The organism is Streptomyces sp. NPDC004542, assembly GCF_040610035.1.
Lineage (GTDB): Bacteria > Actinomycetota > Actinomycetes > Streptomycetales > Streptomycetaceae > Streptomyces.
This window is the reverse complement of record NZ_JBEXLP010000018.1, coordinates 1-109,350: the sequence shown is the minus strand read 5'-3', so window position 1 is coordinate 109,350 and position 109,350 is coordinate 1. Positions and strand designations below refer to the sequence as shown.

Here is a 109,350-nt window from a genome sequence, read left to right as displayed (position 1 = left end):
CACCCCGACAGGGTGACCGTCCCGCGCCGCCCGGCCCAGCACCGGTACGGCGCGTCACATCACAAGAGGGCAAACATTGCCTGATGCGGCACTAGAACCGCCTCTCGCACCAACCGGTAGGCCCGGGTCACCCGACCCGGGCCTACCGCCTTTCGAGCTCCGCTGCCTGTTGCCAGTAGTCCGTGAAATCCGGTAGGGGTGTTTCAAGAGTCCCGTCGTCTGCCCGGACACCTACCAGCGGCACTGCCGCCAGGGCCCGGGGAAGACATCGCTCCGGGGCCCTGTGTCCGAGCCCGAGTCAGCGGACTGCGACGACCAGCCCGAGGGCCTCGGAGTCGGTCAGGCTCAGCACCTGCGTCTGCTGGGCGGTGTCGCCCTGCTGTACAACGTGGACGCGGCCTCGGTGCAGGCGCCCGTGGTTCTTTGGGGCGAGCTTGCGCCAGGTGCCGGTGGGGACCTGCCCCAACTGCTCGCGGCCTTCCGGTCCCAGGACGCTGAGGGCGGGGCCATCGACATACCCAGTGGGGTCAACCACGACCGCGCGGAGTGAGGCCAGGCGGGAGCAGCGGGCTGTTGGGGGCCTCGGGAGTGTCGGCGCGGTCTGGGTAAGCCGCTCGTACTCGGCTCCGGTCAGAGGCATGACCGCATTGTCTCAAGTGTCAACCGCCTGTAGCTGGGGATTCTCCCGACATTGCGAGACTCGGACGCGAAGACGAGGCGCGCAATGCTCGCCGCCGACAAGCTCCAGGCGCTGGCCGACCTCGGGTTGGAGTGAGCGGCGCAGCCCGAACAAGAGCTTCTCGAAGCGACTCAGGGCCGTCTCGGAGAGTACGAGGGCGGTCGTCGATGGCCGCCCGCCACTTTGGTCACCGGGGCCAGAGGTGCCGTGAAAGCTCTTCCTTGAGTCGGTTGGTGAGCTGCTCGCCTTGCTGCAGGTCCTCCACGGGCAGGCGGACGACCTGGATCCCGCAGCGCTGCCACTGAAGGTCTCGGTTTCTGTCATCGGCGTACCGGCGGCGGTCTCGGTGGTGAGGTCCGTCCACTTCGAAGACGACTGCCCGCCCGTTCCCAAGCACGATGATGTCCGGTGTCCAGGTGTGGCCGGCCTGCAGCCGTACCCCAGGGAGGGGCGCTATGGCGATGGTGCGATCGGGCGGAGTCGTGGCCTGGATCTGCTTGAGCGCGAGATACACCTCGTGCTCTTGCCGGCTGCCGAGCGCGAGACCATCTACTACCGGGTGGTTGGGAGCCAGCCGCTCTCTACGGGCCTGATTGGTGGGCCGCTCTTGAGCGCGCTCCTTGAGGTCGCTGCGCCAGCCTTTGCTGACGGGCGGTAGGACCTGCTTGATGTGCATACGGTCGGTTGCCGTGTACCCATTGCGCAGGGCGACGTCGATCAGCACGGGTGCGATGCGCTCCCGAACCTCGCTGGTGAACGCGGACACCAGGTGATCATCCACGTACAGCACGGCAGCCATGGCGTAGACGTGGGCGCCGCTGGAGGTGCGGTAGGAGTCATCCGTGTTCTCGAAGTCGAGGTTCGTGGCGTCCGCGAGCAGTTGTGCGGCTTCGCGGTCTCCCTGACGATCCAGCAGGATGGCTGTCTGGGCCAGTACCAGATTGGCCTCTTCGTCGGCATCCATGACCATCTTCGTAGTCTGTCAGCCAGATCAGACGGCTGCAGCAGGGTTGATCGAATCGGCTCAGTGCCTCACGCAGGCATGGCAGTTGCCCTCTGTGCGGAAGGACACACCAGGGCCATCATGATGCGATGTCGTCTACGCCTGCGGTCACTCCAGCCGCTCTTCGTGAGGCCATAGCCGGTGCGCTGCATGTGGTGAAGGCTTACGACCTCGCGGCCGCATGCGAGTACCTGGGACTGGAACCGCAGAAGCCCGGTGAGGATCCGTTCAGCAGCAAGCGGATCTACGTCCGCTCACGGTTGCAGAAAAAGACCTTGTCCGAGCTTGTGGACATCGCGCGGCGCGTGATCAGCGAGTACGGCGACGACGACCTGCAGGCCCTGGTCAGCGCACTAGGCGCTCGCGGTGTCGACGGGGAAATGAAGAACCTCATCTTCGCTGCCGATGGCCCCAAGCCTCAGGTCGTGCTGCCGGACTCCATCAGCAACACCATCCGCATCGTGAAGAACGAGCAGTACTGCTTGGTGTACGACCAGCCGCTGGAAGACCGCGGGTTGAGCTGGTCAGACCTGGTGGCATGGTGGGTTCGTCAGCGCCCTGAGCTTGCGGAAGATGCAACGCGCGCGCGTGTCTCCATGCGGGAGCGGCTGCGTCGCTCGCTGGGCAACAACGGTGCCGAGCTCCTGGTGTTCGATACCTACACCAAGCTCGGCTTCGACCTCCCGGCGCTCATCCCTCAGGTCTACCTCCACTACGACCCGTACAGCCTGGCCGATCTGAACGGTGTGAGCCGCCTTACCCGTCAGCGGATGGACTTCCTGCTGCTGATGAATCAGCGCGCACGGGCGGTCATCGAGGTCGACGGTGTCCAGCACTACGCTCGGCAGGACGACACGTTGGCGATGCAGCGATCTGGCACCGTCTGGCTGGCTGATCCTGCGCGCTACGCCCCGATGGTGGCGGAGGACCGTCAGCTCACCCTGCAGGGCTACGAGGTCTACCGCATCGGCGGCCACGAGCTACGCGACCACGCAGCCGGGGAAGCGATGCTCACCGAATTCTTCCAGCGCCTCCTGAGCCGCCACGGCCACCTCCAGCCGCAATAGAGAAGGAGGCCGCCCGTCATGTGCGTCGACCGCGTCTGTGGCCAGTCCCCTGCTCGGGCCGGGGGCTGTCAGTCGAGGTCAGTGGCGCCGGAGGCAGCGCGAGGACGGTTGCGTGCCCAGCGCTTGAGGTCGCCGACGCGGTAAAGGAGTTCGGCGCCGCGCTTGTCGACCGAGCCGGGGAAGTCTGGGTCATTGGCGCGGGCGTAGCGCAGCGCTGCGAGGGTGTAGGGCAGGTGATGTTCGGCGGCCTGCCGCAGCCCCACCGCCTGGTCGGCGACGTCCCCGGCCGGGGTCGCCGGCGATGTCGCCGGGATGGTGCCGGGCGGGTTGGCAGCGTCGTCCTGGTGAGCGGCAAGAGCGGCCTGTGCAGGCATCTCCGGCCCCTTGGGCAGGGTGATTATCTGGTCGTCCGGGCCAGTGGTCTGCGGGCCGTCAGCGGCCTTCTGGAACTCTACCGGTGCGGCCGGGGTAGGCGGCTTCTGCAGCGCCAGGCCAGTCCTGGCGTTCGAGTGAGCGCCGGACATCGCCCACTCGCGGGCTTCCGCGTTCGACAGGTTCAGCACCTGCGTCTCATGGGCGCGGCCGCCGGTGACGACTTGGGCCCGGCCAGGGTGCTCGGTCGGCATCGGGATGGGGCTGACCTGGGGTACGAGCATGCGCCAGGCATTGAGGGTGTAGCGGACCAGGATGCGGGTGGAGAAGTTCTCGCGCATCTCCGGGCCGCCGATGGCGCGAGCGGTGGCGGACTGTGCGACCAGGAGCACGTGGAGGCGGACCTGGCGGCCCATGAAGAGGATCTCGGCCAGCGCGTCGACGGCCGGGGACGTCTTGGGATCGCCGCTCTCGCGGATCTTCGCCCAGTACCGCTTGAGCTGCGCCATGGTGGCGTTGACCTCTTCGAGGAGGATCACCAGCCTCGGTCCGACGCGCCAGGGCTCACGATCGAGGACGTCGTCGTCCAGTTCCTCCGCGAGGGCGAGTCGGCGCCGGCCTTCCTGGGCGAGGTAGACCAGGGCGTCGTGGATCTCAGAGATGTCCCGGCAGTAGGTGACGCCGGGTACGCCGCGCGCCCAGGTGTGGGAGATCCGCTTGAAGTCCAGGACGTAGGCGAGGGCGCCGTTGTGTATGAACTGGCAGGTGATGCAGCGCAGGATGGTCGACTTGCCCCCGCCGGTGCCTGCGGAGATCAGGACGTGCGGGGAGTCGTGGTCCAGGTCAACGGAGACCTTCTTCTTGCCCGCTCCGAGCCCGATGAGCGGTGCGGACTCGGGCATCTTCGCCAGGATCTCGCGCACGCCGGGGTCGGACAGACGCAGCACCTTGGGCGGGGCCAGCCGCTTCTTGACGATGACGTGCGTGTCGTTGCCCGCGCGGCGCCAGGTGAAGGAGACGTTCTCCAAGGCGAGTTTCTTGACGATGAGGTCGGCGACCAGGTCCTCGTTGAACCGCATGTGGGTGGGCACGTCAATGCGTATCTGTGCGTCGTCGTCGGAGAAGTTGCGCGGGATGTGGAGGTAGCGGCGCGGGTCGGTCAGCTCCGAGATGCCCAGCGGCACGGCGATCGCCTCGTGCAGGGGCGTCACCCACTCGCGCATGAACTCCCGCCGCTTGCGGGTCAGCAGCCCGTACGCGAGTCCGCCGGCGGCCGCGGCGGAGGCCGCGCCGATCCCGCCCGTCTGCAGCGTGTGAAGGGTGGCGTCCCGGTGCTCCCACCAGGACCGGGCCGTCTCCCGGTTCTCCCAGCCCCACCAGCCGCCCGAGCCGGCTGCGCTGAGGAATGTCATCCGGAAGGTGAGGCGCTGCCACCCGGCCCAGTACGACGAACGCGAGACCCGGCCCTCCACCTTCGGCAGGACGCGGGTGGCGGGCTGCCAGAACGTGGCGTCGGTCCGCTTGATCCCGTCCATGTCCCGGCCGCCCAGGAACCGGCCGATGCCGAACATCACGGCTTCGGCGGTCTCCTCAACCTGCCGGTCGAACTTCGTCTGCGCCATCGTCGTCCAACGCCCTTCGTACACGGGTGTGCTGGGGCGCGACGGTGCCGCCGGAAGCGGACCCCACGCCGGACGACGAAGCTAGAACGGTTCCCCTGTGGACAGAGTTCGACGATGAGGCCCCGAAGTTCCATTCGAAACTTTAGTTGTCACACATGAGTCACGTTGCGTATGGTTGTCTCATGGTTGATATGTGGGAGCTCGACAGCGAGGTCATCGAGGAGCGGGCCGCCTTCAAGGCGCAGGTGCGTGAGCTGGTGTGGCGCGAGACGAAGAGGCGTTTGGGCTTCGCCCAGCAGGAGGGCCCCGCGACCCCGAACGCGCTCGCCCCCACCTCGGCAGCGGCCAAGGCGGTGCACCTGATGTATCTGGAGGTCGCCACGGAAGTCGGTGACGCCGCACGGCAGCTGGCCACCGACGCCGCCGCCCGCGCCGGCCGGGCTGGAGCCAGCTATGCGGACCTGGGGGAGGTCTCGGGGATCTCCCGGCAGGCTGCACGCAAGCGGTGGCCCAACGCCGTCGGCACCCAGTGGACCCTCTACACCCTCACAGGCAAGAACCACCCGCGCGGCATGACCACCCAGGTGTTCCGCAGCAGCGACAAGGCGATCGAAACCGGGCGCACCGCCGTGGACGAAGGCGCGCTCACCGACGACGGGGCCGTAGGCGCCACCGTCATCAATTCCGCCCGCGAGGCCGTATGGGCCTGCTACTTCAACGACGGCACCTGGGCCCCTGAAGAATTCACTCTGCCCGAGGACCTGCAGACCGCGCCCGCCCCCGGCAGCCCCGAGCACACAGAATGGCTGCACCGGTGGGGGCACCACATCAGCAAGCAGCTCTGAACGCAGTCGAACGCCACCTCCGCTGAGAAGCCAGCCGCCAGGCCCGACCGAGATGTGGGTGGGGATGGCGTCCGAGTCGGTCAACGGCCGGAGGCGGCCGTCTCCTGGCGCAGGAGGTCAGGGCAAGCGTCCGAGAGGCCGAAGGCCCGTCCGAGGCCTTCCACTGTTGGCTTTCACTGTGTGTCCTCCGTAGTCCTCGCCTTGGTGGCCGTGAACGACTTCTCTGGCTCCAGCGCGGCAGACGCGGCCTCCGCTTCACGCGCCTCCTGGGGCTGGTCGCCGTAGGTACGGGCCTGGGTGCGCCACATGGCCGCGTACTCGCCGTCCTGCTGGAGCAGGGACTCGTGTGTCCCCTCCTCCAGGAGGTGGCCGCCGTCGAGGACGATGATCCGGTCTGCGGCGCGGGTGGAGCCGAGCCGGTGGGTGATCAGGACGACCGTGCGGCCCGCGCTCAGGGCCCGGATGCGGTCGTAGACAGCTTCCTCCGTGCGCGGATCGAGCGCGGAGGTCGGTTCGTCGCAGATCAGCAGCGGGGCGTGGTCGCGGTAGAAGGCCCGCGCGCCGGCCAGGCGTTGCCACTGTCCGCCGGACAGGTCACGGCCGCCCCAGTGGGAGGGGGCGAGGTTGGTGTCGAGGCCGTCGGGCATGCGGGCGATGACGTCGTCGGCGCCGGATGCCTTCGCGGCGGCGTGGACGGCCTGGTCGTCGCCGGTGCCCTGGCCGAGGGTGATGTTCTCGCGGGCGGTGACCTGCCAGCGGGCGATGTCCTGGGGCAGCATCGCAAGGCGTGACCAGATCTGCTCGGGGTCGGCGGTGGCCAGGTCCACCTCATCCCAGGTCACCGCGCCGGACGTCGGGGTGTACAGCCCTGCGAGGAGTTTGGCGAGGGTCGACTTGCCCGAGCCGTTCGCGCCGACGATCGCCAGGACCTCGCCGCGACGGATGGTGACGCTCACGTTCTCAAGCGCCGGGAGTTCGCTGCCCGGGTAGCGGAAGGTGACGTCTGTCGCGCGGATGACGGACGGGTCGGCGGGGACCGGCACGGGCTCGGCCGGGAGCCGCGTGCGCTTTTCGGCGTCGGTGAGGAAGGTCGCCCAGTCGCCGAGGTAGAGGCCGGTCTTGTAGGTGGTGTTGATGCCGGTGACCAGTCCGTTCAGCAGGAGCCGGCTGGTCTGGACGGCGATGACGGCGGTCCCGGCCGCCGCGAGCGGGATACGCCCGGTGCTTACGAGCCACAGCAGGGCGCCGTAGACGAGGAGGGTGGCGCCTCCGGCGAGAGCGTCGCCGAGCAGCTGGTAGCGGGCGGTGGTGCGGCCGACCCGGGCGGCGTGGTCCTCCAGCCGCCTGGTGACGGCCGTGAACTGGGCCAGCAGCCATGGGCGCATGGTGTTCGCCCGGACATCGAGGGCGGTGGGGCGGCCGGAGGTGTTGTAGATCAGGGTGTGCCGCAGGCGGCGGTCGGCGAGGGTGTGCCGCTCGGCGAGATGGGCGGCGCGGGCGGCCCGGACGGCGGCGGCGCCGCGCGGGAGAACGGCGAGCAGCAGCAGGGGCAGCAGCAGCGGATCGAGGCCGGCGAGGATGCCCGCGGAGGCGAGGATGCCCAGCAGGGCGGCGGCGACCGCAGTGAGGGCGTCGATCATCAGGTGGGCGTCCTTGGAGGCCCGGTTGGCGGCCTCGCTGTGATCGCACCAGGCCGGGTCGTCGTACGCGGCGAGCGGCACGCGGGTGGCGGCACCAAGGAACCTGAGTTCGGCGATGGAGTCGATGCGCGGGCCGACCCGCGCCGTGGTGGCCACGGTGGCCGCGCTGATCAGGGAGCGGGCCATCGCGGCGCCGGTGATCACGGCCAGGGACGGCCATGCCTGCTGGAGCCGGCCCATCGCGGCACCCGGTGCGAACAGCGGGGTCAACACGCCGCGTGTGGCGTACAGGCCCACGGCTGTCAGCGCGCCGGCGGCGACCTGGAGGACGGCGAGTCGGCAGAGGGCGGTGCGGTCGGCCGTCCAGGCAAGGCGGAGCGCGGTGGCGGCGAGGGCGGGCAGGCGGCGGGCGATGGTGAGGAAGTCGTCGGCCACCGCGTCGTCGTGGCGTTCGGCGCTGACGCTGTACTGCGGGATCACCTCACCGCCATCGCGCGGGTGGCGGCGCCAGGAGGGGCGCAGCCGCCGGGCGGCGGGCTGTGCGGGGCTGGTACGGGTGTCGCTGCGGGGCTGTGTGTTGGTCACATCCGGGGCAACGCTTCACCCGTTCGGGTGGATGCGGTGGCGAGGGGTGGCGAATTTCAGTGCGAACGTTCCACCTTCAGAGCGGGCCTGTAGGGCCATACCCGGTCGGTTTCCTCCTGCCCGATGACATGGCCTTCGGTCTCGATCCAGGCGTGCGCGCCGTGCGGGGTGAACCGGGCGCCGATCACCCACGTGACGCGGTGGCCGGTGAGCGCGGCCGTGAAGTGGGCGGCCAGCGATTCCTCCAGGCAGGCCGCGCGACCCGGCCACCACCGGGCAGCCCGGTGTACGGCGGCGCATACGACCTCGGCGTCCTCAAGGCCGGCGGTGCGGCCCGGCAGGCGGGTGGCGGCCCTCGCGGCGGTGAGGGCGAACCGTACGGGCAGGCACCGCAGCAGGACCAGCGCGCCGAACAGCCCGGCATGCCCGGCCAGCCGCTTGAGGACACCGGCCGGGGCCGCAGCGGCGAACCGTACGCCGGGCTGTTCGGCGCGCTGGTCGGGCCGGTGGGCGGGCAGCAGGAGGCCGGCCGTGTCCAGGTCGGCGGCGAGCGCGGTGAGGTCGGTACGGACCTGTCCGGCGTCGGCGCCCTTGGCCTCCCAGCGGGCGGTGAGCGTGTCGACGGCGTCATCGGGTGTGCTGCCCCGCGAGATCTCCAGCCAGAGCTGGGCGCCGACCGGGTCGAGAAACCGCCAACGGCACCGGCCGTGTCGGGTGTCCAGCAGGGCGACTCCCTGCGGCGCAAGGGCGGCGTACAGGCCGGTGCGGGTCATCGCGCGGTCTCCTTCGCAGCCGCGGTCTCCCACCACGTCTCGCGTGCCAGGGGCAGGGTGGCGAGCCACAGTTCGCTGACGATCAGTGCGTGCAGGCCCGCCAGCGGCGCGGGCTCGCCCCGTACGGCACCGTCCAGGGCCGCCCGCGTCTTCCCGGCGTCGAGGAGTCCGGCCTGGGCGAGGACCGAACCGGCCAGCAGGCGGCGCAGAGCGGGGGCGTTGGCCCGCAAGCCCGCGTAGACGCTGCCGGTGAACGCGGTCTTCGTCTGCCGGTTCAGCAGGAAGGCGGGGACGGTGCCGGTGAACGCGGCGCGGGCCAGGGGCTTGAAGTCGCCCGCCGCATCCGCTGCCAGCCGGGGATCGCGTGGCAGGCGTCGACGACGGCCGTGTCCAGGAACGGGGCATGGACGGGAAGGCCCCACAGGCGGCGGGCGATGGCGTCGTAGGTGGCGTGCCCGTCGCCCATCAGCTCCAGGGCGAGACGCTCGTGCACCTGCCCGGGGCCGGCGTGCGGGTCGGCCCCCTCGGCACGGGCCCCCACCAGTTCGGCAACGGCCGCACGCCCGGCGCGGGTCAGCCACGGCGCGGACGCGGTCGTGCCGCACCAGGCCAGGCGCCGACTGAGGCGGCCACGCCGACGGTGCGGCCGTCCTCGAGGACGACGGGGGTGTGCAGCATCCGGACCGGCTGCGCGAGGCGCTGCTCCAGGCACGCGGCGGGCGCCTGGGCGACGACGGCGGCGAACTCATCGCCTCCGAGGCGGTGGTCCTGGTCGACCATGACCACGGCCACGTCGTCGCGGCGGGCCAGCAGCCGGCGGGTGCGGGCGGTGTGGGAGTCGCGGCGCAGCAGGCCGGTCAACAGCACGGCGGCGGTCGTCAGTTTGAGGATGCGCTGGCCGAACCGGCCCTGAAGGTGCGTGAGGGACGACATACTTGGGTTCTCCGTCTCGTCTCGTACGGGATGGATGGGCCCGGGGCAGCCGACGAAGCCGCCAAGCAGAGCGGCTGTCCCGGGGCGGAGCTACAGCGCGAAGCCGCTGCTGGTGCTGACGGGGTCGTTCCAGAGACCGGCCCGCGCGGCGGGCCACTCCATCTGCCAGCCGGGCCGAAGCCCGGCCGCTCCCCACTGGTCCGGCTGTTTGCCGGGGATCTCGCGTCCGGCCGTGTGCGCGGCGAGCGCGGCGTCGTACACCTCGTGCGCGCGGCGCAGGGCCGCGGCGGGGGAGTCGGCGACGCCGGTGAAGACGTGCACGCCTCGCCGGGCCGGGTCGGTGGTGTCGTGTATCGGGACGTCGACCTCGTAGATCCGCAGGCGCATGACGTCCAGCTCCTCTCTGTGCTCGGTGGTGAGGGACCACCGCGACCGACCCGGCCTCCGTCGTGCTGGAGGCCGGGTCGGCACGGAGCGCCCGTCACGCCGGGCCGGTTTCCCAGACTTGGGAAACCGGCCGCCGGTCAGAGGTCCAGGTGGATCGTGATGGGCCGCCGGGGATCACCGGCGGCGGTATGGACGGTGCGGCGGTGCGCGGCGAGGCCGGCGGCCCCGCCCTGGATCGGCAGGTGGCAGTCGCGGCAGCCGTTCCACCACTCATCCCCGGCCGGGAGGTCGGCCGGGGTGAGCGGGTGCGGGTGCGGTCCGTCGTTGGCGCGGCTCACGCGCGTACCGCGTCCGCGTACTGCGCTTCCAGGTCGGCGCGGCCCTCGGGGTCGTCGTCCTGGAGGTCGTGGTCGTCGGCCTCCTGGTCGACGTCGTCGGGGCCGCCGTGGACGGTGCAGGCGATCTCCGGGTCGCTGTCCATGGCGCCGGTCAGCGCCTTGTGCAGGTCGGTGACCGAGTAGGCCGGCGCCCACGCCTGCCCGGCGCACTCCGGGTCGAAGGGGCAGGGCACCATGACGTCGAAGCCGAAGTCGCCCTCGCCGTCGACGTCCTCGCGCAGCGCCAGGGTGAGGGACTGCTGACCGAGGCGGATCTCCGCGACGCGGTCCCGGCCGGTCACCAGGTCCGAGCCCGGCCGCCACTGCCACAACGGCAGGATCTCCGGGCCGAAGAAGCGGCGGGCCAGCCACAGGTCGCCCAGGCCGTCGCTGCCGTCGCGCCCGAGGTCGGCCTCCCTCGCCTGCGAGAGCCGCTTGAGGAACGGCTCCAGGCGGTAGAGGGCGTCGGCGAAGACGATGGTGTTGAAGCCTTCGGCGGCGAGGCTCTGGTGGGCGTGGACCCTGGCCTGGTGCTGGGTGCGGACGGTGTCCTCGGGCACGCGCCGGTTGTCCGGCCGCGGTTCCTGCCGCTCCAGGCAGACGTCCAGCGGTGTGGTGACGACGACCGCGACGGTCGGCATGCCGTGCCGCTTGGCGGCCATCACCAGCTCCACCCGCACGGACTGCTCGCAATTGGTCGCGTCGATCACCGTGTTGAGCTTGCGGGCCATCCGGCGCTCCAGGATCAGCGCGAGGACGTCGGCGGCATCAGCCGTGGCGTCCTGCGGACCGGGGTCATCACTGACCACGCCCCGCAGGCCATCGAGGGAGAGGACCTGGGAGGCCGGCCAGGTGCGGGACAGGGTCGTCTTGCCCGCGCCGGAGGCGCCGATCAGCACGATCAGCCCGTTCTCCGGCAGGTCCGGGTACAGCACCGAGGTAATTCGGGGTCTCCTTGCGGGTCGAGGGAGCGGGCAGCCCAGTTCAGGCGGGGCCCGGCGTTGTCGGTGAGCAGCGCGGCGGCCTCGTGCAGGGGGCAGGAGGCGTCGCCGTCGCGGTCGGGCTCGATCTGCTCCGCCCGCCGCGCGGCGGCGGTGACCAGCTGCGCGAGGGCGGGGAAGAGGCCGCCGGGGCGGCCCTGGAGTCCGGCCGCACCTCCTGGGTCGCTCTCCTGGACGCGGTCCGCCTGGGCCCGGCCGACGACGCGACGACCGTCACTGCCGACCAACTCCACGATGTCGTCGAGCGGTTGACGAGTGCAGGCCACTGAAGACCCGGCGATCCGGACATCCTGATCGTGATGGACTCCGGCTACGACGTCGCCTACCTGACCCACGCTCTCGCCAACCTGCCCGTCGTACTGGTCGGGCGCCTGCGCTCGGATCGGGTCATGCTCCGCGACCCCGGCCCCGCCCGGTCGGGTCCCCGGGGCGGGCGCCCCCGCCGGCATGGCGGCGTCCTCACGTTCAAGAAGCCCGACAGCTGGCACGAGCCCGACGTCACGACCGCCACGGACACCACCCGCTACGGCACGGCCACCGCTACGGCCTGGGACCGGATGCACCCCCGGCTCACTCACCGCGGCCCCTGGCTGAACCACGCCAAGGAAGAACTCCCCATCCTGCACGGCACGTTGATCCGCCTGAAGGTCGAGCACCTGCCCGGTGACCGTGACCCGAAACCGGTCTGGCTGTGGTGCTCGGCCACCGCCGCCGCACCGGCGGACGTGGACCGCTGGTGGCAGTCCTTCCTCCGTCGCTTCGACCTGGAGCACACCTTCCGGCTGATGAAACAGACCCTGGGCTGGACCGCCCCGAAGGTCAGGAACCCCGACACGGCCGACCTGTGGACCTGGCTGATCATCGCCGCCCACACCCAGCTCCGCCTCGCCCGGCCCCTCGCCGACCTCCGTCATCCCTGGGAACGGCCCGCAGAACCCCGCCGCCTCACCCCCGCCCGGATCCGTCGGGGGTTTCGCAACGTCCGCGCGACAGCAGCCCGCCCGGCAAGCGCACCGAAACCGTCCCAACCAGGCCCCGGACGGCCTCCCGGCTCGAAAAACAAACAACGGGCCAGGCGCCACGACGTCGGCAAGACCGTCAAGCGCGCCGAATCGATCAAGAAACACCAAGCCCAGCGAGGTTAAACGCCAAGCTTAAAACAGCGGCATTGCGTCTAGACCGTCTGACCCGCGGTGACCGCGGGGCGCCCGCCGGACCCGACGCCCTCACGGGCGAGGCGTACGCGTGGGCGGCCCCGGCCCGTCTACAGGTTGCCGTCGTCCTCCAGCGGTTCGGGTGCGTCGACGTCGTCCAGCAGCGCGTCGAGCCCCGCGGCCAGGCCGCTGCCGGACCGCCGCGGCTCCATTGGGATCTGCGGTACGCCGGAGGGCGGATCCTCGATGATCGGTACGCCGGGATCGTCGTCCGAGTCGGGGGTGAACGGCTCGTCGGGATCGTCGTCCGGCGTGGTGCCGTCAGGCGGGGTGCCCTGCGACTGGTCGTTCTGCGAGCTGTCCGACCCGTAAGCGAACTGGGACTGGTCGTCGCCGAAGTCGTCGCTGAACGAGAACGAGCCTTCCTTGGTGGAGTAGGTCCCGCTCTTGTAGACGGCTTTCCGGCCGACGCTGTCGCCCGGCCCCGCCGTTGCGCCGGACAGGGCGGTGATGTACTGGACCAGGCCGGGATCCTCGTCCGTGCCGGTCGCCCTGGCGATGCTGCGGAGCTGCTTGGACAGGGCGCCCCCGGTGATCCCCAGCTGCTTGGCCACGAGATGCAGGCCGGCCTGGGTGGTGGTCGTCCACAGCCCGCCCGGATGGCCGTTGAAGTAGACATCGTACCCGTTGGCGCGCGCCAGGCACAGCGTCAGCCAGCACATGGTGCACGGACGCTTGCCGCCCGCGACGGCGATCGGGTTCAGCCGGATTCCGGCGACGACCGCGGCGTGCACGAGGTTCTGCTCGGCGTGGGAGTCGCCGCGCCTCGCCGGGATGGCGATGACCCGCCCGGCGTACTTCTCGCTCCTGACCAGGTCCTCGAAGTCCTTCGGGTTCTTGGACACGACCATGGTCTGCGCGTCCTGCACCGTCATCACCTGGAAGAGGGTGTTCAGGATCGCCTTGACGGACTGTTCCTGGCCGGACTCCATCAGGCAGTCGGTGCCTAGCTGGACCAGGCGCCGCGCGCCCGCCTGGACACGCTCGCTGACGGGACCGGGAGCGTCGGGACCCGACGCCAACGCCTGGGCCACCTCGGAGAGTTTGCGTGCCTTGACCTTCATGGGATCGCCGTCACCCTGGTAGCCGCCGGCGTTCGTGAGCACGGTGGCGAGGTTCAGCCGGGTCAGCGCGTTGACCACCTCCGGTTCGTTGGCACTGACGAGGATCCGGCCGTTGATGGCCATCGCCTCGATCTCCGTCGTCTTCACATTCTGTTCCCGCAGGTGGTTGATGAGCATCTGCGACAGCTGGCTGAGCAGTTGCAGATCCCGGCGGGTGATCTTCGGCGCGCCGCCGGAGACCGTCACCGTCGGAAGCCAGCTGCCCTTGCTCGTGAAGGCGCCTTTGAAACCGAGATCCGCCGTGAACTCGTCGATGACCGCGTTCGTGAAGTCCTGTGTGAGGGCCGACGGACCGCTGCGCCGGCCGCGGCGCAGCAGGCGTTCGTCCCTCGGGAACGCCTCGTACGCGCTGCGCCGCTTCCTGACCGCGTCGCTTTCGTCGGGCCGCCCCTCTTCCAGCAGGTCCACGAGAACCCTGACCTGCCGGGACACGAACTCCTGCAATTCCTGCGACGCCTCACGCGGCAGGAAGAGCACCTCACGCGGCACGATCTTCTCGGGTGAGACGACCTCGTCGTCCAGGCCTCGCGAGGAGACGTCCTCCGCGGTCCCCGTGGACGGCACCCGCCGCGCGGCCTCCGAAGGAGAGTCGTCCTTCTTGGTCTTGAGAACCTTCGCGGGCCGTTCCCCGGGAGCGGGATCCTCCGCCTTCGTCTTTTTCTCCAACGGCTGTGACGGTTTCGGTGGCGTCGACATATTCCCCCCAGGTAGCGACCGGAACGCCCCCGGCGCCCCCGGTCGAATGCCATGACAGCATGTCACCGGCGGTGCCGCCGCGCAGGCGTTTCAGGACACAACGTGCAAGCTCTACCCAGAACACGCCACGTCCGCCCCGCACGCGCGGGGCACCCCTCACCCCCCGTCCACCCGCTCCGCGTCCGCCGCGCGCAGCGTCGGCTTGAGGACTTTGCCGCCGGCGTTGCGGGGGAGGGCGGGGATGTCAATCCCCTGGCTTCGTAGAGACCTCTCCTATGCGGCCTGGCACCTCTGGTCGCTCTTCTTGCGTGCTTCGGTGATGGTCCGTTCGAACTCCTCCGGCGGCAGGCCACCGGCCGCGCTGTGCCTGCGTCGCGGGTTGTAGAACCCGGTGATCCAGGTGGCGATCTTCAGGCGGGCCTCGGTGCGGGTGGCGAACTGGCGCCGGTGGATGTACTCGACCTTGAGCAGCGAGTTGAACGACTCCGCGGCGGCGTTGTCCAGCGCCGACCCCACCCGTCCCATGGACTGCACCACGCCCAGGCGGTCACACAGGGTCTTGTACGCCTCTGACGTGTACTCACTTCCCCTGTCGCTGTGGAAGATCGTCCCGTCCCTCCGGCCGCCACGCGTCGCGGTGGCCATCTTCAACGACGCCCCGACCAGGGCCGCGTCATGGTGCTCGCCCATGGCGTAGCCGAGGCAACGGCGCGAGAACGCATCGATGACCGTGGCCAGATAGATCTTGCCCTCGCCGGTCTCGATCTCCGTCATATCGCCCTACCAGAGCACGTCCGGGGCCACCGCGTCGAAACGGCGATGCACCAGGTCAGGAGCGGCCTTCCGCTTGCCTTGCCGGGTCAGCGACCGCCGCCTGGGCGGCTTGCGGTCCTGCAAACCGAGCTCGGCCATGATCTCCGCGACCGTGTTCACCGACACCTGCCAGCCCTCCGCCCACAGGTCCAAAGTGATCCTCGGCGAGCCGTAAGTGCCGCCGGACGCGGTGAAGAACTGGATGATCCGCTCCTCCAGCCTCGCCCTCCTGGCCTCGCGTTGCGTCGGCTCGTCGGGGCGCCGGCGCCATTTGTAGAACCACGCCTCGCTCACCCCGAACACCCGGCAGGACACCCGGTGCGGGACGCCATGCTCGACCCTCTGGTTACCGATGAAGGCGACCACCGCCTCCGGAGCGTTCTCGGTCACTTCACCCAGAGGGCCATGCACCGCTTGAAGACATCACGCTCCATCTCCAGCTCCCGGATCCGCTTGTTCTTCTCCCCGATCTCTTGGCGCAGCCGCTCCAGCTCGGCCCGCTCAGCCTCCCGCACCCGACCGCCACCCCCACCCCCACCGGCACTGGCGGCTGTCGGTTGTACGGGCCGGTCCGAGGACGTCGTCCCGTTGCGCCGACACCGCGACACCCAGCTGTGCAGCGTGCCCGGGTTGATGCCGAGCTCCTCGGCGACCTCGCCGGCCGACCTCCCGGTCTCGACCACGATGCGCACCGCGCCCTCACAGAACTCGGCGTCGTACGGCGGCTTCTTCTTGGACCCCATGAATCCCAACTTCCCCTGCAATCACGGGCTCCACGCTACGAGGGGATGGTCACGATGGGCATCCCCGCGGACGCGATCGCCCGCGCGGTGACCTTCGCCGTCGAGCAGCCCGGCGACGTCGAGATCGGCGAGATCAACGTCCGCCCCACCGTCCAGGGATGACACCGCCGCCGGCCGGCCGAGACGGCCGCCGGCCGCGGTGGCGTCCCGCCGGGTGGTGTCGCCGACCAGGGCGCCGGAATCCGCGGGACGGGACCCCTGCCGCTTCCTCCACCAGGACACGCCGACCACACGTCGCACGTGTCCCGACCGCCCGGGTCCGCCCGGGACGGACGGGAAACCGCCCGGGGCTGACGGGAACCACCCGGGACCGCTCGGGACTGAACGGGACTGAACGGGACTGAAGCGTTTTTCAGTCGCTGTAGTGGAAGCGGACCCGGCTGCCCAGCCAGACCGTGCGGGTCGTCTCCAGCAGCCGGTCGTCGGCGAGGCGGGACACCGACCAGATGACGAACAGGGGCGCTTCCACCGGTGCGTTGAGCAGTCGCGCCTCGGCCGCGTCCGCCGCGCCGACCTCCAGGTAGTGGTTGGTGTCCGCGGGGGCGAGGCCGTAGTGCTCCTGGAGGGTGCGTGAGAGGGAGCCGCTCACCAGCTCCAGGTCGCCGAGACCCGGGGCGAGGCGCTCCGGGAGCCAGGAGTCGGTGAGCCCGATCGCCCGTTCGTTGACCACGTGCAGCCGCTTGAGATGCAGCCGGGCAAGGGCCGCCTCTTCCGCGCCGAGGAGCCTGGCCAGCTCGTAGGGCTCGGGCTGTGCCGGCTCGTCCCGCAGGTGGACCGACCTGGCGGAGAGTCCGGCGGCATGGAAGCGGTCGCGCCACGGCACGGTGAGGTTGAGGTCGTGCTGCACCGGCTCGGGCCGTTCCGCGACGAAGGTGCCCGAGCCCTGGCGTCGTTCGATGTACCCGTCCGAGACCAGGGCCCCCAGGGCCTGCCGGACGGTGATGCGGCTGACGCCGTACAGCTCGGCCAGTTCACGCTCGGTGGGCAGTCGGAAGGACGCCGGGAGTTCCTGGTCGATCTGCCGGCGCAGGTCCCGCTGGACCTGCGCCCATGCGGGCATGGGCGATGTGCGGTCTACCGGACGTGCGGACCTGAGAACTCGGTCCTTCGTCCCCCCGCTGACGGCGGACACAGGCATGACCCTTTCGGACCGTGGGCTTCATCGCCCACACCGGAGAATTGGTCTCAACTTTATCACCTATTCGGCCTGCCCGTCGGGCGTTCCACTCCGTCCGCCCACTTCGCCGGACGGGCGGAACCGTCAGGCGTCGAGCTTGATGTGCGAGGCGTCCATGTTCACGGCACCGCCGCGGAAGGGCGGGCGCCCCCAGCGCTGTGCCGCCCCGTGGGCGAACCAGGTGCCGGCGACGGCGACGGCCAGGTCGAGGACGAGCGGGTGGTGCGCGCCGGGCAGGTCCGAGGCGTCGATCTGCCGGATGATCTGACCGGTACCGCGCAGCGCCTCGGCGAGCCGCTCGAACCGGCCCCGGCCGTGCCGGCCGATCAGCTGGAGTGTGAGGTGGGGCTCGGGACCGATGAAGTAGTCGACGTGGCCGCTCTCTTCCAGCGGCACGGTGCGGACGGCCAGCCCGCACGCTTCGATGATCTTGAGGGACCAGAAGTCCGCGCCGGAACGCAGCTCCGGCAGGGAGAGCACGGACACCGCGCCGGGCGGGTTCTCCGGCAGGCTCTCCACCTCCTCGTCGACGAGCGCGCCGATCCGGTCCAGGGCGGCGGCGAGCGCGCTGTTGACGGAGGCCGTGTCCGTGCCGCACACCGAGGCCACGCCCTGGGCGAGCATCAGGTGGCCGGCGCAGGGCACCGTCTCCTCCACCTCCAGTGAGGGCACCGACTGCACGCTGTCCGCGCAGTCGGCGAGCGGGGAGTCCGGCCGCGAGGTGACGGCCACCGTCCTGAGTCCCGCCTCCCGGGCGATGCGCAGCGCACGCACGGTGGCGCCGGAGGTTCCGGAGTGGGAGATGCCGACCAGTGTGTCGCAGCCGGCGGGGACCGTGCCGCTCCACGTGACGTCGCCGGCCGACAGGGCGCGGTGGCCGAACGCGGTGGCGACGAGACCGGAGGCGAGGGAGTCGCCGGAACCGACGAAGACGGCGCGCCCCGGGTCCGGGACGGCGCCGGCGGTGACGGCGGGCGCCGTCAGCAGGGCGGCGCGCAGGGCGTGGCGCTCGGCTGCGGTGTTCATGGGTCAGTTCTCCTTGAGTGTGGTGATGCCGGCGTGGGGGCGGGAGAGGGCGGCTGCATCGAGGAGGGCGCCGGGCCCCCAGTCGGCGAGAGCGGTACGGGCGACGGAGACCCCGAACGCCGCGGCCTCCACGAGGCCGGCGCCGCCGGCCAGCGCGGCCACGACGGCACCGGCGGAGGCGTCGCCGGCGCCGGTGGTCTCCACGACCGTCACCCGGCTGTCGCGCACCGACCAGGTGTCGTCCCCGGTGACCACGTACGCCCCCTCCCTGTCGAGCCGGGCGATGACCGGCACCCGCAGAGCGGCGGCCAGGTCCCGGGCGGCACGGCGTGGATCACGGTCCACCAGCGTCAGTTGCACGCGGCTCGGGAGCAGCACGGTCTCGGCGGTGGTGACCGCGCGCAGATGGCCGGTTCCGTGGCGGGCGACCAGCGTCTGGTGCGGATCGAGGCCGACGAGTGTGCCGGGCGCCGCGGCGGGCCGCCGTGCGGGAGAGGAGGCGACCAGCCCGTCCAGCCCCTCGAAGAACGCGGTGGGCGGCTCGGGCGAGGTCTCCTCCTCCTCGTTCTTCTCTTCCCGGGGGCCTTCGAGTTCGGTTCCGGCCTGCGGGTGCTGACTCACGATGCGCCTGCCGTGTGCCGAGTTGAGGATCCACACCGCCGGCACCGCCGGCACCGCGGCGCAGTGGCCGAGGTCCCAGCCGAAGCGGTCGAAGAGCGCCGCGAAGCGCGGATCGTCACCGGGCAGCGGACAACTCACCCTGACGTCCGTTCCCGCCACGAGCCGGGCGCCGAGTGCCGCGTAGAGGCCGGGGCCGCCGAGGCAGGAGAAGCGCGCTCCGCGGGGTTCGTGCACCAGGTGGTCGACCGACAGGCCGGCGTGGACGCCGACCAGGGTCACTGGCCGAACCGCGAGAAGGCGTACTGCACGGTGCGATCGCGGGGCCCGTCCAGCTCCAGCAGGTACACGCCCTGGCTGTGGCCGATGCCGAGTTCACCGCCCATGACCGGCAGCGTCAGGGACTGGGTGCCGAAGACGCAGCGGACGTGTGCGGCGGCGTCCTGGGGTCCGTCGTGCAGGTGCACGAAGGGCCGGTCCACGGGGATCTGGCCCTCGATGAAGAGCCTGATGTCGTGCAGGGTCGTGCCGTCCACACCGGAGTTGAGGATCAGGGTGCAGGTGGTGTGCGGGAGGTAGACGGTGAGGGTTCCGTCGCCCATCCCGGCCGGAACCGCTTCGCGAAGTCGCGGAGTCAGATCGGTGTATCCGACCGGAGCGGCGAAGCCTTCGGCGGGCTTGGTGTCGACGGTGAGCTTCTGCCAGCCGCCGATCGCGGAGGTGGTCATGTCTGGGACGCCTTTCGGTCCGGGGGTGTGCAGGGTCCCGCGCTCAGCGCGCGGAAGTCTGGGTGATCAGGGCGCCGTCGGCCTGGAAGGCGCCGCGTTCGACGAGGAATCCGGCGCCTCCGCCGAGGTCGTCGCCGTTGGCGGTCAGCCTGGGGGTTTTGTCGACGACCAGGGTCAGTTCGGTTCCCCGACAGCGCAGTTCGACTTCGTAGGGGTGGTCGAGCCGGTAGGGGAAGGCGGTCTCGGCGAGCACGGTGCGTACGCCGTCGTGCTGGCGGAGCAGCTGCAGTCGGTCGCCGCCGGTGAGGACGCCGGCCTGGAAGCGGCGGTGTCCCCGGCTGCGTACCACCAGTCCGGCGGTCTCGTGCAGGGAGAGGACGAGTCTGCTGGCGATGGCGTAGTCGGTCCAGTCACGGGTGCCGGTGGTGACGAGGCCCAGGGAACCGGGGTGGGACACGGAGTAGGTGGCGGCGAAGTCGGCCTCGAAGTTCTTGGCCGAGCTGACCCAGGGGGCCAGGGCCGCCGGGGTGGTGTCCCAGATCGAGGTGAGCAGCAGGCCGCTCTGCTCGAAACGCACGGGGGCGCCGTGCCAGTCGAGTTCGTGGAGCCGGACCTCGACCGTACGTTCGTCGGCGTGCGGGTCCGGGGCGGCCAGGGCGAAGCCGATCCGGAAGGGTACGTGGTTGCCCACGGCGGGCACCCGCCAGTTCAGGACCCGGGGCTCGCCGGCCAGAGCGGTCGGTGCGCCGTACCGGGTGGCGACCGGGTCGCCGTCGCCGGTGGCGTAGAGCGCGTAGGGACGCACCCGGACGCCCTGGTGGGCGCTGGAGAGCCGGGCGGTGACGGTCTGTCCGGGATACAGGGCGGGACTCGCGACGGTGGAGAAGTGTCCGCTGGTCTCGGCGGGGTCGAGGAAGCAGGGGGTGGACACGTGAGCGGCGCCGGGGCGGCCGCCCGTGAAGCGGATGAGCAGACCGCCACCGGCGGCGCCGGGTCCCCCCAGGACCGCGGGTACGTCGGTGTCCGGGTGGTGGGGGCAGGGGGTGAAGCCCTGGACCGACCCCGGGTAGCGGAAGGTGTAGCGGGGGCGCCGGGGCGGCGGGGCGCCGCCCGCGAGAAGCACGGCCGAGGAGATGATCCGGTCGGCTTCCCGGGTGGCGTCGGTGACACAGTCGCCGCCGTCGGCGGTGACCACGAGCATCCGGTCCGCGACCCGGGTACGCAGGTCGGGGACGGCGTCCGAGGTGCCCTCACCGGGCCCGCCGAGCGCGTCGAGCCCGAGGCGTACGCCGTTCAGGCAGCCCACCGTCCCCGCGTTGCTGTCGGTGTCGAAGCCCACCGAGGAGGCGATCGTCACCGCGCGTTGAAAGCTGTCTCCGCCGCCGATGAGGGCGCCGAGGGACATGGCGAGGTTGGACAGTGCGTGGCAGGGGCCGGGGTAACGGGCGTAGCCGTGGTGTTCGTCGACCCAGGCGCGGATGTCGCGCCAGTCCTGGTCGGCCGAGCAGTGCGCGCGGACCTGGTCCAGCAGTGCGCGTACGGTGCCGGACCCCACCAACGGGGCCGCGGTGTCCAGCAGGACGTCGAGACGGGCCTCGTCGAAGGCGAGCGCCCGCAGAGCGGCCAGCAGCCCCGCCGACTCCAGGGCGTCGCCGTCGTGGCTGACGGAGGCGGCGGCCCGGGTGAGGGCGATGGCCCGCTCGGGGTCACCGGGGCACATCAGGCCGAAGGCGTCGCTGAAGATCTGTGCGCCGATCTGCTCGGACAGGGTCCGGCCGTTGCGCGCGGCGCTGCCGCTGTCCGGAGCGGGGATGCCGCGCAGCAGGTTGAGGAAGGCGGTGTGCTCGGTGGAGCGGCCCATACCGCCCCACCAGAGGATGGTGCGGTCCTCGACGATGTAGTTGAGCCAGGTGTCGCCGAAGTCCGCCGGGCCCGGGACGCGCCCGGGGTTGTCGAGAACGGCGCGGGCGAACGCGAAGGTGCCGGAGATGTCGTCGTCGGCGACGATCAGCGGAACCCCGAGCTCCCTGTCAACGTAGGTGGACACCTCGCCGAACCGTTCGGTGATGTCGCGGTACGGCCAGCCCTCGACGGGACGGCCGAGGTACACGCCGATGATCTTGCCGAGGACTCCGGAGTACACCTTCTCGGCGTAGCGCTGCGAGGTCGTGTCAGAGGTCTTCATGTCAGCGGTCTTCATGTCAGCCCTTCACCGCGCCGCCGGCCATACCGTCCACGACGTACCGCTGGAGCGCGATGAAGATGCCGAGCACCGGCAGGATCAGCATGAGGGCACCGGCCATCATGGCGCCCAGCTGGGTGGAGAAGGTGCCGTTCATCGACAGGAATCCGAGGGTGACGGTCTGGTCGGCGGGATCGTGCAGGAAGGTCGAGGAGATCAGGAAGTCGTTCCAGGCGTTCAGGCCGACGATGACGCCCACGGTGATCAGTCCGGGACGGACGACGGGCAGCAGGACGCGCCGGATCATCTGGAAGAGGCCGGCGCCGTCGACCAGGGCGGCCTCCTCCAGTTCCTTGGGGACCTGGAGGAAGAAGGTGCGCATCAGGAACGTCGCGAAGGGCATGTTGATCGCGGCGAGGATCACCCCGACGACGAAGACGTTGTCGAGGAGGTCGAGGGCCGCGGCGCCGGCGTAGAGCGGGAAGATGAACAGCTGGATCGGGACGGTCATGGCCATGGTCAGGTAGACCATGACGGCGGGCCAGATCCGGATCTTCTGCCCGGCGAGGACGTAACCCGCCATCGAGGAGCAGAACAGCACCACCACCACCGTCGTACCGGTGAGCAGCACACTGTTGAGGAAGCCGCTGCCGAAGGCGCCGTACTCCCAGGCGGTGCGGAAGTTGGCCAGGCTCAGGGAGTGGGGGAGGGCGAACGGGTTGCCGGTGAGGGCCGAGTCCGACTTGAAGCTGTTGAGGAGGACCAGCAGGAGGGGGAAGAGGGCGGTGGCGGCGAACACCAGGAGCACGATGTGCGCCACGAGGTTCTTGGAATGCTTCTTCATCAGGTCAGCTGCCTCCGGCTCATCCAGGTGTAGACGCACGAGGCGATCAGTCCGAAGAAGCTCATGATCACTCCGACGGCGGACGCCTTGCCGAACTCGAACGCGGAGAAGGCGAAGGCGTAGGCGTAGGTGCCCATGACCTCGCTGGAGTGGGCCGGGCCGCCCTGGGTGAGCAGATAGACGTAGTCGAAGGCGAGGAAGGAGAAGATGACGGTCATCACTCCCATGAGGAGCAGCGTGGGACGGATGCTCGGCAGGTAGACGTGACGGAACACCTGCCAGGCGTTCGCTCCGTCGACGATGGCCGCCTCGACCTGTTCCACCGGGGTCTGCCGGAGTGCGCCGAGGTAGACGACGGTGAGGAAGCCCCAGTAGTGCCACATATCCACGGCGGCCGCCGCGTAGAGCGAGCCGTGGAGACTCGATAGGGGTGAGGTGACGTGCAGCCCGGCTCCGTTGAGGGCGGCGACCACCCCGCCCTCCGGGCTGTAGATGATGCTGAGCCAGACCAGCGCGTTGACGACCGGCGCCAGCACGTAGGGCATCAGGTAGACGACCTGGTACAGGGTGCGGGTCCGCCGGCGGCGCAGCAGGAGCCAGGCGGTCAGCAGACCGACGATCGCGGGCAGGGTGAGGAACAGCACCACCCATATGACGTTGTTGCGCAGGGCGGTGGCGAAGACGGGATCGTCCAGGATCGCCGTGAAGTTGCGCAGGCCCACGAAGGAGGCCTGGAATCCGGTGCCGTTCCAGTCGGTGAAGGAAGCCAGAGCGGTGAGGACCCCGGGGACGACCACGACCAGCGCGGACAGCAGAAGTGCCGGGACGACCAGAAGGTGGTTGGCGAGGGAACGCCGCCGCCGGTAGCCGCCGGTGCGGGGAGCGGAGGCGGGTGGCTGGCGCCTGGTCCGGGGCCTGGGGGCCACCGAAGTACTCATGCGGATACACCTCCGGTCGCCGGGCGTGGGGTCACTGTGGTGATCGCGCACCCGGCGGCACTGGGTCGACGGTGCGGACAGGTCACGAGGCGGGCTCGGGGACCGGCGGGACGAGCCCCTTGGCCTTCTCGGCGGCGAAGGTGGTCTGGATCTTCGCCAGGAAGTCCTCGGCGCTCTCGGTGCCCAGCCAGACGCCGTCCACGTCGGTGAAGGCGGTGGCGGTGGCCGGCGGGAAGAAGGTGCCCGCGAAGAAGCCGTAGTCGCCCTGGTTCACGCTCTGGATCGTGTCCTTGGCGGAGCGGACGAAGGCCTTGGACAATCCGGTGTAGGAGTCGGGGTCGAGGTCGAACTTCTTGAGCGGAACACCCCAGTAGCCCGGCCAGGTCCTGTTCATCTCCCGGGCGAACTTCTCACTCATCATGTAGTCGATGACCTCGGCCGCCCCGTCCTTGTCGGCGGAGTGGGCGTTGATGGACAGCGACGCGGTGGTGCCGAGGGTGCTGCTCGGAGAGGGCAGCCCGGCACTGATGTTGGGGAACGCGGTGAAGCCGAGGTCGGAGGTGTTGCCGGCCTTGTCGTTGAAGTAGGAGTCGGCGAACTGGAAGGCCAGGGTCGGGCCGAAGAAGAACGGCGACCTGCCCTGGGCCAGGAGCTGCATCGACTCCTGGAAGTTGAGGTTGGAGTAGTCCTTGCCTCCGAGGTAGCCCTTCTTGTAGAAGGCGGCGGACCGCTCGACGGCCTTGAGGATCTTCGGGTCGGTCCATTTCGTGTCGCCCTGCAGGGCGTCGTACACGGTCTTGCCGCCGGCCACATGGGTCAGGAACATCGAGATGTAGTTCTGGTTGACCGGCTTCCAGCCCTTGTTGCCGGTGACCGAGGGGTAGAGGCCGGCCGCCTTGGCCTTGTCCATGACGCCGGTGAGCTGCGCGTAGGTGGTGGGCACGCCCGCCCCGAGCTTGTCGAGGACCTTCTTGTTGTAGAAGATGCCGATGTTCTCGAGGGAGTTCGGCAGCGAGTAGAGCTTGCCCCGCATCGTTCCCGACTCGTACATCGGGGCCAGGATGCGGTCCTTCCAGCCGTACTTCTCGGCGTACGGGGTCATGTCCGCCAACTTGCCCTGGACCGCGTAGGCGGCGGCGAACGCGGGGCCGGAGCCGTAGACGACGTCGGGGCCCTTGTTGGCCGAGAGGGCGACCTGGACGTTCTTGTCCACGGCGTTGTTGAAGGTGACCTGGAGCCTGTACTTGTTCTGGGACGCTTCGAAGCCCTTGACGAGCACGTCCCGCATGGTCTTCTGCTGCTGGGGCGAGGCACCCCAGAACCACATCTGGAGGGTCTTGCGTCCGCCGCTCTGCGTCGAGCCGCCTCCCCCGCATGCGGAGAGCACCAGGCCCGCCGCGACCACTCCCGCTCCGACGACTCTGAAGCGCAGTCTTCTCACGTGCAGCTCCTTCGTTACAGCGCCTTCGCCCTTGCGGGCGAGCAGTTGGGGAACCGCCAACCTCTTTGTTATTGGTACGGTTTCTATGACCATAGGACCAACGTTGTTTGGGTGTCAACGATTTCCGGCCAGCCCCCTGTTACATCTCCGGTCCCTCTGTTACGTCTGTGGAAACGGGCCCCGGGAGCCAGGAGGCCCGGCCGTCGGACGCCGCTCGCGCCGCGTCCAGCCGGGCCAGCCACGCCACCCCCCGCAGGGCCACCTCGATGGCCGCCGTGTGCCCTGCTCCCGCGGTGAAGGGCCGGCCGGCGAGGACGTTGTCGGCGACCGAGCAGACCGAACCGCCCCGCTTGCCGAACAGTGCCGCCAGGGTGACCACGGCGGCCGACTCGCGGTCGCCGTTGAGGATCCCGGCGCGCGCCCAGGTCTCCAGGATGTCCTGGTGCCATGGCTGGAAATATGCGCCCACCCCCGGGCGGCCCACCCCGACGAAGTCGGAGTCACTGGAGCGAGTGACCCCCTGGTGGTACGCGCACCCCAGCTCCTCGGCGGCCAGGGACATCGCGAGGACGACGTCGTGGTGGACCACGGCCGGATAGGAGGCGGGAACGTACGCCCGGGTCATGCCCTCGTCGCGGACCACGCCCGTGCTCACCACGATGTCTCCGGGCGCCGCCTTGGGGTGGATGCCTCCCGAGCCGCCGACCCGGACGAAGGTGTCGGCCGCGGTGAACTCCAGGAGTTCGTGCATGATCAGCTCGGCCTCGGGTGAGCCGCTGCCACCGGAGACCACCGTGACGGGGACACCCTGGTGAGAGCCGGTGCAGGTGGTGAACATCCCTGAACGGCCGATCCGTTCGGGGCGGTCGAGGTGCCCGGCTATCTGTTCCGCGGGGTCGTCCTCATAGCCGCACAGCGGGTCGCGCACGGTGATCAGCACATAGCGTGCCACCCGCTCGGGATCCACGCCCGAGAGTGCGGGCCGGCCCCCGATCAGCAGTCCGCGCCGGGGCAGGCTGTCGGCGAACCGGTACTCGTCGTAGGGCCGGGCGGGGTTCCAGTCGTGGTCGGCCATGGATGCCTCCGTCAGGGGATCGGGGAAACGGTGACGTGGTCCGCGGCGCGCCGTACGGCGGACCGGGCCACGGGGTCGGCGGCGGGAGTGCCGTACCGGGCGATGGTGTGGGCGGCGGCGGACGCCGCCGCCCGGCCGGCCGCGGCGGCGTCACCGGTCCTGGCCCAGGCGGCCAGAAAGGCGCCGGAATACGCGTTGCCGCCTCCGGTCGGATCCGTGACCGGCCCGGGGGCCACGCCCACCCGCCAGCGCCGGCCGGCCTCCTGGACGACGGAGCCCGCCGCCCCGCAGCGCAGCACGGTCACCCCGGCCGCGTGGTGCAGCCGGCCGAGGGCGGCCAGCGGGTCGGCGAGGCCGGTGAGCGCGGTCGCCTCGGCCGCGTTGAGGGACAGGACGTCCACCCCTGCGGCCAGTTCGAGAACGCTCGAGCGCAGCTCCGGCCGGCAGGCGTTGGCCGCGATCTCCCACAGCACCGGCCCCCGCAGGCGGGGGCGGGCCTCGGCCAGCTCGGTCCAGAACCGCTCCTCGGTGTCGTGGAAGAGGTAGGCGCAGGCGATCCGGTCGTCCGGGAGCGGGAAGCAGCTCGGGTACGGGGTGTGCGCGGCGAAGTGCTCGTCGCCGTACACGGAGGTCTCGGAGCGCTCTCCGTCGGGCCGGTACCTGACCTGGGTGACCGGACTGTGTTCGCCGACCTCGAACAGGCCGGAGGGGTCGACCCCGTGGTCGCGGCACCACCCGGTGAGGCGGGGAAGGTCGGCCCTGCCCGCCCCCGACACGAGGACCGCGTGCCCGGGTCCGGTCACCAGGCTCGCCCCCACGGCCGCGTAGGCCCCGGCCCCACCGACCGCACGGGCCCGGAACCGGCCGTCGGGGTCGTAGACCTCGTCGGTCACGACGTGTGAGAACACCGCCAGGAGACTGCGTGTCACTTCGACCCCTCCGCTCCACACCGCCATTGAAACTTCTTGTTGTTATATCTACCATACCTTTCACTCCGCAGTTCCGCCGGAACGACGGACACCCACCGCAGGAGAGGCGCGGATGAAGAACCTTCTGATCGACACGGATCCCGGCATTGACGACGCCCTCGCGATCGTGCTCGCCCTCAAGTCCAAGGGCCTGCGCACCCGCGCGGTCACGGCCGTCACCGGCAACCTGCCGTCCGACCGGACGGCCGCGAACGCACTGCGCGTCCTGGACCTGCTCGGCAGGGACGACATCCCGGTCGGGCAGGGCCCCCTGCTGCCCCTGGACGGCGACTATCCGGTGGACCCCTTCTCCCACGGCAGCGACGGCCTGGCGGAGTCCCACTTCCCGCCGTCCCGCCGCGCCGTCGACCCCCGTCCGGCCGCCGAGCTGATCGTGGACACCGTCAACGCCCACGCCGGCGACATCTCCATCGCCGGGCTGGGACCCCTGACGAACATCGCCCTCGCGCTGGAGATCGACCCGTCGCTGCCCGAGAAGGTCGGCGAACTGGTCATCATCGGAGGCTCCTTCGGGCTGACCCCCTACGCCTGGTCCCAGGCCACCGGGGACAACCCGGTCAGCGAGTGGAACATCTTCGTCGACCCCGAGGCAGCCCACCGGGTCTTCCGGGCGGGATTCGACCTGGTGGCCGTCGGACTCGACATCGCCACCCACCCGCGCATCAACTTCCGGCCCGCGGACCTGGACCGGCTGCGCGGGTCCGACACCCCCGAAGCCGCTCTCGCCGCACGCGTCGTGGACTTCGTCAACGGCCGCGGATACCAGTCGTACTGTTCCCTGATCGACAGCGTGGCCATCGCCGCCATCGCCGATCCCAGCCTCGTCGAGTCCGTGGAGGTCCGCTGCGACGTCGAACGGCGGGGCGAGCTGACCCGAGGCATGACCGTCGTGGAACGCCGCGCCCACCACGGCAGGGAGGACATCCCCACCATCAGAGCCGTCTCCAGCCTGGACTTCGACCGCTTCCTCGACCTGGTGACGGGGGTACTCAGTGAGCCCCGTCCCTGACCCCCGCGCGGACCGTCTGCCCCGGCCGCTCAGGCGACGGGGGTGGCCCGGACGCCGTCCGCGTCGTACCGTTCGGTCGACTCGCGCAGGACGGCCCCGCGAGAGCTTCCCGAGTGGGCGTTGTCCTGCGTCGCCCCAACCCAGCAGCTGCCCAACTTCGACGACGGGATCATCTCGGCCGACGAGCTCGACGAGGAGCTCGCCGACTGGTCAGAGGGGATCTTCCGACTGCGGGGCCAGCAGTTCAACCTCGCCTGGCTTGGCGAAGAAGAAGCCGACGCCGCCCACCAGGAGCACGGCTGGACGATCGACTGATCATCCCTGCCTCACCGCGACGGAACTGGGGACGTTCATCCGTACGCAGCTGGGGAGGAAAGTCCGTACGCCGACACCCGGCGAGCGGCACCCGTGACAGGAGCGCCGCCAGCTCGGTGGGAGTGGGCAGTTCGGCCCAGTCCGGGGTCGCTCTGGTCGTGGAACGGAAGCGGATGGCAACTGGCGGTCGGATACCTGGTGGTGGGACTCGGCTCCGGCACATGACCCAGCCGCCATTGAGTGTGGCGATTCGCCAACGGGAGCGACAGGCCCGAACGGCCGCGCCCATCGGCGCCGGCCGACGGGCGCGGTGCGAGATCGGTACCGCCGCGACGTAGCGCTACCGGCGCAGAGCACTTTTTTCAGCTGCTGCATGCCTGGGCGAGAAGGTTCGTCGGTCCCTTCTGCGTGGCCCTGAGTTGCGGGAATGCGCTGGTCGGAACCGGGTCGGTGCGGGATGCTGCACGCGTGATCGAGCGAGAAGCCGCCGTTCGGGCTGTCGAAGAGCAGTTGGAGCGCGACTATCAGCAGTGGCGGGCTGTGAGCGCCGACGCGGTGAGAATGGTGGTGGTCCGTGTCGAGGAGCACGAGCTGGTGTGGATCATCTCCTGGCAGTCCGAGCAGTTCGCACGCACTGGGAACGCGAAGCACATGCTGGTCGGCAATGGGCCGTACCTCGTCGACCGCGTCGACGGGGGACTCCACCAGATCGGCGTCGTCTCCGCGGTGACCGGGGAGTGGGAGGCCGACTACCGGGCTCGGATACGTGGGTTGCCGGTGCGCACTGCAGTGGACGATCTACACGATGCGCTCCGCGGAGTCGCCGCTACCCGCGGACGGATGCATGCGGTGCGGACACTGCGCCAGAGGCTGCCCATGCTCTCGCCCGCGCAAGCCCTCGAGTACGTGAGCGCGTTGCTGGAGGGTGATGCACCCGCCCGCCTCGTGGCCGTCGCCACCGAGGAACTCGTGGAGCTTGTCAACCCGGTACTTGCGGTGAAGACCGTTCTGAGCGGGGCGGCAATCCGAGCCGGCCAGAGATCCGAAGGGTGACGGGAACGCCAGTCGGCGTGCCGATCGCGCATCCGGTCCCGTCCTTGGGCAGCGCTTACACAGAGGCAAGGAAGTCCCGGACCGCGTCCGCGAAGCCGACCGGGTCGTTGGCATACAAAAAGTGGTCCGTTTCCAGTTCGACGAGACGGGTGCCGGGCCGCCGGGCCGCCATCTGCTCTGCCTGCCTCGCCGACAGCACACCTCCCCGGGCACCGCGCACCAACAGCGCCGGGCAGGCGGAGCCGGTCCAGTCGCTCCAGTGGTCGCCGTGCACCTGTTCTTCGGACACGTAGATGTCCCTGGGGTGGAAGTGCAGGCTCCAAGTACCGTCCGGCCGCTCGCGAACAGCGGATCCGAGGAAGGCGGCGAACGGGCCCAGCCGGGCCACGAACGCCTCCCGGGTGGGGCACGTGCCCTGCGGAAGGTCCAGCACGAACGCCAACGGGTTCCTGCCGTCCAGGCCGAGCTCGGCACAGCCCTCGCCGTTGACCAGCGCGGTCACGCGCTCGGGATGGCGAGCGGCGAACTGGTAGGCGTTGATCGCGCCGAGGGAGTGGCCGAGAAGAGCCGCGCGGTCCAGTTCCAGGTGGTCCATGAGGGCCTCCAGGTCGGCGAGGTACCCCTCCCTGCTGTAGGCGGCGGCCCGGCCGGAGTCGCCGTGGCCACGCTGGTCGGGCGCGATGACCCGCCAGTCGGGAGCCAGACGGGCGGCGAGACCTGCGTACGACATGCCCTCGGACATGTGTCCGTGCAGAGCGAGCAGCGGGCGGCCCGGCCCGCCGAAGTCCACGTAGGACAGGGTACGGCCGTCGATGGTGAACGCGGAGCGCCTGCCGGTGTCGGTGTCGGTCTTCATGGGTCCACCGTAGACCACTTCTATACGGATGTACAAGACGAACGTACAAGACAGATGTGTAATACGTTTGTATGAATACTGAAGGCCGAATTCGGCACCGTCCTGGTGATCGTGGACCGGCCCGCCGGGCCGTGTGCCTGGCCTACTCGCGCTTCGCCGTCGGACACCCTGCCCTCTACCAGGCGATGTTCGTGCTGCCCACAACTGAAGTTCGCTCGGCGATCCTTCGGAGCAGTGCCTTGTCCGAGAGGGCGGCCGGGTTGAGGGCCACCGCGACCGCGGGGGTGAGGGGGTGTCCGGCGAGCACGTGGCGGATGGCGTCAAGCGGGACGGGACGTTCGTAGTAATCCTCGAACCATGACCGGACGGCTTCGGGCGAGCGGTCCGTGAGGAGGTGGAAGAGGAAGCCGGAGCCGTCTGGGTCTTCGCTGCCCGCGGGAAAGGCGAGGGTCGAGCCGGTGCGCCAGACGGGGTCGCCGGTCGCCTGCCACAGGCAGGCGGTGACCCGAGGAGCGTCGATGCCCTCGTCATGGAAGGCCGGCTCGTCCAGAAGCGGGCGCAACGCCGCAGGCACCTCGTCGATGACACCGGGCCAGACCTGCTCGTCGTCCGTGCCGTACGGACTCATCTCCGACTCGTGGTCGAAGCCGCGTATGAGCACGCCGGCCGGAGTGAAAAGGACGGCGAAGTCGTCTCCAGAGCCGTTGTCCATCAGGGCCGCCTCCACACCGGGGCCCCAAGCGGCGTCGAAGGTGTACCGGCACAACCGCGGATCGTCACCGATCGCCATGTCCAAGGCGGCCAGTGCGCGCAAGTGGGAACGAAGTCGGGCGGGGTCGGGCAGGAGGGCGGCGGTCTCGCGCACAGTGCTCATAGCGCCAGGTAAGCAGCCGCCACTGACAATCCGGGACGGCCGCCGGACAGGGGCAGGGACACCGAGAAGTGACGCCGGCACCATCCCTCTACCAACGGTAGAGGAACGGTGGTGGAGTCGGGGGCCGGCAGCAGATGAGACGAGCATCAAAGCAAGCGTGGCAGCGCGGGACCGGCGCGCCCCCGCTCGCGGCCGAGCACGGCACCACCGTCCGGGCCCTCGTCGAGGACCTCGCGCAGGGCACCCGGACCCGAGTCGAGTACGTCGAGTACGTCGAGTACGTCGAGCGCGCCGCGCCGGCCCGCGCCGAGCTCGCCTCCGCGCTGGGCGCCGAGCGGCCCGGGCTGCTCAGCCACATCAAGGGCTGCGCTTAGGCACACGGCCGCGCCGGCACCGCCGGTACCGGATCCGGACCAGCGCGTGCGGTGCCGGTCGTGGCGAAGGATTCGGTGCCGCCGTGGAGGAGGTGGTCGGGCGTGGGCGGTGGTGTGCCGCCCACGGTGGCTTTCTGGTGGTCAGCCGCGGCGCAGGAGGGTGATCTTCTGCCGGGCGGTGGAGATGGCCTGTGCGAGGTCGGCGCGGGCGGCTTCCTGCTTCATGGCCTGGACGAGCTGGGCCTGGTGGTCCTGGAAGGACACCTTGAAGGCAGGGGTGGGTGCGGCCAGGGCTGTGTCGAGGTAGTCGTCGACGCGCTCGACGACCTTGGCCAGTTCGGGGCGGATGGCCTCGATGTGGTCGGCGATGCCCCGGATCATGTCGCCGGTCTGGGAGATGTCCTCCATGTCCTCGGCCCGGCTGGGCTTCTTCACCCTGCGGCACTGTGCCTTGTAGAGGTCGGCGAGCCACTGGTCGGGCTCGTCGTAGGCGGTGTTCTCCGCGTCGGCGGTGCGGATCTGCCGCATCCAGGCGAAGACCTCCCGGTGGTGCAGGAGCCCGTACAGGGCGAGGGCTCCCATGACGAAGGAGGAGACGATCCCCGCGGCGAGGGAGCCGGCGCTGGTGCCGATCGCCAGGGTGGTGCTGTGCATGGTCATGGTGATCCGTTCACGGGCGCGCCGCCCCGACGGTCGGGGGTGTGCGGCGCGGAAAGAGGATGGTGGGTCCGTGCGAGGGACGCCGGGGGTGGTGTCAGACCCCGGCGAAGCGGCTGAGGCCGTCGACGTCGTGGACGACGAACTGGCGGTAGCGGGCCTCGATGACACCGTGGTAGCGCAGCGTGCGCAGCGCGTTCTCCGTGGTGGAGACGGCGAGTTGGAGGGCTGCCGCGACGTCCTTCTGGCCGGGGCCGGTGATGACGGTGTGCCGGGAGACGCGCGGGTCGGGGACGCCGGCGGTCCTGGCGAGGTGCGCAAGCAGTCGGCTGACCCGTTCCAGGGGCGGGCGGATGGCCATCCCGTAGACGAGTTCGTCGGTGCGGTTGCGGTCTTCGAGGCTGTGCAGGAGGGCCAGGCGCGCCTCGTACAGGCGGCGCTCGGTGAGGGCGTTGAAGTAGCGGGCGGCGCAGGGGATGACGACGGTGGTGGTCAGGCAGCGGGTGTCGACGCGGGAGGTGGGGTCGATGAGCGCGGCCTCGCCGACCAGTTCGCCGGCGGTCCGGAACCGGGTGACCGAGGGGATGCCCGTGCCGGTGCCCAGCGGGTAGCGGTCCTGGCGTACGACGCCTTCGAGGATGATGTAGACGAACGGGTTGTCCGCGCCCATGGGCAGCAGTTCGTCGCGGGTGAAGGTGCGGCTGCGCAGGCCGGATTGCAGCAGCGCGTGCCAGGTCTCGGCCTGCAGGCGATGCAGGAAGCTTCCCTCAGGCTTGCCTTCGTGGGCGTGCAGCAGGTGGGTGGGCCGGGAGACATCGAGGGCGGGAGGCATGGTCACACTCCCCTCGCGACCGGGCGGGCGGGACGCGTCGTCGCGTACGCCCCGTCGAAGGCGCGGCGGTGACGGCGCCTCAGCCACGGCGTACCGGGGCACTCGGGAGGGTACGGCGGCACGGCGCCGTGAGAGCTGGCGATGCTCATCGTGTTCGTCCTTATGGGGTTGATCGGCCTGGGACCCCGCTGTGTCAGCGGGGTCCCAGGTGGTGGGTCCTTCGCCTCTCCGGGAGGTGGTGCGTGCCCGGTGGTGTGGGCCGGGCGGGTGGAGATGACGTTGGAGCGGGATAACGCTACCCCTCGCCACAAGGCCAGAGCTAGTCGCGTTTCCGAAGGCGGCGCGCAGTTGATTCACGCAGCGTCGATCCCCTACCCGTGGGGGATCGGCAGGCCTCAGCCGGAAGTGGAATCCGTAAACCCACTCAATCGATTCCCAGGAATCCCCGTATTCGACATTCAGATATTCATACGAAGACCTCAGAGTTACCCCCGAGTGAGGCCCGATGAGCCTGCGGGTAAACCCGTGTCAAAAACGGGAGGCCCTGGGGCACCACCCCCAGGACCTCCCGGAAAGGGTCCGGACCCACCAGGATCAGACCGGTGCCCAGTAAACACCACGGACCGCGTAAAGGTCACTCCCGATCCGGCGCCATGTCATCTCTACCGCTCCAACTGGCACCGCAAACCCCCCAGCCGAGGGGTTTTGACATGGACAGGACCATATCGGGGCTCGTCAAGGCGGCGCTCCGCAGCCCGGACGTTTCGCCCCTTTTGCGCACCCGGGAGCGCGACGCATCCGCCTCCTGGAGATCCTGAGAGCGCTATCAAATGATAATCAACGTTCAATAGTCAACAAATCTGGTCACCGGGCGCCCGGAGCGGTACCGCCCGGTCGGGCGTAAGTGCGATCATCGCGAGGATTCCCTGGTCTGCCATAATTGATTTCTCAACATTCCACTGGTGGGCTTCAGCGGAAATGCAGGACGCGCAGAAAATACATCCCCCTCTTGTTCGGGACGGGATATCGAACGTCAATCGGCGGCCCAAGCGGTCACACTTCCGAATGTCGACTGATCCACATTGCCGCCCGCCTCCTCCCATGCGCCGGCATCCATGCCGGGCCAGGCCGCTGCACCCGCGGACGGAGCCAAGCCTTTACGACGTCAGTTTCGTTACCCAGGCGCCAAGTTCACGTCGGAAGTAGCGCGGGCATGGACGGTCGAGCGCAAAGATGATCAAATGAGCGCATCGGGTAACGTGCGTCACACTGTGCGCCATCTGGCCGCCAGCGTGTGCTCGCGTACATCCGAAGCACCCCCTCCCCCACCCCGTGCGCGGCACCCTGCGACACGCTCCGTCATACGCCGCCCCGCACCCGGCGCCCTGAAACCGCCACCACCAGGCACCCGGCCCGTCAGAGGTCCCGGACACGGGCGCCACCGCCGGATGACCAGCCCCGGACGTCGCCGCGGCCCTGGGCGAAGCGGCGGGCCTCCCCCGCCGAAAGTCGAGGTCGATGCAAGGGGTCGCCGTCCCGCCCAAGCGGCAACACGGCAGCCGGGTGCCGCATGGTGGTGATCGGAACCGCGCGTGGGTTCGGTGCTGGGACCGGCGAAGGCGCACTGTTCAGTCGGGCCGGCAGGCGCCACCGCCCGAGCCTCACGTGCCCACGCGCTCGGCACGTTCCGGGGCGAGGGCCAGGGCGACGGACTGAGGGCGCGGCCAGAAAGGCAGGTCGCGGTCGACGAGTTACGGACCCTCCGTGAACGCGATGGCGTGGTCGACGGCCCACTGGCGGAACGTGCGCGGCGCCGCCCCGAGGACGTCGGCCACCGCAGTGGTGATGTACGCGGGCTGTCCGACCGCCGCACTCCACGCGGCGAGCAGCATGTCGACGGCCGCGCTGGGCACCGTGCCCTCCCACAGACTTCGGAACTCGTCCGGCGTTATTTCCTCGAATGCGATCCGGCGCCCCAGGGCGTCACCGATGGCGTGCACCTGCGCGGCTTGGGTCAGCGATTCGGGGCCCGTGAGGACGTAGTCGCCTCCGACGTATCGGCCCTGACAGAGCGTCCGCGCCGCGACGGCTGCGATGTCGCGGTCGTCGACCGGTGCCGACTCGGCGGCGCCGTGAGGCCACCGGACGACTTCGCCGGCCCGGATCGCGGGCGCCCACCAGGCCAGCGAGTTCGACGCGAACATCCCCGGCCGGATGATCGTCGACTCGAGTCCGGCGGCCGCGACGAGCCGCTCGATACCGGCGTGCAGCACCGCCATGGGATTGGGCTGCTGGAAGAGGGGGTGCGGCGTCCGGTGCGGGGAGGAGAGGAAGACGACCCGCCGCACGTGGGCTGCCAGCCGCTCGACGACCGCCTCCGCGGTCTGATGCGGGGCGGTCCAGACGAGGAAGACCGCACCGGCGCCGTTCAACGCCGGGTCGAGCGACTCGGGCACGGTGAGGTCGCCGGTGAACACCTCGACCTTCGCCGGCAGCGTCGCCGCCGCATCAGAGCGACGGGTGAGAGCACGGACCGGCACCCCCGCGTCGAGGAGCTGGTCGATGACGAAGCGGCCGACCCGGCCCGTCGCCCCGGTCACGAGCACGGGAGGAATGTCCATCTGATTCATGCCGCCCATGAAAACGTTACTCGGTTAAAAAAGCAACCCGGTCATGAATGTTACGGTGTTCAGATGAGCGAGCCGACGGGACTGCGGGCCCGCAAAAAGAAGCGGACGCGCGACGCCATCGGAGACGCGGCCGTCTCGCTGTTCCTGGAGCGCGGCTTCGACCGCGTCTCGGTCAACCACATCGCCGCGGCGGTCGAGATCTCCAAGCCGACCCTCTTCCGGTACTTCCCCACCAAGGAAGACCTGGTGCTGTACCGGTTTGCGGACCATCAGGGCGAGGCGGCACGTGTCGTACGTGACCGTGAGCCCGGCAGCAAGCCGGTGACGGCGCTGCACCGGCACTTCCGGGCCGGCCTCGACCGGTACGACCCCGTCACCGGCCTCAGCGATCATCCCGAGGTGGTGGCGTTCCATCGGCTGGTGTTCACCACACCGAGCCTGGCGGGACGGCTCACGCGGTACCAGCTCGAGGACGAGGAGGCACTGGCGGACGCCCTCGGCGAAGGCATCACGGCACGCCTGCTGGCCGCTCAGGTACTCGCGGTCCAACGGGTGCTCGCCCGGGCCAACTGGCAGAAGATCGCCGACGGTCGCACCGCCCACGACGTCCACCCCGAAGCCGTAGCCGATGCCGACCAGGCATTCAGCCAACTGCCCTGACAGGCGACGCTCCGGGCCGGAGAAGGCTCCGCGGCTTGGTGCAGGCGCGGCCGGATGGCTCCCTGTGGCCGCCGTCGGATACCGGCCGCACACAGCCCGGTAAGTGCGACAGGGCGACATCGCCCACCGGTCCGCCGAGCGGCTGGCCCGCTCCCCCGTCGCGGTGAGTGTTCGACCGGGAGAGGAAGCCGAACGGCGATGCCGGACATCGCGGAAGAAGGCGTACGGCCCGTCAGCCTCCTGAGGCGACTGTCGGCTTGGCGAGGGCGCTCGACCCCTGCGGCGTGCATCTCGCGGTCCTGTCCGTCAGCGTGGCACAGGCCCGGGCGCCGGAGGGGTCCGCGACCGGGGCCGTCGGGCTGAAGGCATCGACCCCGATGTGCACCCGAGGCCGTCGCGCAGCAGGTGGCGGGCCACCTCGGTGCGGGCCGCGGCGAGTTCGGTGGCGATCCGGTCGGTCCGGCGGGCCTGCGGTACCACCGCCGCCGCCATGGGCTCCCCGACGAGCAGGCAGGCACGCCGCAGGTGGGCCGGCGGGTGGGTGGCGTCGACCTGGAGCGCGCGCCGGGCGCCGGCGCGCCGCTGCCGTTCGTACTCGTGCTTCCGGGGCGGACGCCGCGTACGCGGTGAGCCGGCAACTGAGCCCTCTCGAGCCGCCCCTGCCCCGTCCGGGTCCTCTCGTTCGCCTGGTGCCGGGCTCGCGGGATGTGGCACCGCACGCTGATCCGGCGAGGAGCACCAGGCGGTACGCCCCGGCGGTGGCCCTGAGGCGGCGGGGCTGGTACACCGGACCGCGTTCCTCTACCGGCAGTAGAGGAACGCGGTAGAATCGGGACATGGCAGCAGACGAGACGAGCATCAAGGTGAGCGCGGCCGCGCGGGACCGACTGGCCCAGCTGGCGGCCGAGCATGGGACGACCATCCGCGGCCTGGTCGAGGAGCTGGCACAGAGCACGCCGACGCAGGCCGAATACGCCGAGCGTGCCGAGCTCGCCCGTGCCGAGCTCGCCTCCGCCCTCGGCAGTGCGCCGAGTCCGGAGGCGGAGGCGAAGGCCCGGGCTCTGCTGGAGCGGCTGGGCGCCGCCTCGCTCGGTCCGCGGGCGGCCGCGTAGTGGCGGCGATCGCGGTTGTCCTCGATCACACCACCGCCGTCGCGCTTCACGACCCGAAGGATCCGTTCAACGAGGCGGTCGCCGCGTTCTACGTCCAGGCATCCGGCGGGCTCGGTGATCTGTATGCGCCGGTGCTGTCGCTGACGGCCGGCGACACCGAGCGACCCGGGCTGCTCAGCTACATCAAGGGGCTGCGGTTCATCCGGATCGAGGCGTTCGACACCGACGCCGCGGTCACCGCCACCGAACTGCTGCGCTTCGGGCACTCCTGGGCCGCCGTCCACGCCATCCACGCCGCCCGGCCGTCCGCCGCCCACCCCAGCGGCCGGTTCCTGCTCACTCTGACCCCGAAGGCGTACGCGGGCACCGGCGTCCAGGCCGTCCACCCCGGCCAGTAGCCGCCGACGTCCCAAAGCTGCGTCAGGCCCGCCCGCGCCGGCCCGCCCGGGCGCGGGCCTGGGCAGGAGTACCGGTGGTCAGTTTGACCAGGTCCCTGCCCGCCAGGTCGGTGCCGGCCAGCACCTCGTCGGCCGAGGTGTCGTCCAGCAGGCATACGACGATCAAGGTGTTCGCCGCGACCGCCTCAGCGGCGCTGTCCGCGACCCGTGCACCCTCGGCGGCGAGCGCCGCGGCGCGGGCGGGGGTGCGGTTCCAGACAGTGAGCGGGTGCCCGGCGGCGAGCCAGGTGCGGGCCAGCGCGGTGCCCATCGCGCCGAGGCCCAGCAGCGTGACGGGAGTCTTCTCAACGGTGTTCCGTGGCATGCCGATTAGGCTGGGCGTAGGGCCGGGGGGGGGTGATCAAGTACGCACTTGGTGGTGGGTGGTTACCCCGGGGTGAGCGAGCACGTCAGGAGGGTGGGGCATGACGACGCTGAACCGGCCGGGCAGACCGGCCTCAAGGGGGAGGGATCATGCACAGCAGAACGGTCAGAGCGGCGTGGGCTGTGACGGGCGGGGCCGCGGCTCTGACTCTGCTCATGGCAACCGGGGCCCACGCGGAGGGGAGGGGTGACATCCGGGTCACCGCTGCCGTCGTCAACGGCGGGAAGAATGTCATCATCGGCACGTCCCAGCGCGTCACCTACCCGATCGCCATCACCATCAAGGACAACTCAGGTGTGAAGGGTCTGTCCCACGTCAGCGTCTTCAACAAGAGCAACGGCTGGGAATTCAGCGACTGGACCGACACCACGTGCGTGAAGAAGAGCTCCACCACATCGGTGTGCACGGCCACGATGACCATCGCCCCGCAGTGGCTTCCGGACAGCCTGCCCGAGGACGTCAACCACACGGCGGGCCTCTGGCAGGTCAACGCCACTGTCAAAGCGAACGACGGTGACTACTGGATCGCCGACGACATCGCCGAGTTCAAGATGAAGCGCGCCTCCAGACTCACCACGGACGCCTCACCCGAGCCCGTCGCCAAGGGTGCCAAGCTGACCGTCTCCGGCAAGCTGACCCGGGCGAACTGGGAGGACCTGAAGTACCACGGTTTCACCGCACAGGATGTGAAGCTCCAGTTCAAAGCCGCCGGAGCCGGCCACTACCGCACGCTGAAGACGGTGCGGACGGGCGACGCCGGGAAGCTCAGCACCAAGGTCACCGCCAACTCCGCCGGAAGCTGGCGCTGGTACTTCCCCGGCACGACCACGACCGCGCGCGTCGTGTCGGCCGGTGACGCGGTGAACCTGAAGTAGCGGTGGACACAAGCCCTCGCTCGCAACTCCTAACGGAAAGCCACCGTGCCGCCTGTGGTCTCCTGGTGCCTCGGTCCGGCCGCACAGGCCAGCGGAGGTGCGATCGCCTGGACGTCCGCTCCCTCGCCCACCCATAGCGCGATGAACAGCGCGGCCGTCGCTTCCAGGAGCCCCGCCCGTCCGAGACCGCCGCCGGCCACCGGTTCACAGCCCACGTCCCGCACCAACGCGCGTACACGCGCGACGGCCGTCTCGTCGTCCCCGCAGACCGGCACTGCCAGCGGCCGCCCGTCGAAGACGGGCGGCCGCATGCGCCACACGTCCTCGTGACAGAGGTTGAAAGCCTTGACCACGTGGGCTCCCGGCGCCGCCGCGGCCAGTTGCTGCGCGGCTGAGGGGCCTCCTTCCGTCAGCAGCCGGAATCCCGGGCCGACCGGGTTGGAGCAATCGAGCAGCACCCTGCCCTCCAGGGCCGCGCGCAGTTCCCGTGCCACGTCCGCTCCCGCGCCGAAGGGCAGCGCGGCCAGCACCACGTCCTGGCCGAACTCGGCCGCCGCGCGCAGACCGGCAGCCTTCGCGCTGCCTCCGATGCGCATCGCGAGCCGCTCCGCCTTGTGTGCGTCCCGTCCCCCGATGGTCACCTGGTGCCCGGCCCGCACCCAGTGGGTGGCGAGCGCGTCGGCCATGTTGCCCGTTCCCAGTACGCCGATTCTCATCACACGTTCCCTCTCCGTGTCTGCTTCGCCGTTCCCACCGACGCTAGACTGCGGTTCGGGCACCATGTGGTACGTGACGACCGACGCCTTCCTCGCCGACTGCCGCGCCCGCCTCGCCTTCGACCTGCTCTCCCACACCTGGAACGCCGTGGTGCTCTGGGCCCTGCGCGACGGCCCCAGACGCCCGGTCGAACTACGGGAGCGGATCGGGGGCATCAGCTCCAAGGTCCTCACCGAGACGCTGCGACGGCTGCAGTACAACGGCCTGGTCGACCGGCAGGCACACGCCGGCGCACCGTCACGGGTCGAGTACCGACTCACCGCTCTGGGGCGGACCTTTCTCGTGCCCATCGACACCGTCGGCGCATGGGCCTTCGAGTACGGCGATGAGGTCATGGCAGCCCAGGAAGCAGCATGCGCTCCCGCCCCGCAGCCCCCTCCGCGCAACCGCTAGACCGGTCGACAGCGTGAGCGCGGGCGTCGCCGGCAGACGAGTGCCCAGCCGAAGGTGACGAAGGCTTCGTGGGTGTCGTCGTCCTCGTCGTCCCGGGCCCGGGGGTACGGGTCGGCGGGCTCGTCGGTGGCTCGGGGCGTGGCCGTCCTACGATTCGCCGGCCTGCGTGGTGACGGGTTGCGTGGGACGGTCGGGGAACGGGAGAGGACGTATGCGGAAGCGTTTGCGCCACGGAGCCGGCGCCTGGGGCATGGGCTGGTCAAGACCGGTCTTTCGGAACGGTTTTGACCAGCAGCAGCACCCACCCGGCCCGGTGCCCTCGTCGCCGTCGCCGGGTGGAACCCGTGGCCTACAGCGGCCATCCGGTGTACGCCTCGGCGAGGAGAGTGCGGCCGGCCCGCGACTCGACGACCGAGCGCAGTTCGCCGATCTGGCGCAGGCGGTCGAAATCGCTCGCACCGGGCTCGAGGTGGAGCATGCTCGTCATCCACCAGGAGAAGTGCTGCGCCTTCCAGATGCGGTGCAGCGCGGTCTCGGCGAAGGCGTCCAGCAGGGTCTCGTCGTGGTCGAGGAGCAACGCGCGCAGCGCCTCGGTGAGCACGGCGACGTCGGCGACGGCGAGGTTCATGCCCTTGGCCCCGGTGGGCGGCACGGTGTGCGCGGCGTCACCGACGAGCACGACACGGCCGCGGCGCATCTCGTGCGCGACGAAGCTGCGGAAGCGCAGCACGTCCCGCTGGAAGATGCGGCCCTCCTTGAGAGCGGTGCCGGGGACCCGCGACTGGAGGATCTCCCACAGCTGGTCCTCCGCGTACGCCTCGGTGTCGGTGTCCGGGTCGCACTGGAAGTACATGCGCTGCACCTTCGGGCTGCGCCGGCTGATGAGGGCGAAACCGTTGGGCGAGTTGCTGTAGATGAGCTCCTCGGCGCTCGGCGGTGCCTCGCAGAGGATGCCGAACCAGGCGAACGGGTACTCCCGGAAATAGCCGCCGTACGAACCGGTGACGGCCGCGCGGGCGACGCTGCGCGAGCCGTCCGCGCCGACCACGACATCGGCCTCGATCTCGACCGTGCGGCCCTCCGCGTCCTGGGCGACGACGCGCGGACGGCTCGTGGTGGCGTCCTCGACGCGTACGGCGGTCGTGGCGAAGCGGAGGTACTGGCCGGCGGCGAGACGGGCGGCGATGAGGTCCTTGAGCACCTCGTGCTGGGGGTACAGCCATACGGCCCGGCCGACGGTGTCGGCGAAGTCGATGCGGTGGCCTTCGCCGGCGAAGCGCAGCTGTATGCCCTCGTGTCGCTGCCCGACCGTGCGGACACGGTCCGACGCCCCGGTCTCGGCGAGGATCTCCACGGTGCCCTGTTCGAGGATGCCGGCCCGGATGGTGCTCTCGATCTGCTCACGGGTACGGGAGTCGATGACGACCGATTCGACGCCGCAGCGGTCCAGCAGATGGGACAGCAGCAGGCCGGCAGGGCCCGCGCCGATGATGGCGACGCGCGTACGTACGGGCATGTCCACTCCTTCGTTCGCGGTCTCGAGGGCGACACAAGTGCGCCGCGACAGAGGGAGTTTGGCTCCGGAAAGGACCGCTGACGAGGCTGGTTGCCATTGAACGGGAAGTCGGCTTTCACCGGTGAGCTAGGGCCGCTGCGTCGCGAACGCGGCCGAGATGCCCGACGCCGCGGCGCGGAGCTCCTCGACGGCGGGACGGGTCGGCGCGTGACGGGGCAGCACGACCGACAGCGCGGCGATCACACCCTCGCGCGCCTCTCGTACCGGCACGGCGACACCCGTCGACACGGCCTCGACCGACCCCGGGGCCACGACGACGCCGTCGCGGCGGATGCCGGCCAGCACCCGGCGCAGCCGCGCGGGGTCGGTGACGGTCTCCGGCGACACCGCTTCGAGTGGCCCGGCGAGCACGCGTTCGCGCAGTTCCTCGGGGCCGTACGCCAGCAGGACGAGTCCCGACGACGAGGCGTGCAGCGGCAGTCGGCCGGCGATCCGGGTGATGTTCGCGCCTGCCTTCGGGTGCGAGAGACGCTCGAGGAAGAGCGTCTCACCGTTCTCCAGCACCGCGAGCTGGGTGTGCTCGCGGACGCGGGCCTGGACCCGTTCCATGAAGGGCAGGGCCGCCTGCCGCAGGCGCAGCGCGCGTGAGCCCCGCAGGGCCAGCTCCCACAGCCGCATGCCCAGGCGGACACGCTGGTCCTCGTCCCGTTCCAGCAGCCCGCACTCCACCAGGTCGGCCACCATGCGGTGCGCGGTGGAGGACGGCAGATCCGCACGCCGCCCGATCTCCGTCGCCGTCTGGACCGTGCGGTCGGTGTCGAACGTTTCGAGGATGCGCACGAGCCGCTCGGTGACCGTTTCGCCGGACGGTGAGTTCGCCATGGCCGCCTCCGCTCCGCACCGCAGTGCACGGCATGATACGAGGGTGCGTCGGCGCGGAAAGGACTGCTGGCGCATTTCACCGAGCCCCTGAAATGCCTTCTTCCGATCACCTCGGTGCGCCGACGGGCCGCAGATCGCAGAAGGAAGCCCACTCTCCCGGCGGTAGGCTCGGCGCATGGCCGCATCCGACGCTCCTCCGCCTCCGGTGTCCCGCCGGGTCCGCAGGCGGCGTACGCGCCGCCAGGCGTTCGGCACGTGACGGCGGTCGGCGACGCCCTCGCGCCGCGGGTCCGGCACCGGTACGGCCGACAGAGTGTGATTACTTGCACACGCCGGTAGGCGGCGGGAATAGGAAGCCCGCGCACGCGATTGTTCCCCGCGTACGGTTTCGGGTCCGTCTTCGGGGGCTGCGTTATGCTCCCGTCGGGCCGGTCGACTGCCAAGGAGTCCGTGTGACGTCGCTCTTCACGCCCTATGCGATCAGGTCGCTGACCATTCCCAACCGCATCTGGATGGCCGCGATGTGCCAGTACAGTGCCGAACCCGAAGGCGAGGCGGCCGGTGCCCCCACGGACTGGCACTTCGCGCACCTGGCGGCACGCGCGACCGGCGGGGCGGGGCTGATCATCACCGAGGCCACGGCCGTCAGCCCGGAGGGCCGGATCAGCCCCTACGACCTCGGCATCTGGAACGACACCCAGGTCGCCGCGTTTCGGCGCATCACCGCCTTCCTGAAGTCGCAGGGAGTCGTCCCCGGCATCCAGCTGGCCCACGCCGGCCGCAAGGCGTCGGCCGAACGGACCTGGGTCGACCGCGGCCGGCAGATCCGCCCGGACGAGCCCCACGGCTGGCAGCCGGTCGCCCCCAGCGCCGTGCCCTTCGACGGCTCGGCCACCACCCCGGCCGAGCTGTCCGCGGAGCAGATCCGGCACCTCGTCCGGCAGTTCGCCCAGGCAGCCGAACGCGCGCTGGCCGCCGGCTTCGAGGTCGCCGAGATCCACGGAGCCCACGGCTACCTGATCCACCAGTTCCTCTCCCCGTACAGCAACCACCGCACCGACGAGTACGGGGGCTCCTTCGAGAACCGGATCCGCTTCGCCCTGGAGGTCGTCGAAGCCGTGCGCGCGGTGTGGCCCGAGGAGCTGCCCGTGTTCTTCCGCACCTCCGCCACCGACTGGCTGAGCGAGAATCCCGAGGACGACCGTGAGGGCTGGACCGGCGACGACACCGTCCGCCTCGCCAAGGAGCTCCAGGCCCGCGGTGTGGATCTGATGGACGTCTCCACCGGCGGCATCGCCCCCGACGCCCGGATCACGACCGGTCCGGGCTACCAGGTGCCCTTCGCCGAACAGGTGCGCGACGAGACCGGCCTGCCGGTCGCGGCGGTGGGAATGATCACCGAGCCGGCCCAGGCCCAGGAGATCCTTGCCTCCGGCCGCGCCGACGCCGTCCTCCTGGGCCGTGAGCTGCTCCGCGACCCCTACTGGCCGCGGCACGCCGCCGCCGCGCTCGGCGGCGAGGTCCCCACACCCGTGCAGTACCACCGGGCGTGATCGGGCGGTGAGCGCTGCCGGGCCCCGGTCGGTGTCCTTCTGACCCAGGACGGCCGAGGGGAGATCCATGGCCGCGACGGTGGACCCGGATCCGGCGACGCCCGGGCCGGGTCTCCTCGCCGCATCCCGCCGTAGGGCAGGGCGGGACGCCGCCCTGCCCGCCTCGGCCGGGGCCGGGCGGGTCACCACCCGGCCCCACTCCCGCTGAGCCGGCGGGGCGCGCCGCATCTCGAACACCTGCGCGGACACGGCGGGGAACCTTCTCCGTCGACGGGCGCGAGCAGCACGGTGCCACGGCACCGGGAGCCTCTCGGCGACGGTGCGGGCCGCCCGGGGCAGGGTGGCGCTCGTCACTCGCCGGGACCGGGAATGCGGGGCCGGTGGATGCCGTTGTAGCCCATGTCTGACATGCTCGAGTCAAGCGACTCGGGTGCACGTGAAAGGGGCACCTCATGGCACGCAGCACCACGCGGCCCGTCGTCAAGCTGAGGTCGACAGCCGGTACCGGCGTCACCTACGTGACCCGCAAGAACCGCCTGAACGACCCCGACCGGCTGGTCCTGCGCAAGTACGACCCGAAGGCCGGCGCACACGTCCTCTTCCGCGAAGAACGCTGATCTTTGCCCCTGCCGCCAGGCGGCGGGGGCCCTCAGGAAGGACACCGTCATGAGGCATGGCATCCACCCCGTCTCCCGCCCCGTCCTCTTCCGCGACCGCGCGGCGGGCTTCGAACTCCTCGTCCCCTCCACCGCCCCCGCGCAGCACACGGTCCAGTGGACGGACGGTCACACGTATCCGGTCGTCGACGTCGAGGTCTCGTCGGCGAGCCACCCGTTCTACACCGGCACCTCCCGCGTCGTCGACACCGCGGGACGGGTCCAGCGGTTCGAAAGGCGCTACGGAAGCGCTCCCCAGGCCCGCCGTTGACGGCGGCCCCAGTTCGAACCCGCGGAAGGAGAAAGCGATGAAGGTACGCAAGTCGTTGCGCTCGCTCAAGAACAAGCCCGGCGCCCAGGTGGTCCGCCGGCGCGGCGTGACCTTCGTGATCAACAAGAAGGACCCGCGCTTCAAGGCCCGCCAGGGCTGACAACCGGCACCGCGCACACCAGCGGCCCGACACCGGCGACACGGTGCCGGGCCGCTCCGCGTCCCGCACGGGCACGCCGCCGGCCGGCGCCCGGCGGCAACGGCTGCCCCGCGCCGCGCCGGCGGACGGACGGACAGCGTGAGGGGGTCTTTCGCCGGCTGCGCCGTACTCCGCGCCGGTCGAGCGCGGAACCAAGGACCGCGGAGAGCCCACGTGCAGGTGTCGGTGACCGGTCTGGACGACTGACCTGGGACGAGCACCCGGCCGACGGATGTGTGAGCGAGGCGCTGGTCGAGGAACACACCAGCGCGTGCGAAGGAGCTCACGCTCTCCGGTCCGGCCGACGACCCCTTGCTCTTCCCGGCGCAACTGCGCGCGGCGTCGGGTGAGTTGCTAGGCCGGGATTCCGTAGCCGGGCGTCAACCCGATCCGGCGGGTGTCGTGTAACCTCACCCCACCCGCAAGCCGCCGGACGGACCCGCCAGGGCGTCCGGTTCACGGCTTCCGATGCGGTCGCGAGGCGGACGGCGTGGTCCACCCGCGCACTCGATCACCCCCGGCCACAAGGCACCTGTCGCTCCGTCAGGGGCATTACGGCCGGGACGGCAGCTACGGCAACGCGTGCGGACCATCAGGTGCCCGGCTCCGGGCACCTCCCGCACCGCCCGTCATCCGAAGGAGTCCCCGTGCCCCTGCGTCCTCTCGCCATGGCGGCGTCCGCCCTGCTGGCGGCCTCGCCCCTCGCCCTCACCACCCCCGCCACCGCCACCACCCCCGCCCCCGCCACCGCCACCGCCGCAAGCGCGCCGGCGGGCGGCCGGGCATGCTCCCGCTGGACGGACATCGACGGCTTCTCCGACGCACTGGACAAGACGACGTTCGCGGGCGCGCAGGTAGGCGAGTTGTCCGGCCTGACGCCGGACTCCGGCGGACACCTGCTCGCCGTAGCCGACGAGTCCTCCCTCTACACCCTGGACGCCCGCACCAGGCAGCCGTTGTCCGTCCAGTCCCTCACCGACGGCGCCGGACAGCCCTTGGACTCCGAGGCCGTGGCCGTGGACCGCGACGGCACCCGGCTGATCGCCTCCGAGACCGAGCCCTCCGTCGTGCGCTTCAGCCGCTCCGGCGCCTACCTCGGCCGCCTGGACGCCCCCACCGCCCTCCACGTCGCCCCGGCCGGACGGGCGACCCGCAACCAGACCTTCGAGGGCCTGACCCTGCTGCCCGGCGACCACACGCTGGTCGCCTCCATGGAGGGCGCCCTGAGCGGCGACGACAGCGACGTGCGCCGTCTGCAGACCTGGCGGCGCGCAGGCGCGGCGCACGACTTCCACCTGGCGGCGCAGTACGCCGTACGCGTCGACGCCGGACTGAACATCTCCGACATCGCCGCCACGGGTGACGGCAGGCTGCTGATCCTGGAGCGCGGTTTCACCGCCGGCGTGGGCAACACCGTCCGCCTGTACCTGGCGGACCCGACGCACGCCTCCGACGTGAGCGGGACGGACACGGCCGGCGCCGCGTCGGACGTCAGGACCGTCCGCACCACCCTGCTCGCCGACATCGCCTCCTGTCCCTCGCTCGGCGCCACCGCGAAGCAGCCCCAGCCGAACCCGCTGCTGGACAACATCGAGGGCGTCACCGTCACGGGCCGCACCCACGACGGACGGCTGCGCCTGCTGATGGTCAGCGACGACAACGGCAATGCCACGCAGACCACGCGGCTTTACTCGCTCACGACCCGGCTGCCCCGGAGGTAGGAATCGAGCGCGGCCTCACCGCGGGTCCGGGGCAGGCGGGTGGCCGAGGCGGCCGGAGCCGGGGTGGCCCCGCCCCGGCTCCGGCGTACGCGTTCACCCGGGCGGCCGCGCGGCGGGGCCCCTCGTCCGCGCCGCGGCCGGTTCACCGGCGCCGGCCCGCTTCGAACAAAGCGGCGCGCACGTTGCCCCGGCGGAACCGTCTGCGGTACGAAGGGAGCCGTAGGCAACCGTCCTTTCCCGCGCAGCGCACCGAACGGCCACTCACCATGCTCAGCTTGGACCTGCATCCCATCTTCCGGAACAACCGGGACATCGAACTCGCCCTGCGTCAGTTCATCTTCACGGCGCACCGGTCGGGCGAGCCGGTCGCCGAGATCATTCCCGGCAAGGGCACCGGCCAACTGCGGGAGCGCGTCCTGGCGTTCCTGGGGCAGAGACACATCAGGCGGCTGTACGACCGGGTAGAGGTCAGCAGCGGCAACACCGGAAAGGTGCTGGTGCACTTCGCCCGGCGCTGACGCTGGCGCGGGGCCGCCGCTTCGGCCGGACGGCGGCGTCGGACAGCGTTCGATCGAGGCGTTCGACAGTGAATCCAGTCGTTCGGGTTTCCTCGTCAGCGCACCTGGTCGCTCTCCGGACCGATGCCTTTGATCCTGTCCGGAGTTCCGTCCGGGGCGAACGAGTCGTGGAAGGTGAAGGCGTCCGGCGCGGAGCCCTGGTCGTGGAGGTGTTCCAGCCTGGAAACCCCGTCCTGCCAGGTGGGTATCACATCGTCGGAGACCCACCAGAACACGTGATTCGGGTGTCCTGTCCGCTCGAACCAGTCGTAACGCCTGTTCAGCGCCGCTCGGTGCAGACCGGTGTAGACGGCGTCGAAAGCGGGACCCAGGCCGGTCCAGAGTGAGAGGGTCGTGGCCAGGGCGGTGGTTTCCACCGTACGGCCGGCGTACCAGGTCGGTACGGCGAACTCTCCCCACGCACCCCAGTCCGCCTCGAAGAGCATGCCCCGGTCACCGTCCGCCGCTTCAGCACGCGCGAGGTACCCGGGTTGCTGACTGATCTTCCGGTAGACGGCCTCACCGATGTCGTAGAACTCGCGCGTGAGAGGTGCGGGATCGGCGAGAGGCGACTTCAAGACGCCGAATGTGTACAGAGCAAGACGGGGCATGCATCTCTCCCTGGTCGGGGTGCCTGGTGCGAACCCGGTGCGGTGGCTCACGCCTGGAGGGATGAACGAACTCCTGTACGACAGTGGGCGATCGCCGAAGACCAGGTGAAGATAGCCGCCTCTGTGAACCAGGTCGAAGTTGCGTTTTCCCTGCCCACATGGCCTCTTGCACCGGCCATCGCGGGGACTGGGGCGGGGCAGGCCTTGGAGAGCCTGGGTTTGCTGAAGAACCGTGTACGAACTGGCCGTCAGTGGAATCCTGAGGGAGGGGAAACGCACGCGCGGCTGTCGCCGCGGCGGCTGGGGGGAGCGCACGGTGGCTCGTGCTGTCGGGATCGACCTGGGTACGGCGCATTCTGTGGTGAGTGTTCTCGAAGGTGGTGAGCCGACCGTCATCACCGACGCGGAGGGCGCCAGGTCCACACCCTCCGTCGTCGCCTTCACGAAGAACGGTGAGGTGCTGGTCGGTGAGGCGGCCAAGCGGCAGGCGGTGACCAACGCGGAGCGCACCATCTGTTCGGTCAAGCGCCACATGGGCACCGGCTGGACGGTGGGCATCGACGGAACGGACTTCCACCCGCAGCAGATCAGCGCGTTCATCCTGCAGAAGCTGAAGCGGGACGCCGAGTCGTACCTGGGCGAGCGGGCGAGGCGGCCGTCTTCCCCGCCGGACTGACCCAGCGCCGTCTCGACAACGACGTCGTCGAACCGGGGCGCCGAGCACGGCCGCCGTGCCTCCGTCCAGCACGAGGTCGTTCCGTGCCCGGCCGGTGCTGACCGTCCCGGTCACGCTGCCGGGTGCCGCGGGCGGCCCGGTGCGGTCATGCGCGCCCGGCGGGGCGGGGGAACCGGTGGTCCATGCACGGCGCTATGGCCGAGCTTGGGTAGCTTGAGTCGCTTCCTCGGCGACATAGAGGCGTTGACCTGTGGTTTCGCAGCCTCCTGGGCTCAGCGACCGAAGGGTTCCCCGGTCGCTGAGCCCAGGAGGCGGACCTCGGAGCCGCAAGCGGAGGTGATCAACCTCGGACATGGAACTCAATGGACCCGCTACCAGGTCGACACCATCGCCGAGCCGCACAACCGCTGTGGCGTCCCCGTCGAGACCGCGGCCAGGATGCCCGCCCTGTGGCAGCAGGACCCTGGTGCCGTCGGAAGCGCCGCGGGTGAGAACCTTGTCCTCATGAGCACACCACCGGACGGACTGCCCATGTACCGGGTTTTGACCGGTCCAGACGATGCCGCGTTCTGCCGACGTGTGAGCGAAGCGATGAGTCTCGGCTATCAACTGCACAAAGGCCCCGCCGTCACCTTCGACGGGGAGAACGTCATCGTCGCTCAGGCCCTGGTCTGGCCGGGACTGCCGTAGCAACGGGACTTGTGCGCGCAGGCGCAGGCCGACCCGGGCGGCGAGTACACACGTACATGTGCGGCGGGCGCCGCGTCGAAGCCTGACCGCGGTCACATGCGGTGAGAGGTGCCCGTGCCCGGCCGCCGGAGCCGGCTTCGGCGTCGCGGCCCGCGTCGGCGTCGGCGTCGGCGTCGGCGTCGGCGTCGGCGATCGAGGGTGTCGATGACTGCCACGAGACGGCAGGCCGTCCGGTTCACCTCCGGTAGCGGGTGTGCGCCCCGGGGGCGGCACCGGTGCCCTGGAGCCGGTCGGCAACGAGACGGTGGACGGACGGGCAGGAGACCCCACCGCAGATACGTATGACGCAGAACGCACCATCTCCCTTATCGTGTCCGGGGACACTGCTGTCCGGTGTCCCCGGGAACCTTCCATCGCTCCATCGCGATCGGCCGCGACGCGGTCCCGTGGGTACGACGCAGCAGGTCATCCACACACAAGGGAGAGAGGGCTGTGCCCAACAAGTCAGCCGGCGCCACGGTGCGGTCGCGGTACATCGAGCAAGCCGCGTCGGACCTGGAAGAGAACCGCCGCCAGCAGCAGGACCTGACCGCCCGCCTGGACACCCTCCGGCAGGAGGAGAGGCTGCTGATGAACATCCTCACTCTGGCCGAGGACTCGGCGATGGTGCCCGAGCAGGCACAGGGCGAGGAAACCTCCTCCTCACATGTCTCGTCCGCCGGCCCGGCCACCCGGGCCGCCACGCCCCGGCCGAGGCGGCCGGAAGCCAAGCGGTCCGGCAGAGGGTCGCGCCGGCCGGGCAAGGATCACCGTCCGCTCCTCAAGGACCTCCTGCTCGACCTGCTGAAGGGGCACGCCGAGCCGCGTCACGCCGCGGAACTGCGCGAGGAGCTGATGTCCGCGCACCCTGAGCGCGTTCCCACGCCGCAGGTCGTGCGGAACACGTTGGAGGGGCTGGTCGCCAAGGGGCTCATCGAACGGCAGAAGCAGGGCCGCTCGGTGATGTACACCGTCGTGACTCCGGGCGAGGACGCCGGCTGATCCGGGCGAGGACGCCCGCTGAGAGGTCACCGCACCGTCCGCTGCCGCCCGTCCCGCACGCACCGGGCGGCGCCACGGCACAGGCGGGCGCGCAGCGCCCTTCAGCCGGCCGCGGCACGCGGTGCGGCGCGTCGGGTCGGCGTCACAGGGGGAGCGTTATGCCGAGCTCCCGCATCGCGGTCGAGGGGGGCCCGCCCTCGGAGCGCTCCGTCTTGTAGCCCTTGACCCGCGCGGCGAGCGTACGGGGATCCACGGCTTCGGCCGGCGCGCCCTTGGCGTAGAGGCCCGAGGGATCGGCGTCGCGATCGTGCGGCAGCAGCCAGAAGACCCGGCGGCGGAAGGTGCCGGAGGACCGTGACGGTTTCGCCGCCGCGCCGAGCAGGGCGTAACCGACCATCCTCCCGTCACGGTGGTAGACGGGTTTGCCACGGCGGGAGGGCAGCCGGTCGAGGCTCTGACGCACGTAGTCCAGGTCGTCGATGTCCTCCAGCCAGACGATCTCGGACTCGTGGCTGATCTCGTCCTCGGTGATCAGGGAGCTCATGCGGATGCTTCCCTTTCCTCGTCGGTGAGCAGTCCGATACCCGGGTAGTACTTACGCTGGTTGGACAGGATCATCTCCTTGGGTGACGCGAGGCCTGCCAGTTCACGGGCGCGTGCCGCGAACGCCCTCGAGGACAGGGGGGGTGCTCCCTCATTCTGGCACCACGACCTGTAGGCCGCGTACAGGCCCGCCTGTTCCGCCCGTAGCCCGGGGCTGAGGGAGCAGCACTCCTCGAAGAAGCGTCCGGTGTGGTCCTCCGTCTCGGCATAGGCGGTGGTGGCGATACGCACCCGCTCGGGGCCGGTGAGGTCGCGGTCGCCCACCAGGTAGCGGCGGGCGCCGTCGATGAGCCAGCCGAGGATGCCGGGGCCCTCCTCGGTGACGAGGATGTCGGCCAGGTTGTCGATCTTCCGGTCGTCGGACACCACTCTCTCGAACGGGATGAGGCGCATGCGCCGCCAGAAGGCGAACCCCCCGGTTCCGACCTCGGGGCGGTGGTTGCCCAGCAGCCACAGCTTGTGCGTCGGCTGGAAGCTGAAGAAGTCCTGCCGCATCCGGCGCGCCTTGATCCGGTCGCCGCCCGTGAGCAGTTTGACCCGGGCCTCGTCGAAGCGGTCTCCCGGCTTCACCTCGCTGCACACGATGACGCGCCGGCCGTGGAGCTCGGCGAGATCCGTGGGATGGCCCTCGTAGGGGCGGGACATCAGGAAGCCGGGCGGGGCCGCGTCCGCGTAGTCGCCCAGGAGCTTCATCAGCACGTCCAGCAGGACCGACTTGCCGTTCTTGCCGGAACCGAAGAGGAAGGGCAGGACCTGGCCACCCACGTCGCCGGTGATGGAGTACCCGAGGAGGAGTTGCAGGTAGCCGATCATCTCCCTGCCCTCCTCGTCCTCGCCGAAGGTGTCGCAGAGGAAGCGGTGCCAGCGGGGGGTGGCGACGTGCGCCGGCCCGACGGAGGTCGAGCGGGAGTGGAAGTCCTTGTCGGGATCCGGTGTCTTCACCACGCCGGTCCGCAGGTCGACGATGCCGTCGGGCGTGCACAGCGCGTAGGGGTCCGCGTCGAGCAGCGCGGCGTTGAGGACCATGCCCGGGGCCGACTTCGCCTGCGTCAGCATCGCGTTGATACCGGTCGTGGACAGTGCGCGCCGCCTGTGCTGCTGCAGTGCCTGACTGGTGAGCAGGCCGCGCGGATCGTGCGTGGCGATGTTCTCCGCGAGGTCTCCGGCCGCCCACAGCACGGTGTCGTCCTCGTCGATCTGCCAGCGGGTGGTGTCCCAGCGGTACCAGCCGATGCCCGGCACGTGCCGGTAGTCGTTGGCGTACAGCCTGACGAACAGTTTGGCGTTGCCCCGGTCGGAGAGCGTGTCGGGCAGCAGCCCGGCGGCGGTGGCGCCCACGGCGGCCACCGCGCGGTCCCCGTCCCCTTGGGCGGGCAACGGGACGTGCCCCTGGCTGCGGATCTGGGCGGCGACCGCGGCGGCGTCGAAGTCGAAGAGCGTCTCGTTCCGGGGCGACGTCACGGGCGCCTCCCCTGGACGAACAGAGGCCTGCCGAGGCCGGCGTCGAGTCCACTGCGGATGATCTGCTCCGAGCGCCTCTCCTGGCCGGGACGGGCGACGGCCGCGGCCTCGCGCAGGGCCGCTTCGGCCTCCTCCCGGTTCATCCGGCCGGCCGCCACCAGCCCGCCGAGGGTGTAGGCGGCGCGGTTGAGCGCGTCCGAGAAGCCCGCGCCCTCGGGGACCTGCGCACAGGCCCGGACGGGGGCGAGTACGGTGGCGAGGGTCTGGGACAGGTGTCGGCGCCCGCCGCCGGCCGCGACAACGGCCTGCTGGGCCCGGGGCGGGACGGGGCGGGGGGCGGGGATGTTCGGGGCCGGGAGGTGGCCGGTGCGCTCCAGTTCCTGGGCCAGCCAGCCCGGCAGCGGCGCCGGCTCGCGGACGTCGCCGACGGCGGTGTAGTCGCCCTGCGCGGTCCTCGTTCCGGGGACGACGATGTACCCGCCGTGCGCCCGCACATCGACCTGCCAGGCCAGGGCCCGGCCCGCGCTGGAACCGGCCGAGCACTGCCAGCGGCGGTTGTCCGTGGCCCGGTACCAGACGTGCATGCCTCCGGAGGGCGTTCTGACCCGCAAGGTGGTGTCGTCGTCGGCGGGACTGGGCCGGCCGCGCAGCGCGGCCAGGACGGCGAGGCTGTGGAATCCGTTCTCCAGCCCGGAGAGGTCGACGTGCTCCGCGATCGGAATACCCGGCAGCAGACGGTCCAGGGCGGGCAGTTCGGCATGGTGCGCGTCGATGTCGATCACGACCAGTCTCGCGGGGCCGCAGGCGACCCCGACCCCGAGGTCCGGATGCTGTCCCCACCAGCGGTCGATCCGTCGCTGGTCCAGGGTGGCGGCGTAGAACCCGTGGCAGGGGCGGCCCGCGGGCAGGCACGGGCACGCGGCCGGCTTGTGCGGGGTGGTCCGGCAGTCGGCGCAGTTGGCGGTAGGGGTCTTGCGGCCGGGTGCCAGGGGGTGCACAGGCCAGCCCCGGCGGGCGCACCAGCGGGCCACGGCCAGTGAGCGGCCGGCTCCGGCTTGCAGGGACCTTGAGTCGCTGTGGGGAAACTGCAGCTCAGCGGACACCCGCACCCCCTATCAGCGACCGAAGCGACTCAATGACGGACACAGACTAGCGAACGTCCTGCCCAGAGGGTGGAAGCGCGGGTGAAACACGGTGCGGGACGTGTCGGCCGGCTCACCGAGGAGACGGCAGCGACGCGGCCGAGAGGGCCGCGACCGAGGAGTCGCCGGTGTGAGGTGCATCGAAAGGGTGTCAGATGCATCGAAAGAAGGCCTGGTCAGGCGGGGTTCTGGAACCAGAGCGAATGAAACGTATGAAGGGCAGCCTGTATGACACGTACCCGCACGCGCGAACGCCTTCACATACCCGGACTTGAATCGCCGCGGTGCGGAGAGGGTGTGTCAGGCGTCCGCGGGGCGAGTGTGACGTCGCGGCCGAGAACGGCCGGGCCGTGCGGTGGGGCCGCTCACGAGGACCGGCCCCGGTCCGGGGCCGCCCCGGGAAGGTGTAGAGTAGATCTTGAGGTCGCCGCCCCAACAGCGGGCGGAGCTCGATGCGTTGGTGGTCCAAGGAAAGACGCCCCGCTTCCTGCGGGGAAATGCAGGTGCAAGGCCTGCCCGGCGCTCCGCACGAAGAGACCCCGTTCCCGGGACACCGGGGGCGGGGTCTCTTCGCGTCACGTCACGTCACGGGAGTGCGGGCGTCATCGCGACGGTCGCCGCGAAGGCGCTGGTGCCGTTCTGGGTGGCCTGCACGCGGACGAGCGCGGGACCGTTCCCGGAGGGCGCGGGCGGCACGTGGTCGAGTTCGCAGGGGGCGTCGAACTCGACGTACCGGGTGAAGACGGCGTCGAGGCCGGTGGCGAGCATGGGGCGTGGGTGGACCGTCGCGTGGGCGGTCTGGCGGGCGGCTTCGAGGAGCAGCATGCCCGGTGCGTGGTCGACGGGGTGGTCGAAGAGGATGGGGTGGGAGAGGACGGTGCGCAGGTGCGTGCGCAGAGGGGAGCCGGTGGGCGACAGCACCACGTCGGCGGGGCGGGTGCGGGCGACCCGGGCCGGTTCCACGGGGGGTGCGAGCGGGACGGCGTGCCGGGCGGCCTGGGCGGCGTCGGCGTAGGGGCCCCGCAGACGGCGGTAGACGGCGGGGGCCAGATCGCAGAACCTGGACTCCGCCACACCCAGGGGCCGGCCGTCGACGAACAGGTCGACCTGCATGCGCAGCGAGGCCAGCCGGCCGCCGCGGCGGACCACCTCGGAGCAGGTGACGTGGAGGTCGAGGTGGGCCCCGGCCCCGGTGAACGTCAGGGCGACGGGGTCGACCTCGTAGGAGAAGCTGCTCCATGACTGGCGGTGCCCGAAGGGCACTCCGTAGGCGACGTGGCTGAGCAGCGGCACGGCCTGGCGGACCGACTCGGCGATGAGCATCGGGTCGTGGAAGCCGCCCTTGGGGCCGTAGAAGGAGTGCTCCGACGGCCACCGCGCGGTGAGGTGGAAGCGGTCCGCACCGGCCGGGGACAGGCCGGTCAGCAGCACCTCGGACGAGGCCGTCTTGTGCACGTACCGGCGGCTGACGAAGGCGGCCGACGGACGCGCGACGGCTCTCGGCGGCAGGGCAGTCACGAGCATGCTGATCCCCCCTGGGATGTGGTTGGCCTTTGCGTGACGTGCGGGATGCGGCAGGAACAGGTGCCGCCGACAATATAGAGAGCGCTCGTTTTGTTTTTCCTCCAAGAAAAGGTAAAGTGAGGTAATGTATTGGTCAAGAATTAGGATCATGGATCGGGTCAATTCCGACTTTACGAGCAAGCGGACTGAGATATTCCTCGAGAACCACCTGATCCGGGAGCAGGAGTCGTTACCGTAAAGAGTGTTCGGTTTCGCTAGGAGGTGCCGGTGGCTCGTCAGGCAAAGCAAGAACGTGGAGTGCAGACTCGGAATCTCCTGCTCCGAGCGGCGGCGGAGGTGTTCGACGAGTCCGGTTTCGCCGGCGCCAGCATCAAGGACATCCTGCAGCGGGCCCAGCTCACGGCCGGGGCCCTGTACTTCCACTTCGAGTCGAAGGAACAGCTCGCCCGCGCGGTCATGAACGCGCAGCCGGAGTCGATCGTCCCGTGGCTGGAGTCCGAGGGACTGCAGCGGCTCGTCGACATCACCCTGGCCTGGTCCCAGCAGCTGAGGACGGATCCGCTGCTGAGGGCGGGGGTGCGGCTCACCAGCGAACAGAACTCGTTCGGGATCCGGGACGCCAAGCCCTACCGGGACTGGGGCGCGATAATGGCCGACTGCCTGCGGGTCGCGGCCGCCAAGGGCGAGTTGCAGGCGGGCGTCGACCCCGAAGAACTCGCCGAGTTCGTTGTCGAGGCGTGTACGGGCATGCAAACCTACTCCGCCGTGGCGAGCGAGGGGCGGGAGGACCTGGGTGAACGAGTCGTCCGGATGTGGCGCCTGCTGCTGCCGGGGATCGCCGTGCCCGCCGTCATCGCCCGGACCGAAGTGCACCAGGCACGCGCGAAGGAACTCCTGCGGGCCGCGGCGTCCGCGTCGTTCGGCCGGGTGCAGGGGGACGCCGGGAACGGCTGAGAGAGCCGGCCCCCACGAGCGCAGCGAGTACCGCGAGATCCGTATCCACTGGGGAGAAGACATGGTCCACGGTCTGACACACCTGCGCCTCGGCGCGGTCAACATCGACGGCGTCATGCTCGGCGACACCTTCAGCCCGGTCATCCACCACTTCCTGGTGAGCCGCGGCTGCGCCTACACCGCTCAGATCGAGCGGAGCATCTTCTCCCGGCCCCGCTCGGTCGCGGGCCGGCTGCTCGCCGAGGCGGTCGACGAGCCCATGACCGGCGAGGAGGCGCTCGAGGCGTACTTCGAGGAGCGCGCCCGGTACGTCGCCGAGCACCCGGTGCGGGTGAACGACGGGGCGCTCGAACTCGTCGCCAGACTCCGGGAGTCGGGCCTGCGCACCGTCTGCTACGGAGGTCTCGACAAGAGCCACTTCGACACGTTCCTCGGTGAACACGCCGACCTGTTCGACGACCCCGGCTACATCTGCACCGACGCCTTCCGGCCGGGTCTGCACGAGATCGCCACCGAGCATTTCGGCCTGAAGCACGACCAGGTGCTGGTGATCGACGACGTCGCGACGGTCGCGGAGGCGGCCAGGGGGCTGGGGATGCCCTTCATCGGTCATCCGAGCCGCTTCGAGCACAGCTTCCAGCGGCAGTTGATGCGCGAGGCCGGGGCGCGGCACGTGGTGGACTCGTTGCACGCCGTCGACGAGGAGCTGCTGCGGTCACTGGACGCCGAGGCCGCCGCCGGCACCGTGTGGCCGGCGTGAGGCGAGGGGGAGAGCGGCTCATGGGCGACGAGCGGAAGCTGCTGAGCGGCAGGGTAGCCATGATCACCGGAGCGTCGAGCGGGATCGGTGCGGCCGCCGCCCGGTTGTTCGCGGACGAGGGGGCGGCCGTGGTCCTCATGGCCCGCCGGAAGGAACGGCTGACCGACCTCGTGGAGGCCATCCGGCGCGCCGGCGGCCGGGCCGCCGCGGTGGCGGGCGACGTGACCGTGGCGAGCGACGTCGGCCGGGCCGTGGCGACGGCGGTGGACACGTTCGGCAAGCTGGACGCCGCCTTCAACAACGCCGGTCACGCCACGGCGGGGGTCCCGCTCCACGAGATGGACGCGGAGGCGTACGAGCGGACCATGGACGTCAATGTGCGCGGGGTGTGGAACTGCCTGTACCACCAGATACCGGCGATGCTCGACTCCGGCCGCGGCGCCGTGGTGAACACCTCCAGCGTCGCCGGGCTGAAGGCCACCGGCGCCTCGGCGGCGTACGTCGCCGCGAAGCACGCGGTGATCGGCCTGACGAGGGCGGCGGCCCTCGACTACGGGCGACGGGGCATCCGCGTCAACGCCCTCGTCGTGGGTGCCACCCGGACCGAGATGATGGACGAGGTCATCGCGGCCAGACCTGAGCTGGAGGAGGTCTTCCTCGCCGACTCGGTACAGCGGCGGATGTCGCGGCCCGACGAGGTGGCGCAGGCCGCGGCGTGGCTGTGCAGCGACCGGTCGTCGTTCGTCACGGGGGCCGCGATGGCGGTCGACGGCGGTTCGACCGCCGTGTAGGCCTCCCGGGCGCACCGCGTCGGGACGCGGTGCGCCCGCACGGTGCGCCCCACATCCCTCTCGAATAGCCAGAAAGCGCTTGTCCGAAAGTAAAGCATAAAGAACGATCGCTTTGCTTAGACAAAGGTGGTGGTGGCATCTTCGGCACAGCGATGATCGCAGGACCAGGAGGACACGCATGGGGCAGCAGGAGCGAGCGGTACGCACACGGGCCCGGATCGTCGAGGCGGCGGCGCTCGAGATGGACAGGTCGGGCTACGAGGGGACGACGCTGTCCCGGGTCTGCGAGGTGGCGCATGCCTCCATGGGGGCCCTGACCTTCCATTTCCCGTCCAAGAGGGCACTGGCCGAGGCGGTGGGGGAAGAGGGCGCGGCGAGCGTCGCCGCGGTGGTCGACCGGACGCTGTCGGCCCGCACGCCGCGGCTGCGCGCCGCGATCGACCTGACCGTGGCGCTCGCCGGACTCCTCGAGCGGGACGTCACCGTGCGGGCCGCGGCACGGGTCGCCCGGGAGCAGCCGGGGATGACGGAGCAGTGGTCGCGGTGCTGGCTGCCCACCGTGCGTGACCTGCTGGAACGGGCGCGAGCGGACGGCCAGTTGGGGTCGGCGGGGTGTCCGGAGACGCTCACCACCATGGTCGTGTACCTGCTCTGCGGGGTGGAGTCGACGGTCCGGACGGGCGGCGTCGCGACGGTCTGTGGCGCCGAGAGCCTGGCCGACCAGGTGGAACTGATGTGGCAGCTGGTTCTGCGGGGTGCCGCGGCCCGGTAGGCCGGCCCCTTCCCGTCGGGCACAGGAAGCGGTAGCCGTCATTCCCCCCCTAGAAAAACATAGCGAACGTTCTGTACGGTGGCGTCAGCCGGCGCCTCAGCACCGTTCGGCGCAGCGCGGCATCGCATCGACTATCCAGACTCGAAGATGGTGTGAGCTGACGGATGAACATCAAGCATCTCAGCGCGTTCCTGACGGTCGCCGAGTACCGCAGCTTCACGCAGGCGGCCCGTATCCTCGGGCTCGCCCAGCCCACGGTCACCGCCCGGATCAAGTCCCTCGAGCAGACGCTCGAGACACCGCTGCTGCACCGTACGGCCACAGGAGCCCGGCTCACCCCCGCGGGACGCCGGCTCCACCGCTACGCGCGCCGCATCGTCCACCTCAGCGAACTGGCCCAGCAGTCGGTGTCCGGACCCGCCGACGCCCCGGAGACGCTGCTGATCGGGGCCACCGAATGCATCGTCACCTACCGCCTGGTCCCGCTCATCGAGTACCTGCACCTCAGACACCGGGACCTGGACCTGTCGCTGCGGACCCTGGACGACGACCCGGTGCGGCTCGTGCGGGAGGAACAGGTCGACTGCGCGTTCTTCATAGGCCCGCGCACCACGGCCACCGACGTCAACCACCTGGTGCTGCGCCCCGAGAGCCTGAGCCTCGTGGCCCACCCCGCGCACCCGCTGGCCGGCCGCACGGTGCGGGCCACCGCCGACCTCGCCCGCCACACGGTGGCCTGCGCCCACCGGGGAAGCGGATACCAGCGGGGCTTCGAGGCCGCGCTGGCCGAGGCGGGCGTCGCGGCTCGCGGGATCCTCGTCCTCGGCTCCGTCGACGCGGTCAAGCGCAGCGTCGGCGAGGGCATCGGCATGGCGCTGCTGCCCACCGTCACCGTCGCCCAGGAGCTCGGGCTGGGGCAGTTGCGGTGCGTCGACTGGCGGCCGCCCTTCGCCGTGTACTCCCAGTGCGTGTGGCGTCGGGGCCTCGGCGACGACTCGGTGTTCCACACGGTGCTCGGCACGGCCCGGCAGGTGATGGCCGAGTCGGACACGCCCGCCGGACTGTCGCCGCAGGCGGCCTGCTGACCGTGCGGGTGCCGCCGGTCCCCCGCCCGGGCGCGCCCGGCGCGGGACGCCCACGGCCGACGGCCGGGCCCCCGTGCGGGGAACCCGGCCGTTCTCCTGCCCGCCCGGACGGATCAGGCCGCGGTCGGCGCGGGCAGCAGGGCGGTCAGGGCCCCGCGGTCGACCTTGCCGTTCGCATTGAGCGGCAGCGCGTCCAGCGCGGTGAGGCTGCTCGGAACCATGTAGGCGGGCAGGCGCTCGCGCAGCCGGGCGAGCAGGCCCTCCGTGTCCCGGGTGGAGCCGGTGTACACGGCCGCGAGCTCCACCTCGCCGTCCGGCCCGTGCACGGCGGCCACGACGGCTTCCACGACGCCGGTCTGGGCGAGCAGCGCGGACTCGATCTCGCCGAGTTCGACCCGGTAGCCGCGGATCTTGAGCTGGTGGTCGAGCCGCCCGAGGTGCACGAGTTCCCCGTCGAGAGTGGTCACCCGGTCGCCCGTGCGGTACCAGTGCGCGGCGGTCAGCGGCCGCGCGCCGTCGTAGGGGACGGCCCGGTCGCCGTCGAAGGACAGGAACCTGCCGATGTTGTCGGCCGGGTCCAGATAGCCGGGGAAACGCTGCGAGCCGCGCACGCACAGCTCGCCGTCGGGGGCCGGGCGCCCGTCCTCGCCGACGACGAGGTGCTCCTGCCCGGGGTAGGGGGTGCCGATGGGCACCGTGCCGTTGGCCGGCCGGGGCCAGTCCTCGCCGCGGGCGGGCAGCCTGAACTCCGTCCAGGTCACGGTCATCTCGGTGGGGCCGTAGATGTTCTCGAGGGTGGAGGCGGGGGCCGCGGCCCGCCAGGCCTCGGCGTGGGTCAGCATCAGGGCCTCGCCGCAGAACAGGCTCCAGCGCAGCGTCGGCATGGAACCGGGCTTCAGGGCGCGCAGCCGGAGCGCGATGGACGCCACGGACGGGACGGAGTTCCAGTGGGTGATGCGCATCCGGTTCACGAACCGCACCGGCGACAGCAGGTCCTTGCGGCCGGGCACGACGAGCGTGGCGCCGGAGCCCCACGCGGCGAACATGTCGTACACCGACGGGTCGAAGGTCAGGTCGAAGGTCTGCGAGACCCGGGCACCAGGCCCCAGTTCGTAGCGCGGGATGACATGGCCCAGATAGGCCGAGACGTTGCGGTGCGCGATGGGCACGCCCTTGGGCCGGCCCGTCGAGCCGGAGGTGAACAGGATGTACGCGAGGTCGTCGGGTCCGGCCGTGGACGCCGGCAGCTCGGGCACCGCTCCGGTGCGCAGCGCCGCCATCCGCTGAGCCGACAGCCGTACCACCGGGACGGGCAGGTCCGCGTGGCCCGGCGCGTCCTCCTCGGCGATCACGAGGTCCAGGCGGGCGTCGCGGGCGATCGTGGCGTTGCGGGCCGGCGGGAAGGACGGGTTGAGCGGGACGACCGTGGCGCCGAGCCGCTGGACGGCGAGGTATCCGGCGTAGGCGGCCGTGCTGCGGGCCGCCAGCAGGCCCACCCGGGACGGGACGCCACCGTGCCCGGCGACGAGTTCGCCCGCCAGCCGGTGGGCGGTGGCGTCGAGTTCGGCGTAGGTCAGATGCTCCCCGGCGACTTCGAGTGCGGTCCGGCGGTCGCCGTGCTCGGCGACGGAGGCGGCGAACCAGTCGTACATGGTCCAGGTGGCGTTCATGATGTCCGGTCCTCTTCCGTGACGCGTCGCACGACGCGGGAACAGCTCTCGGCTTCTCGGCTTCTCGGCTTCTCGGCCTCGCGACAATGAATGGAAATGCATATCGGGGCGTCGGAGGAATGGTATGGGCAGGCAGTCGAAAAGGGTCAAGAGTGCGGGCACCGGCGGGCGCACGGCGATAGAGATCCTGAATTCCCTGTTTGTCGTGCGCGCCGGTGCGCGGCGAGAATCACCGCTGCCCTCTCCTTTGCGGGCACCCGAATCCCTTCACCGGTGAGGACCCATGACATCGGCACCCGTAGAACTCCCCAGTTCACCCGCTCAGGAAGCCCTGTGGTGGATTCAGCACCGCGCCGAGCGCAAGGATCTCTACAACCTCACCTGGCGGCTCAGGGTCACGCGGCTCGACCCTGCGGTCCTGGCCGCCGCCTGGCAGCTCGTCGTGGACCGGCACGAGGCCCTGCGGACGTCGTTCGCGCGCCGCGGTGACACCGTGACGCAACTCGTCCACCCCGCCGCTGACGCGGCGCCGCAGGAGGTGGGCTGGAGCGAGCCGCCGGCGGACCGCGCGCCCGGGGCACTGCTCGACGACGTGGCCGCGCGGTTCCACGCGACGCCCTTCGAGCTGGAGTCCGTGCCGCTGGCCCGGCTCGTGCACGTCACCGTGGGCGATGTCGAGGAGGTGCTGATCACCGTGCACCACGCGGTCCTCGACGGCTGGGCGATGCAGCTGGTGGTGGACGACCTGCGGGTCGCCTACGAGGCCGTACGCGACCGTGGGCCCCGGGTGACCGGCACGGAGGTGTTCCCGGAACCCGCCGTGCCGTACCGGGAGTTCGGCAGCCGGGAGCGGATTGACGCGAAGGCCGCGGGCGACCGCGCGTTCTGGAGCGGACGGCTGCGCGGGGCGAGGGCGGCCGCCCTCGTGCCGGACCGCTCCGGGTCCGAGCGGCCGCCGGCCCGTTCGTCCGGGGCGGGACTGCGGCACCGGCTGTCCGACGACGCCCGGGCGGCCGTCGCACAGATCGCCCAGCGGGCCGGCTGCACGGCCTTCGCGGTGCAGCTCGCCGCGGTCCGTACGGTGCTGGCGCGGGGCGGGGCGGTGGGGCGGACCGCGCTCGGCGTCGTCGTCGCGAACCGGCTGACCCCCGAGGACCAGCGGCGGGTCGGCTACTGCGCCAACGCGGTGCTCCTGGCGGACGAGGTGAGCGACGACGACGGCTTCGACGACGTGGTCGTCCGCACCCGGGACGGCCTGTGGGAGAGCCTGCCCTACCAGCACGTCGGCTTCTCCGAGGTGTTCGCCGGGCTGCCCGCCGAGGACCGGGCGGCGCTCGGCTCGACGCCTCCCGTGCTGGTCACCCACCACGGCAGCATCGGCTCGGGGCTGTCGCTCGGCGGCGGACCGGCACGGCTGCTGCCCAGCCCGTCGACCAGCGCGCGCTGCCAGCTCCTCGTCGGGATCTTCGAGGAGGCGGAGCACACCGTCCTGGAGCTCGAGTACGACACGGACCAGCTGCGGGAGAGCACCGTACGGACCTTCCTGCGCGACCTCCAGCACGTGCTGACCGCCTCGGCCACCCCGGGCGGCACCGTGCGCGGCCTGAGCGTGGCCTCCCGGGCCGTCGCCGGCGTCCCCGCGCCGCGGCGGGCGGCCCCGGCGGCCGGGCGCGCGTCCTCCGCCGGGCCGGACACCGGCCTGTTGGCCCACTGGCGGCGCGTGCTCGGTACGGCCGTGGGCATGGACGACGACTTCTTCGAGGCGGGCGGGTACTCGCTGCAGGCCCTCGAACTCGTCGCCCTGGTCGAGGCGGACACCGGCCGGGAGCTGGACGTGGCGGAGTGGCTCGACGAACCGACCCCCCGGCGGATGGCCCAGCTGCTCGCGCCGCCCGCCGGGCGGGCGCCGGACGGCGGCCCCGCCGCCGTCCGCGGCGACGGCCCCGTGACCCTGCGCGGCGGGGCGCCGGGCGGTCCGCATCTGCACCTGGTGCACGGCGCGGGTGTGGGCAGGGTTCCCTACCGTGAGCTGGTCGACGCGCTGCCCGCCGACTGGCGGGTGACCGTCAGCGAGGACGACGGCACGGGCGCGACGACCGTCGAGGACATGGCCGAGCAGTACCTCGAGTCCCTGCTCGGCGGCGAGCGGCTGCCGGATCTGCTCGGCGGCTGGTCCATGGGCGGGCTGCTGGCCCACGCGATGGCGGCCGGGCTGCGGCGCCGCGGACTGGCCTGCCCCCCGCTCCTGCTGCTCGACCCGCCCGTCCCCGGCCGGCTCTCCGACGAGGACCGGGACGACCTCCACGCGTTCGCGCGGGGCGCGCTGCACGCCGCGGACCCGGCGGTGCGGCCGGACCGGCTGCGGCTGGGGCGCCGGGCCGACCGCGGGATCGACACGCTGGCCGCGCTGCTGCGGGCCACCGTGGGCGAGGCGCCGTCGCAGGCGCTGCACGCCCGGTACGGGCTGCACACCCGGCATGTGGCGGCGATGGCCCGATACCGGGGCGCGGGCGTGGTCGATGCCCCGGCGCTGCTGGTGGCGGCCGAACTGACCGACGACGACGTGGCGCGGTGGCGGCGCCTGTTCACGGGCGAGCCGAGCACGGTGCGGCTGCCCACCGACCACTACGCGCTGCTGCGCGGCGAGCACGCCCGCCGGCTCGCGCGGCTCGCGGCCACACTGCTGCCGGCCCTGGCGCGCTGACCGGAGGGGGCGGCGAGCGCGGAGCCGGCGGGCTTGGAACCCGGAGGGGGTGCGCGGGCGGAGTCGGTTTCCGGCCGGCCCGGTGGTGAGGCGGCCGTTCCGCTGGGTGGCAGTGCGGCCCGGCTGTTCGGGAGAACCCGGGCGGTGGGGCGGCGCGGTGAGCCGCCCGGGTGGGGCGGCGCGGCGGACCGGGTGGTTCCCGGTGGTCGTCGCACCATGTGGCCGGTCCGATCGGGCCGCGAGCAGTGCACGCGGAACGCCCGGCTGGGGTTTCCCAGCCGGGCGTTTCGCGTGTGCGGCCGTTTCGCCGAAGCCTGCCGGCCGTCGGGGTGATCCCCGGCGGCCGGCAGGCTTCGCGTGTGCCGGCCCCGCCGCATGGGCTCGCGGCCGGCCGGCCTCGTCAGGCCGGCCGGTCCGCGGCCGCGGCGGCCTGCTTCGCGGAGTGCCGGCGGGCCTTGGCCCGGTTGCCGCACACGCGCATCGAGCACCAGCGGCGGCTGCGGTTCTTGGAGACGTCCCAGAAGACCCAGGCGCAGGCGTGCTCGGCACAGCGCTTGAGCCGGGCCGCCTCACCGGTGATGAGCAGCTCGCTCCAGGCGATCGCGAGGCCGGCCAGGGCCTTCCTGACCGGGGTCAGGTCCGGGGCGGGGGACAGGACGCCGCGGTCCTCGGTGCCGCCGCGGACGGTGATGAGCACGGGCAGTTCACGCAGTGCCTCGTCGGCTCCGGCGAGCAGCGTCGCGTCGGCGCTGTCGCCGACGTTGGCCCCCAGCTCCTCCCGGATGCCGGTGCGCAGGCGCAGGCACAGGGCGTGGTCCTCGGCGCTGATCCGGCGGGCGCCGTCGAGCAGGCCGCGGTCGACGAGCCAGGCGGAGAGCCTGCTCGGGCTGTCCAGTTCGTCGGTGCCGAGTTCCACGTCGACGGTGTTGGCGAAGGCCTCGATCAGCTGGGCTGGTGCCGGGGCGTCGAGCACGGGCCACCTCCTCGGAAGAGCCCCAGCCTACATCGGATAACCGGCTAACAGCTTTGCCGGGTAGCGAACCCGGCCCGTCCCGTGCCAGACTCGTCCCCTCGGGATAACCGGTGAAGCCGTTAGGCGGTTAGGGGAAGAGTGATGAGCGAGCAAACCCTCGATGCCGTGCCCGCGCAGACGCGGGCGGCGGTCGCGGCGCCGCCCGCCGGGAAGACCACGGCGCGGCGCGGCGCGCGGAACACCCTCGTCCTGCTGGTCTTCACCGCGATCACCAACCTCGCGGACGGCGTCACCAAGATCGCCCTTCCGCTCCTCGCCACCCGCGCCTCCGGCTCCCCGGCCCAGGTGTCGGCGGTGTCGCTCTCCCTGTCCCTGCCCTGGCTGCTGGTGGCCCTCCACGTCGGCGTCCTGGTCGACCGGGCCGACCGCCGGCGCCTGCTGTGGGGCGCGAACGCGCTGCGGCTGCTCGCGCTCGGCGCGCTGGTCCAGGTCGCGACGGCCGGCGGCATCACCATCCCCGTGCTCTGTGCCGTCGGCGCGGTGCTCGGGGTGGCCGAGGTCATCGCGCTGACCTCGGCGTCGGCCCTGATCCCGGCCCTGGTCCCGGCGGAGGGCCGGGAGCGGGCGAACGCCTGGATCGCCGGGGCCGAGACGGTCTGCAACGAGTTCTGCGGTCCCTTCGTCGGCGGCCTGCTGCTCGCGGCGGGCACGGGCGTCGCCCTCGGCGTGACCTGGGTGTCGTACCTGGCCGCCGCGCTGGTCCTGCTGCTGCTCGCCGGCCGGTTCCGCGCCGCCCGGGAGGACGGCTCGGCGACGCAGGCCGCCGGGAGCGTCAACCAGCAGATCGCCGGCGGGTTCCGCTACCTGTGGCAGCACGTGCTGCTGCGCACCATGTCGCTGATCCTGACCGTCCTGTGCGCCTGCTGGGGCGCCTGGCTGGCGCTCATGCCGCTGTTCGCGACCGAGGTGATGGACCTCAGCCCCCGCGCGTACGGGGCGGTGCTGAGCGCGCTGGGCGTGGGCGGCCTGGCCGGCGCCCTCGCCGTCACCTGGGTGAACCGGGCCTTCGGGCGCCGCTGGGTGATGTTCGCCGACCTGGCCGGCACCTTCGCGATGATGGCCGTGCCCGGGCTGACCACCGACCTCTGGGCGGTCGCCGCCGCGGCCTTCGCCGGGGGCATGGGCGGCACCCTGTGGACGGTGAATGCCCGCACGATCGGGCAGCGCCTCGTGCCCGACGCGATGCTCGGCCGCTACAGCGCCGTGGGCCGCCTGTTCAGCTGGGGCGCCATGCCCGTCGGAGCCGGTGTGATGGGGCTGCTCGCCGAGTGGCTCGGCCTGCGGCTCGCGTTCCTGGTCTTCGCCTCGTCCGTCGCCGTCACCGTCATCCCCTTCCTGCGGGTCCTGACCCGCCCCGCCCTCGCGGAGGCGTTCGGCGAGGAGCGGGCGTGACCCGCCGCGGCGCGCTCCCGCGCCGGAGGCCGTAACGCGCCGCGGCGCGAAGAACACGAGGAACACGAGGAACACGAGGAACACGAGGAACACGAGGAACACGGAGAACACAGAGAAGAGGAAGCCGATAATCCGGCTTCCTCTTCTCCGCGTTGGGGCGTCTTGATCTCATCATCCCGATCAGGAAATTCAATAGGCCCTGCGAAAAGCGACCGCCCATCGACTCCCTCGATGACGAAGACATTCCTTCCTTGACCACTTCTCGGCAATTCCTCAATCATCTCCCATGCGTCATGAACAGTGACCATTGCCTGAGGAGTCTGCGTAATGAACCGTACGGACGACATGACCGGCGGCGACATCATTTCGGTGGTCAGGAGGTATGTACGCGTGCCTTTCCACGATCATTCCCTGCTGGCCGAGGTCGGACTGGATTCACTGTCCGTGGTGCGGATCGCCAGTGAGCTGATCCCCGACCCGGACCAGGAGATAGATCCGACGGGCCTCGCCGCGGTCCGTACGGTCGGCGACCTCCAGCGGTGGCTGCGCGGCCTGCTCGCCCCGGCGGAGAGCGTGCGATGACCGTCGCGCCCCAGCTCGCCACCCTGCCGCTGACCGCGGCGCAGCAGGGTCTGCTCGTCGTGCACGGCACCGTACCGGTTCCGCACCTGTACAACGTCGTGGCCGAGCTGGAACTGGACCCGGCGCTCGGCCCCGGGGCGATCCGGTCGGCGCTCACCACCGTCCTGGCCGTCCAGCCCGCGCTGCGGCTCGCCGTACGGACAAGGCCCACCCCGCACGCGGAGCTGGGCGCGGTCCCGGACGAGCCCCCGCTGCGGGTCGCCTCGACGGACGCCGGCCGGTTCGCCCGGCGGCGCGCCGAACTGCTGGCGGAACTCGGCGGCCACGCCTTCGACCTGGAGCGGCCCCCGCTGCTGCGGGCCGCCCTGCTGCGCACCGGCGACGGTTCCCGCTCGACGCTGCTGCTGGTCGTGCACCACCTCGTCTTCGACGGCTTCTCGCTGCGCCAGTTCGTACGCGACCTCACCTCCGCCGTACGCGGGGAGCTCGACGTCGACCGGGTGCGTGTCGCCCGCGAACGGGCCCTGTGCCGGGAGCTGGCCGCACAGCTGTCCGCCGCCGGCGAGGAACACGTCGAGCGGGCGGCCGCCGAACTGGCCGAACGGCTGCGCGCGGTGCCCGCCACCGTCCTCCACCCCCGCCCGAACCGGCCCGCCGCCACCGCCTTCACCGGCGCGCGCCGCGAGATCCGGCTGTCCCCGGAGCGTTCCCGGGCCCTCGACGAGCTGTGCTCGGCGCTCGGTGTCAGCCCGTTCGTCCTCTTCTCGGCCGCCTACGCGGCGCTCCTCGCCCGGCACTCGGCCACCTCCCCGGTGGTGTTCGGCAGCCCGGTGCTGGCCCGCCGCACCCTGGGCTCCCTCGACCTGTGCGGCTTCTTCGTCAACACGCTGCCGCTCGTCGTCGACGTCCCCTGGGACCAGCGCTTCGACGTCTTCGTCAAGGAGACGGTCCAGGCCGAGGCGGACCGGGTGAAGAGCAACGCGGCCCTCTCCTTCGACCGCGTCGTGCGCCTCGTCGAACCGGACCGCTCGACCAACCGCAATCCCGTCTTCTCCTGCATGCTCGCCCTGCAGGACGCCACCGGCACGGAACCCGGCTCCGTCGTCCGCCGGGTGCGTGAGCACGGCAACGGCACCGCGAAGTTCGACCTCTGGCTGGGCGTCACCCCCGGACCCGACGGCTGGCTGCTCGAACTGGAGCACGACCGCGAGCTGCTGCCCGAGCCGCTGGTCCGCGCGCTGGCCGACTCGCTGACCGGCCTGCTGGCCCGGGCCGTCGAACGTCCCGGTACGGTCCTCGCCGAGCTCTTCGAGGACGCCTCGCTCGCCGAGTCCCACGCCCACGACGGCTACTGGCGCCGGCCGCCCCACCGCGGCCTGCGCCGCTGGGTGCGCGCGGGGCTGGCCCGGCGGCCCGACGCGAGCGCCGTCGAGGAGGACGGCCGGCGCGTGACCTACGGCGAGCTGGACGCGCTGGTCCGCCGCGCCGCGGCCGGGCTGGCCCGGCACGGGGTGGGCCCCGGCACCGTGGTCGGCCTGACCACGCCGACGCTGGTGGACACGGTCGTGGCCGTGCTGGCCGCGCTCGACCGGCGCGCCGTGTTCCTGCCGCTGGACCTGACCCTGCCCGGTGAGCGGCTCGCGTACATGACCGAGAAGGCCGGCTGCCGCCTGGTCGTCGGCCGCGGCGCGGTCGACGGAGCCCGGGTGGTGGCACTGGACGAGCTGACCGGACCGGGCGCCGGCGACCCACCGCGGGAGACGGAACCCGCCGGTGACGGCGACGGGACGGACGGGGTGTACATCATGTTCACCTCCGGCTCCACCGGCCGGCCCAAGGGCGTGCTGATGGGCGACGGCCCGCTGGTGAACCTCACCGCCTGGCAGCTCGACGCGCTGGAGATGGACGAGCGGACCCGCTTCCTCCAGTACGCCCCCCTCGGCTTCGACGTCTCCTTCCAGGAGATCCTGCCCACCCTGGTGGCCGGCGGGACCCTGGTCTCCCGCGAGCCGGCCGACCGCCGGGACCTGCCCGCGGTGCTCGCCCGGGTGAGCGCGCTCGCGGTCACCCACGTCTACCTCCCGGTCGCCGCGCTCGGCCCCTTCACCCGGGCCGCCCAGGACGCCGGGGACGACCTGCCCCGGCTGCGCCACCTGTGCGTCTCGGGGGAGCAGCTCCTGCTCGACGACGGCATCCGGCGCTTCTTCGCCGACCGGCCGCACATCACCCTGGTCAACCTCTACGGCCCCACCGAGACCCACGCCGTCACCACGCACCGGCTCACCGCCGGCGCCGGCAGGTGGCCGGCCCACGTCCCGATCGGCCGCCCGATCACCCATGTGACCGCCCACGTGGTGGACGGCACCGGCCACCTCGCCCCCCTCGGCGTGCCGGGTGAGCTGTACCTCGGCGGTGCCTGCCCGGCGCGGGGGTACGTCAACGACCCCGAGCGCACCGCGGAACGCTTCCTGCCCGACCCGCGCGGCGGGCGGGACGACGCCCGGATGTACCGCACCGGCGACCAGGTGCTGCGCGACGAGCACGGCACGCTGGTCTTCCTCGGCCGCGACGACGACCAGGTCAAGATCCGCGGCTACCGGGTGGAGCTCGGCGAACTGGAGACCGCGGCCGCCGCCCACCCCGACGTACGCCTCGCGGTGGCCGCCGTCCTCGGGGACGGGGCCGGCCGGCAGCTGGTGCTGTTCTTCGTGCCGGAGGACGGCCGCTCGCCGCGGCCGGAGGACGTACGGCGCCGGGTGGCCGACGCGGTCCCCGGCTACATGGTGCCCGCGCGGGTCTTCGCGGTCGCCTCGGTGCCCCTCACCCGCAACGGCAAGGTGGACCGCCCGGCCCTGCTGAGGGAGGCGGAGCAGGCCGTCCGCGAGGAGGCCCGCTCGAACGACGGGGCCGTCACGACGGCCGAGGACACGCTCCAGGCCTGGCTCCAGGAGATGTGGGGGCAGCTGCTCGGCCGCGCCGACGTCCCCGTGGACCGCTCGCTCCTGGAGTACGGGGCGCACTCGCTCAACGTGATGACCGCGCGCGCCCTGATCGAGGAGCGGCAGGGCGTGCAGATCCCCCTCCTCGACTTCTTCCGCGACCCCACCATTCGCGCCCAGGCCGAGTGGATCGCGCAGGCCCGGGGCGGTGTCTGATGGACGCTCTCGCCCCCGACACGCGTCTGCTCGTCCCGCTCGCCAGGCGGCCGGGCCCGCTGGACAGCCTGCTGGTGCACCCGGCGGGCGGCGGGCTCGCCCAGTACCTCGGTGTCGCGAGCCGGCTCGCCCGCCACGGCGGGGTGCACGGCATCCGCGCCGACGGACTGCTGCCCGGCGAGCGGCCCGACGACAGCGTCCCGGAGATGGTCCGCAGGTACCTCGGCCTGGTGGCCTCACTGCCGCGCCGGCCGGGCCTGCTCGTGGGCTGGTCGCTCGGCGGTGTCATCGCCTGGGAGCTGGCGGCCCGGCTGGCCGGGGACGGGCCGGCGCCCGCCGTCGTCCTCATCGACAGCTTCCCCGAGCGGGAGACCGTCGGCGAGGCCGTACGGGCGGACCTGGCGGCCGCCGTCGAGCGGTCCGTCGGCCACCTGGGCGGCGGCGGGGACGCGGAAAGGGCGCGCGCCACGGCGTTCGCGCACATCCGGGCCAGTGCCGGCCACCGCATCGAGGTGCGGGGCACCGGGCCGGCGCTGCTGATCGCGTGCGCGGGCTCCCAGCGCGCCCGGCAGGTCGCCCGCTGGCAGCAGCTCGCCGACCGGCTGACCGTACGCACCGTCGACTGCGGGCACTTCGAGGTGTTCGAGCCGGCCCACCGGTCCGCGCTGCTCGGGCACCTGGACGCGTTCCTGGCCCGTCTGACCACCCCGGCCGAGGAGTACGCCCGATGACCGGCCCCGGTCCCGGCCCGCTCGCCGTCGTCACCGGCGGCACCCGCGGCATCGGACTCGCCCTGTCCCGGCGCCTGGTGCGCCTCGGCCACCGCACCGTCGCCCTCTACCGGGCCGACAAGGAAGCGGCCCGGGCGGCCGCCGACGCACACGGCCTGATCGCGGTGCGGGCCGACGTCGCCGACGGCGACTCGGTGCGCGAGGCGGCCCGGCACATCCTCGCCGCGCACGGCACGCCCCGCGTGCTGGTGAACAACGCCGGCATCAACATCGACCGCCCGTTCCTCGACCTCACGCCGGCCGACTGGCAGCGGGTCCTGGACACCAACCTGTCCGGGCCCTTCCACCTCACCCAGGCCCTCGCCCCGGCCATGCTCGCCGCCGGCGGCGGCACGGTCGTCAACATCGGCGCCACCACCGGCATCCGGCCCCGGCCGAACGGCGTCAACTACGCGGCGGCCAAGGCGGGGCTGCTGCAGCTCACCAAGTGCCTGGCGCTGGAGCTGGCGCCCACCGTCCGGGTCAACTGCCTGATCCCCGGGATGACCGAGACCGAGGAGCTCGTCACCCGGTTCCGGCTGAACGAGCCCCGGCACCGCGCCGCCGTCCTGTCCGAGATCCCGCAACGACGCATCGGCTCCCCCGACGACATCGCCGACGCCCTCGAGTACCTCGTGGGCCCGCTCGGCGGCTACGTCACCGGCCAGAAGCTGATCGTCGACGGCGGCCAGTTCATGTGGTAGGAGATCATGACCGACGCGATTCTGACATCCGCGCGTGCCGCCCTGGCGGCCGCACCGCCGACCGGCGACCCGGCCTACGAACGCTACTGCCGTGAACTCGCCAAGCGGCTGGCCGATCACTGGCCGTCGGTCCTCGCGGCCAACGCCGAGGACCTGGCCCGCGCCGGACGGCGCGGCCTGTCCCCCGTCCTGCTCGACCGGCTGCGGCTGACCGACGCCCACCTCGGCGGGCTGGAGCGGCTCACCGAAGCCGTCCTCGGCGAACTGGCCGGGGTGACCGCCCGCGACACCGGGGTCCCGGTGGGCGACTGGGGGGTGCGGCTGCGCACGCCCAAGCCGCTCGGCGTGGTCTTCATGGTGTACGAGGCGCGGCCCACGGTCACCGTGGAGGGCGCCCTGCTGCCCGTCGCGGTGGGCAACGCCGTGCTGCTGCGCGGCGGGAAGGAGATCGCCCGCACCAACGAGGCGCTGTCCGTCGTGGCCCGCGAGGCCCTGGAGGCCGCCGGGCTCCCGGCCCACCTGGTCACCGTCCTCGACGATCCCGACCGGGCGCAGCTGCGGGCCCTGCTCAAGCGGCCCGACGCCGTCGACGTGCTGATCCCGCGCGGCAGCCCCTCCCTCATCGACTACTGCCGCGGCGCCTCCTCGATCCCGGTGATCGCCAGCGGCGGCGGGGTCAACCACGTCTACGTGCACCGCAGCGCCGACCTGGAGCTCGCCGCGGAGGTCGCCCTCGACAGCAAGCTGCCGGAGCCGACCGCCTGCAACACCGCCGAGATGATGCTCGTCGACGCCGAGGTCGCCGCGGACTTGGTGGCCGCGGTGCTGCGCGCCGCCGAGCGCGGCGGCCGGCAGGTGACGGTGCGGCTCGACCCGCGGGTGCCGCGGCCCGCCGCGCAGGCCGGCGGCGACGGCCGGCCCTGGCGGATCGAGGAGCTGCGGGAGCACGACCTCGGCCGGGAGTTCCTCGACGCCACGATCGGGGTGCGCGCGGTCGAGGGCCTGGACGAGGCCGTGGCCCACATCCGGCGGCACGGCTCCGGGCACACCGAGGGCGTGCTCGCCCGGGACGGCGGCGTCACCGAGGAGTTCACCCGCCGGGTGGACGCCGCGGCGATCGTCGTCAACGGCTCCCTGCGCCTGCACGACGGCCCCACGCTGGGCCTCGGCTCGGAGATCTCCATCAGCACCGGCCGCATGCACGTGCGCGGCCCGGTCACCCTCGGCTCGCTCGTCACCCACAGCTGGGTCGTCGAGGCCCGCGGCACGCTGCGCAGCCCCCTCACCGCGTCCCGCCCCTGACCCCGTCCCTGACCCCGGACCTTCCACGGAGGAAACATGATCACCGGACTTGACCGCGGCGCGGTCACCGAGTCCGTCAAGCGCGTGGTCATCGCCGAGTCGCGGCTGTCCCTGCGGCCCGCCGACATCGACGACCACGAACCGCTCAACGGAGAGATCCTGCGCGTCAACTCACTCGGATTCGTCGGCATGCTGGTGCGGCTGGAGGACGAACTCGACATCGTCCTGCCCGACGACCTGTTCGTCGGGCGCAGCTTCCAGACCGTCCACGACCTGATCGAGATCGTCCTCGCCGCGGCGGAGGCGTCCCGATGAGCGGCATCCCCCTGCCCACCCGCTGGCGCAGTGTCCTGCCGCGCCTGGAGGACCGCCTGCCCCCGGACCGTACCCCCGCGACGGCGGGCGGCGGCAGCGTGCAGGTCAACCTGCCGATGGAGCTGGTGCGGCAGAGCGTGCAGCTGAAGGAGTACTGGGACATCCCGGCCGAGGTCGCCGACGCCTACCGGGCGTTCCGGCCCACGCCGCTGTGGCGGGCCGAGCGCTTCGAGCGCGCGGTCGGGGCGCGGGTGCCGGTCTACGTGAAGTACGAGGGCGGCAACATCTCCGGCAGCCACAAGCTCAACACCGCGCTCGCGCAGGCCTATTACTACGCGCGGGCCGGTGTGCGGGAGCTGGTCAGCGGCACCGGCGCCGGGCAGTGGGGCACCGCCCTGGCCGCGGCCTGCGCGCTGTTCGGCATGAAGTGCACCGTCTTCATGGTCGGGGGCAGTCTGCGCCGCAAGCCGTACCGGGGCACGCTGATGCGGACCCTGGGCGCCACCGTGCACGCGAGCCCCAGCCCGCTGACCGACGTGGCCCGGCGCGCCGAGGCCGGCGTCAACAGCCTGTCGCTGGCCATCGGTGAGGCGGTGGAGTACGCCGCCCGCACCGAGGGCGCGGCGTTCTGCATCGGCAGCGGGGAGACGTACAGCATCCTGCACCAGTCGGTGATCGGCCTGGAGGCCGCCGACCAGCTCGCCGCCCTCGGCGCGTCGGTCGACGCGGTGGTGGGCTGCGTGGGCGCGGGCTCCAACTTCGGCGGGATCGCGCTGCCGTTCTTCTCGGCCGCGGCCGGCGCGGGCACCGAGCCGCCGCTGCTGGTGGCCGCCGAGTCCAGCACCACGCCCAAGCTGACCCGCGGCACGTACGCCTACGACCACACGGACGCCACCGGCACCGGGCCGATGGAGGCCATGTACACCATCGGCAGCTCCTACCCGATCCCCGACTCGCACTCGGCCGGGCTGCGCTTCCACGGCGCCGCGAAGGTGCTGTCCGCGATGCGGCACCGCGACCAGATCGCGGCCACCGCCGTCGGGCAGGTCGAGGCGCTCGACGCGGGGCGCCGCTTCACCCGCAGCGAGATGGTGCTGCCCGCACCGGAGTCCGGTCACGCGCTGGCCGCCGCCGCGCGCCTGGCGGGCGCCGGGGCCGAGGGGAGCAACGGCCCGCTGCGTGCCGAGAAGGGCGTGGTGGTGTGCGTCAGCGGCCACGGCTACCTCGACCTGGGGGCGTACCAGCAGCTGCTGGACGGCGAGTTGAGCAGCGAAGGGCCCGACCCCGAGGCGCTGCGCCGCGCCATGGGGGGCCTGGAGCGGGTGGAGCAGCTGGCGGGCGCGGGAGCCGGTCATGAGCGCTGATGTGACACCCGGAACCGTGGAGTGGCAGCTGTTCGACTGCGTCCAGGTCAACCTGGCGGTCCTGGCCGACCGCTGGCACGGCCCGGGCACCCATCTGGACCTGGGTGCCGTACTGCGCTTCCGTCCGCGGCCGGGGCCGGGCGGGCTGCCCACGGTGGAACGTTCCGCCGCCGACCAGCTGACGGAGTCGGCCCAGCGCCTCGGGCTCACCGTCCTCGACCTGCGGACGACCCGGGCGGGCGAGCCGGTCGTACCGGCCGCCGGCCGCTGTGTGGTGGCCGACGCCTACCACCTGCCGTGGGTGCCGTACTTCGGGCGGCGCCACATGGACCACAGCTTCCTGCTGGAGCCGGCCGACGGCGCGGACGCCCTGGTGGTGGACGGCTACCACAACGACACCCCCTGGGGCGCCGCCCGCCCGGTCGGCCGCCCGCTGAGCCGCGCCGAGCTGGCCGCCGCCGTGCCCGGGCCGGCCCTCTCGGTCACCCTCGCTCCCGCCGCGGGCCCCGTCGCCCCGGCCGGTGCCGCACTCGACCTGGCCGACGAGGAGGCGGCCGGCCGGTACGTCACCGCGTACGCGGAGCACCCCGACCGGCTCGCCGCCCTGGACCGGCTCACCCTGGAGACCTGGCTCCTCGCCCGCTCCCGCAAGCTGCACGTCCGCTTCCTCCGGTCCCGCGGCCTGCTCGCCGACGGCACGGCGGCCCTCGCGCACGTGAAGGCCTGGGAGTCGCTGGCCGAGAGCGTCTACCTCGGCTACCGCCGGGTCGAGCGCGGCCGGCCCGAGCCCGGGGAGCTGTTCACCCGCCTGGCGCGGCAACTCGACCGCGACCGCGAGGTCTTCGGCCCCGGAACGGCGACCGGCACGCCCGCCACCGGAGCCGCCGGAGCAACCGGAACCACCGGAGCCGCCGAGGCGGCCGAGGCGGCCGAGGCGGCCGGGGCAGACGCCGCACGCACCGCCGAGCCGGACACCGCCGGCCGGGCGGACACAGCCTCCGCCACCAGGCCGACCCCGGCCACCCCCCGGCACCAGGAGGCCTCCGGCCCCGACACCCCACCCCGTACGCCCCCCGCCGGGGCGGACCCCGCACGCACCGCCGAGCCGGGCGGCGCCGGGGAGGGGACGCCCGTGCCCGGCGCGCTGCGGGAGCGGGTCGCGGCGAGCGCCGGCGCGGTGCTCAGGACCGACCCGGCGGCCCTGCTGGACGGGCGGCCGCTGGCGGACGTGCCCGGCTTCACCTCCTTCCGGGTGGTGGAGATCGTCGAACGCCTCGAACGCGAGCTGTCCGTGGAGTTCGTCGCGGACGACCTCGTCCCGGAGAACCTTCACCACGTCGACGGCATCTGCCGCATCGTGCTGCGCGCCCTGCCCACCGGCACGACGGCGCCCCACCCCGCCCGTCCCGTCGCCCGCACCGGAGGGAACTGATGTCCGAACGATCCGAACGATCCGAACGCCCCGACCGGCCGGCCCTGCTGCACGACCTGCTCGACCACGCCGCCGCCCGGTGGCCGGAGCGGCCCGCCGTCACCAGCGGCGACCACACGCTCAGCTACCGGGAGCTCGACGCGGCCTCCCGGCGGCTGGCCGCCTGGCTGCACGCCTGCGGGCTGCGGCGCGGCGAGCGGCTCGTGGTCTGCGCGCCGGGTTCCACCGCCCAGCCCGCGCTCGTGTACGCCGCCTCGCGGGCCGGGGTCGCCTTCTCCCTGCTGCACGAGCAGGTCCACGGGATCCAGCTCGACCACGTCCTCGACGACTGCGAGCCCGGTCTGCTCGTCACCGACTCCCCGGACTCGCAGTTCGCGGCGCAGCGCCGCGGGGTGCGCACCGCCACCACCCAGGCGGTGGCCGCGGTGGCGTTCGCGGACACGCCCGCGCCCGAGGCGGTCCGCCCCGGTCCGCTCGCGGTCGACCCCGTGTGCCTGATCTACACCTCGGGCACCACGTCGCTGCCGAAGGCCGTCGTCAGCACCCACCAGCAGCTGACGTTCTCCGCCGCGGCCATCCAGTCGATGCTGGAGTACCGGGCGGACGACGTCGTCTACAGCCCGCTGCCGCTGTCCTTCGACTACGGCCTGTACCAGCTGTTCGTGTCGGCGCAGGCCGGTGCCCGCGTGGTGCTCGGCCGGCCCGCCGAGGTCGGCCCGGCGCTGCTCGGGAACCTGGTCCGGGCGGGCGCCACCGTGCTCGCCGCCGTCCCGTCGGTGGCCGAGGCCCTGGCCCGGCTGCTGCGCAGGGCCTCCCCCGACCGGCCGCCGCTGCGGCTGCTCACCAACACCGGCGCGGCGATGCCGGCCGAGACACTGAAGGCGCTGCGCTCGTCGCTGCCCGGGCTGCGGGTGCAGCTGATGTTCGGCCTGACGGAGTGCAAGCGGGCCACCATCATGCCGCCCGACGGCGACCTTCAGCGGCCCGGTTCCAGTGGCCGCGCGCTGCCCGGCACGGAGGTCTTCGTCGTGGACGACGACGGCCGCCGCAGGCCCCCGGGCGAGATCGGCGAGATCGTGGTGCGCGGTCCGAACGTCATGGCGGGCTACTGGCGCCGCCCGGCGCTCACCGCGCAGCGGTTCCGCCGCGTGGAGGGTCTCCTGCCGCAGCTGCACACCGGTGACTACGGGTGGGTGGACGAGGAGGGCTACCTGTACTTCGACGGCCGGCGCGACGACATCTACAAGGAGAACGGTTTCCGGGTCAGCGCCACCGAGGTCGAGGCGGCCGCCCGCCGCGTCCCCGGCGTCGGCGAGGCCGCCGTGCTGCCGCCCACGGGCTCCTCCCCCGCGCTGCTGTTCGCGGTCGGCGAGCTGTCGCCCGCCGAGGTGCTCCAGGGGATGCGCGAGCAGATCGAGGAGTTCAAGATCCCGCGCCGCTGCGAGATCGTCGCCGCGCTGCCGCTGACCGGCAACGGCAAGGTCGACCGCAAGGCGCTGGCCGCTCTGACGCAGGAGGCGACCCGTGTCCGCGCCCGTTGACGCCGTCCGGCCCGGTGGCACGGTCCGGCCGGCCCCGCCGGTGCCGCCCGGGGTCCTCTCCCGCGTCCCCACCCCGGCGTACGTGTACGACCTGGCCGAGGTCCGGCGCAACCACGACGCGCTGCGGGACGCGCTGCCCGCGGGGGCGGGCCTGTACTACTCCCTGAAGGCCAACGCGCACCCGTCCCTGCTGGCCGTGCTGCGCGAGCGCGGGGCCCTGCCCGAGGTGTGCTCCACCGGCGAGCTGGAGGCGGCGCTCGGCGCGGGCTGGCCGGCCGCGGACGTGCTCTACACCGGCCCCGGCAAGCGGGACGAGGAGATCGGCCACGCGCTGCGGCTCGGCGTGCGGACGTTCTCCGTGGACTCCCCGTACGCGATCGAGCAGCTGGACCGGCTGGCCGGCGGCGCCGGGGTCACCGCGCGGTGCCTGCTGCGGGTCAACGACGACCAGCCGGTGCCGGGCCAGGGCCTGGCGATGACCGGGGTGGCCTCGCAGTTCGGCGCGGACACCGGATGGGTGCTGGCCGAGCCGGACCGGTTCGCCGGCCGGCCGCACGCCGAGGTGACCGGCCTCCACCTGTACATGGGCACCAACCTCGGCGAGGTCGACGCGCTGGTGGGCCAGTTCGCCCGCTCGCTGCGCACCGCCGGGACCCTGACGGCGGCCCTGGCGGAGCACGGCGTGCGCATCCGCGTCCTGGACCTCGGGGGCGGCTTCGGCGCGCCGTTCGCGGCGGAGGGCGCACGGCTCGACCTGTCAGGACTGCGTCCGAGGCTCACCGCCCTGCTCGACGCGGAGCTGCCGGGACGGCACGGCGGCGGCCCGCGGGTCGTCTTCGAGTCGGGCCGCTACCTGGTGGGCACGGCCGGGGTCCTGCTGACGGCCGTGCTCGACGTGAAGCGGTCGCACGGCAAGGACGTCGTCGTCCTCGAGTCCGGCATCAACCACCTCGGCGGCATGTCCGGGCTGCGGCGGCTGCCCGCGCTGAACCCGCGCCTGGTGCCCGGCGACCTGGAGGGCGAGGCCGGGCGCGACCGCGAACCGGCCGTCGACGCCCTGGTCACCGGCCCGCTGTGCACCCCGCTCGACACCTGGGCGCGCGCCGCGCGGCTGCCCGCGCTGCGGCCCGGGGACGTGCTCGCCGTCCCCAACGTCGGCGCCTACGGGCTCAGCGCGAGCCTCGTCGCCTTCCTCGGCCATCCGCTGCCCGCGGAGGCCGTCATCGACAGCGACCGCCCCGACGCGGTCCCCGACCTCACCCGGATCCACCTGACCCGCACCACCGTCCCGGCCCCGGCCCGCGCCCACCCTGGAGTGAAGTGATGGATGCCCGTTTCACCGAACTGCTCGCGCCGTTCCTGAAGTTCCTCGGCACGCGGGAGATCACCCCCGACGCGTCGCTGCGCGAGCTCGGCCTCGACTCGATGCAGGCGATCGAGCTGCTGTTCGCCATCGAGGACACCTTCGGCGTGACCCTGCCGGACGACGACATGAACGACGACACGTTCGCCACCGCCGGCAGCCTGTGGACCGTGGTGCGCGCGGCGGTCGCCCGGCACGCCGCGGACGGGACGGAGGTGACGGCCGCATGAGCGCGCCGACGTTCGCCCCGGTGCGGCCGGCCGCGGCCGGCGCGCCGCTGACCGCCGCGGGGCTCACGGACCGTCTCGCCCGGGTCGCCGCCGTGGCGGCCGAGCACCTCGACCGCACCGACCGTGACGCCTCGTTCCCGGTGGAGGCGCTTGAGGAGATGCGCCGCAGCGGACTGCTCGGCCTGCTCGTCCCCGAGACCCACGGCGGCCTCGGCGGCACGACCGACGACGTGGTGACCGCGGGCATCGCCCTCGGCCGGGTCGACATGTCCGTGGCGATGATCTTCACGATGCACTGCCAGCAGGTCGCGGCGGTGGTGCGCTACGGCAACGAGCGGCTGCGCGCCGAGCTGCTGCCCGAGATCGCCGCGGGCCGGGTCTACCTGGCGTCGGTCACCACCGAGGCCGGCAAGGGCGGCCATCTGCTGAGCTCCGAGGCGGCGCTCGCCGCACGCGACGGCGAGCTGCTGCTGGACCGGTTCGCGCCGATCGTCACCGGCGGCGAGTACGCGGACGGCTTCCTGGTCACCATGCAGAGCCCGGCCCCGGCCTCCCCCCACCAGGTGTCGCTGGTGTACGCCCACCGCGACCAGCTCACCGTCGAACGGTCGGGTGACTGGGACCCGCTCGGGATGCGCGCCAGCCACAGCGTCGCCCTGCGGCTGACCGGAACGGTGCCCGCCCATCAGGTGGTGGGCGAGCACGGGCAGTTCCGGACGATCGTCACCACGGTGTTCGGGCCGATGGCCCACCTCGGCTGGTCGGCCTGCTGGCTCGGCACCGCGGCGGGCGCGCTGTCCCGCGTCGTCAAGCTGCTGCGCTCCCGGCAGGGCCGCGCACGGGTGGACCTGGACTCGGAACTGCTGCTGACCCGGCTGTCCCGGGCCCGGCAGCGGATCGACCTGGTGCACGCGCTCCTGGACCGCGCCCGGCAGGTCGTCGCGACCGCCGACGACCTCAGCCTGCCCCGGGTCCAGCTGCTGCTCAACGCCCTGAAGATCACCGCGGCCGAGGAGTGCCACCGGGCCGTCGACGGACTGGTGGAGGCCGTGGGGATGCGGCACGGCTACCTCAAGGACTCCCCCACCCGCCTGGAACACAGCCTGCGCGACCTGAGGTCGGCCGCCCTGAACTACAGCAACGACCGTCTCCACCTCGTCGACGGCAAACTCGCCCTGCTGGATCCGGAGGTGCGCCTTGCCTGAGCTCATCGAGGCGGACGTCGGTCCCGCCGCGCGCCACCGCCCACGGGCGGACACCGCGCTGGCCACGGTTCCCGCGGGGGCACCGGTGTCCCGGGTGTGGGCGGCGCTCGGCACGGCGGGCGTCCTCCAAGACCTCTACGCCCACGACGCCCACGACACCCACGACGACCGGAGCGCCCGGGGCGGGACCGCCGGCGCCCCGGACCCCGCACGGCTCGCCGGTCTGATCCGGGCCGTGGACGCCCGCGGCGACAACGGCGTCACCCTCAGCGTGCTGGTCCAGGCGGCGAGCGCACTGCCGGTGCTCGCCGCCTGCGCGCCCGGGACGGGACCCGTACGGCAGGCGCTCGACGCGGCGCTGTCCGGTACGTCGACGGTGGCGCTCGCCGCCACCGACGGCGCCGCGGCGGGCTCGGACCTGGCCGGCCTCGGTACGCAGGTGACGATCGGGGCCGACGGGCTGCTGCTGACCGGCGGCAAACGCTGGATCACCACCGCGTGCGGGGCCGACTGGCTGCTGGTCCTCGCCCGGCACCGGCCCGGCCGGCACTTCACCAGCTTCACCTGGGTGCTCGTGCCCGCCACGGCACCCGGCGTGCGGGTGCGCCCGGCCGACACCGACCTGCTCACCGGCTCCGGGACCGGACACGTCGAACTGGACGGCGTACGGCTGCCGCGCGACCACGTCGTGGGCCGGCCCGGGCGCGGCATGGCGGTCTTCGCCCAGCACATGGGCACCGAACGCCTCGCGGGCGCCCTGTGGGCGGTGGCGCTGACCAGCAGGGTGCTCGCCGACACCAAGGAGCGGCTGACGCGGCGGCACGTCGACGGGCGGCCCCTGTGGGAGCACGACGCCGTGCGCCAGCGGTACGCCGGCTGCCTGGTGCAGGTGCGGCAGCTGCGCGCCCTGTGCGAGAGCCTCGGCGAGCGGGTGGCACACCGGCAGGACCTCGCGGCGGCCGCCCTGCTGAAGTCGGCGGCGGGACTCGTCGCCGATCCGGTGCTCGCCGCCTGCGCCCAGATGCAGGGGGCCGACGGCTTCGCCCGGGGCGGTGCCCAGCGCATCCGCGGCGAGGCGGGCGTGTTCGGCATCGGCGGTGGCGTCACCGAACTGGTGCTCGGCGCGGTGGCCGACCACGCGGACACGGTACTCACGGAGTTGCGCTCATGAATCTTCTGACGCTCCAGGTGGCACCGGGTGTCTGGGTGGCGCGGGGCGAACGCGGCCAGTGGGCCCGCAGCGCCCCGCATCCGCACGACCGGGCGGCCGCGGCGGAGCTGCCGAAGTGGCGGGTGGAGGAGTTCCTCGCCAGCCGCGCGCTGCTGCGCCACCTGCTGCGCGCCACCCGGCCCGAGCTGGCCGAGGTGCCGGTGCGGGCCGAGGAGCAGGGACGCCCGGTGCTCGCCGGGCACCCGGGCATGGGCATCAGCATCTCGCACGACGGCGACGCCATCGCCGTCGCCTTCGCCCCGGACCGCCGGGTCGGTGTGGACGTCCAGATGCCCCCGGACACCGTCCCCGACGGGCTGCTGCGCCGCTGCCTCGGCGAGCACAGCCGGGACCTCGGCGCGTGGCAGGAACGGCGGCGGGCGGCCGAACTCGCCTGGGTGTGGACCGCTCAGGAGGCCTGCGTCAAAGCGGCCGGCACCGGTATGTCCGGCCGGCCGTGGGCGATCGACGTCCCTCCCGGACGGCACCGCGGACAGTGGCGGGACTTCCGGTGGATCAGCCTGCGCGGACGCTCGCAGACCCCGTTGAGCTGTGCGTTCTCCGCCCCTCACAGCGACTTGGACACCTCGTGGAACTGACCGAAGCGCCGGCCACGATGCCGGACCTCAGCTGCTACACGACCAACCTCCTCGCATATCTGACGCCGGACGTGCCCGGCGTACGGCGCCGGCTCGCCGAAGGCGTCCGGCTGGCGGTGCGCGTGGACCTGCCGCCCGGGGAACTGGCCTTCTCGCACCACCCCAGGGTGGACCGGACCGAGGACGGCCGGGAGCTTGCCTACCGCGGCGCGGCCGACTGGCCGGCGGCCCGGACCGCCCTGCTCGACGCGCTGCGCCGGGAGCGCCGGGTCCTGGCCGTCGGCAACACCCGCCATCTGCCCTGGGCGCCGGCCCGCGGACGGGCGGACGCCCCGCACTGGCTGCTGATCCGGGACCACCGCGCCGGCCGCTGGCTGCTCGGCGACCACTTCGCGGCGCTCACCCCGTTCGGCGACCAGGAGCCCTTCCTCGGCTGGGTCGGCGACGCCGACCTGGCCACGGCGCTCACCCCGGTTCCCGACCCGCCGCCGGAGGTCGTGCGCCGGGACCGGCTGGCGCTCGGCCAGGAGATCCCGGTGCCGCCCGCGGGGCAGTACCGGTGGCTGGCCCGGCGGCCCGCGACGCGGACTCCGGACGAAGCACCCGGACCCGGCGTCTGGAGCCTCGCCCTGGAACCGTCGCTGACCAGGATCGCCGACGTCTTCCGTACCGACGCCACGGCGCTCGCCCGGTACGCCGACGACCTCTGGGCGGCCGCCCGCCACCACGCCTACCGGCTGGCCTTCGCGGTCGCGGACGGCCGTCTCCACCCGGAGTCGGCCGCGGCCGCGTCGGCGGCCTGGGGCGAGCTGCCCAGGACGCTGCGGTTCGCGGCCCAGTCCGCCGCGCGCGGCCGGCCGCGCCCGGGGGCGGTCGACCGCTCCGTCGAGCAAGTCCTCACCACCATGCAAGCCCTGAGCCCCGGCCTCCCCCAGAGAGGATGATCATGGAACTCGCCCGGTACGAGCGGTTCGCCGCCCCCGTGGCCCCCCACGGCGGCGACCCCGAGCTGGAGGGACACCGATGACACCCGAGAGCCTCCTGTCCGCGCCTGCCGGAGTGTCGAGCGAGGCCTTCCGGCACGCGGTGACCCGGCTTCCCACGGGTGTCGCCGTGGTCACCGCGTCCGGCCCCGACGGACCGGCCGGCTGCACCGTCAACGCGGTCATGTCACTGTCGCTGCGACCGCCGGCGCTGCTGGTCTCCCTGTCCACCGCGAGCCGCACGCTGGACCAGGTCCTGACGAGCGGCTCCTTCGCGGTCAACGTGCTGCCGTGGAGCGCCCGGCACCTGGCCCGCCAGTTCGCGACGGGCACCGCCGCCCAGCGCTTCACCGGCGTGTCCTGGCAGCCGCAGCACGGCGTCCCGGTGCTGACGGCGGCCTCGGTGGCCGCGGTGTGCGACGTCAGCAGCTCCGTCCGCGTGTTCGACCACACACTCGTCGCCGGTGCCGTGACCTGGACCCGGACCGACGACCGGCCGCCCACCGTGCTGTTCGCGGGCGGCCAGTACCAGGTGGGCGGCTGACCCGCCCGTACGCGCCCCTGCCCCTGCCGCACCGAGAAAGGGAACCCTCCATGAGCAGGCCCGTCGTACTCATCGCCGAAGAGCTGTCCCCCGCCACCGTCGCAGCGCTCGGCCCGGACGTCGAGGTCCGGCGCTGCGACGGCGCGAACCGCGCCGACCTGCTGTCCGCCGTCGCCGACGCGGACGCGCTCTTGATCCGCTCCGCCACCCGCGTCGACGCCGAGGTCATCGCCGCGGCGCGAAGACTGAAGGTCGTCGCCCGCGCCGGTGTCGGCCTGGACAACGTCGACGTCCCGGCCGCCACCCGCGCCGATGTGATGGTGGTGAACGCCCCCGCCTCCACCGTCGTGAGCGCCGCCGAGCTGGCCTGCGGTCTGATCCTCGCCACCGCCCGCCACCTGCCGCAGGCCGACGCCGCGCTGAGGAACGGCGAGTGGAAGCGCAGCAGGTACACGGGCGTGGAGCTCGCCGGGAAGACCCTCGGTGTCGTGGGCCTCGGCCGCATCGGCGCGCTCGTCGCGCGGCGCATGTCCGCCTTCGGGATGGAGGTCGTCGCCCACGACCCCTACGTCCGGCCCGCACGCGCCGCGCAGCTGGGTGTCAGGATGCTGTCGCTCGACGAGCTGCTCGAGGTCTCCGACTTCATCACCGTGCACCTGCCCAGGACGCCCGAGACCCTCGGTCTGATCGGCGAGGAGGCGCTGCGCAAGGTCAAGCCGTCGGTGCGGATCGTCAACGCCGCCCGCGGCGGCATCGTCGACGAGGAGGCGCTGTACTCCGCCCTGAAGGAGGGCCGGGTCGCCGGCGCCGGCCTGGACGTGTACGCCAAGGAGCCCTGCACCGGCTCCCCGCTGTTCGGGCTGGACCAGGTGGTGTGCACCCCGCACCTCGGCGCGTCCACGGACGAGGCGCAGGAGAAGGCGGGCACCGCGGTCGCCGAGTCCGTCCGTCTGGCGCTGTCGGGACGGTCCGTGCCGGACGCGGTGAACGAGGTCACCCGGCGGCACGCCACCGGCCCGGCCCGCCCGGTGTCCGTGCCCCGGGCGGCGTGAGGGAGGCATGGGACCCATGGCACAACGTCAGGACGCGGAACCGGTGCGCTACATCATCAGTCGCGCGTTCCAGGACGACGCCCGGCTGCACCGGCTCCGGCCGGCGCACCAGACGTACTGGCGCAGGCTCTTCCACCAGGGCGTGCTGGTCGGCGGGGGGACGTGGGAGGAGGGGTGCAGGGAGGTGCTGGTGGTCAGGGCGCAGGACCGGGCCGCGGTGCACCAGGTGCTCGGCGCGGACCCCTACACCCAGGAGCGGCTGGCGCTGGACGTCACGGTCCAGGACATGGACGACCTGCTCGGAGCGGAGGAGCGGGCGGAGTCCGGGCAGGCCGCCGCCGACCCCGCGCCGGCCGGGCGGCTCAGCGCCCATGAGCTGCGGGTCGCCCGGCTGATGCTGGAGGGACTGACCAACCGGCAGATCGCCGAGCGGTTCATGGTGTCGCCGCGCGCGGTCGAGCAGCACATCACGCGCATCTACCGCAAGCTGTCGATCAGCCGGCGGGCCCAGCTGGCGGTCGCCCTGCGCGCCGAGGCGACGCACACGGGCTGAGCGGGGACGCGCCGGACGGCGGCCCGGAACCCGGGCCGCCGTCCACCTCTCCCCGATCCGCCGGAACTCCCTGATCCCTGATCTGCCTGATCTCCCTGTTCTCTCCGAGGTTCCGTCTGCCCGCTGTTCCTCCTCTCACTCCAGGCCGGCCGGCGCCCCGGTGGCGAGCGGTCCGAGCCGGCGCAGCACCTCCTCCTCCCCGAGCGCCCGGGCCACCTGGAACAGGTCCGGGCTGCGGCGGCTGCTGGTGAGGCACACGCGCAGGACGTTGGCCACCTCCCGGATCGAGCCGCGGTACGCCCCGGGCGCCGCCCGGAAGCTGCGGACGTCGGGCGCGAAGCCGTGCCGTTCGGCCACCGCGCGCAGCACGGCGAACCAGTGCTCCGGCGGCCCGGCGTGCCGGTAGTGCGCGACGAGGTCCCTGGCGAGGGCGGTGACCACCGGGCCGGGCAGGCCGCCGAACCGGTCGTCGGTGGGCCGGTCGACCAGCTCGTGCAGTTCGGGGAAGCAGAAGCCGTAGGCGGCCGTGAACTCCTGCCAGCAGGCGAGGTCCTTGCGGGGTGTGCCGGTGCCGCGCCGGGCCATCTCGAAGGCGGCCCGGGCGAGGTCCGGGTGCTTGCGCAGGACGGCGTGCAGTTCGGGGGCGTACTCGGCCGCCCAGTCGGCGAGCTGCGCGAGGGCCTCCTCGGGCGCCAGCGAGGCGATGTACTCGCGGCTCAGGGAGCGCAGCTTGAGCAGGTCCACCATCGGCCCGGCGGTCCCCATCTCCGTCGGCCGCAGCGGCTCGGCGAGCGCGCGGTCCGTCGGCAGGTCGGCGAGGCGGCTGTTGGCCAGCCCGCGCAGGTAGTGTCCGACGGCCGCCGCCGGATACCCGGCGGCCTCGTAGAAACCGGCCGTCGACTCGGGGTCCTTGCGCTTGCTCAGCTTGCGCCGGCTGGTGCCGTCGAGCTTCATCAGCGGCGCGATGTGCGCGTACTCGGGCGGCCGGAAGCCGAGCGCGCGGTGCAGCTGGTGGTGCAGGGGCAGGGAGGAGATCCACTCCTCGCCGCGCACCACGAGGTTCACCCGCATCAGGTGGTCGTCCACCACGTGGGCGAGGTGGTAGGTGGGCAGCCGGCGGCCCTCGGCGTCCGCGGACTTCAGCACCACCACGTCGTTGCCGTTGTCCAGCATGGTCAGCGCCCCGCGCACCAGGTCGCGGAACCGTACCCGGCCCGGCAGCCCGACGGGGCAGCGCAGCCGTACGGTGTACGGCTCCCCGGCCGCGATCCTCTCCCCGGCCTGGCGTACGGACAGCGAGCGGCAGCGGGCCCACTTGCCGTAGTAGCCGAGCGGCGAGCGGGAACGCCGCTGTTCACCGGCGTTCTCCTCGAGCCGCTCGGGGGAGCAGAAGCACGGGTAGGCCTGCTGTTCGCGCAGGAGTTCCCGTACGTAGGACAGGTAGACGTCCGCGCGGTCGGACTGCCGGTAGGGGCCCCAGCGGCCCTCGGGTTCACCTTCGTCCGGTTCCAGGCCGAAATAGCGGAAGATCCGGGCGAACTCGTCCGCCGCGCCCGCCACCTCGCGGTCCTTGTCGGTGTCCTCGATCCGCACCAGGTACACCCCGCCGGAGCGCCGGGCGAGGTCCTTCGCGAGCGTCGCCACGTACAGGCCGCCCAGGTGCATCGAGCCGGTGGGACTGGGCGCGAACCGGGTCACCCGTGCGCCGGGCGGCAGCTCCCGCGTCGTGTAGTGCTCTTCCCAGTGAGCGGGCGGGAGCAGGTCGGCAGAGAACCAGGAGTCGATGATGTCGCGGTCCGGCATGGCTCATCCCTTCCGTCGCGTTGACCCGGTACGGCGGCCTGGTGGGCCACGGCCCCGTCGATACCCCGACGTTAGGAGTCCGCGGCCCGGACGGGACCGTCCGGCGGGACGGACGGTGTGGGATCCCGTACCTCCGGGTCCTGCGGATGCCCCCCGGCGCCGTCCGCCGGGTGAGGCTTGACCCACGCGGCGGAAGCCGACGAGAAAGGAGACACCGTGCTGCGCGTGCTGCTGCTCGGGTTCGGAGCGCTGGCGGTAGGGACCGACGCCTATGTGACGGCCGGTCTGCTGCCCGCCATAGGCCGGGACCTGCACGAGCCGGCCTCCGTGACGGGGCAGCTGGTGACGGTCTTCATGCTCTGCTACGCCCTGCTCGCCCCGCTGGTGGGTGCGATGCTCGGGCGGTGGAGTGTCCGGCAGGTGCTCATCGGGGCGCTGGCCCTGTTCTGCCTGGCCAACGCCGGCAGCGCGGTGGCGCCCTCGCTGCCCGCCCTGGTGGTGGCGCGCGGGCTGGCCGGGGTGGCCGCCGGGGTGTTCATGCCGGTGGCGGCGACCGCGGCGGCGGCGCTCGTCGGGGCGGAGCGGCGGGGCCGGGCGCTGGCCGTGGTGCTCGGCGGGCTGAGTTCGGGCACCGTGATCGGGGTGCCGGGCGGTCTGTTCCTGGCCGGACACGCGGGCTGGCGGGCGGCGCTGTGGCTGGTGACCGGGATCGGTGCGGTGTCGCTGGCGGGATCGCTGGCGCTGCTGCCCGAGGTGCGCGGCGCGGCGATGCCCGGGCTGCGCGAACGGGCCGCCCAGTTGGCGGACCGGCGGGTCGCGGTCGCGGTGCTCACCACGTTCCTGCAGACCGTGGCCAGCCTGGGCCTGTACACCTACCTGGTGCCGGTGCTCGACGCGGCCGGTCAGACCGCGCACCAGACGGCCCTGTGGCTGTGGGGGGTCGGCGGGGCCGCGGGGAGCTTCCTGGTCGGGCCGCTGCTGGACCGCACCGGCCGGCCCGGCGCGCAGGTGGCGGTGCTGCTCGCCGCCCTGGCCCTGTGCCTGGCCCCGCTGCCGCTGCTGGGCGGCGCGGCCGTGCTGCCGCTGCTGGTGCTGTGGGGCGCGGCCGGCTGGGCGTTCGTGGTGCCGCAGCAGCACCGGCTGCTGGGCCTGAGGCCGTCCGGCGGCGCGGCCGTCCTCGCCCTGAACAGCTCCGCCACCTACCTCGGCGGGTCGGCGGGGGCCGCGCTCGGCGGGGCCGTGCTGTCGGCCGGGCTCGCGCCGCGTCACCTGCCGCTGCCGGCCGCGGCCGCGGCCTGCCTGGCCTGCGCGGTGCACCTCGTCGGCCGCCGACTCGTGGTCGGCGGGTCCCACCCAGCCCCGGACGGACGTCCGCACCCGGGGGCGGAGCGAAACGGAGACTCCCATGAAGTTCGGAGCTAACCTGCCCAACTACGGTCCGGCCACCACCCCGGGGACCATGCTGGACTGGGCCCGGCGGCTGGAGGAGCTGGGCTACCACCAGCTGATGGTGTCCGACCACGTGGCGCTCACGCCCGAGGTGCAGAGCCTGTTCCCGGCCCCGTTCTACGACCCGTTCACCGTGCTGGCCTGGCTCGCGGGCACCACCGCCCGGGTCCGCATCGGGACGACCGTGGCCATCCTGCCGTACCGGCACCCGCTGCTGGTGGCCCGTCAGGTGGCGAACATCGACCAGCTCAGCGGCGGCCGGTTCGTCTTCGGGGCCGCCGCGGGCTGGGCGCCGGGCGAGTTCGCCGCCCTCGGGGTGCCGTACGCCCGCCGGGGCGCCCGCAGCGACGAGTACCTGGAGGTGATGAAGGCCTTCTGGACGCGGGACGTCGTCGCCCACGACGGGGAGTTCGTCCGGTTCGGCCCCGTGCACACCGGGCCCCGCCCGGTGCGGCCGTCCGGGCCGCCCGTCTGGATCGGCGGGCACAGCCCGGGCGCCCTGCGGCGGGCCGTGCGCTACGGCGACGCCTGGCACCCCACCTCCGTGACCGGCGACTGGCTGGTGCACCTCGGCCTGCCCGCGCTGCGCGACACGGCCAAGCGGATGAACCGGCCGGTGCCCGCGCTCGCGCCGCGGATCAAGCTGCGGCTGACCGGCCGGCCGCTGCCCCCCGGGCGGGTGCTCGGCGAGGGGAACCTGGAACAGATCCACGACGACCTGGTCCTGCTCGACCGGCTGGGTGCCGACACGGTCGTCCTCGACCCCACCTTCCCCGGGCAGGTGCGCGACGCCGACCGGAACGCCGCCGACCTCGCCGCGTTCGAACGGCTGGCCGAGGAGGTGATCGATCTGGAACACGGACGCCTGCGCTGACGTTGCGTCGGACATGGCCATGGACAAGGGTGCCGCGGCGGGCAAGCCGTACGGCAGCGAACTCGATCTGCGCAAGCTGCGGGTGCTGGTGGAACTGGACCGGCGGGGCACGGTCAGCGCGGTGGCGGCCGCGCTGCATCTGACCCCCTCGGCGGTCTCCCAGCAACTCGCCGGACTGGCGAAGGAGCTGGGGGTCCCGCTGACCGAACCGGTGGGGCGGCGGCTGCGGTTGACGGGCGCGGCGAAGGTGGTGCTCCGGCACGCCGAGGAGATCTTCGAGAGCATCGAGCGGTTGCACCGCGCCCTCGCCGAGCACGGCAGCGGCGAGCACGGCGAGGTGTCGGTGTCCGGCTTCGGCACCACCCTCGCGCCCCTCATCCTGCCGGCCGCCGGCATCCTCAACCGGCGGCTGCCCGGGCTGCGGACGACGCTCGCGGAGGTGGACCCGCCGGTCAGCTTCGAGCTGCTGGAGCTGGGGCGCACGGACGTGGTCATCGCCGTCGAGTCGCCGGCCGCGCCCGCCCTCGACGCCCGCTTCGACAAACGGCCGCTGATGACCGAGGTGTTCGACGTGGCGCTGCCCGACGACCACCCGCTGGCGCAGGCGCCTTCGCTGACCCTCGGCGACCTGGCCGACGAGGCGTGGATCTTCGCCACGGTCGGCATGTGCCAGGAGATCCCCCTCGCGGCCTGCGCGGCCGCCGGCTTCACCCCGCAGGCCACCCATGTCATCGGCGACTGGGACGCCACCTTCGCCGCCGTCCGCCAGGGCCTGGGCATCTGCCTGGTGCCGCGGCTGGCCCGCCGGTCCTCCCAGCCCGGGGTGACGGTACGGCGGTTCGACGACGCGCCCTGGCGCCGGGTGTTCGCCGCGGTACGGCCCGGCAGCGCCGAGGTGCCGCAGATCGAGGCGGTACTGGAGGCGCTGGGCGAGGCGGCCCGGGACGCCGAATCGGAGCTGGACGGGGCCTCCGCCTCTTGATTTCATGGATCAGATGCGCATCTGATCTTCGAATCGAATATTTCAGTGAGCCTTCACATTCATCGGAAATATCATTTGCTGGACGCGGGCGGCGGCTCGGGGCGACGCTCTTGGTGTGGGCCGGCGGACAGGTTCCGCCCCCACCTGCCCCGTTCCTCTCCACGCATCTGTCGTGCGTCTCCGTCTTCCGCCGAATGTGAGGGTCCGTCATGAAATCCGGCGCGCTGCTGCGACTGTCCGGCCTGAGCCTGCTGTGGGGTTCGGTCTTCCTCTGGATCAAGATCTCCGGGTACGGCTTCTCGCCCGTGGAGATGGTGTTCGTGCGCCTCGTCCTCGGGGCCGCCGTCCTGATGGCCATCGGCCTGTCCAGGGGACAGCGACCGCCCCGGGACCCGAAGCTCCTGGGCCACATGGCGGTGGCCGCGCTGCTCGGCAACGCCGTCCCCTGGCTGCTGTTCGCCCAGGGTGAGGTCCACGGCTCCAGCAACGTCGCCGGCATCATCAGCGGCACCGGCCCGGTCTGGACGCTCGGCGCGGCCGTGGTGCTCGGCTCCGAGAAGCGGCTGGGCGGCGCCCGGATCCTGGGCATGGTCATCGGTCTGCTCGGCGTGGTCCTGGTGGCCGCTCCCTGGAGCCCCGGCACCCACGCCTCCACCAGCAGCATCGTCTGCTTCGTCCTCGGCGCCGTCAGCTTCGGCAGCAGCTTCGCCTACGTCGGCCGCTTCCTCGCGGGCCGCGGCATCCCGGTCTTCATGCTGGCGGGCGGCCAGTTGAGCATCGCCGCCGTGCTCACCCTGTTCGCGGTGCCGTTCCTCGGCCTGGAGCCCGTCGAGTGGCGCACCGACTCCGTCGTCGCCCTGCTCGTCCTCGGCGTGGTGTGCACCGGCTTCGCCGTCCTGCTCAACACGGTCATCATCACCAAGGACGGCCCCGCGGCCGCCGCCACCGTCATCTACCTCATGACCGTGGTGTCCGTCGTCCTCGGCGCCGCCTTCCTCGGCGAGTCCCTCGGCTGGAGCGTGCTGCTCGGCACCGCCGCCGTGCTCACCGCCACCGCGCTGCTGCGCCGCAAGCCCGCGGAGAAGCCCGCCCAGCAGGCCGCGGAGCCGCCCGCCGAGAAGGTCGCCGTCGCCCAGTGAGGCCGGCGGTCCTCACCGCACCGGCGAAGAACGGGGCCCGGCGAGCCGGCGACACCACCGGCTCACCGGGCCCCGTCGGCCGTACGGCGCGTGAGGCAGACGGCACCCGACCGGACCCGCGAGGCAGTTACTTCCCGAGGTGAACCCCCATGCCGTACGTCGTCGAACGCACCTTCCACCCCGCCGAGTCCCGGCTGCGCCAGGTCTGGCCCGACCACCTCGCCCACCTGCGGTCCCTGTCCGGCCGCGGCGTCCTCGTCGGCGGCGGGCCGGCCGGCACGGGCAGCGGGGACATCCTGCTGATCGCCGTGTCCGACGAGGTGTCCCTGCACCGCGTCCTGCGCGCCGACCCGCTCGCCCGGCACGGGCTCGTCGCCCGCACCAGGATCCGTTCCTGGAACGTCGAGTACGGCCACAGCGCGCTCACCGGACGCGAACCCGAGGAGCCCGAGGCCGCCCCCGGGGGCGGCACGCTCACCCCGCACGAGTCGCGCATCGCCCGCATGGTGCTCACCGGTCTGACCAACCAGAAGATCGCCGAGCGGCTGGGCGTGTCCTGCCGGGCCGTGGAACAGCATCTGACGCGCATGTACCGGAAGCTGTCGATCAGCCGCCGCGCACAGCTCGCCTCCGCTCTCGGCGCCACCGTCCCCCGCTTCGGAATTCCGCAGGAGGAACGGCTCACTGCGTGATTCCGTAGTGCCCGGCACCGCCCCTGCCGCCTAGCGTTTCCGAACGACAGGAAATCCCACGACCGGAAATCCGATCACCGGAAATACCGGGACCGGGAGAAGTCGCCTCGGAAATGCCTCGGAAAAGGGGAGAGATGTCCTTGCAATCCGCGGAACGTCTCGGGGTCGTCGTTCCTTCCGGGAACGCCGCCGCCGAACCGGAGATCGGCAGCCTCGTCCGGCCGGCCATGAACGTGCACACCTCCCGCTTCCCGGTTCTGCCGGGACGGACCCTGCGCGAGCGGCTGGACACCTACAACGAGCGCCTCGACGAGGTGGTCGCCGGGTTCGGCGGCCTGGAGCTCGGCGCGGTCGTCGTGGCGTGCAGCGGTTCCCACTACCTGCTCGGCCCCGACGGCGACCGGGCCCTGTGCGAGAAGCTCGCCGAGGCGGGCGGCCGGCCCGTCGCCTCCTCCACCCTCGCCACCCTGGACACCTGCGCGGACCTCGGCGTACGGGACCTCGTGCTGGTCTCGCCGTACGAGCCGTGGCTGACCGACCTGTCCCGCGCCTTCTGGGAGGATGCCGGCCTCACGGTCTCGCGGGTCGTCCCGGTCCGAGCCGGTGACCGCTTCTCCCCCTACGACGTCGGCACCGACGACCTGGTCCGCCAGGTCGCCGAGGCCGGTCTCGGCGCCGACGAGGCGCTGCTGCTCACCGGCACCGGGATGTTCACCTTCGACGCCCTGCGGCAGATCGGCGAGGGCAACGACCGGATCCTGCTCACCTCCAACATCTGCTCGGCCCGCTGGGCGCTCAAGCAGACCGGCCTCACGGCCGACCCCGCGGAGGAGACCGGCCTGCTGCGCCGGCTCGCCGCCCGCACGGGCGGCACGCGGTGAGCGTCCGCCGCCGCCCGGTCGTCGTCGTGGGCGCGGGACCCGTCGGGCTCACCACGGCCCTGGTCCTGGCCCGGGCCGGCGTGCCGGTCACCGTCCTGGAATCCTCCCGGGACCTGTCGACGGCCTCCCGCGCCTCGACCTTCCACCCGGCGACGCTGGACCTGCTCGACGAGCTGGGCGTCGCGGCCGCCCTCACCGCCGTGGGGCGGGAGGTGCACGAGATCCAGTGGCGCGACCTCGGCCAGCGGGTCCTGCACCGCATCGGCTACGACGCGCTCGACGGCCGCACCGCCCACCCCTACCGGATCCACGCCGAGCAGGCGCGGCTCACCCCCCTGCTGCTGGCCCGGCTCGACGCGTACCCGCACGCGGAGGTGTGCTTCTCCAGCACCGTCTTCGACGTACGGCCCCGGGGCGACGGCGTGCGGCTGTGGCTGGACGGGCCGCACGGGGTGCGCACCCCCCTGGACGCCGGGTACGTGGTGGCCGCCGACGGCAGCCGCAGCACGGTCCGCGCCGCCCTCGGGCTGCCCTCCCGGGCCACCGAGTACCCCTCGTACGCCCTGCGCGTGGTGACGCACACCCCGCTCGACGCGCTCCTGCCGGGCCTGGCGCCGCTGGCGTACGTCCGCGACCGCCGGCAGTCCTTCAGCATCCTGGGCATGCCGGACCACTGGCGCCTGATCTTCCGCGTGCCGGCACACCTGCCGCGCCGCCAGGTGCTGGAGCAGGCCGAGGTGCGGGCCCTGCTCGAGCGGGCGCTGCCCTCCTGGGCCGCCGAGGTGCGGGTCGCCGACGCGCACACCTACCGGCTCGCCTCCTACGTGCTGCCCGACTACCGGGCGGGCCGGGTCCTGTTCGCCGGGGACGCCGCCCACCTCACCTCCACCGCGGGCGGCATGAACATGAACTGCGGACTGCACGACGCCGTCGCCTGGGGCCGCGCCCTGACCCGGCTGCACCACGGCGAGGCCGACGAGCGGATCCTCGGCTCGGTGGCCGCCGGACGGCGCCGGGTGGTCACCGACCAGGTGATCCCGCGCACGGAGGCCCGCACCGCCGGCCTCGACGACCCGGCCCGGCTGCGACACGCCCTGGAAGACATCGGCCGGATCGCCGCCGACCCGCAGCGCACCGCCGACTACCTGGTCAAGGCCTCGCTCCTGGACTGCGCGCCCCGGCCCCAGCTCACCCACTGAGACCACCCCGCTCCGCCCACCTGATCCCTTTCCGCCTGCCGAGAGGACGGACGCGCCATGCGCCTCTGGTTCCACAAGCACACCGTGGAGGGACGGCTGCCACTGCTCGACCAGTGGTATCGCGAGCACCTGGACGCGATCGCCGCCCCCGGCACCGTCATCGACATCAAGACGCTGCCCGCCGACACCTACCCCGACAACACCCCGTTCGGACTGGTCGGCCACCACGCCGCCCAGGTCCTGTTCAGCGAGCACTTCGCGCACTCGGCCCTGCTGGCCGAACGCGAGGGCTACGACGCCTGGATCACGGCGGCCGGCCAGGATCCCGGCCTGCGCGACGCCCGGCACCTCGCCGCCGTGCCGACCCTCGGCTACGGCGAGACGGCGTTCTTCCTGTCGGCCATGACCGGGCACCGCTTCGGCCTGCTCGGCTTCATGCCGCCGCTCGAGGAGCCCATCCGGGCCAACGTCCGGCGCTACGGCCTGGAGCGCTCCATGGCCGCCTACGAGGTCGTACCCGGCGGCTGGGACGGCGTCCACCGCGCCCTCGACGGCGACTACGACCAGTTCCTCACCGTGTACACCGAGGCCGCCGCCCGCGCCCGCGAGGCCGGCGCGGAGATCATCATCCCCGCCGAGGGCATCCCCAACGAGATCTTCTGGCACCTCGGCGTCCGCGAGCTGCACGGCATGCCCGTGGTCGACCCGGCCGGCCTCGCCGTGAAGTTCGCCGAGCTCACCGTGACCCTGCGCGAGCTGCGCATCTTCTCCCGTTCCCACACCGGCTACTGGTTCCACCGACCGCCCGCCGAGATCTCCCAGCACCTCGAGAAGGTCTTCCTCGGCTCGATCCTCCAAGGAGCGTGATCCCGCATGACCATCCAGTCGACCCTCGGCCCCGCCCCCGTCAGCGCCCCCGCCGGCGCCCCGCTGCACCGGCCGCGCCGGCTGCGCCGCACCCCGCAGCTGCGCCGGCTCACCGCCGAGACCCAGGTCCACGCCAGCAATCTGATACAGCCGCTGTTCCTGCGCGAGGGTCTGACCGAGGCGCGGGAGATCCCCTCCATGCCGGGCGTCTTCCAGCACACCCGGGACACCCTGCGCAAGGCGGCCGTCGAGGCCGTCACCGCCGGTGTGGGCGGGCTGATGCTGTTCGGCATCCCGGTGCACAAGGACCCGCGGGGAACGGGCGCGGTCGACCCCGACGGCATCCTCCAGGTCGCGCTGCGCGACGTGGTCGCCGAGGTCGGGGACGCCACCGTCGTCATCGGTGACATCAACCTCGACGAGTACACGACCCACGGCCACACCGGTGTCCTCGGGCCCGACGGGGACGTCGACAACGACGCCAGCGTCGAGCTGTACGGACAGGCGGCCGTCGTGCAGGCCGACGCGGGCGCCCACATCGTCGCCCCCAGCGGCATGATGGACGGCCAGGTCGGGCACATCCGGGCGGCCCTCGACGCGGCCGGCCACCAGAACGTGGCGATCCTCGGCTACTCGGCCAAGTACGCCTCCCACTTCTACGGCCCGTTCCGCGACGCCGTCGAGTCCTCCCTGCAGGGCAACCGCCGCACCTACCAGCAGAACCCGGGCAACATCCGCGAGTCCCTGCGCGAGGTCGCCCTGGACCTGGCCGAGGGCGCGGACATGGTGATGGTCAAGCCGGCCCTGGCGTACCTCGACATCGTCCGGCTCATCGCCGAGCACGTCGACGTGCCGGTCTCGGCGTACCAGGTGTCCGGCGAGTACTCGATGATCGAGGCGGCCGCCGCCCGGGGCTGGCTGGACCGCGACGACTCGATCGTGGAGAGCCTGACCTCCATCCACCGCGCGGGCGCCTCCCAGATCATCACGTACTGGGCCACCGAGTTCGCGCCCCGGCTGGGCTGACCCGACGCCCGCCACGCCCGGCCCCGGGCCACTTCCGGTCTCCGGTGGCGCCGGCCCCCGCTTCAGCCCCGCGCCACCCGCCACCCGCGACCCGCCGCCGGGCGTGCCCGCCTGCCGCGGCGTGCCCGGCCGCTGGCGCCCCGCCCCACGTCATCCATCGAGGTGTAAGGACTGTGCGACGAACAACGCCGGACGACAACCGGTTCCTCGCGGTGGGCATCAGTCACGCCACCGCCCCACTCGACCTGCTCGAACAGCTCTACGAGAGCCCCAGGCCGCTCGACGACCTGGCCCAGCGCATCGCCGACACCGAGGGGCTGTCCGCCTCGCTGGTCCTGTCCACCTGCAACAGGATGGAGGTGTACATCGAGACCACCGCGACCACCGCGACCACCGCGACCACCCCGGCCGCCGAGGCCCCCGACGGCACCGAGGCCGCCGGGGACGCCGACGGCACCGATCCGGTGTCCGTGCTCGACACGCTCATCGCCGAGCACACCGGCGTCGGCGTCCAGGAACTGAAGCCCTACCAGTACGTGCGCCGGGGCGACGACGCCCTGCGCCACCTGCTCCAGGTCGCCTCCGGCCTCGACTCGGTCGTGCTCGGCGAGGACCAGATCCTCGGCCAGGTGAAGGAGGCCCTGGACCGCGCCCAGCGCATCGGGGCCGGCAGCAAGACCCTCCACCAGGCCGTGCAGGCCGCGCTGCGGACCGGCAAGCGGGCCCGCAACGAGACCGGCCTGAACGAGGCGGGCCGCTCCCTGGCCACCGCGGGGCTGGCGTTCTTCGAGCGCCTGGTGGGCTCCCTCGACGGGAAGACGGCCCTGGTCATCGGCGCCGGCTCGTTCGGCGGTGTCGTACTGGCCGCGCTGCGCCGGTCCGGTCTGAGCCGGGTGCACCTGGCCAACCGCACCCCGGAGAAGGCACAGCGCCTCGCCGAGACCGCCGACGGCCGCGGCTACCCGCTCGAGGACATCCCCCGGCTGCTGACCGAGGTCGACGTCGTGGTCAGCTGCACGGCCGCCACCGAACCCCTGCTGCGGGCCGCCGAGGTCGCCGGCGCGATGAGCGCCCGCGGCGGACGCGACCTGTACCTGCTCGACCTGTCGCTGCCGCGCAACATCGAGCCGGAGGCCGGGCAGGTCCCCGGCGTCACCCTCGTCGACCTCCAGCGCATCGCCGAGGAGGGCGGCGACGACGAACTGTCCGTGGCCAGCGTGGAGAGCGCCCACCGCATCGTCGACGCCGAGGTCGAGGCCCTCAAGGCCGCCCGCCGCGCCGCGCGGGCCACCCCGGCCCTCGCCGCGCTGCGCGCCATCGCCGCCGATGCCACCGACGCCGAACTCGGCCGGCTCGGCAAACGGCTGCACGCCATGGACGGCGAAGCCCTCCAGGAGGTCTCCCGCACCGTCCGGCGCATCGTCGACAAGGTCCTCCACCAGCCCACCGTCCGCGCCCGCGAACTGGCCGCGCGCCCCGACGGCGAGGTCTACGTCGACGCCCTGCACGCCCTGTTCGCCCCGCACCCCGCACCCGCCACCACCACCCCCGCTTCTGCCCAGGAGGTCATGGCATGAGCGCGATCTCAGCCCTGTGGAACGCCGGCTCGATCGCCGTCATCGGCGCCACGGAGCGCCCCGGCGCGCTGGGCCGCAAGCCGATGGACTTCCTGCTGCGCCACGGGTACAAGGGCCGCATCCTGCCGGTCAACCCGCGCGGCGGGGAGATCCTCGGCGTGCCCGCCTACACCTCGCTCAAGGAGGCGCCGGGCCCGGTCGACCTCGCGCTGATCATGGTGGGCGCGGACCGGGTGGCCGGGGCCGTCGACGACTGCGTGTCCGCCGGGGTCCCACTCGCCATCATCGCCTCCTCCGGCTTCGCGGAGACCGGGCCCGAAGGCGCGGCCCTCCAGGAGGAGATCGTCGGCCGGGCCCGCGCGGGCGGGCTGCGCCTGATCGGGCCCAACTGCATCGGCGCCGTCAGCTTCAACAACCGTGTCCTCGCCACCTTCAGCCCGCTGTTCGGCGCCGAGAGCGTCCCCTTCGAGCCGGGCACCCTGGGTTTCGTCAGCCAGAGCGGCGCCCTGGGCTTCGGCGCGGCGAGCCTCGCCCTGCAGCGCGGGCTGCGCCCCGGCTGGGTGGTGAGCACCGGCAACGACGCCGACGTCACCGCGCTGGAGGTGCTGCGCGAACTGGCCGAGGAACCCGAGTGCCGGGGACTGCTCGGCTACCTGGAGGACGTGCCCGACCTGGACACGCTGCGGGCCCTGAGCGCGTCCGGCAAGCCGGTCGCCCTGCTGAAGTCCGGGCGCACCGAGGCGGGCGGGCGGGCCGCCGCCTCCCACACCGGTGCCCTCGCCACCGACGACCGGGTGCTGGACGCGGCGCTGCGTCAACTGGGCATCGCCCGGGTCGACGACATCGACGAACTCCTCGACGCGGCCGCCGCGTTCGAGGTGCCGCTGCGGCCCAAGGGCCCGCGGGTCGCCGTGGTCACCACCTCGGGCGGCTCCGGAATCCTCGCCGCCGACGCCGTGGACGACTCCGGTCTGGAGCTGAGCCGGCTGTCGCCTCAGAGCATCGCCGCGCTCACCGAGATCGTGCCGCCGTTCGGTGCCGTGGAGAACCCCGTCGACATCACCGCCACGGTGCTCAGCGACCCGACCCTGTTCGACCGGTCACTGGACGTGCTGCTCGCCGACGACTCGGTGGACATCATCATCGCCTGCTTCTGCGTGATGGCCGGGCCCGACGTGGAGAAGGCGGTCACCGCCCTGTCCAAGGCGGCCCGCAAGGGCGGCAAGCCGATCCTGGTGGCCCGCACCGGCGCGGACTTCCTCGCCCCGGACGCCCCGGCCATGCTCCGCGACGCCCAGCTGCCGGACTACCCCACGCCGGCCCGGGCGCTGAAGGCCGCCGCGGCGCTGTGGCAGGTCAGCCGGCCGCGTCCGCGGACCACCCGCGATGCCGTCACGGCGGCGCTGCCGGCCCCGGCCCACGGGGCGGGCGAGCCGCAGCTGAAGGAGTTGCTCACCGCCGCCGGGATCGCCGTGCCCGCCGGCCGGGTCGCCCGGGACGCCGACGACGCGACCGCGCTGGTGCGGGAGCTGGGCGGGCGTGCCGTGCTCAAGGCCGTGGTGCCCGGGCTGCTGCACAAGTCGGAGGCGGGCGGCGTCCGGGTGGGCGTCACCGTGCCCGAGGCGCCGGCCGCCTACGCCGAGCTGGCCGCGCTCGGCGGCGAGGTGCTCGTCGAGGAACTGGCCGGGGACGGCGTGGAGGCCCTGGTCGGCGTCCGCACCAGCCCGCTCGGCACCGTCCTGACCGTCGGGCTCGGCGGCATCTTCACCGAGGTCCTCGACGACGTCGCGCACCGGGTGCTGCCGCTGGCCGACGGCGAGGCCGAGCGCATGATCTCCGAACTGCGCGGCGCGGCCCTGCTGCGCGGGGCGCGCGGCACCGCGGCGGTCGACACGGCGGCCCTGGCCGACCTGCTGTACCGGCTCTCCGACGCGGTCCGCGACTGGCCGGGCGAGTTCGAACTGGACCTCAACCCGGTCCGGGTGCTGCCCACCGGCGCGGTCGTCCTGGACGCCGCGTTCACCGCCGGGGACGCCCCGGCCCCCTGACGGACGGCCGGCCCGGCCGCCCCGCCGGGCGGGAGCCGGTGGAATCCACGCCCCACCGGCTCCCGCCCGGCCCCCGCGCCGACGCCACCGTCGGCCACGAGCGTTCCGGAAGCCGTCCGCGCGCCCCCCTTCCCGACCCCGTTCCCCAGACCGTTCCGCGACTGCGAAAGGCACCGACCGATGTCCTCATCCCCTGCACCCGCCACCCTCGACGGCCCCGCCGGTGCCGCCTCGGCCTCGCTGTTCGAGCGGGCCGCAGCGGTCATCCCCGGCGGCGTCAACTCACCCGTCCGCGCCTTCGGTTCGGTCGGCGGCACCCCGGTGTTCATGGCCTCCGCGCAGGGCCCGTACCTCTACGACGTCGAGGGCAGGGAGTACGTCGACCTGATCTGCTCCTGGGGCCCGATGATTCTCGGCCACCGGCACCCGGCGGTCCTCGACGCGGTCAGGGCCGCGCTCGCCTCCGGTACCTCGTTCGGCACCGCGACCGAGGGGGAGATCGCCCTCGCCGAGGAGATCGTCGACCGGGTCGCCCCCGTGGAGAACGTCCGGCTGGTCACCTCCGGCACCGAGGCGACCATGTCGGCGATCCGGCTCGCCCGCGGCTTCACCGGCCGCTCGAAGATCGTCAAGTTCGCGGGGTGCTACCACGGCCACGTCGACGCGCTGCTGGCCGCGGCGGGTTCGGGCCTGGCCACCTTCGCGCTGCCGGACACCCCGGGCGTCACCGGTGCCCAGGCCGCCGACACCCTCGTACTGCCGTACAACGACCTGGCCGCGGTGGAGCGGGTCTTCGCCGAGCGGGGCTCCGAGATCGCCTGCGTGATCACCGAGGCCGCACCGGGCAACATGGGCGCCGTCCCGCCGCTGCCCGGTTTCAACGCGGGCCTGAAGGAGCTGTGCCGGCGCCACGGTGCCCTGTTCATCTCCGACGAGGTCATGACGGGCTTCCGCGCCGGCCGTGCCGGCTGGTTCGGCCGGGACGGGGTGGCGGCGGACCTGTTCACCTTCGGCAAGGTGATGGGCGGTGGCTTCCCCGCCGCGGCCTTCGGCGGCCGTGCCGACGTCATGGCCCACCTCGCCCCGGCCGGACCCGTGTACCAGGCGGGCACGCTCGCGGGGAACCCGGTGGCCACCGCGGCCGGCCTGGCGACCCTGCGCCACTGCACCGGCGAGGTCTACGAACGGCTGGACGCCGTGTCCGCCACGATCGGGTCCGAGGTCTCCTCCGCGCTGGCCGCCGAGGGCGTCGCCCATGTCCTGCAGTACTCCGGAACCATGTTCTCGGTGTTCTTCTCGGACCGGGCGGTCCGCGACTACGACGACGTCAGGGCGAGCGAGGCCTTCCGCTACCGGGCCTTCTTCCACGAGATGCTGCGCCAGGGCGTCTATCTGCCGCCGTCCCCGTTCGAGGCCTGGTTCGTGTCCGCCGCGCACCACGACCGTGCCCTGGACCGTGTGGTGGCCGCCCTGCCCCAGGCCGCCAAGGCGGCCGCGGCCGCCGTGCCCGCGGCGGCGTGAACCGGCCCGGACGCACGGGTGCCGCCGGAACCGGACCTCAGTCCGGCCCCGGCGGCACCCACCGGACCGCCGTACCCGACGGGACCGGTTCAGGGGACCAGCTCGATCCCCACCCGGATGTTGCCGCGCACGGCCCGGGAGTAGGGGCAGCGGGCATGGGCCCGGTCCGCCAGCTCCCGCGCCGTCCCGGCGGCCACGCCCGGCATCCGCACCGTCAGGTCGGCGCTGATCCCGTAACCGGAGTCGTCGCGCTCCAGGTGCACCCGGGCCGTCACGGTCGGCTCCGCGGCGAGCGGCACCCGCGCCTCGCGCGCGGACAGGCGCAGCGCGCTGTGGAAGCAGGCCGCGTACCCCGCGGCGAACAACTGCTCCGGATTGCTGAGTTCCCCGGAGCCGCCCACTTCCTTCGGGGCGTCCAGCCCCAGATCCAGCACACCGTCGGAGGAACTGACCCGGCCTTTGCGGCCGTCTCCGGACGACGTGACCTCGGCCGTGTAGAGAACCGTCACTATTCCCACCCTTTCTCATTCGGCACATCTCATGTGCGGAAGGCAGAGGAAAAACACTCGCACGATAGGAAAGAAATCCGAACCGGAACCATACGGAATCCCGAAACTCACCACTCTCGACAGGAAAGGGGATGAGCCCCATGGGGCCCCTGAAAGGTGTACGCGTGGTCGAGCTCGCGAGCGGCGCACCCTGCGCCTTCGCCGCCACACTCCTCGCGGACCTCGGCGCCGACGTCGTCCGTGTCGACCGCCCGGGCGCGGGCACGTTCGGGCCGGCCGACCCGCTGGGCCGCTCCCGCCGCTCGGTCACGGCCGATCTGAAGGATCCCGACGGCGTGCGCCGGGTGCGTGCCCTGGTGGAGCGGGCCGACGTGCTGCTCGAAGGTCTGCGCCCGGGCGCGTGCGAGCGGCTGGGACTGGGCCCGGAGGCCTTCGCCGAGGCCAATCCCGGTCTCGTCTACGCCCGGGTGTCCGGGTGGGGGCAGACCGGGCCCTGGGCGCGGCGCCCCGGGCACGACATCAGCTTCCTCGCGCTGGCCGGGCTGCTCGACGCCGACGCGGACGCCGCCGGGTCGGCCGCACCCCCGTCGACGTATCTGTCCACCTTCGCCGGTGGCGGGCTGCTGCAGGTCCTGGGCGTGCTGGCCGCGCTGCACGAGCGCTCCCGCAGCGGGCGCGGCCAGGTCGTCGACGCCGCCATGGTCGACGGGGCGGCGCTGCTGGAGGTGATGGTCCGTCAGTGGCGGGAGAACCCCGGCAACGTCACGGTGACCGACGCGCCGTTCTACACCACCTACCCCTGCCAGGACGGCCGGTACGTGGCGGTCGGCGCGATCGAGGGGCGGTTCTACGACGTGCTCCTGGCCCAGCTCGGCCTCGACGGCGACGCCGGGCTGCCCGACCGTGACGACCGGGCGGCCTGGCCCCTGCTGCGGGACCGGATCGGCCAGGCGTTCGCCGCCCGTCCCCGGGACTACTGGGCCAAGGTGTTCGCCGAGCACGAGGCGTGTGTGGTCCCCGTCCTCGGTCCGGAGGAGGCCGCGGAACATCCCGCCCTGCGGGACCGTGCGACGTTCACCGAGGTCGCCGGGCGGCCGCAGCCGTCCCCCGCCCCCCGCTTCTCCCGCACCCCGTCGCCGGCGCCCCGCCCGGCCCCGCGCCCGGGCGACGACACGGCCCTCGTGCCGGACGACTGGGGCGTGCCCGCCTGATCCCGGGCGCGAGCGGTCCGGCCGGGCCGGTGTCCGTCAGGCGGGTTCGGCAGGCTGCGGATCCGCTCCCGCCGGCGCGCGTCCACCAGCGCGAGCGGATCGGCCAGGCCCGACTCGGCGGCGGCCACCAGCTTCAGGTGGATCTCCGTCACGTCCGCCTTGGGCCCGGCGGTCTCGGCCATCCACGCGGCCGCCCGCTCCTGCCCGGCCGCGGTCAGCGCGTACACCTTGCGCCGCGGGCCGCGTACCGCCGCGCCCTCACGCTCCTGAACGACCAGGCCCGCCTTTTCGAGCCGGGTGAGCGTCACGTAGATCTGCCCGGCGTTCAACGTCTCCCCCAGCGGTCCGAGCGCCGCCGCCAGCCGCCTGCGCAGGTCGTACCCGTGCGACGGCTCCTTGACCAGCAGCGCCAGCACCACGTCCCGCACGGACCGCCCTCCTCTGCGACCCTCAACAGATGGCGGTTGTTCAAAAGGCCCGTCAAACAAGCCGTCCCATGCCGTCGTCATGCCGTCCCATGCCGTCGTCATGCCGTCGTCATGCCGTCGTCATGCCGTCGTCAGGGCATCGAACAAACGACGGGCTGGTGTACAGTAGATCTTGAGGGCGCCGCCAAGAACGGGGCGTACCCAGTGCGTTGGTGGTCCAAGGAAAGACGTCCCGCTTCCTGCGGGGAGATGCAGGTGCAAGGCCTGCCCGGCGCTCCAGAGCGAACGAGGAAACCCGTCACCGGGTCACCGGTGGCGGGTTTTCTCGTGTCCGCCGTCGGGGCGGGCCACTGTACGCGGCGTGAGGACAGCTCGGGGACTTCCTTGCGGCGCGGCGTGCTCAGCTGCGTCCCGACGACGTCGGGGTGCCCACCTACGGGGAGCGGCGGCGTGTGCCGGGCCTGCGGCGTGAGGAGTTGGCGCTGCCGGCGGGGGGTGAGCGCCTCCTGCTCGGCCCCGGACTGCGGGCGGCGGCCCCGGCCGGTGGATCAACCCGTGGCGGCTTTCGGGCTCATCTCGGCTTGACCCGTGTCGGGCCCCGGGTCAGACCACCCCCTGCGCCAGCATCGCGTCGGCCACCCGCTCGAAGCCCGCGATGTTGGCGCCCGCCACGTAGTCGCCGGGGAGGCCGTAGCGTTCGGCGGTCTGCCAGCACAGGTCGTGGATGTCCCGCATCACGGCCGCCAGTTCGCTCTCGACCCGCTCCCGAGGCCAGGTCTCGCGGCCGCTGTTCTGCCGCATCTCCAGCGCGCTGACCGCCACTCCCCCGGCGTTGGCCGCCTTGCCCGGGCCGAACGCCACCCCGGCGTCCTGGAGGATCCGTACCGCGGCCGGGGTGACGGGCATGTTCGCCCCCTCCGACACCGCCCTGACCCCGCCCCGCACCAGGGTCAGCGCGTCCGCGGCGTCCAGCTCGTTCTGCGTCGCCGACGGCAGCGCGACATCGGCCGGGACCTCCCACACCGAGCCGCCCGGCACGAACACGGCCGAAGCGCCCCGGCGTTCGGCGTAGTCCATCACCCGGCCCCGTTCGACCTCCTTGACCTGCTTGAGCAGGTCGAGGTCGATGCCCTTGTCGTCCACCACGTAGCCGTCGGAGTCGGACACCGTCACCGCCCGCGCGCCCAGCTCGTGCAGCTTCTCGATCGTGTAGATCGCCACGTTGCCCGAGCCGGAGACCAGCACCTGCCGGCCCGGCAGGTCCTCGCCGCGCCGGCGCAGCATCTCGGCGACGAACAGCACGTTGCCGTACCCGGTGGCCTCCGCCCTTCCTGCCGAACCGCCCCAGCTCAGGCCCTTGCCGGTGAGGACGCCCGCCTCCCAGCGGTTGGTGATGCGCCGGTACTGGCCGAACAGGTAGCCGATCTCCCGGCCGCCGACCCCGATGTCCCCGGCCGGTACGTCCGTGCGGTCGCCGATGTGCCGGTACAGCTCCGTCATGAACGACTGGCAGAACCGCATCACCTCGGCGTCCGAGCGCCCCCGCGGGTCGAAGTCGCTGCCGCCCTTGCCGCCGCCGATGCCGAGTCCGGTCAGGGCGTTCTTGAAGATCTGCTCGAAGCCGAGGAACTTCACGATGCCGAGGTTCACCGACGGGTGGAACCGCAGGCCGCCCTTGTAGGGGCCGAGAGCGCTGTTGAACTCCACCCGGAAGCCCCGGTTGACGTGCACCCGGCCGGTGTCGTCCTGCCACGGCACCCGGAAGAGCACCTGCCGCTCCGGCTCGCAGATCCGCTCCACGACCGCCGCCCCGTCCAGCTCGGGCCGGGCCGCCAGAACGGGTTCAAGCGTCTCCAGCACCTCCCTGGCGGCCTGGTGGAACTCCGGTTCGGCCGGATTGCGGCGCACGACCTCCTCGAACCGGGCGGCGAGTCCGTCCCGAGCGGATGGTGATGTCACGGCAACTCCTTCCGGGCCTGTGGGTGAACAGTCGTCAGTACAGACCCGGCGCCTAGGATCGCGGCACAGCGCCGCACGACCCCCTGGTGCGCCGGCGCACCGCGACGGCCCGGAGACGGCTCGGTCTCCGCGTCGTCATGGCGGTCAGCGCGGGTCCTGGTCGAACTTCGAGGCCGACCAGAAGCAGCCGAGCACCGCGAGGCCCACGCACCAGGCGACGGCGAGCCATCCGTTGCCGCCGATCCCGGTGCCGAGCAGCAGGCCGCGCAGGGTCTCGGTGGCGGGCGTGAACGGCTGGTACTCGGCGACGGGGCGGAACCAGCCCGGCATCGCGTCGACCGGTACGAAGGCGCTGGAGACGAGCGGCAGGAAGATCAGCGGCATCGCGTTGTTGCCGGCGGCCTCGGCGTTGGGGCTGACCAGGCCCATGCCGACCGCGATCCAGGTGAGTGCCAGGGCGAAGAGCACGAGCAGTCCGAACGCCGCGAACCACTCCAGGACCGTGGCATCAATGGACCGGAAGCCGATGGCCACACCGACCGCACCGACGAGGACCACGCTGACGACCGACTGCAGCACGCTGCCGATGACGTGTCCGACGAGCACGGAGCCGCGGTGGATGGCCATCGTGCGGAAGCGGGCGGTGATGCCCTCGGTCATGTCGTTGGAGACGGAGACCGCGGTGCCGATCGTGGTGCTGCCGATGGTCATCAGCAGGAGGCCCGGGACGAGGTACGCGATGTACTCGGAACGGTCCGGTCTGCCGCCGATGCCCGCGCTCATGGTGTCGCCGAAGACGTAGACGAAGAGCAGCAGCAGCACGATCGGGGTGAGCAGCAGGTTCAGGGTGAGCGACGGGTAGCGACGGGCGTGGAGGAGGTTGCGGCGCAGCATCGTGACGCAGTCGCGTACGGCGAGGGAGAGCCGGGTCGGGCGGGCGGCAGCCAGGGGGGTGCTCATCGGGCGGTCTCCTTGGGCTGGTCGGGGAGGTCGGCGCCGCCGGTCAGGGCGAAGAAGACGTCGTCGAGGTCGGGGGTGCGCACGGTCAGTTCGTCGGCCTCGACGCCGACCGAGTCCAGCCGGTCGAGGAGGGAGCGCAGCTCGCGCTGGCTGCCGCCGCTGGGGATCTGCAGTGCGAGTGCCTCGTCGTCCCGGGTGACCGCGCCGAGCGCGACGGCGGCGCTCCGGTAGGCGGCCGGGTCGGTGAAGCGGAGCCGGACGTGTCCGCCGGTGACGATCCGCTTCAGCTCCTCTGCGGTGCCCTCGGCGGCGATCCTGCCCTCGTTCAGCACCGCGATGCGGTCGGCGAGTTGGTCGGCCTCCTCCAGGTACTGGGTGGTGAGGAAGACGGTGACACCGCCCGTGACGAGCTCGCGGATGATCTGCCACATGGTGTGCCGGGAGCGCGGGTCGAGGCCGGTGGTCGGCTCGTCGAGGAAGATGATCCGCGGGCCGCCGACCAGGGTCATGGCGATGTCGAGACGGCGCTTCATGCCGCCGGAGTAGGTGGAGGCGGGCTTCTTCGCGGCTTCGGTGAGGGCGAAGCGCTCCAGCAGCTCGGCGGTGACCTGCCGCCCCTCGCGCCTGGACAGGTGGTGCAGGTCCGCCATGAGGAGCATGTTCTCCTCTCCGGTGATCAGGCCGTCGACGGCGGAGAACTGCCCGGTGACGCCGATCGCGGCGCGCACCGCCTGCGGGTCGGCGGCGAGGTCGTGGCCGCCGACGCGGATCCGGCCGCAGGCGGGGTCCGGGGAGACGAGGGTGGAGAGGATCTTGATGGCGGTGGTCTTGCCGGCGCCGTTCGGGCCGAGCAGGGAGAAGACCGTTCCTTCCGGGACGGCCAGGTCGACTCCGTCGAGGACGGTCTTGTCACCGTAGGACTTGCGCAGTCCGTTCGCCTCGATGGCCAGGTCGGTCATGAGAGGTGCCCCCTTCTACCGGCTGCGGATCTACAGGCTGCGGGCGGTGATGTCGCCGTAGGCGGTGGTCGCGTGGATGTTCAGGCCGGCAGCGGCGCCGTCGGCGTTCCGAAGGGCGTTGTGGATCCGGCCGTGGCCGGTGCCGGCGTCCAGCGAGGCGGAGACACCGCCCGCGGCGCCGACGGAGATCTCACCGTGCTCGGTGCGCAGGGTGACCGTGCCGCGTACGGCCTCGGCGATGCGGAGGTCGCCCTTCTGGGTGCTGATCTCCGCGGGGCCGCCGAGGCGGCCGACCTCGACGTCGCCGGCCTGGAGGGCGAGGCGGGCGCTCGCCGTCTCGTCCAGCTTGACGGTGGCCTGCGCGCCCTCGAAGGCGATGTCGCCGAGGCGGCCGACGCCGCGGAGCTCGGACCTGGCCGCCTTCGCCTCGACGCGGGAGCCGGCGGGCAGCTGGACGGTCACCTCGACGGCCCCGGAGTGTCCAAGGGGCCGGTTCTTCGCCTCCGGGGCCTCGATCCGCAGGACACCGTCGGCGCAGGAGACCCGGATCTCCTCCGCCGCCTTCACGTCGCGGCTCTTGGCGGGGTCGGCGGGCAGGACCTCGACCGTGGTGTCGGCGCGGTCGGCGGCGATCAGCTGGATACGTCCGGCGGGGATGTCGAGGACGGCGGTCACCGGGGCGGGGGTGTCGAACTTCTGCATCGCGCTCTCCTTGGGTTCGTCGTTTCTGACATCAGAAAAGCTACGTTGCGTTCATGAATTGGGCAACAGCATCGTTGCAAGGAATCTACATATTCGCAGTTCAAAGCCATCAATTCGTTGCAACGACCTGGCGTTTAACGCAACGAACCCTATCTGCGTCCGTTGCAATGAGCTGAACATGAACGCTATGCTGGGAGCACCACGAACCTCGAGGGAGGCCGCGATGCCGGGAGGCCGACTCACCCAGCAGGAACGCCAGCAGATCGCGCTGGGGCTGGCCGACGGCCTCGCCTACGCGGAGATCGCCCGCCGTCTCGACCGTCCGACCTCGACGATCACGCGTGAGGTCATGCGCAACGGCGGCCCCACCGCCTACCGCGCCGACCTCGCCCACCGCGCCACCGAACATCGCGCCCACCGGCGCAGGCAGGCGGCGCCCCGGGGGACCGGGACGGTCCCCCGGGCCTACGGCCGCGACACCGAGGCGGTGCGCGCGTACGAGGAGACGCTCACCACCGTCTTCATGCAGTCGGGCACGCCCAAGATGATGGCCCGGGTGATGGCCGCCGTCTGCGTCAGCGACGCGGGCAGCCTCACCGCGTCCGAACTCGTCGAGCGCCTCCAGGTCAGCCCGGCGTCCGTCTCCAAAGCGGTCGCGTTCCTCGAGGAACAGGGCATGGTCCGCCGGGAGCGCGACGAACGCCGCCGGGAGCGTTACGTCGTCGACTCCGACGTCTTCTACGAGGCGATGATGGCCAGCGCCCGCGGCACCGCCCAGGTCGCCGAGACCGCCCGGCAGGGCGTCGGCGTCCTCGGCCCCGGCACCCCGGCCGCCGTCCGCATGGAGAACATCGCCCGTTACCTCGACTTCGTCTCCGAGAGCATCGCCCGCGCCGCGGAACAGGCCCGCGACATCCTGCACGCGAAGCCCGAGGCGAACCCGGACGGCTGTGACTGAGCGCCTCAGCTGGCGAGTTGAGCAAGTGCGTCAGTCCTAGGCCGTCACAGTCTGGGCACAGCACGCCGGACTGCCCGTGGAGCCCGGGCGGGGTGGCCAGTATCAGAGGCATGAACTCTGGTGGGGGTCGCCGTAGTCGGCGTTTGCGGCAGCTAGTGCCGCATCAGGCAATGTTTGCCCTCTTGTGATGTGACGCGCCGTACCGGTGCTGGGCCGGGCGGCGCGGGACGGTCACCCTGTCGGGGTG

General features: G+C 72.2%; 103 protein-coding genes and 9 pseudogenes. 63 read left to right on the top strand and 49 right to left on the bottom strand.

The genetic code is table 11. From position 1 onward, the window contains the following. Positions 1-298: 298 nt before the first annotated feature. Complete coding sequence (locus ABZX30_RS13625) at positions 299-535, bottom strand: hypothetical protein (protein ID WP_355932781.1); 237 nt, start codon at positions 533-535, stop codon at positions 299-301. A 331-nt stretch (positions 536-866) separates the two neighbouring features. Next, positions 867-1,643 carry a hypothetical protein gene (locus ABZX30_RS13620; protein ID WP_355932778.1) on the bottom strand — a complete coding sequence of 259 codons (777 nt, stop codon included), beginning with the start codon at positions 1,641-1,643 and terminating at the stop codon, positions 867-869. Between the two features lie 128 nt (positions 1,644-1,771). Between ABZX30_RS13620 and ABZX30_RS13615 the strand changes: the two genes are divergently transcribed. After that, a complete protein-coding gene (locus tag ABZX30_RS13615; protein WP_355932775.1) occupies positions 1,772-2,749 on the top strand; it encodes a hypothetical protein in 978 nt (325 codons plus the stop codon). A gap of 68 nt (positions 2,750-2,817) precedes the next feature. Here ABZX30_RS13615 and ABZX30_RS13610 read toward each other — a convergent pair whose 3' ends face one another. After that, positions 2,818-4,743 carry a pRL2-11 gene (locus ABZX30_RS13610; RefSeq protein WP_355932773.1) on the bottom strand — a complete coding sequence of 642 codons (1,926 nt, stop codon included), beginning with the start codon at positions 4,741-4,743 and terminating at the stop codon, positions 2,818-2,820. Positions 4,744-4,925: 182 nt separating this feature from the next. On the opposite strand from ABZX30_RS13610, the gene ABZX30_RS13605 reads away from it, so the two are divergent. Continuing rightward, on the top strand, positions 4,926-5,588 hold the full coding sequence (locus ABZX30_RS13605) for a hypothetical protein (protein WP_355932771.1): 663 nt from the start codon (positions 4,926-4,928) through the stop codon (positions 5,586-5,588). Between the two features lie 173 nt (positions 5,589-5,761). Here the strand turns inward: ABZX30_RS13605 and ABZX30_RS13600 are convergent, their stop codons facing one another. The 9 genes and pseudogenes from ABZX30_RS13600 to ABZX30_RS13560 all read right to left on the bottom strand — a co-directional run. Beyond that, a complete protein-coding gene (locus ABZX30_RS13600; protein ID WP_355932768.1) occupies positions 5,762-7,813 on the bottom strand; it encodes an ABC transporter ATP-binding protein in 2,052 nt (683 codons plus the stop codon). Between the two features lie 56 nt (positions 7,814-7,869). Then, positions 7,870-8,586, bottom strand: a complete 717-nt coding sequence (locus tag ABZX30_RS13595) for a lasso peptide biosynthesis B2 protein (RefSeq protein ID WP_355932766.1) — start codon at positions 8,584-8,586, stop codon at positions 7,870-7,872. Further along, positions 8,583-8,864, bottom strand: coding sequence for a hypothetical protein (locus ABZX30_RS13590; RefSeq protein ID WP_355932791.1), 282 nt, complete (start codon positions 8,862-8,864; stop codon positions 8,583-8,585). The genes ABZX30_RS13595 and ABZX30_RS13590 overlap by 4 nt, the downstream gene beginning before the upstream one ends. Then, positions 8,861-9,127 (bottom strand): hypothetical protein, encoded by a 267-nt coding sequence (locus tag ABZX30_RS13585; RefSeq protein ID WP_355932794.1) that lies wholly within the window; start codon positions 9,125-9,127, stop codon positions 8,861-8,863. The genes ABZX30_RS13590 and ABZX30_RS13585 overlap by 4 nt, the downstream gene beginning before the upstream one ends. A 32-nt stretch (positions 9,128-9,159) precedes the next feature. Beyond that, a complete protein-coding gene (locus tag ABZX30_RS13580) occupies positions 9,160-9,519 on the bottom strand; it encodes a hypothetical protein (RefSeq protein WP_355932763.1) in 360 nt (119 codons plus the stop codon). 90 nt (positions 9,520-9,609) lie between these two features. Next, entirely contained in the window at positions 9,610-9,906 is a 297-nt protein-coding gene (locus ABZX30_RS13575; RefSeq protein WP_355932760.1) for a hypothetical protein, read from the bottom strand. 137 nt (positions 9,907-10,043) lie between these two features. Next, positions 10,044-10,244: a hypothetical protein gene (locus ABZX30_RS13570; RefSeq protein ID WP_055723546.1), complete on the bottom strand. Its 201-nt coding sequence runs from the start codon at positions 10,242-10,244 to the stop codon at positions 10,044-10,046. Further along, the gene (locus ABZX30_RS13565) at positions 10,241-11,227 is read right to left on the bottom strand and encodes an ATP-binding protein (RefSeq protein ID WP_355932788.1); all 987 of its coding nucleotides are present in this window, start codon (positions 11,225-11,227) and stop codon (positions 10,241-10,243) included. The genes ABZX30_RS13570 and ABZX30_RS13565 overlap by 4 nt, the downstream gene beginning before the upstream one ends. Next, positions 11,185-11,415 (bottom strand): annotated as a pseudogene (locus tag ABZX30_RS13560) (hypothetical protein); the annotation flags it as partial. The pseudogene ABZX30_RS13560 and the gene ABZX30_RS13565, both read right to left, overlap by 43 nt. On the opposite strand from ABZX30_RS13560, the pseudogene ABZX30_RS13555 reads away from it, so the two are divergent. Further along, positions 11,416-12,429 (top strand): annotated as a pseudogene (locus ABZX30_RS13555) (transposase); the annotation flags it as partial. A 119-nt stretch (positions 12,430-12,548) separates the two neighbouring features. Here the strand turns inward: ABZX30_RS13555 and ABZX30_RS13550 are convergent. From ABZX30_RS13550 to ABZX30_RS13535, 4 genes are all read right to left on the bottom strand, one after another. Continuing rightward, positions 12,549-14,288, bottom strand: coding sequence for a hypothetical protein (locus ABZX30_RS13550; protein ID WP_355932756.1), 1,740 nt, complete (start codon positions 14,286-14,288; stop codon positions 12,549-12,551). 303 nt (positions 14,289-14,591) lie between these two features. Beyond that, positions 14,592-15,092 (bottom strand): IS3 family transposase, encoded by a 501-nt coding sequence (locus tag ABZX30_RS13545; protein ID WP_355932754.1) that lies wholly within the window; start codon positions 15,090-15,092, stop codon positions 14,592-14,594. Positions 15,093-15,098: 6 nt separating this feature from the next. Beyond that, the gene (locus tag ABZX30_RS13540; RefSeq protein WP_355932751.1) at positions 15,099-15,521 is read right to left on the bottom strand and encodes an IS3 family transposase; all 423 of its coding nucleotides are present in this window, start codon (positions 15,519-15,521) and stop codon (positions 15,099-15,101) included. Next, positions 15,518-15,874, bottom strand: coding sequence for a transposase (locus ABZX30_RS13535; protein WP_355932749.1), 357 nt, complete (start codon positions 15,872-15,874; stop codon positions 15,518-15,520). The genes ABZX30_RS13540 and ABZX30_RS13535 overlap by 4 nt, the downstream gene beginning before the upstream one ends. A gap of 60 nt (positions 15,875-15,934) precedes the next feature. Here ABZX30_RS13535 and ABZX30_RS13530 point away from each other — a divergent pair. Further along, a pseudogene (locus ABZX30_RS13530) lies at positions 15,935-16,036 on the top strand (oxidoreductase); the annotation flags it as partial. A gap of 250 nt (positions 16,037-16,286) precedes the next feature. Here the strand turns inward: ABZX30_RS13530 and ABZX30_RS13525 are convergent. The 10 genes from ABZX30_RS13525 to ABZX30_RS13480 form a co-directional block, all read right to left on the bottom strand. After that, the gene (locus tag ABZX30_RS13525) at positions 16,287-16,994 is read right to left on the bottom strand and encodes a GntR family transcriptional regulator (protein WP_355932746.1); all 708 of its coding nucleotides are present in this window, start codon (positions 16,992-16,994) and stop codon (positions 16,287-16,289) included. Between the two features lie 201 nt (positions 16,995-17,195). Then, the gene (locus ABZX30_RS13520) at positions 17,196-18,137 is read right to left on the bottom strand and encodes a hypothetical protein (protein ID WP_355932743.1); all 942 of its coding nucleotides are present in this window, start codon (positions 18,135-18,137) and stop codon (positions 17,196-17,198) included. 3 nt (positions 18,138-18,140) lie between these two features. Beyond that, on the bottom strand, positions 18,141-19,037 hold the full coding sequence (locus ABZX30_RS13515) for a PfkB family carbohydrate kinase (RefSeq protein WP_355932740.1): 897 nt from the start codon (positions 19,035-19,037) through the stop codon (positions 18,141-18,143). Continuing rightward, complete coding sequence (locus tag ABZX30_RS13510) at positions 19,034-19,483, bottom strand: secondary thiamine-phosphate synthase enzyme YjbQ (protein WP_355932738.1); 450 nt, start codon at positions 19,481-19,483, stop codon at positions 19,034-19,036. The genes ABZX30_RS13515 and ABZX30_RS13510 overlap by 4 nt, the downstream gene beginning before the upstream one ends. Positions 19,484-19,526: 43 nt before the next feature. Further along, positions 19,527-21,668 carry an ADP-ribosylglycohydrolase family protein gene (locus ABZX30_RS13505; RefSeq protein WP_355932735.1) on the bottom strand — a complete coding sequence of 714 codons (2,142 nt, stop codon included), beginning with the start codon at positions 21,666-21,668 and terminating at the stop codon, positions 19,527-19,529. Positions 21,669-21,684: 16 nt separating this feature from the next. Further along, on the bottom strand, positions 21,685-22,509 hold the full coding sequence (locus ABZX30_RS13500) for a carbohydrate ABC transporter permease (protein WP_355932733.1): 825 nt from the start codon (positions 22,507-22,509) through the stop codon (positions 21,685-21,687). Next, positions 22,509-23,447: a sugar ABC transporter permease gene (locus tag ABZX30_RS13495; protein WP_355932731.1), complete on the bottom strand. Its 939-nt coding sequence runs from the start codon at positions 23,445-23,447 to the stop codon at positions 22,509-22,511. The genes ABZX30_RS13500 and ABZX30_RS13495 overlap by 1 nt, the downstream gene beginning before the upstream one ends. Positions 23,448-23,529: 82 nt before the next feature. Next, positions 23,530-24,888, bottom strand: coding sequence for an extracellular solute-binding protein (locus ABZX30_RS13490; RefSeq protein ID WP_355932729.1), 1,359 nt, complete (start codon positions 24,886-24,888; stop codon positions 23,530-23,532). A gap of 139 nt (positions 24,889-25,027) precedes the next feature. Continuing rightward, positions 25,028-25,963 carry a nucleoside phosphorylase gene (locus ABZX30_RS13485; RefSeq protein WP_355932726.1) on the bottom strand — a complete coding sequence of 312 codons (936 nt, stop codon included), beginning with the start codon at positions 25,961-25,963 and terminating at the stop codon, positions 25,028-25,030. Between the two features lie 11 nt (positions 25,964-25,974). Then, on the bottom strand, positions 25,975-26,892 hold the full coding sequence (locus ABZX30_RS13480; RefSeq protein ID WP_355932723.1) for a PfkB family carbohydrate kinase: 918 nt from the start codon (positions 26,890-26,892) through the stop codon (positions 25,975-25,977). A gap of 112 nt (positions 26,893-27,004) precedes the next feature. Here ABZX30_RS13480 and ABZX30_RS13475 point away from each other — a divergent pair, with 112 nt between their 5' ends. From ABZX30_RS13475 to ABZX30_RS13465, 3 genes are all read left to right on the top strand, one after another. After that, positions 27,005-27,961, top strand: coding sequence for a nucleoside hydrolase (locus tag ABZX30_RS13475; protein WP_355932722.1), 957 nt, complete (start codon positions 27,005-27,007; stop codon positions 27,959-27,961). Between the two features lie 42 nt (positions 27,962-28,003). Further along, entirely contained in the window at positions 28,004-28,276 is a 273-nt protein-coding gene (locus ABZX30_RS13470) for a hypothetical protein (RefSeq protein WP_355932719.1), read from the top strand. Positions 28,277-28,744: 468 nt separating this feature from the next. After that, positions 28,745-29,329 carry a YrhB domain-containing protein gene (locus ABZX30_RS13465; protein WP_355932717.1) on the top strand — a complete coding sequence of 195 codons (585 nt, stop codon included), beginning with the start codon at positions 28,745-28,747 and terminating at the stop codon, positions 29,327-29,329. Positions 29,330-29,384: 55 nt separating this feature from the next. Here ABZX30_RS13465 and ABZX30_RS13460 read toward each other — a convergent pair whose 3' ends face one another. Then, positions 29,385-30,185, bottom strand: coding sequence for an alpha/beta hydrolase (locus ABZX30_RS13460; protein ID WP_355932714.1), 801 nt, complete (start codon positions 30,183-30,185; stop codon positions 29,385-29,387). Positions 30,186-30,256: 71 nt separating this feature from the next. On the opposite strand from ABZX30_RS13460, the pseudogene ABZX30_RS13455 reads away from it, so the two are divergent. Then, positions 30,257-30,406: pseudogene (locus ABZX30_RS13455) on the top strand (TetR-like C-terminal domain-containing protein); the annotation flags it as partial. On the opposite strand, the gene ABZX30_RS13450 reads toward ABZX30_RS13455, so the two are convergent. Continuing rightward, entirely contained in the window at positions 30,361-31,059 is a 699-nt protein-coding gene (locus tag ABZX30_RS13450; protein WP_355932712.1) for a hypothetical protein, read from the bottom strand. The pseudogene ABZX30_RS13455 and the gene ABZX30_RS13450 sit on opposite strands and share 46 nt — an antisense overlap. 134 nt (positions 31,060-31,193) lie before the next feature. Here ABZX30_RS13450 and ABZX30_RS13445 point away from each other — a divergent pair, with 134 nt between their 5' ends. Beyond that, entirely contained in the window at positions 31,194-31,433 is a 240-nt protein-coding gene (locus ABZX30_RS13445) for a hypothetical protein (protein ID WP_355932710.1), read from the top strand. Between the two features lie 141 nt (positions 31,434-31,574). Here ABZX30_RS13445 and ABZX30_RS13440 read toward each other — a convergent pair whose 3' ends face one another. The 3 genes from ABZX30_RS13440 to ABZX30_RS13430 form a co-directional block, all read right to left on the bottom strand. After that, positions 31,575-32,093, bottom strand: a complete 519-nt coding sequence (locus ABZX30_RS13440) for a hypothetical protein (RefSeq protein ID WP_355932709.1) — start codon at positions 32,091-32,093, stop codon at positions 31,575-31,577. Between the two features lie 94 nt (positions 32,094-32,187). Further along, a complete protein-coding gene (locus tag ABZX30_RS13435; RefSeq protein WP_355932706.1) occupies positions 32,188-32,922 on the bottom strand; it encodes a Crp/Fnr family transcriptional regulator in 735 nt (244 codons plus the stop codon). Between the two features lie 1,751 nt (positions 32,923-34,673). Further along, on the bottom strand, positions 34,674-35,552 hold the full coding sequence (locus ABZX30_RS13430) for an NAD(P)H-binding protein (protein WP_355932704.1): 879 nt from the start codon (positions 35,550-35,552) through the stop codon (positions 34,674-34,676). A gap of 63 nt (positions 35,553-35,615) precedes the next feature. Between ABZX30_RS13430 and ABZX30_RS13425 the strand changes: the two genes are divergently transcribed. The 3 genes from ABZX30_RS13425 to ABZX30_RS13415 all read left to right on the top strand — a co-directional run bounded on the left by ABZX30_RS13425 (position 35,616) and on the right by ABZX30_RS13415 (position 37,722). Then, positions 35,616-36,212, top strand: coding sequence for a TetR family transcriptional regulator (locus ABZX30_RS13425; protein WP_355932702.1), 597 nt, complete (start codon positions 35,616-35,618; stop codon positions 36,210-36,212). 836 nt (positions 36,213-37,048) lie between these two features. Further along, positions 37,049-37,324, top strand: a complete 276-nt coding sequence (locus ABZX30_RS13420) for a hypothetical protein (RefSeq protein ID WP_355932699.1) — start codon at positions 37,049-37,051, stop codon at positions 37,322-37,324. After that, entirely contained in the window at positions 37,324-37,722 is a 399-nt protein-coding gene (locus ABZX30_RS13415; RefSeq protein ID WP_355932698.1) for a hypothetical protein, read from the top strand. The genes ABZX30_RS13420 and ABZX30_RS13415 overlap by 1 nt, the downstream gene beginning before the upstream one ends. A 46-nt stretch (positions 37,723-37,768) precedes the next feature. Here ABZX30_RS13415 and ABZX30_RS13410 read toward each other — a convergent pair. Continuing rightward, positions 37,769-38,086 (bottom strand): annotated as a pseudogene (locus tag ABZX30_RS13410) (NAD(P)-binding domain-containing protein); the annotation flags it as partial. A 215-nt stretch (positions 38,087-38,301) separates the two neighbouring features. Here ABZX30_RS13410 and ABZX30_RS13405 point away from each other — a divergent pair. Then, positions 38,302-39,021 (top strand): hypothetical protein, encoded by a 720-nt coding sequence (locus tag ABZX30_RS13405; protein ID WP_355932696.1) that lies wholly within the window; start codon positions 38,302-38,304, stop codon positions 39,019-39,021. Positions 39,022-39,050: 29 nt separating this feature from the next. Here the strand turns inward: ABZX30_RS13405 and ABZX30_RS13400 are convergent, their stop codons facing one another. Further along, the gene (locus ABZX30_RS13400; RefSeq protein WP_355932694.1) at positions 39,051-39,737 is read right to left on the bottom strand and encodes an NAD(P)-binding domain-containing protein; all 687 of its coding nucleotides are present in this window, start codon (positions 39,735-39,737) and stop codon (positions 39,051-39,053) included. Between the two features lie 73 nt (positions 39,738-39,810). Between ABZX30_RS13400 and ABZX30_RS13395 the strand changes: the two genes are divergently transcribed. Then, positions 39,811-40,191 carry a helix-turn-helix domain-containing protein gene (locus tag ABZX30_RS13395; protein ID WP_355932692.1) on the top strand — a complete coding sequence of 127 codons (381 nt, stop codon included), beginning with the start codon at positions 39,811-39,813 and terminating at the stop codon, positions 40,189-40,191. A gap of 349 nt (positions 40,192-40,540) precedes the next feature. Here the strand turns inward: ABZX30_RS13395 and ABZX30_RS13390 are convergent, their stop codons facing one another. Together ABZX30_RS13390 and ABZX30_RS13385 are read right to left on the bottom strand one after the other, a co-directional pair. Continuing rightward, a complete protein-coding gene (locus tag ABZX30_RS13390; RefSeq protein WP_355932690.1) occupies positions 40,541-41,707 on the bottom strand; it encodes a 4-hydroxybenzoate 3-monooxygenase in 1,167 nt (388 codons plus the stop codon). Positions 41,708-41,833: 126 nt separating this feature from the next. Beyond that, on the bottom strand, positions 41,834-42,589 hold the full coding sequence (locus ABZX30_RS13385; RefSeq protein WP_355932687.1) for an IclR family transcriptional regulator: 756 nt from the start codon (positions 42,587-42,589) through the stop codon (positions 41,834-41,836). A gap of 452 nt (positions 42,590-43,041) precedes the next feature. Here ABZX30_RS13385 and ABZX30_RS13380 point away from each other — a divergent pair, with 452 nt between their 5' ends. The 6 genes from ABZX30_RS13380 (at position 43,042) to ABZX30_RS13355 (ending at position 47,507) form a co-directional block, all read left to right on the top strand. After that, positions 43,042-44,142 carry an NADH:flavin oxidoreductase/NADH oxidase gene (locus ABZX30_RS13380; RefSeq protein WP_355932685.1) on the top strand — a complete coding sequence of 367 codons (1,101 nt, stop codon included), beginning with the start codon at positions 43,042-43,044 and terminating at the stop codon, positions 44,140-44,142. A gap of 452 nt (positions 44,143-44,594) precedes the next feature. Then, complete coding sequence (gene rpmG / locus ABZX30_RS13375) at positions 44,595-44,759, top strand: 50S ribosomal protein L33 (RefSeq protein ID WP_266684581.1); 165 nt, start codon at positions 44,595-44,597, stop codon at positions 44,757-44,759. A gap of 49 nt (positions 44,760-44,808) precedes the next feature. Then, positions 44,809-45,069, top strand: coding sequence for a type B 50S ribosomal protein L31 (locus ABZX30_RS13370; protein WP_355932682.1), 261 nt, complete (start codon positions 44,809-44,811; stop codon positions 45,067-45,069). A gap of 37 nt (positions 45,070-45,106) precedes the next feature. After that, positions 45,107-45,229 (top strand): type B 50S ribosomal protein L36, encoded by a 123-nt coding sequence (gene ykgO / locus ABZX30_RS13365; protein ID WP_067228404.1) that lies wholly within the window; start codon positions 45,107-45,109, stop codon positions 45,227-45,229. Positions 45,230-45,915: 686 nt separating this feature from the next. Continuing rightward, positions 45,916-46,989 (top strand): esterase-like activity of phytase family protein, encoded by a 1,074-nt coding sequence (locus tag ABZX30_RS13360; RefSeq protein WP_355932678.1) that lies wholly within the window; start codon positions 45,916-45,918, stop codon positions 46,987-46,989. A 266-nt stretch (positions 46,990-47,255) separates the two neighbouring features. Beyond that, positions 47,256-47,507: a Smr/MutS family protein gene (locus ABZX30_RS13355; RefSeq protein WP_355932675.1), complete on the top strand. Its 252-nt coding sequence runs from the start codon at positions 47,256-47,258 to the stop codon at positions 47,505-47,507. 95 nt (positions 47,508-47,602) lie between these two features. Here ABZX30_RS13355 and ABZX30_RS13350 read toward each other — a convergent pair whose 3' ends face one another. After that, positions 47,603-48,157, bottom strand: coding sequence for a DUF3291 domain-containing protein (locus tag ABZX30_RS13350; protein ID WP_355932672.1), 555 nt, complete (start codon positions 48,155-48,157; stop codon positions 47,603-47,605). Between the two features lie 316 nt (positions 48,158-48,473). Here ABZX30_RS13350 and ABZX30_RS13345 point away from each other — a divergent pair. The 3 genes and pseudogenes from ABZX30_RS13345 to ABZX30_RS13335 all read left to right on the top strand — a co-directional run. Further along, positions 48,474-48,803, top strand: a pseudogene (locus tag ABZX30_RS13345) (Hsp70 family protein); the annotation flags it as partial. Positions 48,804-49,337: 534 nt separating this feature from the next. Further along, positions 49,338-49,523 carry a DUF1737 domain-containing protein gene (locus ABZX30_RS13340; RefSeq protein WP_355932786.1) on the top strand — a complete coding sequence of 62 codons (186 nt, stop codon included), beginning with the start codon at positions 49,338-49,340 and terminating at the stop codon, positions 49,521-49,523. Positions 49,524-50,015: 492 nt separating this feature from the next. Beyond that, positions 50,016-50,564 carry a hypothetical protein gene (locus ABZX30_RS13335; protein ID WP_355932671.1) on the top strand — a complete coding sequence of 183 codons (549 nt, stop codon included), beginning with the start codon at positions 50,016-50,018 and terminating at the stop codon, positions 50,562-50,564. Between the two features lie 142 nt (positions 50,565-50,706). Here ABZX30_RS13335 and ABZX30_RS13330 read toward each other — a convergent pair whose 3' ends face one another. From ABZX30_RS13330 to ABZX30_RS13315, 4 genes are all read right to left on the bottom strand, one after another. Further along, a complete protein-coding gene (locus ABZX30_RS13330) occupies positions 50,707-51,108 on the bottom strand; it encodes a DUF6009 family protein (protein ID WP_355932668.1) in 402 nt (133 codons plus the stop codon). Beyond that, positions 51,105-52,628, bottom strand: a complete 1,524-nt coding sequence (locus ABZX30_RS13325; protein ID WP_355932665.1) for a phage/plasmid primase, P4 family — start codon at positions 52,626-52,628, stop codon at positions 51,105-51,107. The genes ABZX30_RS13330 and ABZX30_RS13325 overlap by 4 nt, the downstream gene beginning before the upstream one ends. Continuing rightward, the gene (locus tag ABZX30_RS13320) at positions 52,625-53,659 is read right to left on the bottom strand and encodes a bifunctional DNA primase/polymerase (protein ID WP_355932783.1); all 1,035 of its coding nucleotides are present in this window, start codon (positions 53,657-53,659) and stop codon (positions 52,625-52,627) included. Before ABZX30_RS13320 ends, ABZX30_RS13325 begins: the two co-directional genes overlap by 4 nt. 696 nt (positions 53,660-54,355) lie before the next feature. Next, entirely contained in the window at positions 54,356-55,294 is a 939-nt protein-coding gene (locus ABZX30_RS13315) for a ScbA/BarX family gamma-butyrolactone biosynthesis protein (RefSeq protein ID WP_355932663.1), read from the bottom strand. 297 nt (positions 55,295-55,591) lie between these two features. On the opposite strand from ABZX30_RS13315, the gene ABZX30_RS13310 reads away from it, so the two are divergent. From ABZX30_RS13310 to ABZX30_RS13290, 5 genes are all read left to right on the top strand, one after another. Continuing rightward, the gene (locus ABZX30_RS13310; protein ID WP_355932660.1) at positions 55,592-56,248 is read left to right on the top strand and encodes a ScbR family autoregulator-binding transcription factor; all 657 of its coding nucleotides are present in this window, start codon (positions 55,592-55,594) and stop codon (positions 56,246-56,248) included. A gap of 61 nt (positions 56,249-56,309) precedes the next feature. Next, positions 56,310-57,008: an HAD family phosphatase gene (locus tag ABZX30_RS13305; protein WP_355932658.1), complete on the top strand. Its 699-nt coding sequence runs from the start codon at positions 56,310-56,312 to the stop codon at positions 57,006-57,008. A 20-nt stretch (positions 57,009-57,028) separates the two neighbouring features. After that, positions 57,029-57,799, top strand: coding sequence for a glucose 1-dehydrogenase (locus ABZX30_RS13300; RefSeq protein WP_355932655.1), 771 nt, complete (start codon positions 57,029-57,031; stop codon positions 57,797-57,799). Positions 57,800-57,977: 178 nt separating this feature from the next. Further along, positions 57,978-58,571: a TetR/AcrR family transcriptional regulator gene (locus ABZX30_RS13295; protein ID WP_355932652.1), complete on the top strand. Its 594-nt coding sequence runs from the start codon at positions 57,978-57,980 to the stop codon at positions 58,569-58,571. A gap of 164 nt (positions 58,572-58,735) precedes the next feature. Then, entirely contained in the window at positions 58,736-59,656 is a 921-nt protein-coding gene (locus tag ABZX30_RS13290) for a LysR family transcriptional regulator (RefSeq protein WP_355932650.1), read from the top strand. A 113-nt stretch (positions 59,657-59,769) separates the two neighbouring features. Here ABZX30_RS13290 and ABZX30_RS13285 read toward each other — a convergent pair whose 3' ends face one another. Continuing rightward, positions 59,770-61,326, bottom strand: coding sequence for an amino acid adenylation domain-containing protein (locus ABZX30_RS13285; protein WP_355932649.1), 1,557 nt, complete (start codon positions 61,324-61,326; stop codon positions 59,770-59,772). A gap of 283 nt (positions 61,327-61,609) precedes the next feature. On the opposite strand from ABZX30_RS13285, the gene ABZX30_RS13280 reads away from it, so the two are divergent. Further along, positions 61,610-64,030 (top strand): condensation domain-containing protein, encoded by a 2,421-nt coding sequence (locus tag ABZX30_RS13280; protein ID WP_355932646.1) that lies wholly within the window; start codon positions 61,610-61,612, stop codon positions 64,028-64,030. 400 nt (positions 64,031-64,430) lie between these two features. Here the strand turns inward: ABZX30_RS13280 and ABZX30_RS13275 are convergent, their stop codons facing one another. Beyond that, positions 64,431-65,003 (bottom strand): CGNR zinc finger domain-containing protein, encoded by a 573-nt coding sequence (locus tag ABZX30_RS13275; protein WP_355932643.1) that lies wholly within the window; start codon positions 65,001-65,003, stop codon positions 64,431-64,433. Positions 65,004-65,144: 141 nt separating this feature from the next. Here ABZX30_RS13275 and ABZX30_RS13270 point away from each other — a divergent pair, with 141 nt between their 5' ends. The 19 genes and pseudogenes from ABZX30_RS13270 (at position 65,145) to ABZX30_RS13180 (ending at position 85,359) form a co-directional block, all read left to right on the top strand. After that, a complete protein-coding gene (locus ABZX30_RS13270; RefSeq protein WP_355932641.1) occupies positions 65,145-66,455 on the top strand; it encodes an MFS transporter in 1,311 nt (436 codons plus the stop codon). Between the two features lie 327 nt (positions 66,456-66,782). Beyond that, positions 66,783-67,037: a phosphopantetheine-binding protein gene (locus ABZX30_RS13265; RefSeq protein ID WP_355932639.1), complete on the top strand. Its 255-nt coding sequence runs from the start codon at positions 66,783-66,785 to the stop codon at positions 67,035-67,037. Beyond that, the gene (locus tag ABZX30_RS13260; RefSeq protein WP_355932636.1) at positions 67,034-70,192 is read left to right on the top strand and encodes an amino acid adenylation domain-containing protein; all 3,159 of its coding nucleotides are present in this window, start codon (positions 67,034-67,036) and stop codon (positions 70,190-70,192) included. The genes ABZX30_RS13265 and ABZX30_RS13260 overlap by 4 nt, the downstream gene beginning before the upstream one ends. Continuing rightward, positions 70,192-70,923 carry an alpha/beta fold hydrolase gene (locus ABZX30_RS13255; protein WP_355932634.1) on the top strand — a complete coding sequence of 244 codons (732 nt, stop codon included), beginning with the start codon at positions 70,192-70,194 and terminating at the stop codon, positions 70,921-70,923. Before ABZX30_RS13260 ends, ABZX30_RS13255 begins: the two co-directional genes overlap by 1 nt. After that, positions 70,920-71,666 carry an SDR family oxidoreductase gene (locus ABZX30_RS13250; protein ID WP_355932631.1) on the top strand — a complete coding sequence of 249 codons (747 nt, stop codon included), beginning with the start codon at positions 70,920-70,922 and terminating at the stop codon, positions 71,664-71,666. The genes ABZX30_RS13255 and ABZX30_RS13250 overlap by 4 nt, the downstream gene beginning before the upstream one ends. A 6-nt stretch (positions 71,667-71,672) precedes the next feature. Next, entirely contained in the window at positions 71,673-72,968 is a 1,296-nt protein-coding gene (locus tag ABZX30_RS13245; RefSeq protein ID WP_355932629.1) for a glutamate-5-semialdehyde dehydrogenase, read from the top strand. Between the two features lie 36 nt (positions 72,969-73,004). Continuing rightward, positions 73,005-73,283 (top strand): phosphopantetheine-binding protein, encoded by a 279-nt coding sequence (locus ABZX30_RS13240; protein WP_355932626.1) that lies wholly within the window; start codon positions 73,005-73,007, stop codon positions 73,281-73,283. Next, positions 73,280-74,647, top strand: a complete 1,368-nt coding sequence (locus ABZX30_RS13235) for a TrpB-like pyridoxal phosphate-dependent enzyme (protein ID WP_355932624.1) — start codon at positions 73,280-73,282, stop codon at positions 74,645-74,647. The genes ABZX30_RS13240 and ABZX30_RS13235 overlap by 4 nt, the downstream gene beginning before the upstream one ends. Then, positions 74,637-76,079 (top strand): acyl carrier protein, encoded by a 1,443-nt coding sequence (locus ABZX30_RS13230; RefSeq protein ID WP_355932621.1) that lies wholly within the window; start codon positions 74,637-74,639, stop codon positions 76,077-76,079. The genes ABZX30_RS13235 and ABZX30_RS13230 overlap by 11 nt, the downstream gene beginning before the upstream one ends. Next, positions 76,079-77,620, top strand: a complete 1,542-nt coding sequence (locus tag ABZX30_RS13225) for a class I adenylate-forming enzyme family protein (protein WP_355932618.1) — start codon at positions 76,079-76,081, stop codon at positions 77,618-77,620. Before ABZX30_RS13230 ends, ABZX30_RS13225 begins: the two co-directional genes overlap by 1 nt. Further along, positions 77,604-78,944 (top strand): type III PLP-dependent enzyme, encoded by a 1,341-nt coding sequence (locus tag ABZX30_RS13220; protein WP_355932615.1) that lies wholly within the window; start codon positions 77,604-77,606, stop codon positions 78,942-78,944. The genes ABZX30_RS13225 and ABZX30_RS13220 overlap by 17 nt, the downstream gene beginning before the upstream one ends. Then, the gene (locus ABZX30_RS13215) at positions 78,944-79,213 is read left to right on the top strand and encodes an acyl carrier protein (RefSeq protein ID WP_355932613.1); all 270 of its coding nucleotides are present in this window, start codon (positions 78,944-78,946) and stop codon (positions 79,211-79,213) included. The genes ABZX30_RS13220 and ABZX30_RS13215 overlap by 1 nt, the downstream gene beginning before the upstream one ends. Next, positions 79,210-80,418: an acyl-CoA dehydrogenase family protein gene (locus ABZX30_RS13210; RefSeq protein WP_355932610.1), complete on the top strand. Its 1,209-nt coding sequence runs from the start codon at positions 79,210-79,212 to the stop codon at positions 80,416-80,418. The genes ABZX30_RS13215 and ABZX30_RS13210 overlap by 4 nt, the downstream gene beginning before the upstream one ends. Next, positions 80,411-81,589 (top strand): acyl-CoA dehydrogenase family protein, encoded by a 1,179-nt coding sequence (locus tag ABZX30_RS13205; RefSeq protein ID WP_355932607.1) that lies wholly within the window; start codon positions 80,411-80,413, stop codon positions 81,587-81,589. The genes ABZX30_RS13210 and ABZX30_RS13205 overlap by 8 nt, the downstream gene beginning before the upstream one ends. Then, positions 81,586-82,227: a 4'-phosphopantetheinyl transferase superfamily protein gene (locus ABZX30_RS13200; RefSeq protein WP_355932604.1), complete on the top strand. Its 642-nt coding sequence runs from the start codon at positions 81,586-81,588 to the stop codon at positions 82,225-82,227. Before ABZX30_RS13205 ends, ABZX30_RS13200 begins: the two co-directional genes overlap by 4 nt. Beyond that, positions 82,218-83,171, top strand: coding sequence for a hypothetical protein (locus tag ABZX30_RS13195; RefSeq protein WP_355932601.1), 954 nt, complete (start codon positions 82,218-82,220; stop codon positions 83,169-83,171). Before ABZX30_RS13200 ends, ABZX30_RS13195 begins: the two co-directional genes overlap by 10 nt. A 79-nt stretch (positions 83,172-83,250) precedes the next feature. Beyond that, on the top strand, positions 83,251-83,754 hold the full coding sequence (locus ABZX30_RS13190) for a flavin reductase family protein (protein ID WP_355932598.1): 504 nt from the start codon (positions 83,251-83,253) through the stop codon (positions 83,752-83,754). Between the two features lie 50 nt (positions 83,755-83,804). Then, a pseudogene (locus tag ABZX30_RS13185) lies at positions 83,805-84,743 on the top strand (hydroxyacid dehydrogenase); the annotation flags it as partial. A 79-nt stretch (positions 84,744-84,822) separates the two neighbouring features. Further along, entirely contained in the window at positions 84,823-85,359 is a 537-nt protein-coding gene (locus tag ABZX30_RS13180; protein WP_355932595.1) for a LuxR C-terminal-related transcriptional regulator, read from the top strand. Positions 85,360-85,494: 135 nt separating this feature from the next. On the opposite strand, the gene ABZX30_RS13175 is transcribed toward ABZX30_RS13180, so the two are convergent. After that, positions 85,495-87,162, bottom strand: coding sequence for a glutamate--tRNA ligase family protein (locus tag ABZX30_RS13175; protein ID WP_355932593.1), 1,668 nt, complete (start codon positions 87,160-87,162; stop codon positions 85,495-85,497). A 216-nt stretch (positions 87,163-87,378) separates the two neighbouring features. On the opposite strand from ABZX30_RS13175, the gene ABZX30_RS13170 reads away from it, so the two are divergent. The 12 genes from ABZX30_RS13170 (at position 87,379) to hemL (ending at position 101,417) form a co-directional block, all read left to right on the top strand. Then, positions 87,379-88,584 (top strand): MFS transporter, encoded by a 1,206-nt coding sequence (locus tag ABZX30_RS13170; protein WP_355932591.1) that lies wholly within the window; start codon positions 87,379-87,381, stop codon positions 88,582-88,584. Next, positions 88,568-89,485, top strand: a complete 918-nt coding sequence (locus ABZX30_RS13165; protein ID WP_355932588.1) for a TIGR03619 family F420-dependent LLM class oxidoreductase — start codon at positions 88,568-88,570, stop codon at positions 89,483-89,485. The genes ABZX30_RS13170 and ABZX30_RS13165 overlap by 17 nt, the downstream gene beginning before the upstream one ends. Before the next feature lie 13 nt (positions 89,486-89,498). After that, a complete protein-coding gene (locus ABZX30_RS13160) occupies positions 89,499-90,467 on the top strand; it encodes a LysR family transcriptional regulator (protein ID WP_355932585.1) in 969 nt (322 codons plus the stop codon). A gap of 209 nt (positions 90,468-90,676) precedes the next feature. Beyond that, the gene (locus ABZX30_RS13155) at positions 90,677-91,606 is read left to right on the top strand and encodes a DMT family transporter (RefSeq protein ID WP_355932584.1); all 930 of its coding nucleotides are present in this window, start codon (positions 90,677-90,679) and stop codon (positions 91,604-91,606) included. Positions 91,607-91,755: 149 nt separating this feature from the next. Beyond that, the gene (locus ABZX30_RS13150; protein WP_355932581.1) at positions 91,756-92,298 is read left to right on the top strand and encodes a LuxR C-terminal-related transcriptional regulator; all 543 of its coding nucleotides are present in this window, start codon (positions 91,756-91,758) and stop codon (positions 92,296-92,298) included. A gap of 134 nt (positions 92,299-92,432) precedes the next feature. After that, positions 92,433-93,179, top strand: coding sequence for an arylmalonate decarboxylase (locus tag ABZX30_RS13145; protein ID WP_355932578.1), 747 nt, complete (start codon positions 92,433-92,435; stop codon positions 93,177-93,179). Further along, on the top strand, positions 93,176-94,378 hold the full coding sequence (locus tag ABZX30_RS13140; RefSeq protein ID WP_355932575.1) for an NAD(P)/FAD-dependent oxidoreductase: 1,203 nt from the start codon (positions 93,176-93,178) through the stop codon (positions 94,376-94,378). The genes ABZX30_RS13145 and ABZX30_RS13140 overlap by 4 nt, the downstream gene beginning before the upstream one ends. 57 nt (positions 94,379-94,435) lie before the next feature. Beyond that, a complete protein-coding gene (locus ABZX30_RS13135) occupies positions 94,436-95,245 on the top strand; it encodes an aspartate/glutamate racemase family protein (RefSeq protein WP_355932573.1) in 810 nt (269 codons plus the stop codon). Between the two features lie 6 nt (positions 95,246-95,251). Next, on the top strand, positions 95,252-96,271 hold the full coding sequence (gene hemB / locus ABZX30_RS13130) for a porphobilinogen synthase (protein WP_355932570.1): 1,020 nt from the start codon (positions 95,252-95,254) through the stop codon (positions 96,269-96,271). Positions 96,272-96,444: 173 nt separating this feature from the next. Next, complete coding sequence (hemA, locus tag ABZX30_RS13125; RefSeq protein ID WP_355932568.1) at positions 96,445-97,848, top strand: glutamyl-tRNA reductase; 1,404 nt, start codon at positions 96,445-96,447, stop codon at positions 97,846-97,848. Beyond that, entirely contained in the window at positions 97,845-99,896 is a 2,052-nt protein-coding gene (locus ABZX30_RS13120; RefSeq protein ID WP_355932565.1) for an acetate--CoA ligase family protein, read from the top strand. Before hemA ends, ABZX30_RS13120 begins: the two co-directional genes overlap by 4 nt. Before the next feature lie 180 nt (positions 99,897-100,076). Next, positions 100,077-101,417 carry a glutamate-1-semialdehyde 2,1-aminomutase gene (gene hemL / locus ABZX30_RS13115; protein WP_355932564.1) on the top strand — a complete coding sequence of 447 codons (1,341 nt, stop codon included), beginning with the start codon at positions 100,077-100,079 and terminating at the stop codon, positions 101,415-101,417. An 89-nt stretch (positions 101,418-101,506) separates the two neighbouring features. On the opposite strand, the gene ABZX30_RS13110 is transcribed toward hemL, so the two are convergent. Further along, the gene (locus ABZX30_RS13110; RefSeq protein ID WP_355932561.1) at positions 101,507-101,926 is read right to left on the bottom strand and encodes an organic hydroperoxide resistance protein; all 420 of its coding nucleotides are present in this window, start codon (positions 101,924-101,926) and stop codon (positions 101,507-101,509) included. Between the two features lie 131 nt (positions 101,927-102,057). On the opposite strand from ABZX30_RS13110, the gene ABZX30_RS13105 reads away from it, so the two are divergent. Continuing rightward, a complete protein-coding gene (locus ABZX30_RS13105) occupies positions 102,058-103,137 on the top strand; it encodes a CaiB/BaiF CoA-transferase family protein (protein ID WP_355932558.1) in 1,080 nt (359 codons plus the stop codon). 200 nt (positions 103,138-103,337) lie between these two features. Here ABZX30_RS13105 and ABZX30_RS13100 read toward each other — a convergent pair. Beyond that, positions 103,338-103,646 (bottom strand): annotated as a pseudogene (locus tag ABZX30_RS13100) (PadR family transcriptional regulator); the annotation flags it as partial. 323 nt (positions 103,647-103,969) lie between these two features. Between ABZX30_RS13100 and ABZX30_RS13095 the strand changes: the two are divergent. Continuing rightward, positions 103,970-104,059, top strand: a pseudogene (locus tag ABZX30_RS13095) (transcriptional regulator); the annotation flags it as partial. Between the two features lie 109 nt (positions 104,060-104,168). On the opposite strand, the gene gdhA reads toward ABZX30_RS13095, so the two are convergent. The 4 genes from gdhA to ABZX30_RS13075 all read right to left on the bottom strand — a co-directional run bounded on the left by gdhA (position 104,169) and on the right by ABZX30_RS13075 (position 108,145). After that, complete coding sequence (gene gdhA / locus ABZX30_RS13090; protein ID WP_355932557.1) at positions 104,169-105,524, bottom strand: NADP-specific glutamate dehydrogenase; 1,356 nt, start codon at positions 105,522-105,524, stop codon at positions 104,169-104,171. A gap of 144 nt (positions 105,525-105,668) precedes the next feature. Continuing rightward, positions 105,669-106,484, bottom strand: a complete 816-nt coding sequence (locus ABZX30_RS13085; RefSeq protein ID WP_355932554.1) for an ABC transporter permease — start codon at positions 106,482-106,484, stop codon at positions 105,669-105,671. Beyond that, positions 106,481-107,443, bottom strand: coding sequence for an ATP-binding cassette domain-containing protein (locus ABZX30_RS13080; RefSeq protein WP_355932551.1), 963 nt, complete (start codon positions 107,441-107,443; stop codon positions 106,481-106,483). The genes ABZX30_RS13085 and ABZX30_RS13080 overlap by 4 nt, the downstream gene beginning before the upstream one ends. Positions 107,444-107,473: 30 nt before the next feature. Beyond that, positions 107,474-108,145: a DUF4097 family beta strand repeat-containing protein gene (locus ABZX30_RS13075; RefSeq protein WP_355932548.1), complete on the bottom strand. Its 672-nt coding sequence runs from the start codon at positions 108,143-108,145 to the stop codon at positions 107,474-107,476. Between the two features lie 223 nt (positions 108,146-108,368). Between ABZX30_RS13075 and ABZX30_RS13070 the strand changes: the two genes are divergently transcribed. Next, the gene (locus ABZX30_RS13070) at positions 108,369-109,103 is read left to right on the top strand and encodes a helix-turn-helix domain-containing protein (RefSeq protein ID WP_355932546.1); all 735 of its coding nucleotides are present in this window, start codon (positions 108,369-108,371) and stop codon (positions 109,101-109,103) included. Positions 109,104-109,350: the final 247 nt, after the last annotated feature.

Bases quoted from the DNA above. Each gene is read 5' to 3' on its own strand.
- ABZX30_RS13620 (WP_355932778.1), bottom strand. From the start codon at position 1,643: ATGGATGCCGACGAAGAGGCCAATCTGGTACTGGCCCAGACAGCCATC.
- ABZX30_RS13615 (WP_355932775.1), top strand. From the start codon at position 1,772: ATGTCGTCTACGCCTGCGGTCACTCCAGCCGCTCTTCGTGAGGCCATA.
- ABZX30_RS13610 (WP_355932773.1), bottom strand. From the start codon at position 4,743: ATGGCGCAGACGAAGTTCGACCGGCAGGTTGAGGAGACCGCCGAAGCC.
- ABZX30_RS13605 (WP_355932771.1), top strand. From the start codon at position 4,926: ATGGTTGATATGTGGGAGCTCGACAGCGAGGTCATCGAGGAGCGGGCC.
- ABZX30_RS13595 (WP_355932766.1), bottom strand. From the start codon at position 8,586: ATGACCCGCACCGGCCTGTACGCCGCCCTTGCGCCGCAGGGAGTCGCC.
- ABZX30_RS13580 (WP_355932763.1), bottom strand. From the start codon at position 9,519: ATGTCGTCCCTCACGCACCTTCAGGGCCGGTTCGGCCAGCGCATCCTC.
- ABZX30_RS13575 (WP_355932760.1), bottom strand. From the start codon at position 9,906: ATGCGCCTGCGGATCTACGAGGTCGACGTCCCGATACACGACACCACC.
- ABZX30_RS13545 (WP_355932754.1), bottom strand. From the start codon at position 15,092: ATGACGGAGATCGAGACCGGCGAGGGCAAGATCTATCTGGCCACGGTC.
- ABZX30_RS13535 (WP_355932749.1), bottom strand. From the start codon at position 15,874: ATGGGGTCCAAGAAGAAGCCGCCGTACGACGCCGAGTTCTGTGAGGGC.
- ABZX30_RS13525 (WP_355932746.1), bottom strand. From the start codon at position 16,994: ATGCCCGCATGGGCGCAGGTCCAGCGGGACCTGCGCCGGCAGATCGAC.
- ABZX30_RS13520 (WP_355932743.1), bottom strand. From the start codon at position 18,137: ATGAACACCGCAGCCGAGCGCCACGCCCTGCGCGCCGCCCTGCTGACG.
- ABZX30_RS13510 (WP_355932738.1), bottom strand. From the start codon at position 19,483: ATGACCACCTCCGCGATCGGCGGCTGGCAGAAGCTCACCGTCGACACC.
- ABZX30_RS13505 (WP_355932735.1), bottom strand. From the start codon at position 21,668: ATGAAGACCTCTGACACGACCTCGCAGCGCTACGCCGAGAAGGTGTAC.
- ABZX30_RS13500 (WP_355932733.1), bottom strand. From the start codon at position 22,509: ATGAAGAAGCATTCCAAGAACCTCGTGGCGCACATCGTGCTCCTGGTG.
- ABZX30_RS13495 (WP_355932731.1), bottom strand. From the start codon at position 23,447: ATGAGTACTTCGGTGGCCCCCAGGCCCCGGACCAGGCGCCAGCCACCC.
- ABZX30_RS13485 (WP_355932726.1), bottom strand. From the start codon at position 25,963: ATGGCCGACCACGACTGGAACCCCGCCCGGCCCTACGACGAGTACCGG.
- ABZX30_RS13475 (WP_355932722.1), top strand. From the start codon at position 27,005: ATGAAGAACCTTCTGATCGACACGGATCCCGGCATTGACGACGCCCTC.
- ABZX30_RS13460 (WP_355932714.1), bottom strand. From the start codon at position 30,185: ATGAAGACCGACACCGACACCGGCAGGCGCTCCGCGTTCACCATCGAC.
- ABZX30_RS13450 (WP_355932712.1), bottom strand. From the start codon at position 31,059: ATGAGCACTGTGCGCGAGACCGCCGCCCTCCTGCCCGACCCCGCCCGA.
- ABZX30_RS13445 (WP_355932710.1), top strand. From the start codon at position 31,194: ATGAGACGAGCATCAAAGCAAGCGTGGCAGCGCGGGACCGGCGCGCCC.
- ABZX30_RS13440 (WP_355932709.1), bottom strand. From the start codon at position 32,093: ATGACCATGCACAGCACCACCCTGGCGATCGGCACCAGCGCCGGCTCC.
- ABZX30_RS13435 (WP_355932706.1), bottom strand. From the start codon at position 32,922: ATGCCTCCCGCCCTCGATGTCTCCCGGCCCACCCACCTGCTGCACGCC.
- ABZX30_RS13430 (WP_355932704.1), bottom strand. From the start codon at position 35,552: ATGAATCAGATGGACATTCCTCCCGTGCTCGTGACCGGGGCGACGGGC.
- ABZX30_RS13425 (WP_355932702.1), top strand. From the start codon at position 35,616: ATGAGCGAGCCGACGGGACTGCGGGCCCGCAAAAAGAAGCGGACGCGC.
- ABZX30_RS13420 (WP_355932699.1), top strand. From the start codon at position 37,049: ATGGCAGCAGACGAGACGAGCATCAAGGTGAGCGCGGCCGCGCGGGAC.
- ABZX30_RS13405 (WP_355932696.1), top strand. From the start codon at position 38,302: ATGGCAACCGGGGCCCACGCGGAGGGGAGGGGTGACATCCGGGTCACC.
- ABZX30_RS13400 (WP_355932694.1), bottom strand. From the start codon at position 39,737: ATGAGAATCGGCGTACTGGGAACGGGCAACATGGCCGACGCGCTCGCC.
- ABZX30_RS13390 (WP_355932690.1), bottom strand. From the start codon at position 41,707: ATGCCCGTACGTACGCGCGTCGCCATCATCGGCGCGGGCCCTGCCGGC.
- ABZX30_RS13385 (WP_355932687.1), bottom strand. From the start codon at position 42,589: ATGGCGAACTCACCGTCCGGCGAAACGGTCACCGAGCGGCTCGTGCGC.
- rpmG (WP_266684581.1), top strand. From the start codon at position 44,595: ATGGCACGCAGCACCACGCGGCCCGTCGTCAAGCTGAGGTCGACAGCC.
- ABZX30_RS13370 (WP_355932682.1), top strand. From the start codon at position 44,809: ATGAGGCATGGCATCCACCCCGTCTCCCGCCCCGTCCTCTTCCGCGAC.
- ykgO (WP_067228404.1), top strand. From the start codon at position 45,107: ATGAAGGTACGCAAGTCGTTGCGCTCGCTCAAGAACAAGCCCGGCGCC.
- ABZX30_RS13355 (WP_355932675.1), top strand. From the start codon at position 47,256: ATGCTCAGCTTGGACCTGCATCCCATCTTCCGGAACAACCGGGACATC.
- ABZX30_RS13350 (WP_355932672.1), bottom strand. From the start codon at position 48,157: ATGCCCCGTCTTGCTCTGTACACATTCGGCGTCTTGAAGTCGCCTCTC.
- ABZX30_RS13340 (WP_355932786.1), top strand. From the start codon at position 49,338: ATGAGCACACCACCGGACGGACTGCCCATGTACCGGGTTTTGACCGGT.
- ABZX30_RS13330 (WP_355932668.1), bottom strand. From the start codon at position 51,108: ATGAGCTCCCTGATCACCGAGGACGAGATCAGCCACGAGTCCGAGATC.
- ABZX30_RS13315 (WP_355932663.1), bottom strand. From the start codon at position 55,294: ATGCTCGTGACTGCCCTGCCGCCGAGAGCCGTCGCGCGTCCGTCGGCC.
- ABZX30_RS13305 (WP_355932658.1), top strand. From the start codon at position 56,310: ATGGTCCACGGTCTGACACACCTGCGCCTCGGCGCGGTCAACATCGAC.
- ABZX30_RS13300 (WP_355932655.1), top strand. From the start codon at position 57,029: ATGGGCGACGAGCGGAAGCTGCTGAGCGGCAGGGTAGCCATGATCACC.
- ABZX30_RS13295 (WP_355932652.1), top strand. From the start codon at position 57,978: ATGGGGCAGCAGGAGCGAGCGGTACGCACACGGGCCCGGATCGTCGAG.
- ABZX30_RS13290 (WP_355932650.1), top strand. From the start codon at position 58,736: ATGAACATCAAGCATCTCAGCGCGTTCCTGACGGTCGCCGAGTACCGC.
- ABZX30_RS13285 (WP_355932649.1), bottom strand. From the start codon at position 61,326: ATGAACGCCACCTGGACCATGTACGACTGGTTCGCCGCCTCCGTCGCC.
- ABZX30_RS13280 (WP_355932646.1), top strand. From the start codon at position 61,610: ATGACATCGGCACCCGTAGAACTCCCCAGTTCACCCGCTCAGGAAGCC.
- ABZX30_RS13270 (WP_355932641.1), top strand. From the start codon at position 65,145: ATGAGCGAGCAAACCCTCGATGCCGTGCCCGCGCAGACGCGGGCGGCG.
- ABZX30_RS13265 (WP_355932639.1), top strand. From the start codon at position 66,783: ATGAACCGTACGGACGACATGACCGGCGGCGACATCATTTCGGTGGTC.
- ABZX30_RS13260 (WP_355932636.1), top strand. From the start codon at position 67,034: ATGACCGTCGCGCCCCAGCTCGCCACCCTGCCGCTGACCGCGGCGCAG.
- ABZX30_RS13255 (WP_355932634.1), top strand. From the start codon at position 70,192: ATGGACGCTCTCGCCCCCGACACGCGTCTGCTCGTCCCGCTCGCCAGG.
- ABZX30_RS13250 (WP_355932631.1), top strand. From the start codon at position 70,920: ATGACCGGCCCCGGTCCCGGCCCGCTCGCCGTCGTCACCGGCGGCACC.
- ABZX30_RS13245 (WP_355932629.1), top strand. From the start codon at position 71,673: ATGACCGACGCGATTCTGACATCCGCGCGTGCCGCCCTGGCGGCCGCA.
- ABZX30_RS13240 (WP_355932626.1), top strand. From the start codon at position 73,005: ATGATCACCGGACTTGACCGCGGCGCGGTCACCGAGTCCGTCAAGCGC.
- ABZX30_RS13235 (WP_355932624.1), top strand. From the start codon at position 73,280: ATGAGCGGCATCCCCCTGCCCACCCGCTGGCGCAGTGTCCTGCCGCGC.
- ABZX30_RS13230 (WP_355932621.1), top strand. From the start codon at position 74,637: ATGAGCGCTGATGTGACACCCGGAACCGTGGAGTGGCAGCTGTTCGAC.
- ABZX30_RS13225 (WP_355932618.1), top strand. From the start codon at position 76,079: ATGTCCGAACGATCCGAACGATCCGAACGCCCCGACCGGCCGGCCCTG.
- ABZX30_RS13215 (WP_355932613.1), top strand. From the start codon at position 78,944: ATGGATGCCCGTTTCACCGAACTGCTCGCGCCGTTCCTGAAGTTCCTC.
- ABZX30_RS13210 (WP_355932610.1), top strand. From the start codon at position 79,210: ATGAGCGCGCCGACGTTCGCCCCGGTGCGGCCGGCCGCGGCCGGCGCG.
- ABZX30_RS13200 (WP_355932604.1), top strand. From the start codon at position 81,586: ATGAATCTTCTGACGCTCCAGGTGGCACCGGGTGTCTGGGTGGCGCGG.
- ABZX30_RS13190 (WP_355932598.1), top strand. From the start codon at position 83,251: ATGACACCCGAGAGCCTCCTGTCCGCGCCTGCCGGAGTGTCGAGCGAG.
- ABZX30_RS13180 (WP_355932595.1), top strand. From the start codon at position 84,823: ATGGCACAACGTCAGGACGCGGAACCGGTGCGCTACATCATCAGTCGC.
- ABZX30_RS13175 (WP_355932593.1), bottom strand. From the start codon at position 87,162: ATGCCGGACCGCGACATCATCGACTCCTGGTTCTCTGCCGACCTGCTC.
- ABZX30_RS13165 (WP_355932588.1), top strand. From the start codon at position 88,568: ATGAAGTTCGGAGCTAACCTGCCCAACTACGGTCCGGCCACCACCCCG.
- ABZX30_RS13160 (WP_355932585.1), top strand. From the start codon at position 89,499: ATGGCCATGGACAAGGGTGCCGCGGCGGGCAAGCCGTACGGCAGCGAA.
- ABZX30_RS13155 (WP_355932584.1), top strand. From the start codon at position 90,677: ATGAAATCCGGCGCGCTGCTGCGACTGTCCGGCCTGAGCCTGCTGTGG.
- ABZX30_RS13150 (WP_355932581.1), top strand. From the start codon at position 91,756: ATGCCGTACGTCGTCGAACGCACCTTCCACCCCGCCGAGTCCCGGCTG.
- ABZX30_RS13145 (WP_355932578.1), top strand. From the start codon at position 92,433: ATGTCCTTGCAATCCGCGGAACGTCTCGGGGTCGTCGTTCCTTCCGGG.
- ABZX30_RS13135 (WP_355932573.1), top strand. From the start codon at position 94,436: ATGCGCCTCTGGTTCCACAAGCACACCGTGGAGGGACGGCTGCCACTG.
- hemB (WP_355932570.1), top strand. From the start codon at position 95,252: ATGACCATCCAGTCGACCCTCGGCCCCGCCCCCGTCAGCGCCCCCGCC.
- ABZX30_RS13120 (WP_355932565.1), top strand. From the start codon at position 97,845: ATGAGCGCGATCTCAGCCCTGTGGAACGCCGGCTCGATCGCCGTCATC.
- hemL (WP_355932564.1), top strand. From the start codon at position 100,077: ATGTCCTCATCCCCTGCACCCGCCACCCTCGACGGCCCCGCCGGTGCC.
- ABZX30_RS13105 (WP_355932558.1), top strand. From the start codon at position 102,058: ATGAGCCCCATGGGGCCCCTGAAAGGTGTACGCGTGGTCGAGCTCGCG.
- ABZX30_RS13085 (WP_355932554.1), bottom strand. From the start codon at position 106,484: ATGAGCACCCCCCTGGCTGCCGCCCGCCCGACCCGGCTCTCCCTCGCC.
- ABZX30_RS13080 (WP_355932551.1), bottom strand. From the start codon at position 107,443: ATGACCGACCTGGCCATCGAGGCGAACGGACTGCGCAAGTCCTACGGT.
- ABZX30_RS13075 (WP_355932548.1), bottom strand. From the start codon at position 108,145: ATGCAGAAGTTCGACACCCCCGCCCCGGTGACCGCCGTCCTCGACATC.
- ABZX30_RS13070 (WP_355932546.1), top strand. From the start codon at position 108,369: ATGCCGGGAGGCCGACTCACCCAGCAGGAACGCCAGCAGATCGCGCTG.